General features: G+C 54.3%; 93 protein-coding genes, 1 tRNA gene, 3 rRNA genes, 1 other RNA gene and 9 pseudogenes (2 of these 107 only partly in view). 58 read left to right on the top strand and 49 right to left on the bottom strand.

The genetic code is table 11. The features are described from left to right. On the bottom strand, positions 1-240 hold the start of the coding sequence (purH, locus tag O1Q98_RS10195) for a bifunctional phosphoribosylaminoimidazolecarboxamide formyltransferase/IMP cyclohydrolase (protein ID WP_125257935.1). It extends 1,350 nt beyond the left edge of the window; only the first 240 of its 1,590 coding nucleotides appear in the window; the start codon lies at positions 238-240; the stop codon falls past the left edge of the window. Positions 241-860: 620 nt separating this feature from the next. Here purH and O1Q98_RS10190 point away from each other — a divergent pair. The 4 genes from O1Q98_RS10190 (at position 861) to rrf (ending at position 5,911) form a co-directional block, all read left to right on the top strand. Then, positions 861-2,403 (top strand): 16S ribosomal RNA (locus tag O1Q98_RS10190). Positions 2,404-2,489: 86 nt separating this feature from the next. Beyond that, positions 2,490-2,562, top strand: a tRNA-Glu gene (locus O1Q98_RS10185). 206 nt (positions 2,563-2,768) lie between these two features. Continuing rightward, positions 2,769-5,675: ribosomal RNA gene (locus O1Q98_RS10180) — 23S ribosomal RNA — on the top strand. 120 nt (positions 5,676-5,795) lie between these two features. After that, positions 5,796-5,911, top strand: a 5S ribosomal RNA gene (gene rrf / locus O1Q98_RS10175). Together the 16S, 23S and 5S rRNA genes with 1 tRNA gene alongside form the textbook arrangement of a ribosomal RNA operon. 369 nt (positions 5,912-6,280) lie before the next feature. Here rrf and O1Q98_RS10170 read toward each other — a convergent pair. After that, positions 6,281-7,087, bottom strand: a complete 807-nt coding sequence (locus O1Q98_RS10170) for a DeoR family transcriptional regulator (protein WP_125257940.1) — start codon at positions 7,085-7,087, stop codon at positions 6,281-6,283. 283 nt (positions 7,088-7,370) lie between these two features. Here O1Q98_RS10170 and kbaZ point away from each other — a divergent pair, with 283 nt between their 5' ends. The 11 genes and pseudogenes from kbaZ (at position 7,371) to O1Q98_RS10115 (ending at position 18,026) form a co-directional block, all read left to right on the top strand. Then, positions 7,371-8,666 (top strand): tagatose-bisphosphate aldolase subunit KbaZ, encoded by a 1,296-nt coding sequence (gene kbaZ, locus O1Q98_RS10165; protein WP_125257941.1) that lies wholly within the window; start codon positions 7,371-7,373, stop codon positions 8,664-8,666. A 12-nt stretch (positions 8,667-8,678) separates the two neighbouring features. Then, positions 8,679-9,890, top strand: a complete 1,212-nt coding sequence (locus tag O1Q98_RS10160; RefSeq protein WP_125257942.1) for an SIS domain-containing protein — start codon at positions 8,679-8,681, stop codon at positions 9,888-9,890. Between the two features lie 98 nt (positions 9,891-9,988). Continuing rightward, complete coding sequence (gene agaF / locus O1Q98_RS10155) at positions 9,989-10,429, top strand: PTS galactosamine/N-acetylgalactosamine transporter subunit IIA (protein WP_125257943.1); 441 nt, start codon at positions 9,989-9,991, stop codon at positions 10,427-10,429. Continuing rightward, positions 10,429-11,551 (top strand): annotated as a pseudogene (gene nagA, locus O1Q98_RS10150) (N-acetylglucosamine-6-phosphate deacetylase); the annotation flags it as partial. The gene agaF and the pseudogene nagA, both read left to right, overlap by 1 nt. Before the next feature lie 74 nt (positions 11,552-11,625). Beyond that, entirely contained in the window at positions 11,626-12,480 is an 855-nt protein-coding gene (locus O1Q98_RS10145) for a tagatose bisphosphate family class II aldolase (protein WP_125257945.1), read from the top strand. Between the two features lie 49 nt (positions 12,481-12,529). Further along, positions 12,530-13,000 (top strand): PTS N-acetylgalactosamine transporter subunit IIB, encoded by a 471-nt coding sequence (agaV, locus tag O1Q98_RS10140; RefSeq protein WP_125257946.1) that lies wholly within the window; start codon positions 12,530-12,532, stop codon positions 12,998-13,000. 9 nt (positions 13,001-13,009) lie between these two features. Further along, a complete protein-coding gene (gene agaW / locus O1Q98_RS10135; RefSeq protein WP_125257947.1) occupies positions 13,010-13,789 on the top strand; it encodes a PTS N-acetylgalactosamine transporter subunit IIC in 780 nt (259 codons plus the stop codon). A gap of 1 nt (position 13,790) precedes the next feature. Continuing rightward, entirely contained in the window at positions 13,791-14,630 is an 840-nt protein-coding gene (locus O1Q98_RS10130; protein WP_125258004.1) for a PTS system mannose/fructose/sorbose family transporter subunit IID, read from the top strand. Positions 14,631-14,651: 21 nt separating this feature from the next. After that, entirely contained in the window at positions 14,652-15,380 is a 729-nt protein-coding gene (locus O1Q98_RS10125; protein ID WP_125257948.1) for a sugar isomerase domain-containing protein, read from the top strand. 14 nt (positions 15,381-15,394) lie between these two features. Beyond that, the gene (locus O1Q98_RS10120) at positions 15,395-16,126 is read left to right on the top strand and encodes a sugar isomerase domain-containing protein (protein WP_125257949.1); all 732 of its coding nucleotides are present in this window, start codon (positions 15,395-15,397) and stop codon (positions 16,124-16,126) included. Positions 16,127-16,187: 61 nt separating this feature from the next. Next, on the top strand, positions 16,188-18,026 hold the full coding sequence (locus O1Q98_RS10115; RefSeq protein ID WP_125257950.1) for a hypothetical protein: 1,839 nt from the start codon (positions 16,188-16,190) through the stop codon (positions 18,024-18,026). A 105-nt stretch (positions 18,027-18,131) separates the two neighbouring features. Here the strand turns inward: O1Q98_RS10115 and O1Q98_RS10110 are convergent, their stop codons facing one another. The 6 genes from O1Q98_RS10110 to O1Q98_RS10085 form a co-directional block, all read right to left on the bottom strand. Next, positions 18,132-18,893 carry an amino acid ABC transporter ATP-binding protein gene (locus O1Q98_RS10110; protein WP_125257951.1) on the bottom strand — a complete coding sequence of 254 codons (762 nt, stop codon included), beginning with the start codon at positions 18,891-18,893 and terminating at the stop codon, positions 18,132-18,134. 8 nt (positions 18,894-18,901) lie between these two features. Continuing rightward, a complete protein-coding gene (locus O1Q98_RS10105; RefSeq protein ID WP_125257952.1) occupies positions 18,902-19,990 on the bottom strand; it encodes an amino acid ABC transporter permease in 1,089 nt (362 codons plus the stop codon). A 15-nt stretch (positions 19,991-20,005) separates the two neighbouring features. After that, on the bottom strand, positions 20,006-21,184 hold the full coding sequence (locus O1Q98_RS10100; protein ID WP_125257953.1) for an amino acid ABC transporter permease: 1,179 nt from the start codon (positions 21,182-21,184) through the stop codon (positions 20,006-20,008). 72 nt (positions 21,185-21,256) lie between these two features. After that, positions 21,257-22,282 carry an amino acid ABC transporter substrate-binding protein gene (locus tag O1Q98_RS10095; protein WP_035345656.1) on the bottom strand — a complete coding sequence of 342 codons (1,026 nt, stop codon included), beginning with the start codon at positions 22,280-22,282 and terminating at the stop codon, positions 21,257-21,259. 469 nt (positions 22,283-22,751) lie between these two features. Continuing rightward, entirely contained in the window at positions 22,752-23,417 is a 666-nt protein-coding gene (locus tag O1Q98_RS10090) for an amino acid ABC transporter permease (RefSeq protein ID WP_125257954.1), read from the bottom strand. A 41-nt stretch (positions 23,418-23,458) separates the two neighbouring features. Next, on the bottom strand, positions 23,459-24,229 hold the full coding sequence (locus O1Q98_RS10085; protein WP_125257955.1) for an amino acid ABC transporter substrate-binding protein: 771 nt from the start codon (positions 24,227-24,229) through the stop codon (positions 23,459-23,461). A gap of 438 nt (positions 24,230-24,667) precedes the next feature. Here O1Q98_RS10085 and O1Q98_RS10080 point away from each other — a divergent pair, with 438 nt between their 5' ends. Both O1Q98_RS10080 and O1Q98_RS10075 read left to right on the top strand, forming a co-directional pair. After that, positions 24,668-26,161 (top strand): ABC transporter ATP-binding protein, encoded by a 1,494-nt coding sequence (locus O1Q98_RS10080; protein ID WP_125257956.1) that lies wholly within the window; start codon positions 24,668-24,670, stop codon positions 26,159-26,161. Beyond that, positions 26,154-28,346, top strand: coding sequence for a DUF4915 domain-containing protein (locus O1Q98_RS10075; RefSeq protein ID WP_125257957.1), 2,193 nt, complete (start codon positions 26,154-26,156; stop codon positions 28,344-28,346). The genes O1Q98_RS10080 and O1Q98_RS10075 overlap by 8 nt, the downstream gene beginning before the upstream one ends. 175 nt (positions 28,347-28,521) lie before the next feature. Here the strand turns inward: O1Q98_RS10075 and fis are convergent, their stop codons facing one another. The 11 genes and pseudogenes from fis to acuI form a co-directional block, all read right to left on the bottom strand. Continuing rightward, positions 28,522-28,818, bottom strand: a complete 297-nt coding sequence (gene fis, locus O1Q98_RS10070) for a DNA-binding transcriptional regulator Fis (protein ID WP_012883002.1) — start codon at positions 28,816-28,818, stop codon at positions 28,522-28,524. Positions 28,819-28,841: 23 nt separating this feature from the next. Beyond that, entirely contained in the window at positions 28,842-29,807 is a 966-nt protein-coding gene (gene dusB, locus O1Q98_RS10065; RefSeq protein WP_125257958.1) for a tRNA dihydrouridine synthase DusB, read from the bottom strand. Positions 29,808-30,133: 326 nt separating this feature from the next. Next, on the bottom strand, positions 30,134-31,021 hold the full coding sequence (prmA, locus tag O1Q98_RS10060; protein WP_125257959.1) for a 50S ribosomal protein L11 methyltransferase: 888 nt from the start codon (positions 31,019-31,021) through the stop codon (positions 30,134-30,136). Between the two features lie 22 nt (positions 31,022-31,043). Beyond that, positions 31,044-32,495, bottom strand: coding sequence for a sodium/pantothenate symporter (gene panF / locus O1Q98_RS10055; protein WP_125257960.1), 1,452 nt, complete (start codon positions 32,493-32,495; stop codon positions 31,044-31,046). Next, entirely contained in the window at positions 32,485-32,727 is a 243-nt protein-coding gene (locus O1Q98_RS10050) for a YhdT family protein (protein WP_125257961.1), read from the bottom strand. The genes panF and O1Q98_RS10050 overlap by 11 nt, the downstream gene beginning before the upstream one ends. A 249-nt stretch (positions 32,728-32,976) precedes the next feature. Beyond that, complete coding sequence (accC, locus tag O1Q98_RS10045) at positions 32,977-34,320, bottom strand: acetyl-CoA carboxylase biotin carboxylase subunit (protein ID WP_015848146.1); 1,344 nt, start codon at positions 34,318-34,320, stop codon at positions 32,977-32,979. Between the two features lie 11 nt (positions 34,321-34,331). Then, on the bottom strand, positions 34,332-34,799 hold the full coding sequence (gene accB, locus O1Q98_RS10040) for an acetyl-CoA carboxylase biotin carboxyl carrier protein (protein ID WP_125257962.1): 468 nt from the start codon (positions 34,797-34,799) through the stop codon (positions 34,332-34,334). Between the two features lie 36 nt (positions 34,800-34,835). Beyond that, entirely contained in the window at positions 34,836-35,288 is a 453-nt protein-coding gene (aroQ, locus tag O1Q98_RS10035) for a type II 3-dehydroquinate dehydratase (RefSeq protein WP_125257963.1), read from the bottom strand. A 205-nt stretch (positions 35,289-35,493) separates the two neighbouring features. Beyond that, a complete protein-coding gene (msrQ, locus tag O1Q98_RS10030) occupies positions 35,494-36,126 on the bottom strand; it encodes a protein-methionine-sulfoxide reductase heme-binding subunit MsrQ (protein WP_125258005.1) in 633 nt (210 codons plus the stop codon). A gap of 2 nt (positions 36,127-36,128) precedes the next feature. Beyond that, positions 36,129-37,132, bottom strand: a pseudogene (gene msrP, locus O1Q98_RS10025) (protein-methionine-sulfoxide reductase catalytic subunit MsrP). A gap of 219 nt (positions 37,133-37,351) precedes the next feature. Further along, entirely contained in the window at positions 37,352-38,338 is a 987-nt protein-coding gene (acuI, locus tag O1Q98_RS10020; RefSeq protein WP_125257965.1) for an acrylyl-CoA reductase (NADPH), read from the bottom strand. 151 nt (positions 38,339-38,489) lie between these two features. On the opposite strand from acuI, the gene csrD reads away from it, so the two are divergent. From csrD to tldD, 8 genes and pseudogenes are all read left to right on the top strand, one after another. Next, a complete protein-coding gene (csrD, locus tag O1Q98_RS10015) occupies positions 38,490-40,454 on the top strand; it encodes an RNase E specificity factor CsrD (RefSeq protein ID WP_125257966.1) in 1,965 nt (654 codons plus the stop codon). A gap of 319 nt (positions 40,455-40,773) precedes the next feature. After that, a complete protein-coding gene (gene mreB, locus O1Q98_RS10010; RefSeq protein WP_009114770.1) occupies positions 40,774-41,817 on the top strand; it encodes a rod shape-determining protein MreB in 1,044 nt (347 codons plus the stop codon). Positions 41,818-41,919: 102 nt separating this feature from the next. Further along, on the top strand, positions 41,920-43,179 hold the full coding sequence (mreC, locus tag O1Q98_RS10005) for a rod shape-determining protein MreC (RefSeq protein ID WP_125257967.1): 1,260 nt from the start codon (positions 41,920-41,922) through the stop codon (positions 43,177-43,179). Next, complete coding sequence (mreD, locus tag O1Q98_RS10000) at positions 43,176-43,664, top strand: rod shape-determining protein MreD (protein ID WP_125257968.1); 489 nt, start codon at positions 43,176-43,178, stop codon at positions 43,662-43,664. The genes mreC and mreD overlap by 4 nt, the downstream gene beginning before the upstream one ends. Before the next feature lie 44 nt (positions 43,665-43,708). Next, a complete protein-coding gene (locus O1Q98_RS09995; protein WP_125257969.1) occupies positions 43,709-44,299 on the top strand; it encodes a Maf family protein in 591 nt (196 codons plus the stop codon). Then, positions 44,289-45,758, top strand: a complete 1,470-nt coding sequence (gene rng / locus O1Q98_RS09990) for a ribonuclease G (protein ID WP_035339402.1) — start codon at positions 44,289-44,291, stop codon at positions 45,756-45,758. Before O1Q98_RS09995 ends, rng begins: the two co-directional genes overlap by 11 nt. A 105-nt stretch (positions 45,759-45,863) precedes the next feature. Next, positions 45,864-49,702, top strand: a pseudogene (yhdP, locus tag O1Q98_RS09985) (AsmA2 domain-containing protein YhdP). Between the two features lie 46 nt (positions 49,703-49,748). Next, positions 49,749-51,195 (top strand): annotated as a pseudogene (tldD, locus tag O1Q98_RS09980) (metalloprotease TldD). Positions 51,196-51,272: 77 nt separating this feature from the next. Here tldD and aaeR read toward each other — a convergent pair. Further along, positions 51,273-52,217, bottom strand: coding sequence for an HTH-type transcriptional activator AaeR (gene aaeR, locus O1Q98_RS09975; RefSeq protein WP_125257970.1), 945 nt, complete (start codon positions 52,215-52,217; stop codon positions 51,273-51,275). Positions 52,218-52,574: 357 nt separating this feature from the next. On the opposite strand from aaeR, the gene aaeX reads away from it, so the two are divergent. The 3 genes from aaeX to aaeB are packed head-to-tail and all read left to right on the top strand — an operon-like array spanning position 52,575 to position 55,701. After that, positions 52,575-52,778, top strand: coding sequence for a p-hydroxybenzoic acid efflux pump operon protein AaeX (aaeX, locus tag O1Q98_RS09970; RefSeq protein WP_125257971.1), 204 nt, complete (start codon positions 52,575-52,577; stop codon positions 52,776-52,778). 7 nt (positions 52,779-52,785) lie between these two features. Then, on the top strand, positions 52,786-53,733 hold the full coding sequence (gene aaeA, locus O1Q98_RS09965; protein WP_125257972.1) for a p-hydroxybenzoic acid efflux pump subunit AaeA: 948 nt from the start codon (positions 52,786-52,788) through the stop codon (positions 53,731-53,733). Between the two features lie 12 nt (positions 53,734-53,745). Then, entirely contained in the window at positions 53,746-55,701 is a 1,956-nt protein-coding gene (gene aaeB / locus O1Q98_RS09960; RefSeq protein WP_125257973.1) for a p-hydroxybenzoic acid efflux pump subunit AaeB, read from the top strand. A gap of 4 nt (positions 55,702-55,705) precedes the next feature. Here aaeB and O1Q98_RS09955 read toward each other — a convergent pair whose 3' ends face one another. After that, positions 55,706-56,206 (bottom strand): DUF1543 domain-containing protein, encoded by a 501-nt coding sequence (locus tag O1Q98_RS09955; RefSeq protein ID WP_125257974.1) that lies wholly within the window; start codon positions 56,204-56,206, stop codon positions 55,706-55,708. 141 nt (positions 56,207-56,347) lie between these two features. On the opposite strand from O1Q98_RS09955, the pseudogene O1Q98_RS09945 reads away from it, so the two are divergent. The 4 genes and pseudogenes from O1Q98_RS09945 (at position 56,348) to O1Q98_RS09930 (ending at position 61,978) form a co-directional block, all read left to right on the top strand. Beyond that, positions 56,348-56,978: pseudogene (locus O1Q98_RS09945) on the top strand (LysE family translocator). A 208-nt stretch (positions 56,979-57,186) separates the two neighbouring features. Then, entirely contained in the window at positions 57,187-58,293 is a 1,107-nt protein-coding gene (locus tag O1Q98_RS09940) for an efflux RND transporter periplasmic adaptor subunit (protein ID WP_125257976.1), read from the top strand. Further along, positions 58,283-61,504 carry an efflux RND transporter permease subunit gene (locus O1Q98_RS09935; RefSeq protein ID WP_125257977.1) on the top strand — a complete coding sequence of 1,074 codons (3,222 nt, stop codon included), beginning with the start codon at positions 58,283-58,285 and terminating at the stop codon, positions 61,502-61,504. Before O1Q98_RS09940 ends, O1Q98_RS09935 begins: the two co-directional genes overlap by 11 nt. Positions 61,505-61,663: 159 nt before the next feature. Then, entirely contained in the window at positions 61,664-61,978 is a 315-nt protein-coding gene (locus O1Q98_RS09930; protein ID WP_125257978.1) for a rhodanese-like domain-containing protein, read from the top strand. Positions 61,979-62,066: 88 nt separating this feature from the next. Here O1Q98_RS09930 and yjgA read toward each other — a convergent pair whose 3' ends face one another. Continuing rightward, entirely contained in the window at positions 62,067-62,615 is a 549-nt protein-coding gene (gene yjgA / locus O1Q98_RS09925) for a ribosome biogenesis factor YjgA (protein WP_125257979.1), read from the bottom strand. 201 nt (positions 62,616-62,816) lie between these two features. Between yjgA and pmbA the strand changes: the two genes are divergently transcribed. Beyond that, the gene (pmbA, locus tag O1Q98_RS09920) at positions 62,817-64,157 is read left to right on the top strand and encodes a metalloprotease PmbA (RefSeq protein WP_125257980.1); all 1,341 of its coding nucleotides are present in this window, start codon (positions 62,817-62,819) and stop codon (positions 64,155-64,157) included. Between the two features lie 52 nt (positions 64,158-64,209). Here pmbA and rnk read toward each other — a convergent pair whose 3' ends face one another. The 12 genes from rnk to O1Q98_RS09860 all read right to left on the bottom strand — a co-directional run bounded on the left by rnk (position 64,210) and on the right by O1Q98_RS09860 (position 72,953). Continuing rightward, positions 64,210-64,620, bottom strand: a complete 411-nt coding sequence (gene rnk / locus O1Q98_RS09915) for a nucleoside diphosphate kinase regulator (protein WP_125257981.1) — start codon at positions 64,618-64,620, stop codon at positions 64,210-64,212. Positions 64,621-64,784: 164 nt separating this feature from the next. Then, positions 64,785-65,057 (bottom strand): PTS phosphocarrier protein NPr, encoded by a 273-nt coding sequence (npr, locus tag O1Q98_RS09910; RefSeq protein ID WP_125257982.1) that lies wholly within the window; start codon positions 65,055-65,057, stop codon positions 64,785-64,787. Further along, entirely contained in the window at positions 65,054-65,908 is an 855-nt protein-coding gene (gene rapZ / locus O1Q98_RS09905) for an RNase adapter RapZ (protein WP_035339429.1), read from the bottom strand. The genes npr and rapZ overlap by 4 nt, the downstream gene beginning before the upstream one ends. Positions 65,909-66,066: 158 nt before the next feature. Continuing rightward, on the bottom strand, positions 66,067-66,555 hold the full coding sequence (gene ptsN, locus O1Q98_RS09900; protein ID WP_125257983.1) for a PTS IIA-like nitrogen regulatory protein PtsN: 489 nt from the start codon (positions 66,553-66,555) through the stop codon (positions 66,067-66,069). 91 nt (positions 66,556-66,646) lie between these two features. Further along, positions 66,647-66,934, bottom strand: a complete 288-nt coding sequence (hpf, locus tag O1Q98_RS09895) for a ribosome hibernation promoting factor (RefSeq protein ID WP_125257984.1) — start codon at positions 66,932-66,934, stop codon at positions 66,647-66,649. Positions 66,935-66,958: 24 nt separating this feature from the next. Beyond that, a complete protein-coding gene (gene rpoN / locus O1Q98_RS09890; protein WP_125257985.1) occupies positions 66,959-68,392 on the bottom strand; it encodes an RNA polymerase factor sigma-54 in 1,434 nt (477 codons plus the stop codon). Positions 68,393-68,457: 65 nt separating this feature from the next. Further along, on the bottom strand, positions 68,458-69,183 hold the full coding sequence (lptB, locus tag O1Q98_RS09885) for an LPS export ABC transporter ATP-binding protein (RefSeq protein WP_125257986.1): 726 nt from the start codon (positions 69,181-69,183) through the stop codon (positions 68,458-68,460). Between the two features lie 3 nt (positions 69,184-69,186). After that, positions 69,187-69,780 (bottom strand): lipopolysaccharide ABC transporter substrate-binding protein LptA, encoded by a 594-nt coding sequence (gene lptA, locus O1Q98_RS09880; protein ID WP_125257987.1) that lies wholly within the window; start codon positions 69,778-69,780, stop codon positions 69,187-69,189. Then, a complete protein-coding gene (gene lptC, locus O1Q98_RS09875) occupies positions 69,758-70,327 on the bottom strand; it encodes an LPS export ABC transporter periplasmic protein LptC (protein WP_125257988.1) in 570 nt (189 codons plus the stop codon). Before lptC ends, lptA begins: the two co-directional genes overlap by 23 nt. After that, positions 70,324-70,890 (bottom strand): 3-deoxy-manno-octulosonate-8-phosphatase KdsC, encoded by a 567-nt coding sequence (kdsC, locus tag O1Q98_RS09870; RefSeq protein ID WP_125257989.1) that lies wholly within the window; start codon positions 70,888-70,890, stop codon positions 70,324-70,326. The genes lptC and kdsC overlap by 4 nt, the downstream gene beginning before the upstream one ends. 47 nt (positions 70,891-70,937) lie before the next feature. Further along, the gene (gene kdsD / locus O1Q98_RS09865) at positions 70,938-71,960 is read right to left on the bottom strand and encodes an arabinose-5-phosphate isomerase KdsD (RefSeq protein WP_125257990.1); all 1,023 of its coding nucleotides are present in this window, start codon (positions 71,958-71,960) and stop codon (positions 70,938-70,940) included. A 30-nt stretch (positions 71,961-71,990) separates the two neighbouring features. Beyond that, positions 71,991-72,953 carry a calcium/sodium antiporter gene (locus O1Q98_RS09860; protein ID WP_125257991.1) on the bottom strand — a complete coding sequence of 321 codons (963 nt, stop codon included), beginning with the start codon at positions 72,951-72,953 and terminating at the stop codon, positions 71,991-71,993. A 270-nt stretch (positions 72,954-73,223) separates the two neighbouring features. Here O1Q98_RS09860 and mlaF point away from each other — a divergent pair, with 270 nt between their 5' ends. The 7 genes from mlaF (at position 73,224) to murA (ending at position 78,046) form a co-directional block, all read left to right on the top strand. Further along, positions 73,224-74,033, top strand: coding sequence for a phospholipid ABC transporter ATP-binding protein MlaF (mlaF, locus tag O1Q98_RS09855; protein WP_125257992.1), 810 nt, complete (start codon positions 73,224-73,226; stop codon positions 74,031-74,033). A gap of 3 nt (positions 74,034-74,036) precedes the next feature. Then, positions 74,037-74,819 (top strand): lipid asymmetry maintenance ABC transporter permease subunit MlaE, encoded by a 783-nt coding sequence (gene mlaE, locus O1Q98_RS09850; protein ID WP_125257993.1) that lies wholly within the window; start codon positions 74,037-74,039, stop codon positions 74,817-74,819. A 4-nt stretch (positions 74,820-74,823) separates the two neighbouring features. After that, positions 74,824-75,405, top strand: a complete 582-nt coding sequence (gene mlaD / locus O1Q98_RS09845; protein ID WP_125257994.1) for an outer membrane lipid asymmetry maintenance protein MlaD — start codon at positions 74,824-74,826, stop codon at positions 75,403-75,405. A gap of 11 nt (positions 75,406-75,416) precedes the next feature. After that, positions 75,417-76,049: a phospholipid-binding protein MlaC gene (gene mlaC / locus O1Q98_RS09840; RefSeq protein WP_125257995.1), complete on the top strand. Its 633-nt coding sequence runs from the start codon at positions 75,417-75,419 to the stop codon at positions 76,047-76,049. Further along, on the top strand, positions 76,042-76,344 hold the full coding sequence (gene mlaB / locus O1Q98_RS09835) for a lipid asymmetry maintenance protein MlaB (RefSeq protein WP_125257996.1): 303 nt from the start codon (positions 76,042-76,044) through the stop codon (positions 76,342-76,344). Before mlaC ends, mlaB begins: the two co-directional genes overlap by 8 nt. Positions 76,345-76,475: 131 nt before the next feature. Further along, a complete protein-coding gene (ibaG, locus tag O1Q98_RS09830; RefSeq protein ID WP_125257997.1) occupies positions 76,476-76,730 on the top strand; it encodes a BolA family iron metabolism protein IbaG in 255 nt (84 codons plus the stop codon). 53 nt (positions 76,731-76,783) lie between these two features. Continuing rightward, positions 76,784-78,046 carry a UDP-N-acetylglucosamine 1-carboxyvinyltransferase gene (gene murA / locus O1Q98_RS09825; RefSeq protein WP_125257998.1) on the top strand — a complete coding sequence of 421 codons (1,263 nt, stop codon included), beginning with the start codon at positions 76,784-76,786 and terminating at the stop codon, positions 78,044-78,046. A gap of 157 nt (positions 78,047-78,203) precedes the next feature. Here the strand turns inward: murA and degS are convergent, their stop codons facing one another. The 3 genes and pseudogenes from degS to zapG form a co-directional block, all read right to left on the bottom strand. Beyond that, entirely contained in the window at positions 78,204-79,268 is a 1,065-nt protein-coding gene (gene degS / locus O1Q98_RS09820; RefSeq protein ID WP_125257999.1) for an outer membrane-stress sensor serine endopeptidase DegS, read from the bottom strand. An 87-nt stretch (positions 79,269-79,355) separates the two neighbouring features. Continuing rightward, positions 79,356-80,727: pseudogene (degQ, locus tag O1Q98_RS09815) on the bottom strand (serine endoprotease DegQ). Between the two features lie 210 nt (positions 80,728-80,937). Next, positions 80,938-81,342 (bottom strand): Z-ring associated protein ZapG, encoded by a 405-nt coding sequence (gene zapG / locus O1Q98_RS09810; RefSeq protein ID WP_125258001.1) that lies wholly within the window; start codon positions 81,340-81,342, stop codon positions 80,938-80,940. 212 nt (positions 81,343-81,554) lie between these two features. On the opposite strand from zapG, the gene zapE reads away from it, so the two are divergent. Beyond that, the gene (gene zapE / locus O1Q98_RS09805) at positions 81,555-82,682 is read left to right on the top strand and encodes a cell division protein ZapE (protein ID WP_125258002.1); all 1,128 of its coding nucleotides are present in this window, start codon (positions 81,555-81,557) and stop codon (positions 82,680-82,682) included. A gap of 50 nt (positions 82,683-82,732) precedes the next feature. Here zapE and yghX read toward each other — a convergent pair whose 3' ends face one another. The 3 genes and pseudogenes from yghX to O1Q98_RS09790 form a co-directional block, all read right to left on the bottom strand. Then, positions 82,733-83,527: a YghX family hydrolase gene (gene yghX / locus O1Q98_RS09800; RefSeq protein ID WP_125258003.1), complete on the bottom strand. Its 795-nt coding sequence runs from the start codon at positions 83,525-83,527 to the stop codon at positions 82,733-82,735. Continuing rightward, positions 83,466-84,575, bottom strand: a pseudogene (locus tag O1Q98_RS09795) (IS3-like element ISKpn20 family transposase). Before O1Q98_RS09795 ends, yghX begins: the two are co-directional and overlap by 62 nt. A 72-nt stretch (positions 84,576-84,647) precedes the next feature. Continuing rightward, positions 84,648-84,821, bottom strand: a pseudogene (locus O1Q98_RS09790) (YghX family hydrolase); the annotation flags it as partial. Positions 84,822-85,215: 394 nt separating this feature from the next. Here O1Q98_RS09790 and rplM point away from each other — a divergent pair. The 4 genes from rplM (at position 85,216) to sspB (ending at position 87,517) form a co-directional block, all read left to right on the top strand. Beyond that, positions 85,216-85,644, top strand: a complete 429-nt coding sequence (gene rplM, locus O1Q98_RS09785) for a 50S ribosomal protein L13 (RefSeq protein ID WP_012883052.1) — start codon at positions 85,216-85,218, stop codon at positions 85,642-85,644. Between the two features lie 15 nt (positions 85,645-85,659). Continuing rightward, positions 85,660-86,052, top strand: a complete 393-nt coding sequence (rpsI, locus tag O1Q98_RS09780; protein ID WP_013316025.1) for a 30S ribosomal protein S9 — start codon at positions 85,660-85,662, stop codon at positions 86,050-86,052. Between the two features lie 318 nt (positions 86,053-86,370). Then, positions 86,371-87,012, top strand: a complete 642-nt coding sequence (sspA, locus tag O1Q98_RS09775) for a stringent starvation protein SspA (protein WP_125258007.1) — start codon at positions 86,371-86,373, stop codon at positions 87,010-87,012. 4 nt (positions 87,013-87,016) lie between these two features. Beyond that, positions 87,017-87,517 (top strand): ClpXP protease specificity-enhancing factor, encoded by a 501-nt coding sequence (sspB, locus tag O1Q98_RS09770; protein ID WP_125258008.1) that lies wholly within the window; start codon positions 87,017-87,019, stop codon positions 87,515-87,517. 183 nt (positions 87,518-87,700) lie between these two features. Here sspB and O1Q98_RS09765 read toward each other — a convergent pair whose 3' ends face one another. After that, positions 87,701-89,119 carry a glutamate synthase small subunit gene (locus O1Q98_RS09765; protein WP_125258009.1) on the bottom strand — a complete coding sequence of 473 codons (1,419 nt, stop codon included), beginning with the start codon at positions 89,117-89,119 and terminating at the stop codon, positions 87,701-87,703. 9 nt (positions 89,120-89,128) lie between these two features. Beyond that, positions 89,129-93,589 (bottom strand): glutamate synthase large subunit, encoded by a 4,461-nt coding sequence (gene gltB / locus O1Q98_RS09760; protein WP_125258010.1) that lies wholly within the window; start codon positions 93,587-93,589, stop codon positions 89,129-89,131. A 705-nt stretch (positions 93,590-94,294) separates the two neighbouring features. On the opposite strand from gltB, the gene mnmL reads away from it, so the two are divergent. The 5 genes from mnmL (at position 94,295) to O1Q98_RS09735 (ending at position 100,892) form a co-directional block, all read left to right on the top strand. Further along, a complete protein-coding gene (mnmL, locus tag O1Q98_RS09755; protein ID WP_125258011.1) occupies positions 94,295-95,224 on the top strand; it encodes a tRNA modification radical SAM protein MnmL/YtqA in 930 nt (309 codons plus the stop codon). 93 nt (positions 95,225-95,317) lie between these two features. Beyond that, positions 95,318-97,657 (top strand): aerobic respiration two-component sensor histidine kinase ArcB, encoded by a 2,340-nt coding sequence (gene arcB, locus O1Q98_RS09750; protein WP_125258012.1) that lies wholly within the window; start codon positions 95,318-95,320, stop codon positions 97,655-97,657. Between the two features lie 236 nt (positions 97,658-97,893). After that, positions 97,894-98,547, top strand: coding sequence for an isoprenoid biosynthesis glyoxalase ElbB (gene elbB, locus O1Q98_RS09745; RefSeq protein WP_125258086.1), 654 nt, complete (start codon positions 97,894-97,896; stop codon positions 98,545-98,547). Beyond that, positions 98,544-99,296 (top strand): monofunctional biosynthetic peptidoglycan transglycosylase, encoded by a 753-nt coding sequence (gene mtgA, locus O1Q98_RS09740; RefSeq protein ID WP_125258013.1) that lies wholly within the window; start codon positions 98,544-98,546, stop codon positions 99,294-99,296. Before elbB ends, mtgA begins: the two co-directional genes overlap by 4 nt. A 294-nt stretch (positions 99,297-99,590) precedes the next feature. Next, positions 99,591-100,892 (top strand): alginate lyase family protein, encoded by a 1,302-nt coding sequence (locus O1Q98_RS09735; RefSeq protein ID WP_125258014.1) that lies wholly within the window; start codon positions 99,591-99,593, stop codon positions 100,890-100,892. 86 nt (positions 100,893-100,978) lie between these two features. On the opposite strand, the gene dolP is transcribed toward O1Q98_RS09735, so the two are convergent. From dolP to O1Q98_RS09715, 4 genes are read right to left on the bottom strand one after another with little or no spacing between them, the layout of a single operon-like run. After that, positions 100,979-101,554, bottom strand: coding sequence for a division/outer membrane stress-associated lipid-binding lipoprotein (dolP, locus tag O1Q98_RS09730; protein WP_125258015.1), 576 nt, complete (start codon positions 101,552-101,554; stop codon positions 100,979-100,981). Positions 101,555-101,564: 10 nt separating this feature from the next. Beyond that, a complete protein-coding gene (gene diaA / locus O1Q98_RS09725; protein ID WP_125258016.1) occupies positions 101,565-102,155 on the bottom strand; it encodes a DnaA initiator-associating protein DiaA in 591 nt (196 codons plus the stop codon). 37 nt (positions 102,156-102,192) lie between these two features. Next, complete coding sequence (locus tag O1Q98_RS09720) at positions 102,193-102,549, bottom strand: YraN family protein (protein ID WP_416232398.1); 357 nt, start codon at positions 102,547-102,549, stop codon at positions 102,193-102,195. After that, entirely contained in the window at positions 102,546-104,549 is a 2,004-nt protein-coding gene (locus O1Q98_RS09715; RefSeq protein ID WP_125258017.1) for a penicillin-binding protein activator, read from the bottom strand. The genes O1Q98_RS09720 and O1Q98_RS09715 overlap by 4 nt, the downstream gene beginning before the upstream one ends. Positions 104,550-104,608: 59 nt before the next feature. Here O1Q98_RS09715 and rsmI point away from each other — a divergent pair, with 59 nt between their 5' ends. The 3 genes from rsmI (at position 104,609) to ygiD (ending at position 106,948) form a co-directional block, all read left to right on the top strand. Further along, on the top strand, positions 104,609-105,487 hold the full coding sequence (rsmI, locus tag O1Q98_RS09710; protein WP_125258018.1) for a 16S rRNA (cytidine(1402)-2'-O)-methyltransferase: 879 nt from the start codon (positions 104,609-104,611) through the stop codon (positions 105,485-105,487). Between the two features lie 32 nt (positions 105,488-105,519). Then, an RNA gene (rnpB, locus tag O1Q98_RS09705) (RNase P RNA component class A) lies at positions 105,520-105,898 on the top strand. A 261-nt stretch (positions 105,899-106,159) separates the two neighbouring features. After that, positions 106,160-106,948 carry a 4,5-DOPA-extradiol-dioxygenase gene (gene ygiD / locus O1Q98_RS09700; protein WP_125258019.1) on the top strand — a complete coding sequence of 263 codons (789 nt, stop codon included), beginning with the start codon at positions 106,160-106,162 and terminating at the stop codon, positions 106,946-106,948. A 92-nt stretch (positions 106,949-107,040) separates the two neighbouring features. Here the strand turns inward: ygiD and O1Q98_RS09695 are convergent, their stop codons facing one another. The 3 genes and pseudogenes from O1Q98_RS09695 to tolC form a co-directional block, all read right to left on the bottom strand. Beyond that, a complete protein-coding gene (locus tag O1Q98_RS09695; protein WP_125258020.1) occupies positions 107,041-108,201 on the bottom strand; it encodes a glutathionylspermidine synthase family protein in 1,161 nt (386 codons plus the stop codon). A 198-nt stretch (positions 108,202-108,399) separates the two neighbouring features. Next, positions 108,400-109,047, bottom strand: a pseudogene (locus tag O1Q98_RS09690) (DUF1190 family protein); the annotation flags it as partial. 192 nt (positions 109,048-109,239) lie between these two features. Continuing rightward, positions 109,240-110,649: an outer membrane channel protein TolC gene (gene tolC / locus O1Q98_RS09685; RefSeq protein WP_125258022.1), complete on the bottom strand. Its 1,410-nt coding sequence runs from the start codon at positions 110,647-110,649 to the stop codon at positions 109,240-109,242. A gap of 394 nt (positions 110,650-111,043) precedes the next feature. Between tolC and nudF the strand changes: the two genes are divergently transcribed. The 5 genes from nudF to parE all read left to right on the top strand — a co-directional run. Next, positions 111,044-111,682: an ADP-ribose diphosphatase gene (gene nudF / locus O1Q98_RS09680; RefSeq protein ID WP_125258023.1), complete on the top strand. Its 639-nt coding sequence runs from the start codon at positions 111,044-111,046 to the stop codon at positions 111,680-111,682. Beyond that, complete coding sequence (locus O1Q98_RS09675) at positions 111,679-112,101, top strand: DUF1249 family protein (RefSeq protein ID WP_125258024.1); 423 nt, start codon at positions 111,679-111,681, stop codon at positions 112,099-112,101. The genes nudF and O1Q98_RS09675 overlap by 4 nt, the downstream gene beginning before the upstream one ends. Before the next feature lie 132 nt (positions 112,102-112,233). Then, positions 112,234-113,061 (top strand): 3',5'-cyclic-AMP phosphodiesterase, encoded by an 828-nt coding sequence (gene cpdA / locus O1Q98_RS09670; protein WP_125258025.1) that lies wholly within the window; start codon positions 112,234-112,236, stop codon positions 113,059-113,061. Next, complete coding sequence (yqiA, locus tag O1Q98_RS09665; protein WP_164512938.1) at positions 113,061-113,642, top strand: esterase YqiA; 582 nt, start codon at positions 113,061-113,063, stop codon at positions 113,640-113,642. The genes cpdA and yqiA overlap by 1 nt, the downstream gene beginning before the upstream one ends. A gap of 207 nt (positions 113,643-113,849) precedes the next feature. Beyond that, positions 113,850-115,343, top strand: the 5' portion of a protein-coding gene (gene parE / locus O1Q98_RS09660; protein ID WP_125258027.1) for a DNA topoisomerase IV subunit B. 402 nt of this gene lie beyond the right edge of the window; 1,494 of the gene's 1,896 nt are visible here — the first part of the coding sequence; it begins with the start codon at positions 113,850-113,852; its stop codon lies off the right edge, out of view.

Here is a 115,343-nt window from a genome sequence, read left to right as displayed (position 1 = left end):
CAGAATACCGCCATGTACTTTGGGATGCAGTGTTTTCACACGTCCGTCCATCATTTCAGGAAAGCCGGTGTAATCTGAGACTTCCGTTACTGGCAAACCCGCATTGGCCAGCAGCCGAGCCGTGCCGCCGGTAGACAGCAGTTCGACGCCACGCTGCGACAGCGCCTGAGCGAATTCAACGATACCGGCTTTGTCAGACACGCTGAGTAAAGCACGACGGATAGGACGACGTTGTTGCATGATGGTTTAATCCCCTGACTTAGGTTCTTACTTTTAAGAGCGTTAGCTGAATATTCAGTCGATGGCGGTGGTTATCGCTTAAAGATGGTGGCGCAATCGGGCTGGTATTCAGCTAACACACTTATTAATTCCCACGAATAGGTGTGAAATGTGCTGGTGCGAATTGTAGCGAAAACGTTTGCGTGATGCTCGCCAATTTTCAAGAAATCCCTTCTTTGTGGATAACTCTGTGCAAAATAAGGTATAAGCGGCACTTTTGCTGTGGAATGCAGCGAACGCGCGATTTTATGCAAAATACCGGTTGCGGCCTGATAAGAAGTCCCTATAATGCGAACCCACTGACACGGCAACAGCGGCAACGCAGCGCGGTGTCAGCGAAGAGAAAACGAAAAAAAAGCGTTGACTCTTCATGAGGAAAGCGTAGTATACGCCACCTCGCGACAGCAGGCTCAGGCCGGTCGCACTGCTCTTTAACAATTAATCAGACAATCTGTGTGGGCACTCGCAGGACACTTCGCAAAAACTTTTGTGAAAGTCTTGAAGAGTGACAACAGTTAATTCATTACGAATAAACAGTAAATTCTTTGAGCACGTTTTCTTCGGAAAACACAATCAAACTTAAATTGAAGAGTTTGATCATGGCTCGCAGATTGAACGCTGGCGGCAGGCCTAACACATGCAAGTCGAGCGGTAGCACAAAGGAGCTTGCTCCTTGGGTGACGAGCGGCGGACGGGTGAGTAATGTCTGGGAAACTGCCTGATGGAGGGGGATAACTACTGGAAACGGTAGCTAATACCGCATAACGTCTTCGGACCAAAGAGGGGGACCTTCGGGCCTCTTGCCATCAGATGTGCCCAGATGGGATTAGCTAGTAGGTGAGGTAATGGCTCACCTAGGCGACTATCCCTAGCTGGTCTGAGAGGTTGACCAGCCACACTGGAACTGAGACACGGTCCAGACTCCTACGGGAGGCAGCAGTGGGAATATTGCACAATGGGCGCAAGCCTGATGCAGCCATGCCGCGTGTGTGAAGAAGGCCTTCGGGTTGTAAAGCACTTTCAGCGGGGAGGAAGGCGATAAGGCTAATAACCTTGTCGATTGACGTTACCCGCAGAAGAAGCACCGGCTAACTCCGTGCCAGCAGCCGCGGTAATACGGAGGGTGCAAGCGTTAATCGGAATGACTGGGCGTAAAGCGCACGCAGGCGGTCTGTTAAGTTGGATGTGAAATCCCCGGGCTTAACCTGGGAACTGCATTCAAAACTGACAGGCTAGAGTCTCGTAGAGGGGGGTAGAATTCCAGGTGTAGCGGTGAAATGCGTAGAGATCTGGAGGAATACCGGTGGCGAAGGCGGCCCCCTGGACGAAGACTGACGCTCAGGTGCGAAAGCGTGGGGAGCAAACAGGATTAGATACCCTGGTAGTCCACGCTGTAAACGATGTCGATTTGGAGGTTGTGCCCTTGAGGCGTGGCTTCCGGAGTTAACGCGTTAAATCGACCGCCTGGGGAGTACGGCCGCAAGGTTAAAACTCAAATGAATTGACGGGGGCCCGCACAAGCGGTGGAGCATGTGGTTTAATTCGATGCAACGCGAAGAACCTTACCTACTCTTGACATCCAGAGAAACCTGCAGAGATGCGGGTGTGCCTTCGGGAGCTCTGAGACAGGTGCTGCATGGCTGTCGTCAGCTCGTGTTGTGAAATGTTGGGTTAAGTCCCGCAACGAGCGCAACCCTTATCCTCTGTTGCCAGCACTTCGGGTGGGAACTCAGGGGAGACTGCCGGTGATAAACCGGAGGAAGGTGGGGATGACGTCAAGTCATCATGGCCCTTACGAGTAGGGCTACACACGTGCTACAATGGCGTATACAAAGAGAAGCAACCTCGCGAGAGCAAGCGGACCTCATAAAGTACGTCGTAGTCCGGATTGGAGTCTGCAACTCGACTCCATGAAGTCGGAATCGCTAGTAATCGTATATCAGAATGCTACGGTGAATACGTTCCCGGGCCTTGTACACACCGCCCGTCACACCATGGGAGTGGGTTGCAAAAGAAGTAGGTAGCTTAACCTTCGGGAGGGCGCTTACCACTTTGTGATTCATGACTGGGGTGAAGTCGTAACAAGGTAACCGTAGGGGAACCTGCGGTTGGATCACCTCCTTACCGAGTGAAGAGCCTGCGTGGTGTCCACACAGATTGTCTGATGAAGTAAAAGAGTCAAAAGCGTCTTGCGAAGCTGACAAGAGACTGTCTCTTCGTCTAGAGGCCCAGGACACCGCCCTTTCACGGCGGTAACAGGGGGTTCGAATCCCCTAGGGGACGCAAATGACAAGACTGGTGAGTTAAAGTCACGGTCAGGTATATCCCGAAGATAACCTAAAGCTGATTAGAGATAGTCAGGTTTACGTTATCTTGCTCTTTAACAATCTGGAACAAGCTGAAAATTGAAACGACAGCATGTGTATGCGAATGCATGTGTTGTTCGAGTCTCTCAAAAACTTGCATCCCGAAACACTTTCGGGTTGTGAGGTTAAGCGACTAAGCGTACACGGTGGATGCCTAGGCAGTCAGAGGCGATGAAGGGCGTGCTAATCTGCGATAAGCGTCGGCAAGGTGATATGAACCGTTATACCCGACGATACCCGAATGGGGAAACCCAGTGTGTTTCGACACACTATCACACACTGAATTCATAGGTGTGTGAGGCGAACCGGGGGAACTGAAACATCTCAGTACCCCGAGGAAAAGAAATCAACCGAGATTCCCCCAGTAGCGGCGAGCGAACGGGGAAGAGCCCAGAACCTGAATCGGCTTGTGTGTCAGTGGAAGCGTCTGGAAAGTCGCACAGTAAAGGGTGATAGTCCCGTACACAAAAATGCACAAGTTGTGAGTTCGATGAGTAGGGCGGGACACGTGACATCCTGTCTGAATATGGGGGACCATCCTCCAAGGCTAAATACTCCTGACTGACCGATAGTGAACCAGTACCGTGAGGGAAAGGCGAAAAGAACCCCGGCGAGGGGAGTGAAATAGAACCTGAAACCGTGTACGTACAAGCAGTGGGAGCCTTGATTTATCAGGGTGACTGCGTACCTTTTGTATAATGGGTCAGCGACTTATATTCTGTAGCAAGGTTAACCGAATAGGGGAGCCGCAGGGAAACCGAGTCTTAACTGGGCGTTAAGTTGCAGGGTATAGACCCGAAACCCGGTGATTCTAGCCATGGGCAGGTTGAAGGTTGGGTAACACTAACTGGAGGACCGAACCGACTAATGTTGAAAAATTAGCGGATGACTTGTGGCTGGGGGTGAAAGGCCAATCAAACCGGGAGATAGCTGGTTCTCCCCGAAAGCTATTTAGGTAGCGCCTCGTGAATTCATCTTCGGGGTAGAGCACTGTTTCGGCTAGGGGGCCATCCCGGCTTACCAACCCGATGCAAACTGCGAATACCGAAGAATGTTATCACGGGAGACACACGGCGGGTGCTAACGTCCGTCGTGAAGAGGGAAACAACCCAGACCGCCAGCTAAGGTCCCAAAGTCATGGTTAAGTGGGAAACGATGTGGGAAGGCCCAGACAGCCAGGATGTTGGCTTAGAAGCAGCCATCATTTAAAGAAAGCGTAATAGCTCACTGGTCGAGTCGGCCTGCGCGGAAGATGTAACGGGGCTAAAACCATGCACCGAAGCTGCGGCAGCGACACTATGTGTTGTTGGGTAGGGGAGCGTTCTGTAAGCCTGTGAAGGTGGCCTGTGAGGGCTGCTGGAGGTATCAGAAGTGCGAATGCTGACATAAGTAACGATAATGCGGGTGAAAAACCCGCACGCCGGAAGACCAAGGGTTCCTGTCCAACGTTAATCGGGGCAGGGTGAGTCGACCCCTAAGGCGAGGCTGAAAAGCGTAGTCGATGGGAAACAGGTTAATATTCCTGTACTTGGTGTTACTGCGAAGGGGGGACGGAGAAGGCTATGTCATCCGGGCGACGGTTGTCCCGGTTTAAGCGTGCAGGTGGGTGGACCAGGCAAATCCGGTCTGCTGTTAACACTGAGGCGTAATGACGAGGTACTACGGTACTGAAGTGACAGATGCCCTGCTTCCAGGAAAAGCCTCTAAGCATCAGGTAACATTGAATCGTACCCCAAACCGACACAGGTGGTCAGGTAGAGAATACTCAGGCGCTTGAGAGAACTCGGGTGAAGGAACTAGGCAAAATGGTGCCGTAACTTCGGGAGAAGGCACGCTCCTGTTGGTGAAGTCCCTTGCGGACGGAGCTGACGGGAGTCGCAGATACCAGCTGGCTGCAACTGTTTAATAAAAACACAGCACTGTGCAAACACGAAAGTGGACGTATACGGTGTGACGCCTGCCCGGTGCCGGAAGGTTAATTGATGGGGTCAGCCGCAAGGCGAAGCTCTTGATCGAAGCCCCGGTAAACGGCGGCCGTAACTATAACGGTCCTAAGGTAGCGAAATTCCTTGTCGGGTAAGTTCCGACCTGCACGAATGGCGTAATGATGGCCAGGCTGTCTCCACCCGAGACTCAGTGAAATTGAACTCGCTGTGAAGATGCAGTGTACCCGCGGCAAGACGGAAAGACCCCGTGAACCTTTACTATAGCTTGACACTGAACCTTGAGCCTTGATGTGTAGGATAGGTGGGAGGCTTTGAAGTGTGGACGCCAGTCTGCATGGAGCCAACCTTGAAATACCACCCTTTAATGTTTGATGTTCTAACGTGGGCCCCTAATCGGGGTTGCGGACAGTGTCTGGTGGGTAGTTTGACTGGGGCAGACTCCTCCCAAAGAGTAACGGAGGAGCACGAAGGTTAGCTAATCCTGGTCGGACATCAGGAGGTTAGTGCAAAGGCATAAGCTAGCTTGACTGCGAGAGTGACGGCTCGAGCAGGTGCGAAAGCAGGTCTTAGTGATCCGGTGGTTCTGAATGGAAGGGCCATCGCTCAACGGATAAAAGGTACTCCGGGGATAACAGGCTGATACCGCCCAAGAGTTCATATCGACGGCGGTGTTTGGCACCTCGATGTCGGCTCATCACATCCTGGGGCTGAAGTAGGTCCCAAGGGTATGGCTGTTCGCCATTTAAAGTGGTACGCGAGCTGGGTTTAGAACGTCGTGAGACAGTTCGGTCCCATCTGCCGTGGGCGTTGGAAGATTGAGGGGGGTTGCTCCTAGTACGAGAGGACCGGAGTGAACGCACCACTGGTGTTCGGGTTGTCATGCCAATGGCATTGCCCGGTAGCTACGTGCGGAAGAGATAACCGCTGAAAGCATCTAAGCGGGAAACTTGCCCCGAGATGAGTCTTCCCTGGGCCCTTGAGGCCCCTGAAGGGACGTTTAAGACGAAGACGTTGATAGGCTGGGTGTGTAAGCGCAGCGATGCGTTGAGCTAACCAGTACTAATGACCCGAGAGGCTTAACCTTACAACACCGAAGGTGTTTTGGTGAGAGACGCAGAGAATAGATTCAGCTTGTTCAGAGATTGGTTCGGGTGGTTATGTGGAAGTGAGAGCGGAGCATAACGGCCGGAATAAAAAGAATTTGCCTGGCGGCGACAGCGCGGTGGTCCCACCTGACCCCATGCCGAACTCAGAAGTGAAACGCCGTAGCGCCGATGGTAGTGTGGGGTCTCCCCATGCGAGAGTAGGGAACTGCCAGGCATTAAATAAGGCGAAGGGCCCGGTCGAAAGACCGGGCCTTTTGTTTTGGGTGCGGTTTATGCGGGGGTGGGGCAATGGGGGCCCGGCACGCTGTATGTATGCTGCACCGTAACACACGGTCAGGCATGAAACCACGCGCCCTGTGCTGACACCCCGCTCGCTTGTCTCGCCCGGTGCTATCGAAACACCAACCCATCATTGCTCAGAAGCAGATGGTTGGGGGACGCAAAGCTTGCCAGAGCCGCCCCTGACCTGTGCCTGAACCATCTACCGTTTGTTAAAGCCGGTCTATTGGGTTTCAGACCGGCTTTTGTGTCACCCTTGCAGAAACCTTATCAATACGTCAGTTTGCGTTGGGCTGAATGCCCTTCAGTCGGCGTCAGCGGGAACCAGTAAAACCTCAATACCTGCGTGCCTCAAACCATTGAGAATCTCTGTCGGTAAAGCATCATCGGTTATCAGCGTATGGATACGCGGAGTTTCAATAATTCTGTGCAGGCTCAGACGGCGGAATTTACTGGAGTCAGTGACGACGATAATCTTTTCTGCGACCTGACACATACAGCGATTAAGTCGCGCTTCATCCTCATGGTGCGTACTGATACCACGCTCAAGATCGATACCATCGACCCCAAGAAACAGCATATCAAAGTGGTAGTTTTGTAATGATTGCTCCGCCTGGGCGCCATAGAATGAAAGTGACTTACGGCGCAGGTGCCCGCCGGTCATAAGCAGTTCAACCCCTTCGGCCTCCAGTAAAGCGTTGGCGACGTTAATACCGTTAGTCATCACCAGAATGTCCTGGTGTGCCTGTAAATGCCGCGCGACCTCAAGCGTTGTTGTTCCAGAGTCGAGAATGAGACGGCATCCTGGATAAACCAATGTAGCGGCCAGTGCCCCTATTCGCTGCTTGGCTGGCGTATTGAGTATGCTTTTGTCCGCAATTGTGCGCTCAGGAACCGTTTGACTCGGTTCGCACAACAGCGCGCCACCATAAGCGCGCACGGCTACGCCCTGTTTTTCCAGAAAAGCCAGATCGTTACGAATGGTGACAGTAGACACCTGATAATGGCTGGCGAGCTCATTGACTTGCACACTACCGTGGGTGCGAAGCTGCTGTATGATTTTCTCCCGCCGCTCGCTTGTGCCGAGCACATTTTTTTCTGTTATTTGCATAATCCTTTCTGCCAATGCGCTGTGTTAAACGATGTTAAATGCGGTGCTTTCATTTTTTTCTCTTTTATATTAAGGCCCAGTCGTTACCTCAAATCAAGCTTTCACTCAGTTAAATAACGGCGCAGTTCGTCATTTAACACCAGCCTTTTTCTTTCGTTTCCTTTCTTTTTGTGATCTTGCTCATGATGTGAACCACACTGTATTTCGTTTCGCAGGGGAAGGGTATATGTTTTAAAAAGGAATCGAAACTAATTTGGTGAAAAAAAGAAACAAAGGAAGCGAAATGAAATCCATGGTGTCGTTAATCGAAAGGCATAAGCAGGGCGAAGCTATAGGGATATATGCTGTCTGCTCCGCGCATCCATTGGTACTGGAAGCTGCGTTTCGCCTTGCAGCAGCAAGGGATGAGTTGCTGTTGGTTGAGGCCACTTCTAATCAGGTAGACCAGTTTGGCGGCTATACGGGAATGACGCCGGTTGATTTTCGCGACCGCCTTTATCAGCTTGCGACGGACTGTGGCTTTCCTATTCACCGCCTTATTTTGGGTGGCGATCACCTTGGCCCCAACCGCTGGCAAAATGAGCCAGCGGAGCAGGCGATGGCTTATGCCGAAGAGTTAATCGCCAGTTATGTCCGGGCTGGTTTTAAAAAAATCCATCTGGATTGCAGTATGTCTTGTCAGGGCGACCCGGTGCCTTTAACCGATGATGTGGTGGCTGAACGTGCGGCTCGCCTGGCTCTCGTTGCTGAACAAACCTGTCTGGCGCGGTTTGGATGTTGCGATTTGCTGTATGTGATTGGCACGGAAGTGCCTGTGCCAGGCGGTGCTCACGAAGCGCTAGACGGGCTGGCTGTGACAACGCCGCACGCGGCCCACCACACGCTAGAGGCGCATCGGCAGGCCTTCACGCGTGTCGGACTAGCCTCTATCTGGCCACGGGTGATTGCATTGGTAGTACAGCCGGGGGTCGAATTCGACCATACCCATGTTATTGATTATCAGCCAGAAAAAGCCACTTTATTGAGCGCTGCGCTTGATGCGTATCCTCACATGGTGTTTGAAGCCCATTCTACGGATTATCAAACCCCGCAGGCATATCGCCAGTTGGTTCGTGACCACTTCGCGATTCTCAAAGTCGGCCCGGCGCTGACATTCGCGCTGCGTGAAGCGCTGTTTGCGCTTGCGGCGATTGAAGAGGAATTAGTGCCGCAGCGGGACGTTTCAGGCCTGCGTCAGGTACTGGAAGCCGCGATGTTAGACCGCCCCGAATTTTGGCGTAGCCACTATCAGGGGAGCGCGGATGCCTGTCGTCTGGCCCGTGGCTACAGCTATTCAGATCGCATCCGCTATTACTGGCCGGATAAGCGCGTTGATGAGTGTTATGCAAAATTACTCAATAACTTAGCAGCTGAATCCATCCCGTTGCCGCTGCTCAGTCAGCACTTACCCTTGCAGTACCGCAAGGTGCGTCAGGGCAGGCTCTCCGCTACCCCTCATGACCTCATTCTCGATCAGATTCAGGACGTGTTACGGCACTATGCCTGCGCCTGCTCACCCCAATTTGACGCTGTAGTATAAGGAGCTGTAGACATGATCCTCGGTTATCCCGTTGAGGCATTACGTACCGCCAATGGCTTGGCGACGGCCCGGGAAATTCGCCAACAACCGGCTACCTGGGGCGAGACGCTGGCGATGGTGGCGGCGAACCGCCCCGCAGTGGAGCGTTTTCTTGCACCGTTGCTGTCGTATGACAATCTGCGTGTGATTCTGACAGGGGCTGGGACGTCTGCCTTTGCCGGGCGTGCGCTGGCTCCCTATCTGGCCGCTTGTCTGAATAGACGGGTTGAGGCGATTGCGACTACCGATATTGTCACTGACCCGGCAGAGTATCTGGCTCAGGACTGCCCAACGTTACTCATCTCTTTTGCCCGCTCCGGCAATAGCCCAGAGAGCGTGGCGGCCGTTGAGCTTGCCAGTCAATTACTCACGCACTGCTACCACCTTGTCCTGACCTGTAACGGTGAGGGCAAGCTTTATCAGCGTTGCTTGCAAGAGCCGCATTCATTAGCGCTGTTGATGCCTGCGCAAACCCATGATCGCAGTTTCGCGATGACCAGCAGCCTGACCAGCATGATGCTGAGTTGCCTGGCGGTTTTTCTGCCAGAACGGTTCAATCAGCAAAACTGTGTGCAACTGACGCTTGCTGGCGAGGACATCCTGACGCAAGCGGTGCAATGCGTACCACAATGGAATGATCCGCTAGCCCAGCGGGTTATCTACCTCGGCAGCGGTAGCCTGCAAGGGGTTGCGCAAGAGGCGGCGCTGAAATTGCTAGAGCTCACCGGGGGGCAGGTTGTGGCACTGTTTGACTCTCCAACCGGCTTTCGCCATGGCCCCAAATCGGTGGTGAACGGGCAGACGCTGATTGTGCTGTTTATCTCTAATGACCCCTATACCCGTCAATATGACCTGGATTTACTGCGCGAGTTGCGCACCGACGCTCAGGCCGCCCGCGTGGTGGCGATTGCCGACAAGCATGATAGCCGTATTGAGGAGGGGGAGTACATCTACCTGCCCCGTACCCTGCAAGGGGATGATGCCCAACTGGCGTTTTGCTACCTGCTGTATGCCCAATGCTATGCCTTCCACACCTCGTTAACGCTGGGCATCAGCCCTGATAACCCTTGCCCGAGCGGGCAGGTTAATCGGGTTGTTCAGGGGGTGAAAATCTACCCGCATGAGCGCCAGGAATATGGCGTGGCAGGTAAGCGTTCAGCCGAAGAAAAGTCAGTATCAATATGAAGATAAACGTATTTTCTAAATGAAGACGGGTTTCTCCAGGTAGCGCGTTGTTAACCCGTTAGTGTCGTGTTGAACCCTCTAACAAAGGAGTGCGTTACATGCTGGGCATCATCATCAGTGGTCATGGCGCTTTTGCCAGCGGAATGGCAAAAGCGGTGGAGCAGGTTTTGGGTGAGCAGCCCAATGTGGCCGTCATCGATTTTCCTGAATCATCAACCACCAGCACGTTAAAACAGCAATTTGAGGAAGCACTTTGTTTGGTGGATCACGGCGATGGCGTGGTGTTCCTCACCGATTTACTGGGGGGCACGCCATTTCGCGTGGCGTCGCTGTTAGCCATGCAAACGCCTAAACGCGAAGTGATAACCGGCGTCAATCTTCAATTGCTGCTGGAGATGTTGCTAGAGCGTGATGCGTTGGGAGCCTGCGAGTTCCGCGTTCAGGCGCTGGCGTGCGGACACCGTGGGCTGACGTCTTTAGCCGATGAGATGCGCAAAGAGAGTACCTCACCAACACATTTGGTGGAGGAGGGGATTTGATGGTTGCTCAGATCCGTGCGCGTCGCCTGCTAACCGAGCAAGGATGGCTGGAGCACCAACAGCTGACCTTTGCCGATGGGATTATCACCGCTATCGAGCCTATCGGTGATGGTCGCCCGGCGTGCGACGTTGAGTTGTTAGTGCCTGCGCTCATCGATGGGCACGTACACGGCGGCGCTGGGGTGGATGTTATGGATGAAGCGCCTGACACCCTCAATAAACTCTCGCTTGTCAAGGCGGCGGAAGGCGTCGGGGCATTTCTGGCGACAACGGTGACAGCGCCTCTGGCGCTGATTGAGCGGACGCTCGCCAGAATTGCCGATGGGGTACAAACCGGTATGCCGGGGGCAGAACTGCTTGGCTGTTATCTGGAAGGCCCGTACTTCACACCCGAAAATAAAGGCGCACATGACCCCGCGCTGTTTCGTGAACTGAATATTGCCGAACTCGACGGCTTACAACAATGCGCGCGCGGCACGCTGCGGGTGGTGGCGCTGGCACCGGAAAAACCGCATGCGCTGGAAGCCATTCGCCACCTGAGCGCGGCGGGTGTTCGGGTCATGCTCGGCCATTCTGCGGCCGGTTATGACATCACCAGAGAGGCGTTGTCGGCTGGCGCCGCAGGGTTGGTGCCATTGCTTTAATGGCATGAAGGGCCTGCATCACCGCGAGCCGGGTATGGCTGGCGCAGGATTAGTGCATCCGTTCGCCTGGCTGGAGCTGATTGCGGATGGTCATCATGTACACCCCAGTATGCTGCGGCTCTGCGATTGTTGCGCCCGCGATCGCCTGCTGCTTATCACCGATGCCATGCGCGCAGCCGGTATGCCGGATGGTCACTATCTGCTGGGCAACTACCGGGTGGAGATGAAAGCCGGGGTGGTTCGCACCGAGGCCGGGGGCCTGGCCGGTAGCACCCTTAACCTGCTCGATGCGGTGCGCAATATGGTGCATTTAGCTGGCGTACCGTTGGCCGATGCGATTCAGATGGCGTCGCTGGCCCCGGCCCGCATGCTCGGTATTGCCGATCGTCTGGGATCGCTGGCGGTGGGGAAACAGGCTAATTTGCTCGCCCTGACGCCGCAGTTGCATCAACAACATATTTGGGTTGCTGGCCGGATGATAGACCCCGCCTGTTTCTCTGCTCTGTTCTCTGGATGTCGCGTCAACCATGACAATGGCGCACAGGAGTCTGTATGTATCTGATCTCATCGCATGAAATGCTCAAAGATGCCCAGCGCCGTGGTTACGCTATCCCGGCGTTTAATATCCATAATCTGGAGACCGTGCAGGTGGTGGCCCGCACCGCTGCGCGCCTGCGCTCACCGGTGATTCTGGCAGGTACGCCGGGCACCTATCGTCATGCGGGCGTGGAGTACCTTATCTCGATTTGCCAGGCCGCCGCGCAGGAACACCGCACGCCGCTGGTGCTGCATCTTGATCATCATGAAGACGAACAGGATATTCGTCGCAAAATTGAAGCGGGTATTCACTCGGCCATGATAGACGCCTCCCACTTTCCTTTTGCAGAGAATATCGACAAGGTGCAACGCGTCGTGACCTTCTGCCATCGTATGGGAGCCAGCGTTGAGGCGGAACTGGGTCAACTGGGTGGTCAGGAAGATGACCTGACGGTGGATGCCGCTCACGCCACATTTACCGATCCGTTTAAGGCCGCCGAGTTTGTACACCGTACCGGTATTGATTCGCTGGCGGTGGCGATTGGTACGGCGCATGGGTTGTATAAAGCGCAACCGCGTCTTGATTTTGCGCGTCTGGCTGAGATTCGCACGCAGGTGGATATTCCTCTGGTACTGCATGGCGCGTCCGGCGTAGCCGAGGCGGATGTGCGGCGCTGCATCTCGCTGGGTATTTGCAAAGTGAATGTGGCAACCGAGCTGAAGATAGCATTTGCCGATGCCATGAAAGCCTTTCTTTGTCGCCACCCTGATGCCAGCGATCCACGCCAATATCTGGTACCGGCAATGACGGCAATGGAAGAAGTGGTGGAGGCGAAAATTCGTATGTGTATGAGTGATAACAAATTATAAAAATATTCATGAATAAAAATATCAAAAATATAAAGCAAGGAATTTAACGATGCCGAATATTGTCTATACCCGAATTGATGAGCGAGGATTACATGGTCAGGTTGCCGTAGGCCATGGGCCGCACTCTGGATGTAATCTGATTCTTTTTGCTAATGACGCTGTTGCACAAGACCCGGCACAGCAGGCATTAGCAAAAATGTCAGCCGGTGAATTTGATACGCGATTTTTTAGCCTGCAAAAAACGATAGATATTATTCATAAAGCAGCCGACCACCAGAAAATATTTATCCTGGTTCGCACCCCACAAGACGCATTAACGCTGGTGAAAGGTGGCGTGCCAATTAAAAAAATAAATATTGGGAACATGCACTACAAGGAAGGAAAAGAGCAGGTTCACGCCACGGTTTCATTAGATGATGAAGACAAAAATACGTTCAGGGAGTTAGTCCACTTGGGGGTTTGCTGCACCATTCAGCGTAACCCGTCTGATACTCCAATAAATATTGAACAATACTTATAAGGCATAGGTATGGATATTTTAACGGTATTATTAATAGCGTTATGGGTTGGTCTGGCCGGGTTAGATTATTATGGATCTGGGTTCATGATAGGCCGGCCTATTGTAACAGGCAGCGTTGTCGGCTTAATTATGGGGGATCTTAAAGCTGGCCTTGAAATTGGTGCAACACTGGAGTTGGCCTGGCTCGGTTTGATGCCGTTAGCCGGAGCCCAGCCACCGAATGTCACCATTGGCGCAGCGGTGGGCGTTGTTTTTGGTATTCAATCGGGCTTGTCTCCCAGTGCGGTCGTCGGGGTTGCAATTCCTTTTGCTATTTTGATGCAGCAACTGACGGTTATTCAATTCACCGCCTTTGCCACACTCATGACCAAAGTCGATAAAATGGCCAGTGCCTGTGATGTAAAAGGCATCGAGCGTATTAATTATCTGGGCATGCTCACCTATTTCTTCACTTTCTTTCTCTGTGCATTTATTCCCACCTGGTTTGGCGATGTCGTGGCGAAAACGATTGTTGAGCAAGTGCCAAAAGTTATCATTGATGGACTGAGCATCGCGGGTGCCATGATGCCTGCGCTTGGGTTTGCCATGCTGTTAAAAATGATGCTGAAAGAGAAAAAATATATTCCCTTTTTCATTATAGGTTTTGTCTGTGCCACGTTCTTAAAACTGCCCATTATTGCTATTGCCCTGCTCGGCACCTCCGTGGCGGCGATTGACTATTTCAATCAGGCAGAGCATAGGCGTCGTGTCATTCCATCAGAAAATAAACAAATGGATGAGGGGATTTAATATGTCGCAGCAAATTTCTGAAAAAATCAATGATGATGAATATTGCGATAAAACGACGCATGTCGAGCTGGATAAAAAGGTAATGCGGCAATCCTGGCTACGTATGTTATGGGTCCAGGCATCATTCAATTATCAGCGTATGCAATCATCCGGTTTTCTTTATGCAATGTTACCCGCATTACAGCGGATTCATAAAAATAAGCATGACTTGTCTGTATCATTAAAATTACACAATGAATTTTTTAATACCTCGCCGTGGCTGGTTTCTTTTATGCAAGGCGTTATCCTGGCAATGGAAAAAGGTAAGCAGCCCATAGAGACCATTCGCTCTTTCAAAGTCGCCGCGATGGGGCCGCTTGGGGGAATTGGCGATGCAATGTGCCAGTTAACGATTCTGCCGATTACCGCCTCGATTGCAGCCGCGCTGGCATTGGATAATCTCTATATCGCACCGATTATCTTTTTGCTGTTATTTAACCTGATTAGGTTCTCAATCTATATTCCTCTTTTTAATTATGGCTATAAGTTAGGGTTAAGTGCGCTAGGGACGTTAAAACAGCAAAGCGAGGCATTTAGCCGTGGTGCCACTATCCTCGGCCTCACGGTTGTCGGCGCGTTGACGGCATCATTTGTCAGGGTCAGGCTGGGGGCTGAAATTCATCTTGGTGATACGTTAATTAATATTCAGGACGGTATTTTAGATAAAATAATGCCTAATATTCTTCCCCTGATAGTGGTTATTGGCTGCTACAAGTTAATTATGCGCGGGCTGTCACCGGTAAAAACCATGCTCGGAATGATTGTTGGTTCAGTATTTCTTCATTACTTCGGTGTTCTTTAATAAACGGGTGAAGGGGGATATGTGATTAACTATATTGACGAATGTAAACGCATTATTGAAAAAGTCATTGAGAGTGAAAGCACTCATATTGAAGAGGCTACCCAATTGATGACGCGCACCATTGAAAAAGACGGTGTGATTCATGTCTCTGGCGGTCATTGCCATATTTATGCGATGGAAACATTTTATCGCGCTGGCGGTTTGGTGCCAATTAACCCATTGCTACCACACCTGTTTGCTACAGCGCCACACACTCAGGCGTACTCTGATCATATTTATGAGGTTGAAGGGGTGGGCACCACGGTATTTGACGATCAAAATGTATCACCAAACGACTGTATTATTTTAGTGTCGATTGCCGGGCGAACCATTCCGACCATTGATATTGCGTTGGCGGCAAAGAAACGGGGTATTCCCGTTATCGCACTGCAATCAATGGCATTTAGTAAGAAAACGTCGTCTAAGCACTCGTCAGGCTATTTCCTGAATGAGGTGGCGGATGTCACGATTGATCTCAATATTCCGTATGGTGACGCCATTATTCATCTGGATGGATTATCAGAAAAATGTTGTCCCGTTTCGTCGGTGATTGGCTTTTCTATTATTCAAGCGCTGGTGACTCAAACGGTATGCAATCTGGCTGCCGTAGGCCTGACGCCGCCGGTGTGGGTTAGCTCTAATCTGGACAGAGGTGATGCGATTAATAAAACGCATATTTTGTCGATGAAAGGCCGGGTCAGTTGCCTGTAATAAGGAGAGTGGTGATGTACAGAAAATATTTAACCGATTTGCTGCAACATATCGAGTCGATAAAACGGCAGCAAGCATCTATTGTCACCTGCGCACAGGCAATGGCGAATACCATTATTAATGATGGCATGATCCATGTGACGGGCTGTGGTCATTCTCAAATGTTCGCCCATGAAATGTATTTCCGTGCCGGTGGTTTGGTACAGGTAAATGCTATTTTACCACCCGTTTTAGCCCTATCGCCCTATGCGCCGATGAGCACGTTTGCTGAACGTCAACACGGGTTGGCCGCAATAGCGCTTGATGCAGAAAAGGAATTACGGCAAGGCGATATTCTCATTGTGGTGTCCACATCCGGGCGTAACCCTGTTCCTGTGGAATTTGCGCTGGAAGGGAAAAAACGCGGTTTGATTGTCATTGGTTTGACGTCACTGGCGTTTACGCGTTCGGTGACGTCGCGCCATCACAGCGGTAAAAAACTCGCAGAGGTCTGTGACTACGTGCTGGATATGGGTGGTGTGGCTGGCGATGCGATTATTCCTGTTCCCGGCCATGACTTTTCGACGGGCTCCATCTCCTCTGTTATTGGTTTTACGCTTTTAAATAGCCTGGTGTGCGAATGTGTTAAACACATCAGCATGCTCGATAAACAACCGCTGTTGTGGCGCTCGGTTAATGCGGTACAGGCAACGGCGTTTAATCAAGAGAATCTCAAAAAATATAAAAACAGAGTGACCTGCATGTAGCGAATAAATGATTGCGCCAGAAAAGGGCGAGACGCATTGATTGTCACCTGAGGAGACAAGAATGAAGACAAGTGCGAGGTTAATCGGTTTTGGTGTCGTTTATTTTAGCTGTATTCCTTTTCAGAATGTACAAGCCGCAGTCACGGCATCACATACATCACCTGCGGCTGTCTTTCTGACTAATGATTCACCAGGGTTTTCTTTTCTCGATGAAACGGGAAAGTATTTCTATCATGATACGCTTTCTCAATATAACCAATACAATCCTAATAACGCCGACCACGCCTGGCGGTTTTTCAGTGCTGATAATTATCAGGCCGCCAGTAATAAAGTAAAAGATAAGCTCGGTGATTATAATAAGATAAAAGCGATTTATGATCGGGCGACAGTGCAAAATACCGTGCCGTTGTGTGTGAATACGCCGCTGATGAAACGCATTAAACCGCGCGGCACGGATTATGATTACATCAATTACTGTGGCTTAATGGATGTCTGGGTTGACCCGGATAGTGGTGACTGGTACGGCTTGCTGCACGATGAAATTTTCGGCGTAAACCCACGCTATGATGCGATTGAGTTGGTTAAATCGACCGATAAAGGTCTGAATTGGGCCGTCACCGATGTGATTCAAACCTCGCAATACGGTATGAAGGATGCACGAGAGAGTTCGCTTGGGCAAACCTATAATTACGGTGGCGGCGACCCCAGACTATTTGTGGATTATGCATCAGGTTATTTTTATCTGTTTTATACCAGCCGAACCATGAATCTTTCTGGCTGGAGCGGGTTTAGCTCTTTTATGCAGGCGCATGTGATGCGGGCTCCGATTGCAGATAAAATGGCACCGCGTAGCTGGCGAAAATACCATAATGGGGTGTGGGAAGAGTTTATTTCTGATGACTATGCATTAGGTAACGCTGGGCCCGCCAGTAATATCGTGCCTGTTGAAATATCCAGGAAGGGGTATTTCTTGCCTGAATATAACCCTAAAACCATGAGTGGCACGGCATCTGAATTGGCTGCGCAAGGAAAACTCATCAATTCTCCATTGCGGGTTATTAATGTTTCATGGAACAGTTATTTAAAGAAATACATTGGCACGCCTGAACCGTCATCCGGCCCGAAAAATGAAGGGAAAAGCGCGCTGGATATTTATGCCACAGACAGCCTCTCCAGCCAGAAATGGGAGAAACTGCTGACGCTAAATAATTATGTGACCCGCTCCTGGTATCGTTTCATGTTAGACCCACAGGTGCAGACGCTGTCTAATTTTATCGTTGGAAAAACCTTCAGGACGTTTTGTTATATTGAGTGCCAGAAATATGGTGGCGAATATATTGATGTGACGCTGACCGGCGCCCCTGCGCGGCAGGCTACGGCGCTAGCGGCAGCAACGCTGCAAAATAAAAATGGGGAGCGCTTGTCGGCAGACGCTAACTTCAATCTCACGGTTATTCATGACCGCAATCAGCATCCGGCGAATTTACGCTGGGAATGGCTGGATAAGCAGGATGGATATGTGCGACTCGCGGCGTATCCCGCAGGCCAGCGTGAACAGACGCGTTTTCTGGGCGTGACGGCATCGGCAGATATTCAGGCGATGAGAAAGTGGGGCGCAGAGGTAGGATTACTGCCCGATCCGTGCGAGCAGGATGCGAACGCGAATGCGTGCCTGGGTTCGCAATGGGTAAAAGTGGAGACGTTAACGACGCGTGATGACGGCAGTGAAAGCCGCGATGGCAGCTATCGTCTGGTCAATCGTTTGAGTGGTCTGGTGCTGACGATTGATGGCAGCCAGGCGTTGAATCAGCAGGTTACGCTGTCGCCCTTCCGCTCCTGGGATTGCACCGATTCAACATGTAAGGATCGGAACAAAGCCTCATCACAGGTGTTGCGTTAACCCCTTGAGGTGGTAATGGCCGCCGCCGGTCTCGGGGCCGTTGTGGAAAGAGAAAAGCCCGCCTGATGGCGGGCTTTGACACTCGGTACATGCATGCCCGAAGGGTTAGTGCAGAATCTGCGCCAGGAAGGTTTGCGTGCGCTCGGAGCGTGGCGTGGTGAAGAAGACATCCGGTGGCGCTTGTTCGACGATCTCGCCCTGATCCATAAAGATCACCCGATTAGCGACCGTGCGGGCAAAGCCCATTTCGTGCGTGACGCACAGCATGGTCATGCCATCTTCTGCCAGCCCTAACATAGTATCGAGCACCTCTTTGACCATTTCCGGGTCAAGTGCGGAGGTGGGTTCATCAAATAACATGATTTTCGGCTTCATACACAGCGACCGCGCGATGGCAACACGCTGTTGCTGGCCGCCGGAAAGCTGGCCGGGGTATTTATGGGCATGGGCAGCGATGCGCACACGTTCCAGATAGTGCATCGCCAGCGCTTCGGCTTCTTTCTTCGGTATACCGCGTACCCAGCTCGGTGCCAGCGTGCAGTTTTGCAGCACGGTCAGGTGCGGGAACAGGTTGAAATGCTGGAATACCATGCCCACTTCGGTTCTGATTTTTTCGATGTTGCGGCTGTCATGGTTCAGTTCGATGCCATCAACGGTAATGCGACCCTGCTGATGCTCTTCCAGATGGTTGATGCAACGGATCGTGGTGGATTTGCCCGAGCCGGACGGCCCGCACAACACGATGCGCTCCCCCTGTTTGACTTGCAGGTTGATGTCTTTCAGTACATGGAACTGCCCATACCACTTATTCACATTTTCCAGCGTGATCATGTAGTCGGAAGGCGATGTTAATGTGTCCTGGTTCATGGATAACCTCAATGGGACTTATGTCCAGTATCAAAACGTTTTTCTAAATGCTGGCTATAGCGCGACATGCTAAAGCAGAAGATCCAGTAGAGCATGGCGGCAAACACATAACCTTCGGTGGACATGCCAAGCCAAGCCGGGTCAACCGTCGCCTGCTGGATACTGCTAAACAGGTCGAACAGGCCGATGATGATGACCAGACTGGTGTCTTTGAACAGCGCAATGATGGTGTTGACCAGACCGGGGATCACCATCTTCAGCGCCTGCGGCAGAATTACCAGCCCTTGCATGCGCCAGTAACCCAGCGCCAGAGATTGCGCCGCCTCATATTGCCCTTTCGGTAGCGCCTGTAAGCCACCGCGCACCACTTCCGCCACATAAGCCGACTGGAACAGGATCACCCCCACCAGGGCGCGCAGCAGCTTGTCGATGGTGGTGCCTTCGGTCAGGAACAGCGGCAACATCACAGAGGACATGAACAGCACGGTAATCAGCGGCACGCCGCGCCAGAACTCGATAAAAATCACGCACAGCGCGCGCAGCACCGGCATGTTGGAGCGGCGTCCCAGCGCCAGCAAGATACCGAGTGGCAGCGCACCGGCAATACCGATGGCGGCGATGATGATGGTGAGTGTCAGGCCGCCCCACTGACGCGTTTCCACCCGCGTCAGCCCGCCAAATCCGCCGAACAGTAACCACCAGGCCATCAGCGGGTAGACCACGCACCAGACGGCGATATAGCGACCCCTGTGCGGCATGTTGCGCCAGAACATCGGCAAAATACTCAGCAACGCCAGTACCAGCGCAAAATTAATGCGCCAGAGTTCTTCACGCGGGTACAGCCCATACATGAACTGATCAAAACGGGCATGAATAAACACCCAGCACGCGCCATCGCTGGTGCAGTCGGCCCGGCTGCTGCCTACCCAACTGGCTTTAAGGATGGCCCAGTTGAGCAACGGCGGGATCAGTGTCCACAGCAGCCACAGGCAGGCCAGTGTCAGCAGGCTGTTGGTGATGCTGGAAAACAGGTTTTTCCTCGCCCAGACCATAGCGCTGGTGATGCGTGTCGGATGGGATGGAGTGTGTGTCGTCATAGTCATCCTGTGCCTTTAGCGCTCAATTAAGGCGATTTTCCGGTTATAAAGGTTCATCAGTAAGGAGATAAGCAGGCTGATAATCAAATAAACCGACATGGTGATCGCTATCGTTTCAATGGCTTGCCCTGTTTGGTTCAGTACCGTACCGGCAAACAGTGACACCATATCGGGATAGCCGATAGCGGCGGCCAGCGATGAGTTTTTCACCACGTTCAGGTACTGGCTGGTCAGCGGTGGGATAATGACCCGCAGCGCCTGCGGCAGAATCACTTTGCGTAGCGTCACCGGCTTTGGCAGCCCCAGCGATAAGGCGGCTTCATGTTGCCCATGGGATACGGATTGGATCCCTGAGCGGATGATTTCGGCGATAAACGATGAGGTATACACCGATAAGGCCAGCGCCAGCGCTGCCAGTTCAGGGATTAACACCAAACCACCGCTAAAGTTAAAGCCTTTCAGTACCGGGAAATCCCAGTGCAACGCGCGGCCAAAGAGAAGGTGAGACAGGCCCAGCAGTACCACCAGCATCGCCAGCGGGATGGGCCAGTAACGCCGCTGTTGCCCGGTGAGCTCATGGTAGCGTTTGTTGCGGCGATACAAGGCGATGGCACAGCCAAGAGTGGCTATCAGCACCAGCAGTGATGGCAGCGCGCCAGGGCCAAATTCCGCCGCCGGGATATACAAACCACGGTTGCTGAGAAAAAAGGTATCGAGTGCGTTCACGGCCTGACGCGGGCCAGGCAGGTTACGTAATACCGCGAAGTACCAAAAGAAAATTTGCAGTAATGGCGGGATGTTACGAAACGTTTCGATATAGATTGTCGAGAGTTTGCGCAGCAGCCAGTTATCAGACAGCCGTGCCAGCCCGACAATAAACCCCAGCAGCGATGCGCAGACAATACAAATTACCGAAACCAGCAGCGTGTTGAGCAGGCCAATGACAAAAACCCGCGCATAGGTATCACCCTGATCGTAATCAATCAGGTGCTGGACGATACCGAAACCGGCGCTGTTATTTAAAAAGGCAAAACCTGATGTAATTCCGCGCTGCGAAAGATTGGTGACGGTATTGTGCAGCAGATAGGCAGCGGCCACCACCACGATGACGACAGCAAGGATTTGATACAACCAGGCGCGCACCGCTGGATTAGTCAGTGATAAATCACCTTTCACGGTTGGGCGTTGCAGCATGTTGGAGCCTCAGTAACGGATAAAGCAAGGGCACGCCTGTTCGCCAGTACGTGCCCGGTTTTACGTCAGGAATTAGCGAACGGCAGGGGCGTACTGAATGCCGCCTTTGTTCCACAATTCGTTCAGGCCGCGTTTGATTTTCAGCTCGCTGCCCTGACCTACGTTACGTTCGAACACTTCGCCGTAGTTACCGACTTGTTTAACGATTTTATACGCCCAGTCAGCCGGTACTTTCAGGTCTTTACCGAAGTTGCCTTCTTTGCCCAGCAGGTGCGCCATGTCTGGGGTGGTCGGTTTGGCGGCCATCTGGTCAACGTTCTGAGAGGTCACACCCATTTCTTCTGCGTTCAGCATGGCGAACAGCGTCCAGCGCACGATGGCGAACCAGTCTTCATCGCCACGGCGCACGACCGGCCCCAGCGGTTCTTTGGAGATAACTTCCGGCAGCACCACGAAATCAGCCGGTTTACCCAGTTTGATACGCAGGGCATACAGCTGGGACTGGTCGGAAGCCAGTGTGTCACAGCGGCCGGAGTCCAGCGCTTTGGCGCTTTCATCAGAACGGTCGAATGTCACCGGGGTGTACTTCATGTTGTGGGTTTTAAAATAATCCGCCACGTTCAGCTCGGTATCGGTACCGGCCTGGATACAAACGGTTGCGCCATCCAGCTCGGTTGCACTTTTCAGCCCGGCTTTGTTATGCGTCAGGAAGCCGATGCCGTCATAGTAAGTCACACCGGTAAAGGCGAGGCCCATACCGCCATCACGGGAGGAGGTCCAGGTGGTGTTACGGGACAGAATATCCACTTCGCCGGATTGCAGTGCGGTAAAACGCTCTTTTGCCGTCAGCGGGGTGTATTTCACTTTGCTGGCATCGCCAAATACGGCAGCGGCGACACCACGGCAGACGTCAACGTCAATACCGGAGTATTTGCCGTTGGCATCAGCATACGAGAAACCAGGGAGCCCATCGCTGATACCACACTGTACAAACCCTTTCTTCTGAATGGCATCCAGGGTTGCGCCTGCGTGTGCCTGATTGATGAAGGCAAACAGTGAAGCGCTGGCAACCAGCGTAGACATAATCACTTTTTTCATAATCATCGTATGTGCCTAATAATTGTAATGTGCTGTTGTGTGTGGCGCAGTCATGCCACGCCTGCTCTGTCTGTCGGTGTTGTGCTAGACACAACATCCCGTCTCAGAGATTAAGCAAAAGTAATGCCAATTCGTGATTATGCTCGCCGAAAGAGAAAACTAAATCGTATCAGTAGCTGTTAGTGATAAATGCAGGCTATAGCGGGATAAGGCGAAGGCATGATTTGCACCAAAATGGCAGAGTTGTTATTTCTTTGAACTTATTTGGTGCAACGGAGGTGAAAGAGAGGCATTAACAGCGGGACGTTGCCTCAATGAGAGCAGTCGCACTCCAGCGATGCGTCTTTTTTAGTGCAAAACTTATGATGGCGCGGTGCAAACACGCAACGGGCTGAGGCAACCCGACGTTAATCGGGCTGCCCGTTGGGACGCGGCGTGAAGGCGGGCCGTATCCGGTGGTGGCTGGTCATTAATGTACGATATGGCGCTGGTAATAGGCTTCCAGCCAGGTTTGTAGCTTACTCAGCACGGTGCTGAACAGCAGGTAAATTAATGCGGCTTCAATGTAGAGAATCAGCGGCTCGTAGGTGACGGAGACGATGCGCTGTGCGGCCAGAAACATTTCCGGCACGGTGATAACGGCAGCCAGCGAGGTGTCTTTGACCAGCGAAATAAAGGTGTTGGCCAGCGGCGGCAGCGAGACAAACACCGACTGCGGCACAATTACCCAGCGAATGGCCTGCGCCCCGCTCATACCCAGTGAGTAAGCGGCATTCCACTGACCTTTGGGGACGGAAAGAATCGCACCACGAACTATCTCTGAACTATAGGCACCCACGTTCAGGCTAAAGCCAATCAGCGCTGCCGGAAAGGCATCCAGCGTGATACCGGCACTGGGCAAGCCATAGAAAATCAGAAATAGCTGTACCAGTAGCGGTGTGCCGCGAATGATCCACACATAAAAATCGCACAGCTTTTTCAACGGTTTCGGGCCATACAAGCGCAGCAACGCCACGACGACGCCGAGCATCAAACCCAAAATAAAGGAAAGAATAGCGAGGGGAACGGTGAAGGTTAGCCCAGCAGAAAGCAGACTCCAAAAGGAGTCTGCCATGAGTTGTAGCCATGAAGGCATCTACGATCACTCCGGTAGCGATGCATGCGCAGGACAATGCATTATTTGGAAACGTCTTGTCCGAAGTATCGCACAGAAATGGTCTGATAGGTGCCGTCAGCTTTGATTTGATCTAACGCTTTGTTCAGCGCGTCAACCAGTTGCGGCTGGTTTTTGCGCAGTAAAATGGCGGACGGATCGCCGCTTTCGGCCGTCGCAACCACTTTGACGTTGGCATCCGGTTTATGCTTTTTGAAATCCAGGAATGACAGGTTATCGTTCAGCGTTGCCTCAGCGCGGCCGCTCAACACCAGTTCCAGCGACTGGTTAAAGCCATCGGTCGGCACGATGTCTGCGCCGTAGCTGGTGGCCAGTTTTGAATAGTTGCTGGTCAGGCTCTGGGCGGATTTATGCCCCTTGAGATCGGCAAAGGATTTGATGCTGGTGTTATCACCCCGCACGATCAACACCGATTTGGCATCAATATAGGGTTTGGAGAAGTCGTACTTCGCCTGACGCTCTTTCGTCACGCCAACCTGATTGATAACGGCGTCGTAGCGTTTGGCATCAACACCGGCAATCAGCCCATCCCAACGGCCTTCGATGAACTCCGCTTTCACGCCCAGTTTTTCTGCCACCGCGCGGCCAACATCCACATCGAAACCGACCAGCTTGCCGGAGGCATCATGATAGGTGTAAGGCGCATATGTCCCTTCGGTGCCGAATTTGATAACGCCTGCGGTTTTGATGGCGCTCAAATCATCCTGTGCGTAGGCCAGAACGCTGGTGCTCAGTAAGGCGCTGGTGAGTAATGCTAAACGGAATGCTTTCATCATCGTTCCTGCCAAGTGTGGTTAGGGTTTTTATCAGTCAGAAATGCTGCGAATTTACGTGATGTCGCGATGTTTGCCAAGCACGTAAAAGATATGGCTTATACCTGAGTTGAATATAGTGAAGCACCGGTGTTTTTGCGAATGAAGTCTGCTGGAAAAGATGGTGGTAATTATATCGTGACGTTACTATAAGCCTTGTTTGTATTTGTTGCGGCGCACACCAGCGCATGATAAGCAACGAGAGCACAGTAATAAGAGAAAGAACCAAGACGGTCGTTTTCCCTCAGGAAGGGGTCTGCTATCCTCGCACTCTCATCGTCGTATTCCACTGTTAGCGTATGACGCCAGGCAGCGAAAGATGGCTGTTGGCTTGTTGTTTATCAAGTCATCCACACTGCTGGCTCAGGAATCAGTAATAAAGCTCAAGGAGTCTGTCCAATGTCCTCTGATGTTACCATCAAGGTCGACAATCTTAGTAAGTGTTACAGTGTCTATGCTCAACCAGCAGATCGCCTAAAACAATTCCTCTTGCCAAAGCTTGGGAAAATGGTGAAACGAACTACTAAACACTATTTTAGTGAGTTTTGGGCGTTGAAGAATGTCTCTTTCGAGATAATGCGGGGGGAAACCATAGGGATTGTTGGACGTAATGGTGGGGGGAAATCAACGTTACTGCAGATGATTTGCGGCACATTGACACCAACGCAAGGCACAGTAGTAACTAACGGACGAATTGCTGCATTACTGGAGTTGGGGTCTGGTTTTAACCCTGAGTACACTGGTCGAGAAAATGTTTACCTTAATGGCTCTTTGATGGGGCTAAAGCGTGAAGAAATTGAGCAACGGTTCAATGATATTGTTGCCTTTGCTGATATTGGTGATTTTATTGACCAACCGGTAAAGACCTATTCGAGTGGTATGGTTGTTCGTCTTGCCTTTTCCGTATCAGTGAACGTTGAGCCGCAAATTTTGGTTGTTGATGAAGCGTTAGCCGTTGGCGATGAGCTGTTTCAACGCAAGTGTTTTTCGCGAATTGCAGAGCTTAAGGAGAAGGGGACAACGATCTTGTTCGTTTCACATTCCGCCGGAGCGGTTGTTGAATTGTGTGACAGAGCGTTGTTGCTGGACGGTGGTGAATTACTCTGGCAGGGCAAACCACGCGTTGCCGTGATTAATTATCAAAAATTGCTCTATGCTCCAGAGGACAAAAGAGCGCAGATTCGAGAGCAGATCAAGCAAATGGCGCAAGCGCATCAGGATATACCGCTATCCGTTGATGCCGAAGATGATAGATCGGCCGAATTAGAATTAGTGGCACAAGAACAAATTGCGCAAGCGAGTGTAACGGCAAGCGATGTCGCGGCATCAATAGAATATACCTCAGATAGCCTCAGTCATTGTGAAAAAGATGTCGAGTTGGCGTCGATTGCTTCACCGATGCAGGAGTCATTCGATCCTCACTTGGTATCTAACCGGACGGTGGAGTACTCTTCAAGAGGGGCATATGTCAGAGAACCCGTTATTCGGACATTCGATGGTGAACGGGTCAACAATCTGATACGACGCAGGCGTTATCAATATACTTATCAGGTTCATTTTACTCACACGGTCGCTCAGGTTCGCTTTGGTATGGTCATTCGCACTATATCAGGCTTACCGTTGGGAGGGACACTGTCGTCGCAGCAGTCAGATACAATCCCGGTAGTGCTGCAAGGGACGACCATTACCGTGACATTTGATTTTGATTGCCTCTTAAACCCAGGCACATATTTTATGAATGCAGGCGTGTTCGGACGAATGCATGATGAGGAAGAGACGGTATTGCATCGTTTGGTTGATGCCGCTGTGTTCCGGGTCATGCCTGTGGAAAATAATCTTGCAACCGGGATGATTGATTTCGGCTATGTGGCAAAGGTAAAAGTCCATGAATAATCTTTTCTCTAATATTCTGGTGTCCTGTCCTAATGGCGGAGGACTGTTTTTGCTAGATCAGGGTAGCTATTACAAATTGGATGCTACCAATACAACCGGTATTTTTTTCACCAATGGCGTGTTATTACGTGCGATACAACCCGCCTCGTTGGCTTTCTGTGGCCAACAAGCTATTGAGGTTGATAAATCAATAGTTTTTGATGACGTCCATGATGTGATGGCTATTCATCAGCATTATTACCTGGTCGGCACGACTAATAATGAAGTGATTAAATTCTCGCCGGATGGTACCGAGTTGCAGCGCTGGGTTTTCCCCGGTGAAAATGATGCGATGCATTTGAACTGCCTTGGCACATGGGGAGAGCGGATCGTATTTTCAGCTTTTGGCGATTTTCATCACACGCGAGAATATAAAGGCCAGAGCGTTGGCGCCGGATTTGTGCAGGATCTCTATACCGGCGAGCGGCTTATTGAAGGATTGTCTCAGCCGCATAGTCTGCTGCAAATGGGCGATAACCTCCTTGTCGCCAGCTCTGAAGATAGGGAAATTCGTGAGTACTCACCATCGGGTGAACTGGTTCGCTCGTACCGTTTTGATGGATACCCCCGTGGCATTGCGCTCCTCAATGGCGTGATTTACGTTGGCCTAAGCCGTTCACGTAATATCGACGATCAAGGTGTGAACAGCGCCAGGCTCGTTGCGTTAGATTGCCACTCTTTTCATGAGTTAGGCGCTATCGATCTGCCTGTCAGAGAAATTTATTCGGTTGTTGCTATTGACGATCCGATGCAATTGGTTCGTGCCGTTGCTGCCTGTGCATCCAGAACGTCCGCAGTGTATGAACAACGCCTTGTTACGCTTGAACAACAGCAGTCTTATTGGATTTCAGAAGTTAAACAGGCACTGGGTGATCGCTATCTTGCGGATGACCCACTGGGTGTCGATAGCGTAAAACAGATGATGCATGCTCAGACGGAGACTATCGCCGATTTGCAGGGTACGGTTGCGTCGTATCAGGCTGAGAATGCGTCTCTTGAGGCTCAGGTTGCCTCTCTCGGTCAGCAGCTCTCTGACAGGGAGAATGTGTGTGGGTTGTTAACCCAGCAGCTTGCAGAAAAAGAAGCACATCTGGAGACGATTGCCCCACAGCTCGCAGAAAAAGAAGCACATCTGGAGACGCTGACCCAGCAGCTTGCAGCAAAAGAAGTACATCTGGAGACGCTGACCCAGCAGCTTGCAGCAAAAGAAGAACATCTGGAGACGCTGACCCAGCAGCTTGCAGCAAAAGAAGAACATCTGGAGACGCTAACCCAGCAGCTTGCAGCAAAAGAAGCAGATCTGGAGACGCTGACCCAGCAGCTTGCAGCAAAAGAAGCAGATCTGGAGACGCTAACCCAGCAGCTTGCAGCAAAAGAAGAACATCTGGAGACGCTGACCCAGCAGCTTGCAGCAAAAGAAGCAGATCTGGAGACGCTAACCCAGCAGCTCGCGGCAAAAGAAGATCAATCAGAAGGTTTGAGCCAACAGATCTTTGCAAAAGAAAAGCAATTGGACGGTTTGACAACGCTGCTGGGATCGCAGGAAGAGATGTTGGTGTCGTTGAGAAACGACATAGCGGCATTGTCTAATGCCAAAGAGAAAGCCTGTATACAGCATGGCCACGAAGTGACGTCATTAGAGCAGCATGTTGCATCCCGAGACAGCATTCTGGACGCTATGGCGGCTGAGAAAGCGCTTCTGGAAACGCAATTAGCGTCTAAAGATCAGTATTTGGCATCGATGGAAGAGCGCCTTGCCGCACTCACCGCTCAACTATTAGCGGGTGAGCAGGCCGCAGGTGTGCTCCATAACGAGATTCAGCGGCAGGATGCGGCCTTGCATGAGCAAGAGGAGCGTTTTCAGCATGTTGTTCATTCTTACTCATGGCAACTTACCAAGCCGCTGCGTTTCTTAGCCCGACTACTGCGGGGAGATTGGCAGGCGATTGGTCAGTCACCGCATTATCTTGCGGTTCGGCGGGTTGTGACGTTCCCGAAAAATGCTGTACGCGCTGTTTATTACGGTGTTCGGCATTATGGCTCTTTCTCCCGTTGCTTGCGCGCGGCTTTTTCGGTGTGGCGACGTGAGGGTATCGCGGGGTTACGTAAGCGTAGCCGTCAATTGAACCAGCTGAATGGACGCTAGTTGGTGTTTTATTCTCGCCGATATCAGTTGAATGCTATGCTGGTTGCACGCCACATGACGTCACGATGATGCGTAATGTGGATAATAAAATGGTCAGGGATTCATGATTGCTGAAGAAGAAAAAGGCGCTAACCCTAAAGGGAGCGCCTTTTTTCAAATGATGAGCTGATTAGTATCAGTTCATGCCGTATTTTTTCAATTTCTTACGCAGCGTACCACGGTTGATACCCATCATCAGGGCGGCGCGGGTCTGATTGCCGCGAGTGTATTGCATCACCATGTCCAACAGCGGCTGTTCTACTTCAGCCAGTACCAGCTCATAGAGGTCATTTACGTCCTGACCATTCAATTGAGCGAAATAGTTCTTCAGTGCCTGTTTAACCGAGTCGCGCAGGGGTTTTTGGGTTACCTGAGCCTGAGAGTTTACAGTGGAAACGGTCAGTACGTCAGAATTCACGCGTTGTTCGAACATAGTTCTGTCAGCTCTTTTTCTGTTTACGCAAGATTTTCAAAATATGCCTCCAACGCCTCCAGCTGTACGCTGGCGTCCTCTATGGCGTTGAATGTGCGCCTAAACTGGTCGTTTGGGGCGTGCGCCTGGAGATACCAGGACACGTGTTTACGTGCGATACGAAATCCCTTGCCTTGACCGTAAAAGTCGTGCAGTTCCCGTATGTGCCCTATCAACAAGCGCTTGACCTCTGCCAATGGCAGGGGTGGCAGCAACTCCCCTGTGTCCAGATAATGCTGGATTTCCCGAAAGATCCAGGGTCTTCCCTGAGCGGCACGTCCTATCATCAGGGCATCAGCCCCGGTGTAATCAAGAACCGCTCTGGCTTTGCGCGGGTCAGTAATGTCGCCATTCGCAATAATCGGAATGGCAACGCTCTGCTTAACTGCCCGAATGCTGTCGTATTCCGCCTCGCCATTGAACAGACACGCGCGCGTGCGTCCATGGATGGTTAGCGCTTGAATGCCACAGTCTTCAGCCAATTTGGCAATCTCAACACAGTTACGGTGCTCTGGCGCCCAGCCGGTACGGATTTTCAACGTGACCGGTACATCGACCGCATTGACCACCGTGGTCAATATCTCTTTGACTAACGCCGGGTATTGCAGCAGTGCCGAACCCGCCATCTTGCGGTTCACCTTCTTGGCCGGACAACCCATGTTGATGTCGATAATCTGCGCGCCATTATCCGTATTGATTCTGGCGGCCGCCGCCATCTCTTGTGGGTCGCAACCGGCAATCTGCACCGCCCGAATACCGGGCTCGTCGCTATGTACCATGCGCAGTCGCGATTTATCCGAGCGCCACACTTCCGGGTTGGAAGAGAGCATCTCGGAAACCGTCATTCCTGCTCCCATTGCGTAACAGAGCGCCCTGAACGGACGATCGCTAACACCCGCCATTGGAGCGGCGATTAAACGATTAGGAAGCTGAAATTGTCCGATGTGCATAGACAAAGAGTGACCATACTGTGCCTGCAAGGGCGCGTATATTACGCATTTTTTACGCGATAGGAAAGGCCAAACTTTGAGCAATTGCGCGGAACAGATCAATGAAATGTTGCTTTGTCTTCGAGGTGTTTTTATTTTTTTATTATTTACAATGGGTTATAAATTTATTGCTGTTTTTATGAACATGTAGGGGAAATAAAACATCTGCCTGAATATGTTGTTTTCAGTGGGCAAAACAGTGAGAGATGAGGGAATTAACGCCAGCAGATAGCGGAATCTCAAGCCTGCCAGCCGGGGAATGGATGTCCCGGCTGGCGGCTGAAGGGTCAGGCCGGGTGGCGTATTCCGGTAATCCGGCACCACTCTTCTTTCTCAGCCACAGGGTCAAGCTGGAATAGCGCGTCATAGGCTTGCGCCACGCTTTCTGCCTGCGACGCCAGAATACCGGACAAACCGAGGTGGCCACCGGTTTTGGGAAGTACGCTAATCAGCGGGGCCAGCTCGCGCAACGGGCCGGCCAGGATATTGGCGACCACCACATCGGCAGACAAATCTTTGGGCTGATCTTTTGGCAGGTACAATTCCAGACGTTCCGACACGCCGTTACGCTGGGCGTTATCACGGCTGGCCTGAATAGCCTGTGGGTCGATATCAATGCCGATAGCGCGCGCGGCACCGAGTTTTAGCGCCGCAATAGCGAGAATGCCGGAGCCGCAGCCGAAATCGATAATGGTTTTGCCTGCCAGGTCGAGCCCGTCAAGCCATTGCAGGCACAGCGCAGTCGTTGGGTGGGTGCCGGTACCAAACGCCAGTCCCGGGTCTAACATCACGTTGACTGCGCTCGGGTCTGGCACATCACGCCAGCTCGGGCAAATCCATAACCGCTTGCCGAACTGCATCGGGTGGAAATTTTCCATCCATTCCCGTTCCCAGTCCTTGTCTTCAAGTTGCTCGATTTTGTGGCGAAAACCGGCACCAAGCAGCGGTTCTTGCGCCAATATAGCGACAACCTCGGCCATATTTGTTTCGGCATCATACAGGCCGATAACGTCGGTATCGCCCCACAGACGCGTTTCGCCGGGCAGCGGTTCGAACACCGGGGTGTCGTGTGTATCCTGAAATGTCACGGAGACGGCGCCGCTCTCGGACAGCGCATCACCCAGTTGCTCGGCATGAGCACCGGATGTGTTGATTTTGAGTTGAATCCACGGCATAGCGGCCTCTGGTCTTAAACGTTTAATGTGATGAAGAAGGGGCAACCGCCGGTACGCTTGCGTGCCCGAATCGGTTGCCGACAATAAATGCCACCAGGCTTAACAGCAGTGATGGCGCGATCGGGTGAAACCCGGCCAGTTGAATGCCGAAGCTGGCAAGCAGGGTGTAGCTAACGGCACCGCTAAACATCGAGCACAGTGCGCCGGTGGCGTTGGCGCGCTCCCAGTACAGCCCCAGCACCAAAGGCCAGAGAAAGACCGCTTCCAGCCCGCCGAATGCCAGCAGGTTTAGCCAGATTATCATCTCGGGTGGACGCCAGGAGGCCAGCAACACCAGTAAGCCTAACAGCAGGGTGGTCATGCTGGAGAGGCGGCGAATATGGCGCTCATGGCTCATCTTGTGCGGATACACGCTCAGGTAGAGATCTTTGACGATGGTGGCTGACGCCTGCAACAGGTGGGCGTTAATGTTCGACATAATCGCCGCCGTCGGTGCAGCGAGGAAAATACCGGCCGCCAGCGGTGGCAGCACGGTGAGCATCAGTTCCGGCAGCACCTGATCGGCAATGGTGAGGTTGGGCAGAATGGCGCGGCCTAATGCGCCCGCCAGATGCATTCCCAACATCAGCACACTGATGACGACGGTGCCAATCAGGATGCCGCGATGCAGCGCTTTGCTGTCGCGATAAGAAATGCAGCGTACGGCGGTATTCGGCAGGCCAATCACGCCAAAGCACACCAGCAGCCAGAATGAGGTCATGAATGGCGCGGAGAGGATCTGGTTGGCACCGTGCGGATCGACCAGCGCAGGATTAATTTGCTCCAGTTTGACGACGGCCGCCGACAGCCCCCCGGCGGCATAAATCACGCCTGCCAGCAGCAGTACCGTGCCAATCAGCATCACGATGCCTTGCAGCGCATCATTCAGTACGCTGGCACGAAAGCCGCCAAAGGCGGTGTAGAGCGCAATGGTGATGCCGAAAATCAGCAGGCCGATGCTGTAAGGGACATGGGCCACGGTTTCCAGCAGCCGCGCGCCGCCGATGAACTGCACCGCCATCGCGCCGATAAACGCCACCAGCAGGCTCAGGCTGGCAAACCACACCAGCAAGCGGCTGCCATAGCGGGCGTAGAGCATGTCATTGAGGGTAATGGCGTTATAGCGGCGGGCCAGAATAGCGAATTTTTTGCCAAGAATACTCAGTGACAGCAACATGGTCGGCACCTGAATCATCGCCAGCAAGACCCAGCCCAGCCCGTATTTGTAGGCTGCACCGGGGCCGCCGATAAACGAGCTGGCGCTGACATAGGTGCCGATTAGCGTCATCGCCAGTACAAACCCGCCCATTGAGCGGCTGCCAAGAAAATATTCATTGAGAAAGCTGCCCTGCTGACGCTTGCGCCAGGCGTACCCCGACAGGCCAAATACCAATATCAGGTAGGCTATCAGCGGCAGAATCACATCAGTTTGCATCGTGGCTCTCCAGTGAGATATCGCGGAAGATGACGCGCACCATCAGCCAGCACAGGAAAATAAACAGCATCGGCAGCGTCAGGCAAGCCAGCTCAAACCAATGAGGCAGACCGGTCGGGCCAGGAAGGTTGTCGGGCAGATAGGCAAAGAGTATCCAGGCCACCAGATAGGCCAGCGTCAGTATCAGTGACCAGCGGGCTTCGCGGTGTGCCTGAGTAAAGCGGTTATCCATGATGTCCCCTTTAATCCAGCAGCGACTTCTCTCTGTGGGCGACAAAAGCAGCATGGCTTGCCGACATCGCGGCGAACGCACGCAGAGGGATGACACAAAACAGGGGATTTTACGGCATGTCAGCCAATTGCCCAGCGAAAAATCCATACATGGTGCAGAAAATAGGGCTCTGAAAGGCATCTGAAAGGAAAAAGGGCGGGCAATAAAAACGGGCCGACAAGGGCCGACCCGTTTGATGATGCAGGATGATTACTGTAGGCCGAGTTTTTTCTCCAGATAGTGGATGTTGGTGCCACCATGCTGGAAGTTTTCGTCGGACATGATGCGCATCTGCAATTCCACATTGGTTTTGATGCCATCAATAATCAATTCCGCCAGCGCATTCTTCATGCGGGAAATGGCGATGTCACGGCTTTCGCCGTAAGTGATCAATTTACCAATCATAGAATCGTAATGCGGCGGTACGGTGTAACCGGCATAAATGTGCGATTCCCAGCGCACGCCAAAACCGCCCGGTGCGTGGAAACGGGTGATTTTACCGGGGCTTGGCATGAAGGTGTTCGGGTCTTCGGCATTGATACGGCATTCCACCGCATGGCCGCGCACTTTCACTTCTTCCTGCTTAATCGACAGCGGCTGGCCGGCGGCGATACGCAACTGCTCTTTAATCAGGTCAACGCCGGTTATCATCTCTGTGACCGGGTGTTCAACCTGAATACGGGTGTTCATTTCAATGAAATAGAACTCGCCGTTTTCAAACAGGAACTCGAAGGTGCCCGCGCCACGGTAGTTGATATCAACACACGCCTTGGCACAGCGTTCGCCGATGTAACGGCGCAGATCGGCAGTGATGCCCGGTGCCGGAGCTTCTTCCACCACTTTCTGGTGACGACGCTGCATGGAACAGTCGCGCTCTGCCAGATAAATGGCATTGCCCTGGCCATCAGCCAGTACCTGAATTTCCACGTGGCGCGGATTTTCCAGGTATTTTTCCATGTAGACCATGTCGTTGTTAAATGCGGCTTTCGCTTCGGCACGGGTCATGGCGATAGACTGTTCCAGCTCTTTTTCGCTACGCACGACACGCATACCGCGACCGCCGCCGCCACCGGACGCCTTGATAATCACCGGATAACCGATGCGTTTACCAATAGCGCGGTTTTTGTCCATGTCGTCGCCCAACGGGCCGTCAGAGCCCGGTACGCAAGGCACACCGGCTTTTTTCATGGCGCTGATAGCAGACACTTTATCGCCCATCAGACGAATGGTGTCAGCGCGTGGGCCGATGAAAATAAAGCCGGAGCGTTCAACCTGCTCGGCGAAGTCGGCATTTTCTGACAGGAAACCGTAACCGGGGTGGATAGCCACCGCGCCGGTGATTTCAGCGGCAGCGATAATTGCCGGAATGTTCAGGTAGCTTTTTGTCGATGGCGCCGGGCCGATACACACGGTTTCATCAGCCAGCAACACGTGTTTCAGATCGCGATCCGCCGTGGAGTGAACCGCAACGGTTTTGATGCCGAGCTCTTTGCAGGCACGCAAAATGCGCAGTGCAATCTCACCTCGGTTGGCGATGACAATTTTATCTAGCATGGTAAGCCTCGTTATTCGATGACAACCAGTGGCTCGTCAAATTCAACCGGCTGGCCGCTTTCAACCAGAATGGCTTTCACCACGCCAGCTTTATCGGCTTCAATCTGGTTCATCATTTTCATCGCTTCGACGATGCACAACGTATCGCCGACTTTGACCTGCTGGCCGATTTCAATGAACGGTTTGGCATCCGGGCTTGGCGTGCGATAGAAGGTGCCGACCATCGGTGAACGTACCACATGACCACTGATGGCTGCCGGAGCGGCGGCTTCAGACGCAGCGGCTGGCGCAGCGGCCGGAGCAGCAACGGGTGCGAACTGCTGCGGCATCGGTGCGTAGGCCTGTTGCATCATCGGGTAGCTACCCGGTGCCGGAGCACGACTGATACGTACTGACTCTTCACCTTCGGAAATTTCCAGTTCGGCGATGCCGGATTCTTCAACCAGTTCGATCAGTTTTTTGATTTTACGAATATCCATGAATGGGGTTCCGTACTCGTTGTTAATTGGAAATGGTTAGTGGGACATTGACAGTCGCTTGACCGCTGCCTGTAAACCATAGTGGTATCCGTCTGTACCCAACCCGCAGATGACGCCCACCGCCACATCAGACAAGTAGGAGTGGTGACGGAAAGGTTCACGTGCGTGCACGTTGGTCAGATGGATCTCGATAAACGGGATGGCCACCGCCAGCAGCGCGTCTCGTAGCGCCACACTGGTGTGCGTAAATGCCGCCGGGTTTATCAGAATAAAATCGGTATTGCCTCGGGCTTGATGAATGCTCTCAATCAGCTCATGTTCCGCATTCGACTGGCGATGAGATAACTGCACATTTAGCGCCGTTGCTGCCTGTTCCAGTTCACTAACCAGAACAGGTAATGTCGTATGGCCATATTTTTCCGGCTCACGGGTGCCCAGTAAATTCAGGTTGGGGCCGTTAAGGAGCAAAATGTGAAACTTATCTGCCATTGTGCTGCTATCTCCCGCGATTGGCTCAGTGGCGCACAACATAGCGCGAAGCTATTCGTTTGTCACCCTTTGCCGGGCGAAAATCTCCCGCATTCGCTGCGGGGTGTGAACATTATAGCCATATCGTAGCAGTTAGCAGCGAAATACTGGTCTTATCTGCGCAGTTGACCTTGCTGTATTGACAAATTTTTACCAAATCGCCCCGTTAGCGGGGCGATTTTTTGCGGCTCAAAGAGAGAGGGCGTCGCCATTGTTGCAGCTTCTTGTAGCGAAAAAGCAGCAAGATGACGGCAACCAAAGCATAGATAACCGGTTGTGGCGATAGCGTCTTGACCGACCAAAGATAGTGAAGCGGCGCGAAGATAGCGACCAGATAAATCAGATTGTGCAACGTTTGCCAGCGAGTTCCCAGCCGTTGCTGCGCTGAACGCGTTGAGGTAGCGCTCAGGATGAGCAGAATCAGCCAGCATGCCATCCCCAATGTTAAATAGGGCCGCGATATCACCTCTTTTCCCAGCAAATCGAGATGGTTGATACCCAATTCCAGCAAGGTATAACTCAGCAGGTGCAGGCTCGCCCAGGCAAAGCACCAGAGCCCCAGCAGGCGACGGCAGCGAATCAGCAGGGGTTGTTTCGCGTAGCGGGCAAGCGGCGTGACAATGAGCGTTGCCAGCAGCAGCTTTAGCGCCATGTCGCCGGTAACATGCTGGATATCCTTTGCCGGATCGGCGCTCAATGCTCCCTGGCTGACCGCCAGCGCCAGCCAGACAAACGGCAACAGGGGCGCCAGATGGAGCAGCGCTTTCAGCGCCGTGATGTGGCGTGCGGACAGGCGCATCATCAAAACCACTCCCGCAGGTTCATGCCTTGATAGAGCGAGGCGACGCGATCGGCGTAACCATTAAACAGCAGAGTGGGCTGGCGCTTCACGTCTAGCAGGCCGCCTGCGCCAATGACGCGCTCTGTCGCTTGCGACCAGCGCGGGTGATCGACCTCAGGGTTAACGTTGGCGTAAAACCCGTATTCGTTAGGTGCGGTCAAATTCCAGGTCGAGGGCGGTTGTTGTTGCGTTAACCGAATATGCACGATGGATTTGATGTTTTTAAAGCCATATTTCCACGGTGTGACCAACCGTATCGGCGCGCCGTTTTGCGGCGGCAGGGTTTTGCCGTAGACGCCGACCGCCAGTAAGGTTAACGGGTGCATGGCTTCATCCAGGCGCAGCCCTTCGACATAAGGGTACTCTAGCCCACCGCCGATAAAGGTATCTTTCATGGCCGGGCATCTGTTGTGGGTCGTTGAGTGTTTGAAAAGCGACATAGCGGGCGTTTGCGGTGGGTTCGGCCAGTTTGATCAACTGCGCCAGCTCAAAGCCGACCCACGGAATAACCATCGACCAGGCTTCAACGCAGCGAAAGCGATAGATGCGCTCCTCCAGCGGAAAACGGCGGCGAATGTCGTCGATATCCAGCGTCATGGGTTTGGCAACCTCGCCATCGATGCGCAGTTGCCAGCCTTCGGTTTTCAGCCCTCCGGCTTTGGCTGCCGGGTCGGCTTTATCGAGACCGAATTCATAAAAATTATTGTAACCGGTGACTTTGTCCTCTGGCGTGAGCGTCAGCGCCGGGCGCCAGTCCGGTGGCTGGCTAAACGTGAGGGGTTTACCGGGTGGCGCGGTCTTTGTCGGCTGGCTGTTAAACCAGTTAAGAACATCGGCACGCGCACCGCCGGGCAGACTTAACGTTGCTGCGCTCAGACCGAGCGCTTTTAGCACGTTTACGGCGTTGATAGAAGAGTGATTCCGGCGTCACATCGGCGTCGGTGAGTTTGCGATGTCTGGACATGGTGAGCTCCTGCGTTTTATCAATGACGGAGTGGCGTTATTTTTTAGATTCCGGTCATGGTTCAGGCGCTGTGCGCCTGACGCTAGTCATGCTCAGTATGCGGTGAAATACCGCTTGGGGGAATGCTTCTTTATTTACCGGGTGTGACGTGTTGCCCGTGGAGAATGGCTCTCACGGGCAAAGCAAGGCAGGTGTTTTACCTGCCTTGCGCGCGGTGGGTTAGTCGGTTGCGCCGAGACGTACCAGCGTGCGGCCCGTGACCTCATTGGCCAGCAGAGCACGGGCGATGTCGGGTGCCTGCTCCAGCGTAATTTCCCGGGCGACATGTTGATAGAAGTGCTCTGGCAGCAGGGTGGCTAGTCGCTGCCAGGCTTGTAAACGCCGCGCCTTCGGGGTCATCACGGAATCCACCCCTTGCAAGCGAACATTACGCAAAATAAAGGGCATCACCGTGGTGGGGAGCGCCACGCCGCCAGCCAGACCACAGGCGGCAACCGTCGCGCCATAGTGCATTTGGGCCAGCAGCGTTGCCAGTACCTGATCGCCTGCGGTATCAATGGCTCCCGCCCAGCGCTGTTTCTCCAGCGCGCGACAGCCTGAGGTAAACTCGCTGCGATCGATGACGTGGTGTGCGCCCAACTGACGCAAATAGTCATGATTGTGCGCTCGTCCGCTAATCGCCGTCACCTGATAACCCAATACGTGTAGCAGGGCGATGGCCGTGCTGCCAACGCCGCCGCTGGCCCCGCTGACGACAATCTCGCCACTGGCGGGCGTGACACCGCCTTCTTCCAGCGCCATGACACAGAGCATGGCGGTAAAACCGGCGGTGCCGATGATCATCGCCTGGCGAGCAGAGAGCGCCGCTGGCAGTGGCACCAGCCAGTCAGCGGCTACGCGCGCCTGTTCTGCCAGCCCTCCCCAATGTTGCTCGCCAACGCCCCAGCCGGTTAAGACGACGGCTTGCCCGGCCTGAAAATCCGGGTGCTGGCTGTGGTGTACCCGGCCCGCAAAATCAATGCCGGGGATCATTGGAAACTGCCGGACGATTTTCCCTGTACCGGTAATCGCCAACGCATCTTTATAGTTGATACCCGACCAGTCGATATCGACCGTGACATCACCTGCCGGTAATTGCGAAGGCTCGAGCGTATTGATTGCGGCCAGCGTCAGGCCGTCTTGCTGCTCAAGAAACAGAGCGCGCATAAAAATCCTCCTTAACGGGGACAAAAATAGAGGTAAATCATTTAATGACTATATTTGTAACAGGTAGTATGCGAACTGATAAATCGCAAAGAACACATAAAGTCTCTTATAAACGGGTTTCTTAACCCACTGACGGAGTTAGGGCACAGGGATGGGGTTAACAGCCAGACTATCAATACTCATCACGTTGCTGACGGCATTGGCGGTGTTGCTGATGCTGGTGAGCAGCATTTTTAGTTTTGTATGTTATAGCCAGCAACGGATGGAACATCAACTCAGAGCCGTGGCAGCCGGTATTGATCAGGCTTTATTGGTGCAACCGCCGGATTCAATCCAGTTTTGGCTGCCTGCGGTCATGAAAGCCGCGAGCATTGTGGAACTGGAAATCCGTGACAGCCACGAACGCCTCTATTTATTACGCCAACCGGATCTGTTGCGCCAGTCCGATCTTTTCGTTGATGGCAATGACAGTGCGCTGGTGTATCGCCATGCGGAGCTGTCGCTGTTACACCATACCGATGTCAAGGTGAATGTGACCTATGGCGATCCGCTATTCGGCTCGCCGCGCTACCTGAAACCCGCGCTCACCGTGGTGCTGGCTATCTTGTTGATAGCCATTTTGGTTTTCCATGCGGTGCGCTGGTTACGGCGTCAAATGGCCGGGCAAGTACAGCTGGAGACACGCGCGCGGCGTATTCTGGCCGGTGAACGTGAAACGGTGATGTATGGTTCGGTGCATGAGTGGCCTGCTGCGGCCAGCGGCGCGCTGGATCAACTGCTGTTGGATCTGGTGGAGGCTCGTGAGGCCCGCAGCCGTGTCGATACCTTGATTCGTTCATTTGCTGCGCAAGATTCACAAACCGGCCTTAACAATCGACTCTTTTTTGAAAATCAACTCGCCACGCAACTCGAAGACCCGGAAGAAGTGGGGACGCATGGTGTGGTGATGATGATAAGGTTGCCCGATTTTGACACGCTACAGGAAACTCACGGCTATGGTGGGGTGGTTGAAGAGTATCGCAATACGCTTATCAATCTGCTCTCAACCTTTGTATTACGTTACCCGTCTGCATTGCTGGCCCGTTATTATCACAGTGATTTCACCGTCTTGTTGCCCCACTGCACCCTGAAAGAAGCCGATAGCATCGCCAGCCAACTGGTGAAAGCGATTGATATTTTACCTTCGACGCCCTTGATTGACCGCGAAGATATTCTCCACATTGGCATATGCGCTTATCACGGTGGCCAAAGCACCGAACAGGTGATGGAAAGCGTGGAAGATGCCACCCGAAATGCGGTGTTGCAAGGCGGCAATGGCTGGTGTGTCTATGATAGACGCGGGCCGGAGAAAGGCCGGGGGAGCGTGAAGTGGCGTACATTGCTTGAGCATACGCTGTTGCGCGGCGGGCCGCGTTTGTATCAGAAACCGGCGATTACCCGCAGTGGCGAGGTGCATCATCGTGAAATGTTTAGCCGTATTTATGATGGCTCTCAAGAATTGCTGGAAGCCGAATACATGCCGCTGGTGCGGCAACTGGGTCTGACGGCGGGCTATGATAGGCAGTTGATTAACCGGGTGATTGCACTGACGGTCAGTTGGCAGGATTCGGTGTTGGCTTTTCCTATCACGGTCGATTCATTATTACAGCGCTCTTTCTTACGCTGGTTGCGCGAAACGCTGCTGCAATGCCCGAAAAGGCAGCGGGAGCGGTTACTGTTCGAGTTAGCCGAGTCTGAGGTGTGCCAGTATATTGGCCGCCTGCGCCCGATTCTGGCCATGATAACTGGGCTTGGCTGCCGTTTGGCGGTGACTCAGGCGGGCCTGACGCTGGTCAGCACGGCCTATATCAAGTCGCTGCGGGTCGAGGTCATCAAGCTGCACCCCGGACTGGTTCGGAGCCTGGATAAGCGGCCAGAGAATCAGTTGTTCGTCAGTAGCCTGACTGAAGCGTGCAAAGGCACGCATGCGCATGTGTTTGCCTCGGGCGTGCGTACTCAGGAAGAGTGGCAGACATTAATCGAGAAAGGCGTTTGCGGCGGGCAGGGTGATTTGTTTGCCGCATCGGAACCGGTGAGTAACACGTTGAAAAAATATTCACCGCGAACCTATGTTTGATGCCAATATCTCGGCAAAGTAGCGTAGAATGTCGGCGGCATAGCGTTGCTGGCCCGGTTAGCTCTATGGAACGGCGCGCACCAACGAAAATGTTAGATTTTATGTCGGTAGTTCGCGCAATTTTCAGCGACAGCGTGCGGAAATTCCCGTTGCTGCCGCAAGGGATGCGGTTCTGCATGCATTCACTATCATGGCGATTTGCGTAAACATCATTTTTTCACCGTAGCAGAGCCGGTTCGCGCCTTGTCGCTGCTGCGTGTGGTTGGTAAAGTAAGCGGATTTCATTTCCGCCCCCAGCTTGCAGGATTATCCTTTAGTTATGTTTAAGAAATTTCGTGGCATGTTTTCCAACGACTTGTCCATCGACCTGGGTACAGCCAATACCCTGATTTACGTGAAAGGACAAGGCATTGTACTGAATGAGCCTTCCGTGGTGGCTATTCGCCAGGATCGTGCCGGTTCCCCGAAAAGCGTGGCTGCCGTCGGCCATGACGCCAAGCAGATGCTGGGCCGTACACCGGGTAATATCGCGGCTATTCGTCCTATGAAGGACGGGGTCATCGCCGATTTCTTCGTGACCGAAAAAATGTTGCAGCACTTTATCAAACAAGTGCACAGCAACAGTTTTATGCGTCCGAGCCCGCGCGTGCTGGTGTGTGTGCCGGTCGGGGCGACCCAGGTCGAGCGTCGTGCCATTCGTGAGTCCGCTCAGGGTGCAGGGGCGCGTGAAGTGTTCCTGATTGAAGAACCGATGGCGGCGGCAATTGGTGCAGGCCTGCCGGTTTCCGAAGCGACCGGCTCCATGGTGGTGGATATCGGCGGCGGGACGACCGAAGTGGCGGTTATCTCGTTAAACGGCGTCGTCTACTCTTCTTCCGTACGTATCGGCGGCGACCGTTTTGACGAAGCCATTATCAACTATGTGCGCCGTAACTACGGTTCACTGATCGGTGAAGCCACGGCGGAACGTATCAAGCATGAAATCGGCTCTGCGTATCCGGGCGATGAAGTGCTGGAAATTGAAGTGCGTGGTCGTAACCTCGCTGAAGGCGTGCCGCGCGGTTTCAACCTCAACTCCAATGAAATTCTGGAAGCGTTGCAAGAGCCGCTGACCGGCATCGTCAGTGCGGTGATGGTCGCGCTGGAACAGTGCCCGCCGGAACTGGCGTCCGATATTTCTGAGCGCGGCATGGTGTTGACCGGCGGTGGCGCACTGTTGCGTAACCTCGATCGCCTGCTGATGGAAGAAACGGGAATACCGGTGGTGGTTGCCGAAGATCCGCTGACTTGCGTCGCGCGCGGTGGCGGTAAAGCGTTGGAAATGATCGACATGCATGGCGGCGATTTGTTCAGCGAAGAATAATCCGGCCAGAACAAAGAGGGGGAAACCGCCGTATGGATGAAGGCTTGTTCCATTCATCCCACGCGGTCGCCCCCTTTTTATTGTCGAGGAATACGCAACTTTATGAAGCCGATTTTTAGCCGGGGCCCCTCCCTGCAACTGCGCCTGTTTCTGGCTGTCATTACCGCGATTGTGGTGATTTTTGCTGACAGTCGGCTCGGTACGTTTGTGAAAATCAGAACGTACATGGATACCGCCGTCAGTCCGTTTTATTTTCTGGCCAATGGCCCGCGCGCCTTGCTGGATGACCTCTCTGTTAATCTCACTTCCCGTGAACAACTCGCGCGTGAAAACGTGGCGCTGCGCCAGGAATTGCTAATGAAAAATAGCGATTTGCTGCTGCTCGGCCAGTTCAGGCAGGAGAATGCCCGTCTGCGCGAATTACTGGGCTCGCCGCTGCGTCAGGAAGAGCAGAAGATGGTCACGCAAGTGCTTTCGTCTGGCACAGACCCCTATAGCGATCAGGTGGTTATCGACAAAGGCAATGTCAACGGCGTGTATGAAGGGCAGCCGGTTATCAGTGATAAAGGCGTAGTCGGTCAGGTGGTTGCCGTCGGGCAGTTTACCAGCCGGGTACTGTTGATTTGTGATGCCTCTCATGCGCTGCCAATTCAGGTGCTGCGCAATGACATTCGCGTGATTGCCGCCGGTAACGGTTGCACCGAAGACCTGCAACTTGAGCACCTGCCGAATAATACCGATATCCGCGTGGGCGATGTTTTGGTGACATCCGGCTTAGGCGGGCGTTTCCCTGAAGGTTATCCGGTTGCCGTGGTGTCTTCGGTGAAAGTGGATACCCAACGCGCTTATACCGTGATTCAGGCTCATCCGACCGCTGAACTCCAGCGCCTGCGCTACCTGCTATTGATGTGGGGCGTGGACAGTAATTCACGCACCGCTTTACCGTCAGACGATGTGCATCGGGTGGCGAACGAACGCCTGATGCAGATGATGCCGCATGTTTTGCCTTCTCCTGATGAAATGGGGCCGCCTGCGCCGCTGTCATCGGCGAAACCGGCGGCAGATTTTGTCGGCCCGCCCGCGCCGCCTGCGGCGGCCAATACCACAAGCAAGCCCGCCGCAGCCAGCTCGTCGCGGCATCGCACATCGCGCAGTAACCGCAATGCCGAGGGTGCGAATCCGCCCGTGGGTGATGGTGTAGCGCCTGCCACATCGTCGGGTACAGCACCGTCAAACAGTATGCCGTCAAACAGTACGCCGACGAATAGCCGTCCGCTCCCGGGCGCGGCATCGTCAGCCCAGCCTTCCAGTAGCAGACAGGCAACGCCTGCTTCCAGCGGTGCGGCGGGAGTCAGCCGATGAATCGCTATCGCCGACATGGCTATTGGATTATCTGGTTCTCCTTTCTGGTCGCGACGGTGCTGCAAGTCATGCCCTGGCCGGATGAGCTTTATATGTATCGCCCTTCGTGGCTGACGCTTATCCTGATTTATTGGGTGATGGCGCTGCCGCATCGCGTCAATGTCGGTACCGGTTTTTTACTCGGTATGGTGACGGACTTGATCCTCGGTTCTACGCTGGGTGTGCGCGCATTAGGGCTGGCCATTATCGCCTATCTGGTGGCGTTCAAGTTTCAGCTGTTCCGCAACATGGCGCTGTGGCAGCAGGCACTGATTGTGATGCTGCTGTCGCTGGTGCTGGATTTACTGGTGTTCTGGGCCGAGTTCCTGGTGATCAATGTCTCTTTCCGGCCGGAAATTTTCTGGAATAGTGTGGTGGATGGCGTGCTGTGGCCGTGGCTGTTTTTATTGATGCGTAAAATCCGCCGTCAGTTTGCCGTGCAGTAGCGAAACGGCAGGCATCAGCGCTATGTGCATGAGAGAGGAATTCAATGGATTTGTATCTGGCATCGGCGTCGCCGCGTCGGCGTGAATTATTGGCGCTGTTGGATGTGTCGTTTGACATTTTGCGTGTTGACGTCGTTGAGCAGCGTCAGGCGGGTGAAACGCCGGAGCAGTACGTCAGCCGTTTAGCGCAGGATAAAGCCCGGGCGGGGGTCGCCGTGGCACCGCAGGATCTGCCGGTGCTCGGGGCGGATACCATCGTCGTGCTGGATGGACAGGTACTGGAAAAACCGCGCGATGACGATGACGCCAGACGAATTCTGCGCGCGCTCTCAGGCCGCCAACATCAGGTGATGACGGCGCTGGCCCTTGCCGATAGCAGGCGCTGCCTGACGCAGCGGGTTGTGACCGAGGTGCAGTTTCGCGCGTTGTCCGATGATGAAATCAAACGCTATATCGCCAGCGGCGAGCCCATGGATAAAGCCGGTGCCTATGGCATCCAGGGAAAGGGCGGCGCTTTCGTGACAGCGATTTCCGGTAGCTATCATGCCGTGGTAGGGTTGCCATTGGTGGAAACGCTTGAATTATTGGCCCATTTTCCGCGCGGCGTAACGAACGAGGACTCTCATGACCGCTGAATTGCTGGTAAATATTACCCCTTCAGAAACGCGCGTCGCCTACATCGATGGCGGCATTTTGCAGGAAATTCACATTGAGCGTGAATCCCGGCGCGGCATCGTTGGCAATATTTATAAAGGGCGCGTCAGCCGCGTGTTGCCGGGAATGCAGGCCGCATTTGTTGACATTGGCCTGGATAAAGCGGCGTTCTTGCATGCTTCTGACATCATGCCGCACACCGAGTGCGTGGCCGGTGATGAGCAGAAGAATTTTCATGTACGTGATATCGCCGAACTGGTGCGCCAGGGGCAAGACCTGATGGTGCAGGTGGTGAAAGACCCGTTAGGCACCAAGGGCGCGCGCCTGACCACCGATATCACGTTGCCGTCACGCTATCTGGTGTTTATGCCGGGGGCCTCGCACGTTGGCGTCTCCCAGCGCATTGAGAGCGAAGCCGAACGCGAGCGGTTGAAAAAAACCGTGGCGGATTACTGCGATGAGCAGGGCGGATTTATCATCCGTACCGCCGCCGAAGGCGTCGGTGAAGAGGAGTTGTCGCAGGATGCGGCGTTTCTCAAGCGGCTGTGGACGAAAGTGATGGAGCGCAAAAAGCGCAACCAGACCAAGTGCAAATTGTATGGCGAGCTGGCGCTGGCGCACCGCATTTTGCGCGATTTTGCCGGTGCCTCGCTCGATCGCATTCGGGTTGATTCACGCCAGACTTACGAGTCTTTGCTGGAGTTTACCGCAGAATATATGCCGGAGATGACCGGTAAGCTCGAGCATTACAGCGGCAAACAGCCGATTTTTGATCTGTATGATGTCGAGAATGAAATTCAGCGTGCGCTGGATCGCAAGGTAGAACTGAAATCTGGTGGGTATCTGATTATCGATCAAACCGAAGCGATGACCACGATTGATATTAATACCGGGGCGTTTGTCGGGCATCGTAATCTGGATGAAACCATTTTCAACACCAATATCGAAGCCACCCAAGCCATTGCCCGTCAGCTCAGGTTGCGCAATCTGGGCGGCATCATCATCATTGATTTTATCGATATGAGTAATGAGGATCACCGCCGCCGCGTCCTGCATTCGCTGGAGCAGGCGCTCAGTAAAGATAGGGTGAAAACCGGCATCAGCGGCTTCTCGCAATTGGGATTAGTCGAAATGACCCGCAAGCGCACCCGTGAGAGCATTGAGCATGTGCTGTGCAGCGATTGCCCAACCTGTCGCGGTCGCGGCACGGTGAAAACGGTGGAAACCGTCTGTTATGAGATAATGCGTGAAGTGGTGCGCGTACATCATGCCTATGATTCGGATCGCTTCCTGGTTTACGCATCACCCGCCGTGGGCGAGGCGTTAAAGAGCGACGAGTCGCACGCGCTGGCGGAAGTGGAAATTTTCGTTGGTAAGCAGGTCAAGGTGCAGATTGAACCGCTGTACAGTCAGGAACAGTTTGACGTAGTGATGATGTAATATCATGCGTTTTCCATCGCCTGCAGGCGCGCGGTGGGGCTGTCAGGTTTTCGCTCGTCGCTGGTGATGAGTCATGAGGAGATATGCGTGAGGCGACTGCCCGGTATAACGCGCTTACCCGCAATCTTAGCCGCCACGGGCGCGATCGTTGTTGTGCTGATAGCGCTGCTTATCAGCGCATTAAGAATGACGTTGCCCGCATTAAACGAGGTTCGCCCGCAGCTTGTCGGCTGGTTACAATCCACCACCGGTTTGCCAATCGACGTGGAGAGCCTGAGCGGGAGCTGGGAAACCTTCGGCCCGACGCTGGATATTACCAATCTGCGCATTCATCATCCGACGATGGAGTGGCAGGCTGAACGCGTGTCTCTGGCGCTGGATGTCTGGCAATCGCTGCTTCATTTCAAGTGGAAATTCCGCGATCTGACCTTCTATAACCTGCAAATGGAGCTCAAAACGCCGGTAGACCCGGAGCGGCAGCGCACGCGGTCGTGGCAACCGGATCAACTGGGCTCGCTGTTTTTACGCCAGTTTGACCACTTTGATTTACGCAACAGTCGTTTGCGCTTTCTCACGCCTGCTGGAACCCAGGCTGAACTGCATATACCGCAACTGACGTGGCTTAACGGCAACAATCGTCACCGCGCCGAAGGGCAAATTAGCCTGTCGAGTTTTAACGGTCAGCACGGCGTGGTGCAGGTACGCATGGACTTGCGCGATGATCGGGGATGGCTGAATAACGGCGTGGTCTATTTGCAGGCCGATAACATTGATATGAAGCCGTGGCTGGGGCGCTGGATTCGCAAAGCAACACCGGGCTTGAGAGCGCCGATTTTAGTCTGGCGGCCTGGTTACAGGTGCGTGAAGGCGATATTTACGGCGGCGACTTGCTGTTGCGCGAGGGGTCGGCAAGCTGGCTTGATGGCGAGACGCGTCATCGACTGGCGACCCGTGCGATGACGGTACACGCCAGTCGTTACCAAAATGGCTGGCAAGTTGACGTACCGGCGTTGCAGCTTGAAACCGATGGTGTTCGCTGGCCAAATGGCCGTATCGCGGCGCTGTGGCTGCCGGAAAACACCGCCTTGCCCGGCCCGTCGCGGCTGGACGAATTGCGTATTCGTGCCAGCCATCTGGCGTTAGGGCGCATAGAGCCGCTGCTGGCGTTGCTCAATACCACCACGCCCGCGCTAAAAACCTACTGGCAAGCGCTGCAACCGCACGGGCAGGTGACGTCGCTGGCGCTGGATATTCCGCTGCAACAGCCGGAGCTAACGCGCTTTCAGGCGCGCTGGCAGGACGTCGGCTGGAATAGCTGGCAGACATTACCGGGGATGGCGCACTTTTCCGGTGACGCATCCGGCAGCCTGTCGAGCGGGCAAACCCAACTGCGTTTGGCTGACAGTACGCTGCCGTACCCGAATATGTTTCGCGCGCCGCTGGATATCCAGCAGGCGGATTTGAACCTGAACTGGCGCAGCAACAGTGAAGGGTGGGAGCTGTGGGGCAAGGGGCTGGATGTGCGCTCACACTCGCTATGGGCGAACGGCGATTTCCACTACCGCCATCCGCAGCAAGGGGAGCCGCGTCTGGATATTCTGGCCGGGCTGCGTCTTGATGATGCGGGCGATGCCTGGCGTTTCTACCCCGAGCCGTTCATGGGTAAAACACTGGTGGACTACCTTGCTGGCGCGCTGAAATCCGGTCAGGTGGAGAACGCCACCCTTATCTTCGCGGGCAACCCGGCCCGCTTTCCGTTTGTTGCGCACGATGGGCAGTTTCAGGTGTGGGTGCCGCTGGAAAAATCGCGTTTTGAGTTTCAACCCGGCTGGCCTGCGCTGGAAAACCTGAACATTAGCCTGAATTTTGAGAACAATGGCCTGTGGATGCTGGCTCCTGATGTCGGGCTGGGCGAGGCGCGCGGGCTGAATATTCACGCCGACATCCCGGATTACAGCAAAGAAAAACTGCTGATTAACGGCGATATTCGCGGAACAGGTAAGCAAGTAAGCGATTACTTCGGGCAAACGCCGATGAAACCCTCGTTAGGCAGCGCGCTGACGCAGGTGCAAATCGGCGGCCCGGTTGCAGGCACCTTGTCTTTGGATATTCCGCTCAATGCCGGGCAGGTGAAGGCCAGCGGCGAGGTGTCTCTGAGTAATAACACCCTGTTCATCAAGCCGCTGGATGTGATGTTGCAAGCGGTCAGCGGGCAGTTTCGCTATGACAACGGCAACCTCGTCAGCCAGCCGATGCAGGCCAACTGGCTTACCCAGCCGGTAACGGTCAACTTTAGTACCCAGGAGCAGGCACAGGCATTTCTCGTCAATGTCGGCTTACTGGGCGACTGGGCGGTATCGCGCCTGCCGGGTTTACCGAAGCCGGTGGCCAGCTCGCTTGCGGGTAATGCCCGGTGGCACAGCGCGGTACAGGTGACGTTACCGACGCGCGGCGCGGCGCGCTACGAGGTGGCGACGCAGGTTGATCTCAAAGAGGTAAGTAGCCACTTACCTTCTCCGCTCGATAAGCAGGCCGGGGCCGCGCTGGACTTGCAGGTGAATGCCACTGGCGATGTGCGCAGTTTTGCGTTGACCGGCGAACTCGGTAAGCGCCAGTTTTTCAATAGCGCCTGGTTGCTCAAAGACAACAAAGTGATGCTGACGCGTGCGGCGTGGCAGCAGGGCACAGCACGACCCGCCTTGCCCGATGACTCCTCGCTGACGCTGGCACTGCCAGCACTCGATGGCGAGCGCTGGCTGGCGTTGCTGCCGGGTGTGCGCGGTGCCGCGAGCGCCCAGACGGGCAGCGGGCGCTTTCAGTGGCCGGAGCGGGTGACATTAAGTACGCCGGAGCTGAAAATTCTCGGTCAGCAATGGCATGACCTGATGTTTACCAGCCGGGCTCAGGCGACGGGCAATGAAATTACTGCCACGGGGCGGGAAATCGACGGGCGTTTATTGATCCCGGCCAGCGGGCCGTGGCGTACAGATATCCGCTATCTTTATTACAACCCGCAGTGGCAGGGCGATGATGCCACTAACCCGGCGGCGCTGGCGGAGAAAAAATCGCCGCTGAACGACCCGAGCATTCGGTTTGAGGATTGGCCCGCGTTGCAGTTTAGCTGCCGTGAGTGCTGGTTTTTGGGGCAGAATATCGGCCAGCTTAACGGCACCTTGCAGCCGGAGCCCGGTAAGCTGGTGCTGGCGAACGGGCAGGTGAACAGCGGGAAGGCCAAATTGTCGCTGGAAGGCAGCTGGCAGGAGAATGGCGAGGGCATGCGTACCGCGCTAAAAGGGCGCTTATCCGGTGACAGCCTGAGCGATAACGCCGACTGGCTGGGGCTGGTGACGCCGCTGCGCGCGGGCGCATTCAGCGTTGACTATGACCTGTACTGGCGCGGCTCGCCCTGGTCTCCCGATGTGCCAAGCCTGAGCGGTATTCTGAAAAGCGATATCGGCAAGGGGGAAATCGTGAATGTCGGCACCGGTCAGGCCGGGCAGTTATTGCGTCTGGTGAGTTTCGATGCGCTGCTGCGTAAGCTACAGTTTGATTTCAGCGATACCTTCGGTAAAGGCTTCTATTTTGACTCGATTCGCAGCACGGCGTGGATCAAAGACGGGGTGCTGCATACCGACAACCTGCTGGTCGATGGGCTGGAGGCGGATATCGCCATGAAAGGCGATGTTGATTTGGTCAAACGCAACCTGTCGATGGATGCGGTGGTCGCGCCGGAAATTTCGGCCACGGTCGGCGTGGCAACGGCGTTTGCCGTTAACCCGGTGATTGGCGCGGCGGTGTTTGCCGCCAGTAAAGTGCTGGCTCCGCTGTGGAGCAAAATTTCTCTGATTCGCTACCACATTTCCGGTAGTGTGGATCAACCAAAGATTCAGGAAGTAGTGCGTGAACCGCAAAAACCCAACGCCGCTGGTGCGGCGAGGCAATAACCACGGTTCGGTTATCCGACGACATTGACAATAAGAGTGACATTCTATGAGTCTGACATTTGTCAGTGAGCAATTACTCACGGCCAATAACCTGAGCCATCAGGATCTGCATTCTATTCTGGGCACATTGAGTGAGCGGCGTATCGATTATGCCGACCTCTATTTTCAGTCCAGCTATCATGAATCCTGGGTGCTGGAAGACCGCATCATCAAGGATGGCTCCTACCATATCGATCAGGGCGTCGGTATTCGCGCTATTCACGGCGAAAAAACCGGCTTTGCCTACGCCGACCAAATCACCCTTAACGCATTGCAACAAAGTGCGCAGGCGGCGCGCAGCATTGTGCGCGAGCAGGGCGATGGTCGGGTGAAAACGCTGGGCGAAGTGGCGCATCGCGGCCTGTATACCCAGAATAATCCGCTGGATAGCTTATCGCGTGAAGACAAGATTGCCCTGCTACAGCGTGTCGATGCCACCGCTCGCGCCGCTGATGCGCGCGTGCAGGAAGTGACGGCCAGCCTGACCGGGGTCTATGAACTGGTGCTGGTGGCGGCCACCGACGGTACGCTGGCGGCGGATGTACGCCCGCTGGTGCGTTTATCCGTCAGTGTGCTGGTGGAAGATAATGGCCGACGCGAGCGTGGCTCCAGCGGCGGCGGCGCCCGCACCGGCTATGACTACTTCTGGCAGCAGGAAGAGGGTGAAGCCCGTGCCGAGCACTGGGCGAAAGAAGCGGTGCGCATGGCGCTGGTGAACCTCTCTGCGGTGGCGGCTCCGGCAGGCTCGATGCCGGTGGTGCTCGGCGCAGGCTGGCCGGGCGTGTTGCTGCATGAAGCGGTCGGCCATGGTCTGGAAGGGGATTGTCAACCGCCGGGGCACCTCGGTGTTCAGTGGTCAGGTGGGGCAGCAGGTGGCGTCCTCACTGTGTACCGTGGTGGATGATGGTACCCTTGAAGGGCGTCGCGGTTCGCTGGCGATTGATGACGAAGGGGTGGCCGGACGTTACAACGTGCTGATTGAGAACGGTATTCTGAAAGGTTACATGCAGGACAAACTCAATGCGCGGCTGATGGGGGTGGCTCCGACGGGCAATGGCCGCCGTGAGTCCTATGCGCATTTGCCGATGCCGCGTATGACCAACACCTACATGCTGGCCGGCCAATCGACTGCACAAGAGATTATCGAAAGCGTTGAGTATGGCCTGTATGCGCCGAACTTTGGCGGCGGCCAGGTGGATATCACCTCCGGTAAGTTCGTGTTCTCCACCTCTGAAGCCTATCTGATTGAAAACGGGCGTGTGACCACGCCGGTAAAAGGCGCTACGCTGGTTGGCTCCGGCATTGAAGCCATGCAGCAGATTTCGATGGTCGGCAACGATCTGGCGCTGGATAAAGGCGTCGGGGTGTGCGGCAAAGAGGGCCAGAGCCTGCCGGTCGGTGTCGGGCAGCCGACGCTGAAACTCGACAGCATTACCGTTGGCGGCACCGCCTAAACGCGGGATTGACCAACTGTTTATCCCATTATCCCACGGTCATTCCACCACCTCTGAGGCCGCTGATGCGGCCTGTTTTATGTGCCAGTCTCTGCGTTGTGTGGGTTTTCCTGCCGATATCCCTGATAAATCAGCGCCACTTTATTGAAATAGTCCGTCAGGTAATTGATACAGACCTGCACTTTGAGCGGCAGATTATCTGGCCGGGTATACAGCGCGTATACCGGGCGCGGGTCGGAATGGTAGCGCGGGAACAGAATTTCTATCTCGCCGCGTTTTATCTCCTCAAAAACCCACATCATCGGCACATGGGCGATGCCTGCGCCCTGCTTTAACCAGCGGATTAATGTGAGCGGGTCATTGGTGACAAACCGGCCCTGCGGCTGGATGCGGATTGTCATGCCTTCGGGGGCGATTAATTCAAATTCGCTATCCGGGCGCACGCTGTACTCCAGCCAGGAGAAATTTCCCATATCCGAGGGCTTTTCCGGCGTGCCGTGCTGGGTGAGGTAGCTTTTAGCCGCGCACACCACCATCGGCATGGAACCGATGCGGCTACAGTACAAGCTGGAGTCTTGCAGCGCGCCGACCCGAATAACGATATCCAGCCCATCGGCGATAAGGTCAGGGGCGGGAATACCGCACACCAGATTAACCGACAACCCCGGGTATTCTTGCAGCATCTCAGCCGTCATGTTCGCCAGCACATTTTGCGCCATGGTCGAAGAGCTGCCGATGCGCAGTGTACCGATTGGCGTGTTATTAAAGGCATACAGCTGTTCGTGTACTTCTTGCGCTTCATGCAGCATCCGGCGGCAGCCGTGGTAGTAAATTTTACCGGCTTCGGTCAATCCGATGCTGCGGGTGCTGCGGTTGAGCAACTTGATTTGGATGTCATCTTCGAGCCGGGATAGCGTCTGGCTGACGGCAGAGACACTCATCGCTAACTGACGCGCCGCCGCAGTGAAGGAACCGCACTCCACCACTTTGGCGAACACCGCCATGCTTTTTAATCGATCCATTGTTAACCCTGGCTTAAAAGTGATTTAGATCACATTAGGTAGATAACATAATAATAACGTCTCATACTATAGCATGTCTGGCCATCAGGCGCGCAGTTGGTTCGCTGTCTGTGCGGCAAGGGCTGTATCAAAAGATTAACTGCGCTGGTTTAACGCCATGGCAATTCTGCATTGCTCGCACGCCATTAAATCAGCACCCGCCATCGTGATTATTCAGTTCATGCTGTGTTTGCCTGCCGTTGGCTCGTGCTGATGGGGAGCGGGCTGTGCCGTTTTCATCCCTGAAAACCGGTTGTGCATGGTCGGTGTCGTGGCGAGGCAGCGGTGGCAAATGAGGTGGCGAATAAGGTTAAGAAGATGAACTCACTTCCGGTCATGGTGTTATTTGGTCTGTCATTTCCACCGGTGTTCTTTGTTTTATTGGTGACGCTGGCGGTGTTTTTTCTCTGTCTGCGTCTGCTGCATCCCACCGGTATTTATCACTGGGTCTGGCATCCGGCGTTGTTTAACTCCGCGTTATTTGTCTGCCTGTTTTATCTGTTGTTCCATTTCGGTCTTTGAGGTTGCTGTGAAAGCATCGGTTGTAAACGTGATAATCAAAAAACTGAGCCGTGTCACCATCACCTTGCTGCTGGTGCTGGCGGCGGCCATTGCATTGGTGCGGGTATGGTCGTTTTACACGGAATCTCCCTGGACGCGCGATGCGCGCTTTAGCGCCGATGTGGTGGCGATAGCCCCGGATGTCAGCGGCCTGCTGACGCAGGTGAATGTGCAAGATAATCAGCAGGTAAAACAAGGTGATGTGCTGTTTGTCATCGACCCGCCGCGCTATCAGCAAGCGCTGGAGCAGGCGCAGGCCGATGTTGCCTATTATCAGGCGCTGGCAGATGAGAAAAGACGCGAGTCGGCGCGCCGCCAGCACCTTGGCATACAAGCCATGTCGCGTGAAGAAATTGAGCAATCCGGCAATGCGTTGCAAACCACGTTACACCAACTGGCGAAAGCGCAGGCGGAGCTGGAAATCGCCCGGCTGGATTTGGCCCGCACCGTGGTGCGCGCCCCGGCTGACGGCTGGATAACCAATTTGCATGTACACGCCGGGGAGTTTATTACCCGGGGCGCAAGCGCTGTGGCGCTGGTGAAGAAGGATTCGTTCTATCTGCTGGCGTACATGGAAGAAACCAAGTTATCTGCGGTGCATCCGGGTTATCAGGTCGAGATAACCCCGCTTGGCAGCAACCAGATTTTATATGGCGTGGTGGATAGTATTGCCGCTGGTGTTACCAATAGCAGCAGTGCCGCCGATGGCAAAGGGCTGGCAACGGTGGATTCAAACCTGGAATGGGTGCGTCTGGCGCAGCGAGTGCCGGTAAAAATTCGCCTGGCCCGGCAGTGGGGCGATCAATACCCGGCGGGCACGACGGCAACGGTGGTCGTGACCGGCGAGCACACCCGCAATACCCGGCCAATGTCGCCGCTGTTGCAGTTATTACACCGCCTGCGTGAATTCGGTTAAGCGGTGGATGTGATGAATACTCCCGCATTTTTGCGCCTGCGTTTCGCGTTCAAACTCAGTACGGCGATTGTTCTCTCGCTGGTGCTGGGATTTTATCTGCAACTGGAAACGCCGCGCTGGGCGGCATTGACGGCGGCTATCGTGGCCGCTGGCCCGGCCTTTGCCGCCGGTGGCGACCCGTTCTCCGGGGCGATTCGCCATCGCGGGATGTTGCGGGTAGCGGGAACCTTTATTGGCTGCGTCGGGGCGCTGGTGATTGTGATGGCGACCGTGCGAGCGCCGGTTGTGATGCTGACGCTCTGCTGCCTGTGGGCCGGAGTGTGCGTGTGGATTTCCTCGCTGGTAAAAGTCGAAAACGCCTATGTGTTTGCGCTGGCCGGTTACACCACGCTTATCATCATCGTGACCAGCCAGAGCGCGCCTGTGCGCATCCCTCAGTTTGCCGTTGAGCGTTGCAGTGAAATCGTGCTGGGGATTGTGTGCGCCATTCTGGGCGATTTGCTGTTCTCTCCCCGCTCGGTTAAGCAGGATATCGATAGGGCGCTGGATGCGCTCTGGGTCGGGCAGTATCAGTTATTGCAGCGCTGTGTCGCGGGCATTGCCGACGATGAGCTCGACGCTGCCTGGCACGGGCTGGTGCGCCAGACTCATGCACTCAACGGCATGCGCAGCGTACTGATGCTGGAGTCATCGCGCTGGCAGGGTGCCAGTCGCCGCATCACGACGCTGCTCACCCAGTCATGGTTATTGATAACGCAAGCCTGTGAAATCCGCCTGACGCTGCAAGAGCAGCCGCAAGCCCTGAAAGGGGCTATCGCCATGATGCTGGAGCATCCGGCAGAGAATGCCGCCGATGTTGCGCGGCGCTTGCGCCAGTTGCGTTATCTGGCGGCCAGCCATAGTCGCAGCCTGCCGCCGATGCTACTCAGCTGGCTGGCCGCCGCCTCTCGCTACCAGTTGCTGGCAAGAGGCATCAAAACAAACTCGCGTGTCAGCGCGCGTGAAGCGCAACTGCTGGATGCCGAGGTTGCCGTCAAAGCCAGTTCCGCAGAAACCCATCATGCCATGATTAATGGCCTGCGCACGGCGGTGGCGACCGGGCTTGGCTGCCTGTTCTGGTTATGGACTGGCTGGACCTCCGGCAGTTCCTGCATGGTGATTATTGCGGTGGTGACATCGCTGGCGATGCGGCTGCCGAATCCGCTGATGGCGGCCAAAGATTTCTTGATAGGCTCTCTGGTGGCGCTGCCGCTCGGTTCGCTGCTGTTTATGGTGGTGTTGCCTGCCACCCAGCAGAGCCTGCTGTTGCTGTGCCTGACGCTTGGCGGCATGGCATTTGTGATAGGCATTGAGGTGCAAAAACGGCGTCTGGGTTCACTGGGGGCGCTTGCCAGCACCATCAATATTATCGTGCTCAGTAACCCGATGAAGTTCAACCTCAATCAGTTTCTGGATAACGCCATTGGCCAGGTCATTGGCTGTGTGCTGGCATTGAGCGTGATTCTGCTTATCCGCGATAATACCCGCGAGCGCACCGGGCGCACCTTGCTTAACCGCTTTGTCTATGGCGCGGTAGCAGCGCTTTCTACCCGCTCTGGCCGTAAACGGGAAAATCACCTGCCTGCGTTGTATCAACACCTGTTCTTGCTGCTCAACCTGTTTGCCGGTGACATAGCGAAATACCGTCTGGCGCTGTCGCTGATTATGATGCATCAGCGCCTGCGCCTGCTGGAACTGCCGGTCAGCGAGCGGTTAGCGGCGTTTCATCGCCAGCTGCGCCTGACGGCGACGCACGTCATTGATGCCTCAAGCGATCGTTATCGCAGCGAGGCGTTCTCCCAACTACTCACACAGATGGAACACTACCCGCAACTGCTGCGCGAGCATCAGGTGGCGGATGACGCGATAGTGGCCGTTGGCCGCCTGACGCAGCTTTTGCGCAGCCATCAACATGCGTTGCTGGGCTGAGGCGTCACAGCGGCTGGTAGCCTTGCCAGAGCGGGGCAGCCAGCGAGCCTGATGGGTTGGGGTGCAAATGAACATACCAGCGCTCCAGCAGGCTCAACGGCAGGCAGTCATCAATCTGGTGCAGATCGTCATGATGCGGTTGTAAGACGTGCGTCAGCAGCGCTTGCCGGGCGCGCTGTTTGGCCGCTTCAGCATCGGGGGCGACGAACAGCCCAAACTGGTGTACCTCCGCCGGATTGCCCGGCAGATAGCCGCCCATATTGATAAACCACAGTTTTTCCGGCCCGCTAAACGGCTCGGGATGAAGCGTGATATCATAGCCGTCCGCCCAGCGGCAGGGGGTGTAGCTATCGACATGAACCCGGTTTTTATCGCCAAACCAGTTGGCTTTGAGCTGTGGAAAGGCCGCTTGCGGGTGCGTATGCGCAGCAAACTGGATATCATGCAGTTCGATATTCGCACCCTGAACGCGCCCGCCGATGTAATACATAAACAGTGTGGTCATCGGGTGAGTCCTGTTGTAGCGAATTGCGGGGATCGCTGTTTTCATGGCTGTCGCGCAGGCTGTTGTATCGCGCGGACACGCCGTCGTGCGCCGTATTGATTATCGTAAATCGTACTCTATTGTGATGGCAGGAACAGAAGAATGACATGGCATCTTTGGCTGGTTTATGTTGGCGTTATCATCGTATTGATTGCCGTTCCCGGCCCATCGGCATTAATTAGCATGACACATGGGCTGCGGTACGGGCAACGCCGGGCGCTGTCTACCGTACTGGGCAGCGCCAGCGCCTCGCTGGTGTTAATGACGGCCTCGGCGCTTGGGCTGGGCGCGATTCTGGCGGCATCCGCCAGCGCGTTTTTGGGTGCTGAAAGTGGTCGGGGCGCTCTATCTTATCTGGCTGGGGATTTGCGCCTGGCGCTCGCCGCAAACCGCCATGATGCCCGCCGTTGAGAAAGACGGGCAGACGATGCCGGGGGCGTTTAGTTTATACCGGCGCGGATTTATGGTCGGCATCAGCAACCCGAAAGACATTCTGTTTTTCGCCGCGCTGTTTCCCAATTTTATCGATACACAGTCGCCGCAGGTGATGCAGTTTGCTCTGCTGGCAATCACCTGGGCGGTGCTGGATTGCAGCATTATGTTCAGCTATGCCTGTATGGGCAAACGGGTGTCGTCGCTGTTTGCCCGGCCACAACGGTTGCGCCTGTTTAACCGCGCCACCGGTTCGCTGTTTATTTTTGCCGGTTCCGCACTGGTTGCCTCCGGTAAGTAAATCCCGGCTCTGCGCGCCCTGAACGTCATAGGTTCAGGGCCGCTATTCTCTTTTTGTTTCTTCCCTTCCTGTTTCTCGCGTTCCTCTCAATCTGCCCGCCTCGCCCGGTTTTTCCTGCCGCTGGCTAAGATGGATATTATCTATACTTATATTATATAATTAAGTATATTGTTTGTGGGTGCAACGCGCGTGCGAAGAGAGGCCAACTATGTATTTCAGCGTCCCTGCATTACTGGTCAACATCGGCTGTGTCTTGTGTTTTTTGGCCGGTGCTCAACCGGTCTGCGCGGCCACGCCCGCCTCCTTGTCCTCAGCGCAACCGGCGCAGGTTCCAGTCCTTGAGCATCCCGTCGGTGTCTATCACACCAGCGGCACGGTGCAGGCGGTGCGTTCAGCCCTGTTGTCGGTGCCGGTTTCCGGGCGTATCAGCCTGCTTGCCGTAGAGGTCAACCAGGTCGTCAGCGCAGGGCAATTGCTGGCGCGCATTGACGGCACACCGGCAGAGCAGTCGGCCCGGGCCAGCCAGGCGCAAATTGCTGCGGCCAATGCCAGCCTGACGCAGGCAAAAAGTGAGCTGGCGCGTGCTCAGGCGATGCGGGATAAACACTACATCAGCGCCTCGGCGTTCGATAACGTGCAGGCGCAATACCGTGTTGCCGCCGCGCAAGCCAACGCGCAGATAGCCGCCGCTGAGTCAGCCAGCGCACAGGCGATGCAGTTTCGTCTGACTGCGCCATTCCCCGGCGTGGTCGCGCGCGTGGAGGGCGATTTGGGTGCGGTGGTGCTGCCCGGCCAGCCGCTGATCGCATTTTATGACCCGAGCGCGCTGCGCGTTGAGGTGACACTGCCTGCGTCGCTGGTTGATCAACTGCAGCAGCGTGATCAACCACAACAGCGTGATCAACCACCACAGGTATTGCCGCAGGTCAGCGTGGCCGGTCAATCCGTTGAGGTGAGCGCGCTGACATGGTTTCCCACCACCGATGAGCAGAGCCAGACGCGCAAGGTGCGCATCATGCTGCGCGAGGGGCAGCCTGATGCACGGGTAACGCCAGGGCGCAGCGCCGATGTCATGTTTTTCTCCCGTACACCGGGGCGGCTGACCATTCCTGCGGCCAGCGTGGTGCAGCACACCGACTTTTCGGCGGTCTATCTGGCAGGCCGCGAGGGTCGTCCGCAGTTACGTTACATCCGTACCGGTCAAACGTTGGGCGACCAGATAGAGGTGTTGGCCGGGTTGAAACCCGGCGACAGCGTGATGCGAGACCCGCAAGCGGCGGCCAGTCAATCGCAAGGGGCTGGCAATGAACGATAACACCCACCGTCATCAGGCGCTGGCGCGCACTGGAATCGCCGGGCGCATGGCGGCCTTCTTTCAACATGCCCATATCACGCCGCTGCTCGGCGTGCTGATTCTTCTGATGGGGGCATTTGCCGTGTGGGTAACGCCGCAGGAAGAAGAGCCGCAAATCAATGTCACGATGGCGAATGTGCTGGTGGCCTACCCCGGCGCTTCTGTGGCGACGGTAGAAGCACAGATAGCCCAGCCAGCCGAGCAGTTGCTGGGGCAAATGGCCGGTGTGGAGCACGTTTCTGCGCAGTCACGCCCCGGCATGGCGGTGATGACGGTGCAGTTTAAGGTCGGCGTGCCGCGTATTGAGGCGCTGGTGCGCCTCTACGATACGGTACACAGTCACGCCGACTGGCTGCCTGCCAACCTTGGCAACACGCCGCCGCTGATTAAACCTAAAGGCATTGAGGATGTGCCGATCGTCACCTACACCCTGTTCAGCCGCGACGCCGCACTCGGGCGTGTTGAACTAGAACGCATCGCTCACGCGCTGGAAGGTGAGCTCAAGCAGGTGCCCGGCACGCGGGAGGTGACAACGGTAGGCGGCCCTGGCCGCACCATTGGGGTGGAGTTTAACCCACAGCGACTGGCGAATAACGGGCTGACGCTGGCGCAGGTGGCTCAGTCGCTGGCGGCGGCGAATGCCGGGTTGCCTGCCGGTAACATCGTGAATCAGGGCGTGGTGCGTCTGGAGAGCGGCCCGTTTTTACGCTCGCAGCAGGATGTTGAACAACTGGTTATCGCCGTCAATAACGGCAAGCCGGTGTACCTGCGCGATGTTGCTGTCATCCGCGATGGCACACCCGCGCCCAGCCAGTACGTCTGGTACGGGACGGCGGGCTCGTCGGGGCAGAGCAGCCCGGCGGTGACGCTGGCGGTAACGAAAAAAGCCGGTGAAAACGCCGTCACTATCGCCAACCGGCTGGCGCAGCGCATGGCGGTGCTCACCAATACGGTGCTACCGCCGCAGGTGGGTGTCGAGATGACCCGCAACTACGGTGCCAGCGCCAACGAGAAGGCCAGTAAGCTGATTGAGAAACTGGTGTTTGCCACCGTCTCGGTGGTGGTGCTGGTGTTTTTCTCGCTGGGGCGGCGTGAGGCGGTGATTGTTGGGCTGGCGGTGGTGCTGACGCTGTGCGCCACGCTGTTTGCGTCCTGGGCATGGGGGTTCACTCTTAACCGGGTGTCGTTATTCGCGCTGATTTTCTCAATTGGTATCCTGGTGGATGACGCCATCGTGGTGGTGGAAAATATTCACCGTCACCGGCAGTTACACCCGGATGCGCCGTTGCCCTCCCTGATTGCCGGTGCAGTCGATGAGGTTGGCGGGCCAACGATATTAGCCACCCTGACAGTCATTGCCGCACTGCTGCCCATGGCGTTTGTCAGCGGGTTGATGGGGCCATACATGAGCCCTATCCCGATTAATGCCTCGATGGGGATGCTGATTTCACTGGGGGTCGCGTTTTCCATTACGCCCTGGCTTTCGCACCGCTGGCTGAAAAATACGCCGATATCGGCACCGGCACCGCGCGCTACCGGGCAATCGCTGGCGCAGCGCCTGTTTACGCCACTGCTGTCGGCACGATCGGGGCATCGCTACCGTATTGGCATATTGCTTGGCGTGATGGCGCTACTGATGGCTTGCATGGCGTTGCCGCTGACCAAGAGCGTGATACTCAAAATGTTGCCGTTTGATAATAAATCGGAGCTGCAACTGGTGGTGGATATGCCTTCCGGCAGCGCGCTGGAGGAGACGGCTGCGCTATTGCGCGAGATGACCGATTGGCTGGCGCAACAGCCGGAGGTGCTGAATTATCAGGCCTATGTTGGCGTCGCCGCGCCGATCAACTTTAACGGGCTGGTGCGCCAGTATGACCTGCGTAGTGGCAATGAAAGCGGCGATGTGATGGTGAATCTGCACGCCAAAGGTGAACGCCAGCGCGAGAGCCATGCGATTGCGCAGGCTTATCGCGGGCCGCTTGAGCAACTGGCCGCGCGTTATCACGCCCGCCTTAAGGTGGTGGAGGTGCCGCCCGGCCCACCGGTGATGGCGCCGATTGTGGCGGAAATCTACGGGCCGACGCTGGCAGGACGCGCGGTGCTGGCCGACCAGATTGCGGATATTTTCCGCCGCACGCCGGGTGTGGTGGATATCGACAGCAGCGTACAGCCGCTGGCAGAAAAACAGCTATTGCAGGTGGATAACGAGAAGGCGATGCGTTTTGGCATTACACAGGCCAGCATAGTAGAGGCGCTTGCGACCGCGATGAATGGCAATAACGTCACGTACCTGCGTGATGACAGCAAATACCCGGTGCCGGTGCAGTTACGTCTGCCCGATGCCGCCAAGGGCGATTTGCTGACGCTGCTCAGTACGCCGCTTCGTACTGCGTCGGGCTCCTTGCTGCCGCTGGCGGAAGTGGTCAGCGTGGTTTCTCAGGCGCAAGAACGTGTGCGCTACCGTAAAGACGGGCTGCCGGTGGACTATGTGGTGGCAGACATGGCCGGACGCAACGACAGCCCGCTGTATGGCATGTTCGCCATGCAACCGGCGATTGCCGCGCTGACGGCACCCAATCAGGCGGCGCTGCAAACCTATTTCATTCGCCAGCCCGAGGATAGCTACCGTCATTACGCCATCAAATGGGACGGCGAGTGGCAGATAACCTATGAAACCTTTCGTGATATGGGCGCGGCTTACGCCGTCGGGCTGGTGCTGATTTATCTGCTGGTGGTGGCGCACTTTGGTTCTTATCGGGTGCCGTTAATCATCATGGCACCGATCCCATTAACCCTTATCGGCATTCTGCCGGGCCATGCGTTGCTGGGGGCACCGTTCACCGCCACGTCCATGATAGGCATGATAGCGCTGGCGGGCATTATCGTGCGTAACTCCATTTTGCTGGTCGATTTTATCCGCCTGAATGTGGCCGCCGGGGTGAGCCTTGAGACAGCGGTGATGGACTCGGTGGCGACCCGCGCCGCACCGATTGTGCTGACCGGGCTGGCGGCGATGCTCGGGGCTTTTTTCATTCTCGATGACCCGATATTCAACGGGCTGGCGATCGCGCTGATTTTCGGCATTTTGGTGTCAACGTTGCTGACGTTACTGGTGATCCCGCTGCTGTATTTCATGGCTTTTCGCGTGAAAACGCCGTCGGGCGTCGAGTAATGCCATCGGGGAGCTTGCCAACGCGCCCGCCGATAAACCGTCGGCGTTAAACGCACGTGGGGTCATCAGCGGCCATGGTAAGGGGTAATAGTAGTCAGTAAGCGCTTAATAAGTACTCAATAAACGGTCGGTAAACGATCAATAAGAGGAGTTAACGTCATGTTTCAACGTATGCTTGCGTGGTGGCGCGCATCAACGCTGACGCTGCCTGCCCACTGCGTGATAGTGGATGTGCGTGAGCCGGACGAATATCAGGCCGGGCATGTGGACGGCGCGCTGAACATTCCGCTGGCGACGGTCACTGCGCAGGCAGCGCAGTTACGGGCATTGAACCGTCCGGTGGTGGTGTACTGCCGCTCCGGTATGCGTGCGGGGTCGGCCAAACAGATGCTGGAGCAGGCTGGCATCGCGCAGGTCATTAATGCCAAAAACGAGCAAACCGTCAGGCAGGCGCAACGCGCGCAGCCTGACTAACGCCTGTAATGCGCGATAGCCGCGCGCCCGACCTGCGTTGACGGTTTTCGCCCCGGTCAGGGGCGGTGCGCCCCCGTCGGCTGGAGGGTTACTCGGTTTCCGCCAATTCGCGCAGATACTGGAAAATCTGCCGGGCCGATTTAGGCGCTTTGTTCGCTGCTTTCTCTTTTTGTGCATTACGCACCAGTGAACGCAACTGCTGACGGTCGGCGTGTGGATAGAGCGCCAGCACGTCAGGAATAGCGCTGTCACCCTCTTCCAGCAGCCGGTCACGCAGTTTTTCCAGCTTATGGAACAGCGAGACTTGCTGATTATGGCGGTTACGCAGCTTATCCAGCGCCGTTTGAATCGGCTCCGGGTCGCGGGCGCGCAGCATTTTGCCAATCAACTGCAACTGGCGGCGGCGGCCCTCTTTGGTGATGCGCTGCGCCAGTTCAATGGCGGCGCGCAGGTCTTCGTCAAGCGGAATGCGGTCAAGGGCGTTCTTGCCAAGCTCGACCAGCTCGGCACCGAGTGCTTTTAGCGCTTCGGCATCACGCTTGATTTCACTTTTGCTGACCCAGATTATCTCTTCGTCTTCATCGTCCTGGCTGGCGTCAGGGACGTCGTCCTGCCAGTCTTCGGGATGTTTGTTCATGGTGGCTCCCCAATAAAAGAGGCTGATCCTATCAGGTTATGGGCTTTGTGCGAAATTGTCCGCTGATCCTGTTAGACTCCATTCTAGGCTACCTCGTTTTCTCTGTCTGAGGTGCATGGCGGAGAGTCGCATGACATCGCGGTATTTGTGTCGCCCTGTTAGCGTCTGTCTGAATGTGTTCTCACTCATTATGGCAAAGCAATGACAATCATCACGCAAGTTGCAGAACAGCGTAAAGCGCTGGAACAGGCGGTATCACAGGCGCTGGAGCTGGCTCGCGCCGGTTCTGATGCAGCCGAAGTCGCCGTCACGAAAACAGCCGGGATTAGCGTCAGTTCCCGTTATGGTGAAGTTGAAAACGTCGAATTTAACAGTGACGGTGCGCTGGGCATCACGGTGTACCATCAGCAGCGTAAAGGCAGCGCCTCTTCGACGGATCTCAGTCCGCAGGCCATTGCCCGCACCGTGCAGGCGGCGCTGGACATTGCCCGCTACACCTCGCCTGACCCGTATGCCGGCCCGGCGGATAAAGACCTGCTGGCCTTTGACGCCCCGGATCTGGACTTATTTCACCCCGCGCCGCTTGATGCCGAGCGGGGTATTGAGCTTGCGGCGGCGGCTGAACAGGCGGCGCTCAAGGCTGACCCGCGTATCACCAATACCGAGGGCGGCAGCTTTAATAGTCACTATGGCATCAAGGTGTTTGGTAACAGCCATGGCATGTTGCAAAGCTACTGCTCCAGCCGCCACTCCATGTCGGTGAGCGTGATTGCCGAGCACAACGGTGAGATGGAGCGCGATTACGCCTATACCATTGGCCGTTCGCTCGATGAGCTAAACGCGCCGGAGTGGGTGGGTGAGGAGTGCGCCCGGCGCACGCTGGCGCGCTTATCGCCCCGTAAACTGGCGACAATGCAAGCACCGGTGATGTTCGCCGCCGAGGTGGCCACCGGCTTGTTCGGCCATTTGGTTGGCGCTATCAGCGGCGGCAGCGTCTATCGCAAATCCACGTTCCTGCTAGACAGCCTGGGTCAGGCGATCCTGCCATCCTGGCTGACGATCCAGGAATTACCGCATTTGCGCAAAGGGCTCGCTTCCACGCCGTTTGACAGTGAAGGGGTGCGCACCGAGGCACGCGATATCGTCAAAGACGGCGTGCTGCAAACCTGGCTGATGACCAGCTATTCGGCGCGGAAACTGGGTATGAAAAGTACCGGTCACGCCGGTGGGATCCATAACTGGCGTATTGCTGGTCGCGGGCTGGATTTCGAGGCGATGCTCAAAGAGATGGGCACCGGCCTGCTGGTGACAAGCCTGATGGGGCAAGGTGTCAGCGCGGTGACGGGGGATTACTCGCGCGGCGCGTCCGGTTTCTGGGTAGAAAACGGCGTGATTCAGTATCCGGTGAGTGAAATTACCATTGCCGGAAACCTGAAAGACATGCTGCGTGATATGGTCACGATCGGTGATGATATTGAAACGCGCAGCAATATTCAGTGTGGCTCGGTGCTGCTGCCTTCAATGAAGATTGCCGGAGTGTGATGCTGCGCGCCGGTTTACCCGCACCGTGCGGGCAAACCGGTATTGTGGCGGGTTAGCGATGGTACTCGCCCGCCGCTTCAGGCTGATAGAGCAGTTCTAATACTTCGATACGCGTACTCTCGCCATTCGGCAATGGCCAGGCGATGCTGTTGCCAAGGTGCATCCCCAGCAGCGCAGCGCCTAACGGAGCCATGACGGAGATTTGCTCCCGGCTGTCTTTGAGCCCTGCCGGATAGACCAGCGTGCGGGTGTGCTCTTCGCCTGTCAGCACGTCGCGAAAGCGCACCCGGCTGTTCATGGTGACAACATCAGCCGGAATAGCGACGGGCTCGACTATCTCCGCTCTATCCAGTTCTTCACCGAGAGCCTGCGCGACCTCCGTATCAGCAAATTGAGGGTGAGCTAACAGTGTATCAAGACGCTCTGCGTCCAGTTCACCGATCGTCAGGTGTGGTTTATCCATATTGTTCTCCAGAGGATGATGGCAAGCAAATACCCGTCTGCGCGTGAAACGCGCCGAGGGGTAAAAGGAGAATAATAAACGGATAATGCCGTGTTGCCACAGAAAAAGGTCATGATGCCGCATGTACAGAGCAGAGACTGCTGGCATCAGGCGAGGAGAGGAGATTAATCTTCGTCGAAACCCGCCTCAAATAGCGTGATGATCGCCGCCAGCGCTTGCTGTTCATCCGGGCCAGTGACTTCAATTTCGATATGTCGGCCCTTGGCTGAGTCGAGCATCAGCATGGCGATGACGCTGCTGGCGTCGGCCTCTGTGCCGCTGTCGTTGCGCAATAACACTTCGGCATCAAAGCTTTGTACCAGCTCAAACAGTTTCATCGCCGGGCGGGCGTGCATCCCCAGCCGATTTTTCACTTCGACGGTTTGCCTGACTGTCATGATTTACGTTTTTCCAGTGTGCGGTGGCGCGACTGCACGTTTTTGCCACGGGAGCGGAAGTAGTCTGCCAGCTGTTCGGCAATGTACACCGAGCGATGTTTGCCGCCGGTGCAACCAATGGCAACGGTCAGATAGCTGCGGTTGTTGGTTTCGAGCATCGGCAGCCACAGTTCCAGATAGCTGCGCGTCTGGTAGATGAAATTGTGAACTTCGGTATGCCGGTCAAGAAACGCCGCAACCGGTTTATCCAGCCCGGTCATCGGGCGCAGTTTCGGGTCCCAGTGCGGGTTAGGCAAAAAGCGCACGTCAAACACGTAGTCGGCATCAATCGGGATGCCGTGTTTGTAGCCGAATGATTCAAACACCATCGTCAATTCGCGCTCGCGCTTGCCCAGTAACCGGGTGCGCAGCATTTCGGCCAGCTCATGCACCGACATTTCTGAGGTGTCGATGATAAGGTCAGCGCGTGAGCGCAGCGGCTCGAGCAAATCGCTCTCTTCGTCAATCGCGCTTTCCAGCGACAGGTTCTTGCTAGATAGCGGGTGCAGACGACGCGTGTCGCTGTAGCGACGGATTAACGTATTGCGATCGGCGTCAAGGAACAGCAATTGGGGCGAAAAACTTTGCGGCAAGCGCGTCAGCGCGTGCTCCAGCACATCCGGGCTTTCCGGCATGTTGCGCACATCAATACTGACGGCGGCAGAAATGTTTCTCTCTGCCAGCGAATGTGCCAGCTCTGGCAACAGCACCACCGGCAGGTTATCGACACAATAGAACCCCATGTCTTCCAGTGCACGCAGGGCGACGGATTTTCCTGAACCTGAACGACCACTGACAATCATCAGCACCATCTGACGACTCCCCCTGGCGGTGTGAGAGTGCATCACCACCGCCGTTAGCTAACTTCGTTATTTCCCGGTTATCCCGGCATCCTGTCAGGTTGTGCTTATTTGCACACCTGTGTCATCTGTCTCTTATGCATGGCTGCAAAACCGGCAGCCATCAACGCTCAGGATGATTCCTGCGAGTCTGATTCCGTCATGATTTGATATAGCTCTTCGTCGCTTTGCGCCGCGCGCAGACGTCGGCATACGGTTTTATCCGCCAGTCGTTTGGCAACCAGCGATAAGGTATGCAAATGGGTTTTACATTGTTCGGCTGGAACCAGCAAGGCAAAAAGCAAATCGACCGGCTGATTATCGATAGCGTCAAACGCGATAGGCTGCTCTAGCTGAATAAAAACGCCGACCGCCCCAAGCGTGTTTTCATCTTCCAGTTTGCCGTGAGGAATAGCGATACCGCATCCAATCCCGGTACTGCCCATGCGTTCGCGCGTCAGTATGGCTTCAAATACCATTTGCGGTGGCAGGTTGAGCTGTCTGGCAGCCAGTTCGCTGATGATTTCCAGCGCGCGCTTTTTACTTTGGCAGTGTACGGCGCTACGAGTGCACTCTTTACGGAGCACGGCGCTGAGTTGCATAACGGACTCGTTGTTCATGATACATTCACTTAACGACACGGTTGCCTTCGGGTATCCGGCCTGCAAATGCGGCAGGCCGGAGTGCTCCCTGCACCTGAAACAGGCAACATCAGTGCTGTTTCAGTTTATCCTTATGTTTATTTAACTGTCTCGCCAGCTTATCGATCAACAGATCGATGGCGGCATACATATCATCCGCTTCCGACGTGGCATGCAGCTCTCCACCATTCACATGTAAAGTGGCGTCTGCAATGTGCAGGATCCTTTCCACTTTCAATACCACATGCACCTGATTGATACGATCAAAGTATTGCTCAAGTTTGGCAAACTTTGCGGTGACAAATTCGCGCAGAGCATCGGTTATCTCAACGTGGTGTCCGGTAATGTTAAGCTGCATATCGTCTTCCTTCTCATGTAGGGGTCAAACCAACTGTTTGCGCTGGTTTGACGGCGGGATAGATAAAGACTCTCGATACTTGGCAACAGTACGGCGGGCGACAATGATCCCCTGTTCGGAAAGCATTGATGTCAGCTTGCTGTCACTCAGCGGTTTCGCGGGATTCTCCGCTGCAATCAGTTTCTTGACCAGTGCCCGAATGGCTGTGGATGACGCCTCACCGCCACTGTCGGTGTTCACATGACTGGAAAAGAAATACTTCAGCTCAAAAATACCGCGTGGGCTGTGCAAAAATTTCTGGGTGGTCACGCGGGAAATCGTTGATTCATGCATATCAACGGCCTGAGCGATATCCGCCAGTACCATTGGCCGCATAAATTCTTCACCCTGTTCGAAGAACGCTTGCTGCTGTTCTACTATACAGCGGGTCACTTTAAGCAGGGTATCGTTGCGGCTCTCCAGGCTTTTAATCAGCCAGCGCGCTTCTTGCAAATGGCTGCGAATAAATTGGCCGTCGCTGTCATTACGCGCGCTATTGCCAAGCGCGGCGTATTGTTGGTTGATTTGCAAACGCGGCACGCTGTCGGTGTTGAGCTCTACCGTCCAGTGGCCTTGCGCTTTGCGCACCAACACATCAGGAATCACGTATTCCGACTCGCCGGTATGAATCGACTGCCCCGGGCGTGGGTCCAGTGATTGAATCAGCGCCAGGGCTTCTTTTAGCACCTCTTCTTTGAGCCGACTGGAGCGGATCAGCGCGCGAAAGTCGTGATTAGCCAGCAAATCGAGGTAATCGCTGACGATAAGTTTAGCTTCGGCAAGGCGTGGTGTGGCGCTGTTAAATTGCGACAGCTGTACCAGCAAACATTCGCGTAAATCTCGGGCGGCAACGCCAACCGGGTCGAAACGCTGCACGCGCTTTAGCACGGCTTCCACTTCTTCCATCGTCACGTCGTCATCGCCGATGCTATCGCGGATATCTTCCAGCGATACGGTCAGATAACCGGTGTTATCTACCGCATCGACAATCGAGGTCGCGATGGCGGCGTCGGTGTCAGAAAACGGCGTCAGCTCCACTTGCCACATCAGATAATCCTGTAGCGTCTGGGTGGTTTCACCTTGATAAACCGGTAACTCGTCATCGCGATAATCGGTGCTGGTGCCAGACGGCGTGCCAGCGGTGTAGATTTCATCCCACGCTGCATCCAGCGGCAACTCTTCTGGCATCTCCTTTTGTTCCAGCGCTTCCCGTGTATCCAGGGCTTCGGTTTCGCTGCTCTCGCGGGTTTCTATCTCGTCATGGATGTCTGCTTGCTCCAGCAATGGATTGCTTTCCAGCGCCTGTTGAATTTCTTGCTGGAGTTCAAGCGTGGACAGTTGCAGCAGCCTGATGGCTTGCTGTAGCTGCGGTGTCATTGCCAGTTGCTGACTAAGCCTGAGTTGCAAACCTTGCTTCATAGCGTGCGCTAACTTCCTTTTGAACGATCAATTGAATTGAATAATCAACCTAACACATGACGTTATCAGAGTCGGAAGTCTTCGCCCAGATAGACGCGTTTAACCTGCTCATTCGCCAGTATATCCATCGGCGCGCCGTGGGCAATAAGCTGACCTTGACTGACGATATAAGCACGTTCGCAGACATCCAGCGTTTCACGGACATTGTGGTCGGTAATCAACACGCCAAGCCCGCTGTCACGCAGATGTTCGATGATTTTTTTGATGTCGATAACCGAAATCGGGTCAACCCCGGCAAAGGGTTCATCGAGCAGAATAAATTTCGGGTTAGCCGCCAGCGCACGGGCAATTTCCACCCGGCGACGTTCACCGCCGGACAGTGACTGACCGAGGTTGTCGCGCAAATGGCTGATATGAAACTCTTCCATCAGCTCGTTAGCGCGATCCTGCTGTTGCTCATGCGTGAGATCTTTTCTTATCTCCAGCACCGCCATCAGATTGTCGTACACGCTAAGACGGCGGAAAATCGAGGCTTCCTGCGGCAGATAACCGATACCGCGACGGGCCCGTTCGTGCAGCGGGAGCAGGCTAATATCGTCATCATCGATGATGATTCGCCCTTCATCACGGGGCACAATGCCCACAACCATATAAAACGTGGTGGTTTTACCGGCACCATTTGGCCCCAATAAACCAACGATTTCGCCTGAATTCACCGTCAGGCTGACGTTTTCCACCACTTTGCGGCCTTTATACGCCTTGGCCAGGCTTTCAGCGATTAATGTTGCCATGAGTTAGTGCGCTACTGACGGTTGTTTGGAGGGCTTGGCCGCATTGCCTGCTGCGGGTTTGGCACCGTTCTGGTTGCCTTTATCCTGTAGCTGGTTTGGCACCAATACCGTGGTGACTCGCTTGCCTTTATCGCTAAACGCTTCCATCTGTTGCTGTTGTACCAGATAGGTGATGCGGTCGCCTTTAACATTGCTATCGAGCTGTTCCAGATAGGCATCACCGGTCAGAATCACCAGTTGCTTATCCATCTCGTAGCGGATTTTCAGTGAGTGGCCTTTGACGGCCTTACCGTTGTCCTGCATCTGGTAGAAGGTCGCCGGGTTGCCATAGCCCTCGATGACCTCATGGCCCTGTTGACCGTTGGGGCGTGTGATAACCACTTTATCGGCCTGCGCTTTGATTGAGCCCTGCGTCACGATAACGTTGCCGGTAAATGTCACCACATTACCCTGCATGTCCAGCGCCTGCTGGTCGGAGGTAATGTTAATCGGTTGTTCCGTATCCCCGGTTAATGCCAGTGCCGGAATACTGACGGCGAACAGTGAGCTGGCAAGAAGCGTGCTACGCAGCGCATTAATTTTTAGGTTGAATTTCATAATAGGATTTTACCTTATCGATCAACTCAGCGGTTTTACTGCGCAGATTCCCACGCATTTTCAGCCCGTTAGAGGTAAAGTTGACACCGTACAGGGTGACTTCATCATCCGATGTCACGTCCTGCGTTATCAGATTTATCTGCGCATTGTCCGTTTTGATTCGTTCTAGCTGCGAATCGTTAGTCAGGCTGTTGACCTCCACATGCCCATACAGATAAAGCATACGATCTTTCGTCAATTTGGCGCGATCGGCACGGACAGACCAGGTCGCTACCGCCTGTTCATTAAACATGGTGGCTACCGGCTGGCTAAACCAGCTCACCTGTTCGACGCCATAGTGATCGGCGTTATCGGCTATCAGTTTGTAACTCAGTTTTCCCGTAGGGTCATACACCACGGTGATGTTTTTTTGCATGGTGTAGGTCGGTTCATTGCTTTGCCCGACGCTCTGGCTGCCTGCCTCGCGTGTGCTGGTCAGGTTTAAGCCGAGCAACACCAGCGCAATCAATGCCAGTAATAAGGTCAGCCAGACTTTAGTCTTACTCATATTGATAGCCCTTTGGCGAACGCCAGCTTATCCTGCGCCAGCAGGATAAGATCGCAAATCTCCCTTACCGCACCCCGGCCACCGGCAATGCGTGTGACATAGTGAGCCCGTGGCAGCAGCAGCGGGTGTGCATCGGCCACCGCGACACTCAGCCCGACTTCCGCCATCACCGGCCAGTCAATCAAGTCATCACCGATATAGGCGACCTGATTGGCAGTAAGCGACAGTGTATCTAACAGCTCGCGGAAGGCCAAAAGCTTATCGGACTGTCCCTGATAAAGATGCTGGATGCCCAGTGTCTGGCAGCGATCAATCAATAACTGCGACGAGCGGCCAGTAATAATGGCAACGTCGATGTCTGAGGTGAGCAGACAACGCAGACCGTAACCGTCTCGTACGTTAAACGCCTTGAGTTCTTCGCCCTGATTGCCCATATAAATCAAACCGTCAGAAAGCACGCCGTCAACATCGCAAATTAACAGACGGATATCCCGGGCGCGGAGCATCACCTCGGTATCGACGGGGCCGTAGCACGTCTCAGTTTGCGCACGGATTTCACTCATTTACATATCCTTGATTTTTAATTCTTTTATGCAGCGCTGTTGCCGGGTTATACCACGCCGGCACGCAGCATATCGTGCATGTGAACAATTCCCAACAGCCGATCGTTCTCTGCCACCAGCAATGAAGTAATGTGGCGCGATTGCATCACATTGAGCGCATCGACAGCCAACATTTGCGGTGTGACACGAATGCCGCCACGGGTCATCACATCAGTAATACGCGCATTGTTCAAATTGATGTTCATATCAAAGACCCGGCGCAAGTCCCCGTCGGTAAAGATACCTTCGATATGATCGTTGTGAAGGCCGTTACTGTCCGGGCCGCAAATCACCGTCATGCCGAGATTCTTACGCGTAATTTCCAGCAGCGCGTCGCGCAGCGAGGCGTCTTTATTGACGCGAGGCACCTCGTCATCGCGGTGCATAATATCGTTAACCCGCAAGAGCAGCTTGCGGCCAAGTGCGCCGCCGGGGTGCGACAGTGCGAAATCTTCGGCAGTAAAGCCACGTGCTTGCAGCAGAGCGACTGCCAGAGCATCCCCCATCACCAGCGTGGCGGTGGTGCTGGATGTCGGTGCCAGCCCCAGCGGGCAGGCTTCTTGTGGCACGCTGATACACAGATGAATGTCGGCGGTTTTCGCCATCGTGCTGTCCGGGTTGCCGGTCATGCAGATAAGGCATATCTGCAAGCGCTTAAGCACCGGAATTAATGCCAGAATCTCATGGGATTCGCCAGAATTGGAAATCGCCAGCACGATATCTTGCCGGGTTATCATCCCCAGATCGCCGTGACTGGCCTCGCCGGGATGGACAAAAAAAGCCGGTGTACCGGTGCTGGCAAAGGTCGCGGCCATTTTACAGCCAATATGACCCGATTTACCCATGCCCATCACCACGACCTTACCGTGGCAGGCGAACATTTGCTCACAGGCGCGGGAAAAGTTGTCATCAATGTACCTATCTAATTGCGCGAGGCTATCACGCTCGATTGATAACACCTGCCGCCCTGCGGCCTGAAAATCAAAACGGTTCTTTTGACTGGATATCTGTGTTTGATGGTCTTGAGACATGTAAAACATCCTGCGTTGCCGATGCTCTGGCTATGAGAACAAGAACAGCACCGAAAGGTACGCAATAAACGCACAGACGAGTAATGCGCCCGCACCCTGACCGATGCGCCGTTTCTGGCGAAGACAAAGAACGCTCAAAAGTACGCTGACTCCCAGCATTACCCAGTAATCGCGTGTGAAGGCTTGTGGGTTCACGGCACCGGGAGAGAGCAGCGCGGGTACTCCCAACACGATTCCGATGTTAAAAATATTCGAGCCAATTAAATTACCCAGCGCAATGTCGTCTTCTTTTTTCAGCGTGCCGACAATCGCCGTCGCTAGTTCGGGCAGGCTGGTGCCGATGGCGAGCACCGTCAGCCCGATAGTCAGCTCGCTGATATTAAAGTAATTCGCGATGACGGTTGCGTTATCTATCACAATGCGTGCAGACATAGGCAGAATGATTAAGCCAAGCATTAGCCATAACAGTGCCACCGTCGCATTATTTTCGCGTGGTAATTCAGCCAGTTGCTCCCGTGTCAGGCTATCTTCCCCCTGACGTTGGGCAAGGCGCGCCATGCGCAGCATCAACAAAAGGCAGCCTGTTGCAGCCAGCAGCAGCAGGAGACCATCCAGGCGGCTGAGAAAATGATCATGCAAGACAAGGCCGCACAGTACGGTGACGAGTAGCATCGGCGGTAATTCCTGGCGTAACAGCGAGGAGTGTAACGTTAACGGCCTAATCAACACCGCGCTGCCGAGGATAAGCAGAATATTGGCGATGTTCGAGCCCAGCACGTTGCCAACCGCCATATCGGTTTGATGATTCAGTGCGGCGGTGGTCGATACCATCAATTCCGGTAACGATGTGCCCATGCTCACAATGGTCATACCGATTATCATGGGGGGAACGCCAAATGAGCGGGCCAGCACCGCTGCGCCATAGACCAAACGGTCGGCGCCATAAACCAATAACACTAAACCAATGACTAACAGCACTGTCGCAAAAAGCATGCAGCGTCCTTTATTCAGGTATAATCACCGGTTTATTGGCGAACAAACCAGTCTTTTTGGACGAATAGCAAACAAAAACCGCCATTTCCCCTCGTTGGCGCTAATTCTGACTGCGTAGGGCGAAAAAGTAAAACCAATGGCAACTTTGGTCACGACCTGCGGCGCGGATTCTGTAACATTAAGCACCGCGAAATGCGGGCTCACCTCCGATCATTGTCGCTAACGATGAACGCTGGTGGCCGTCACTGGCGGTTGTAGAAGGAAAAGACCATGAACCACGAAAATCTGATAGAAATTCGCGGCCTGAGTTTTCAGCGGGGCGACAGAGCGATTTTTTCGGATATTTCTCTTACTGTGCCAACGCGAAAAATTACCGCCATCATGGGGCCTTCTGGTATCGGTAAAACCACGCTGTTGCGGCTGATTGGCGGCCAACTGCAACCTGATAGCGGAGAGATTTGGTTTGATGGTGACAATATACCGACACTCTCGCGTGCCCGGCTTTATGAAGTCCGTAAAAAAATGAGCATGTTGTTTCAGTCCGGCGCGCTGTTTACCGACCTGAACGTCTTTGACAATGTGGCCTGGCCGCTACGTGAACATACACAGCTGCCGGAGCCGTTATTACATAGTACGGTCATGATGAAGCTCGAAGCGGTGGGGCTCAGAGGCGCAGCGCAGTTAATGCCGTCCGAGTTATCCGGTGGGATGGCGAGGCGTGTGGCGTTGGCCCGCGCTATCGCGCTTGAGCCGCAGTTAATCATGTTTGACGAGCCATTCGTCGGCCAGGACCCGATCACCATGGGTGTGTTGGTGAAACTGATTGCCGAGCTAAATCATGCGCTGGGCGTAACCTGTGTGGTGGTGTCCCATGATGTGCCCGAGGTGCTGAGTATTGCCGATTATGCCTACATCATTGCGGATAAAAAAATTATCGCTCAAGGGGAACCGGCCGAACTGGAACGTAACAGCGACCCGCGCGTCAGGCAGTTTCTGGATGGGATCGCGGATGGGCCGGTGCCGTTCCGCTATCCGGCGGGTGATTACCAACAAGGCTTGTTAGGTCAGGGGAGTAAGTAATTCATGCTAGTACAGACATTGGCGTCTTTGGGACGTCGCGGTATCCAGGTCTGTGCCGCATTTGGTCGTGCCGGACTGATGCTGTTTAATGCGCTGGTCGGTAAGCCTGAGCCCGCCCGCCAGTGGCCGTTGTTGCGTAAGCAGCTTTACAGCGTCGGGGTGCAGTCGCTGTTAATTATTATTGTCTCCGGCGTGTTTATCGGAATGGTGCTTGGGTTGCAGGGCTATCTGGTTCTGACGACCTACAGTGCCGAAGCCAGCCTTGGCATGATGGTGGCGTTATCGCTGTTGCGTGAGCTTGGCCCGGTTGTCACCGCCTTGTTATTCGCCGGGCGCGCCGGGTCGGCACTGACGGCAGAGATAGGGCTAATGAAAGCGACCGAGCAGCTATCGAGTATGGAAATGATGGCGGTAGACCCGTTGCGCCGCGTTGTTGCGCCGCGTTTTTGGGCTGGGGTGATTTCTATGCCGCTGCTGACGGTCATTTTTGTTGCCGTGGGGATCTGGGGCGGCGCGCTGGTCGGGGTTGACTGGAAAGGGATTGACGGAGGCTTTTTCTGGTCGGCCATGCAAAGCGCAGTGGAGTGGCAGAAAGATTTACTTAACTGCGTTATCAAAAGCCTGGTGTTTGCAATAACGGCCACCTGGATTGCGCTGTTTAATGGTTATGACGCCGTTCCGACGTCAGAAGGCATCAGCCGTGCGACGACTCGCACCGTGGTGCATTCATCGCTGGCGGTACTGGGGTTAGATTTTGTGCTTACAGCACTGATGTTTGGGAAATAAGTCGATGCAAACAAAGAAACATGAAGTCTGGGTTGGCGTATTTATGCTGATTGCGTTATTCGCCATAGTCTTTTTATGTCTGAAAGTCGCTGACCTGAAATCATTAGGGCAGCAGCAGACTTATCGTTTGTACGCGACGTTCGACAACATCGGCGGGCTCAAGGCGCGTTCACCGGTGAAAATTGGCGGTGTGGTAATTGGCCGGGTGGCGTCAATTTCGCTCGATACCAAAACCTATTTACCGCGTGTGGCGATGGATATTGACCAGCGTTATAACCATATTCCCGATACCAGCTCGCTGGCGGTGAGAACGTCGGGTTTATTGGGGGAGCAATATCTGGCGTTAAATATTGGCTTTGAAGATGCTGATATGGGCACCGGTATTTTGCAAGATGGCGGGACTGTCCAGGATACCAAGTCCGCCATGGTGCTTGAGGATCTTATCGGCCAATTCCTATATAAGAGCGGTGGTAACAATACTGACAATGCCGCTCAAAATAGCGCGAATCAAAATAACGCTAATCAGCAAGCGGGTGACGTAGCTAAACCCGACGCCAGTGCAAAACCTGTGACGCAACAGCCTTGAGAGGACACAGCATGTTAAAACGCTTATTCATGGTGGCGCTGTTCATCATCGCCCCTTTGGTGAACGCCGCCGATCAAACGAACCCCTATAGCCTGATGCGCGATGCGGCGCAAAAGACATTCGACAGGCTTAAAAATGAGCAGGCGCGTATCAAGCAAGACCCCAATATGCTCCGCGCGATTGTGCGTGATGAATTGCTCCCTTACGTGCAGGTAAAATATGCCGGTGCGCTGGTACTGGGGCAGTATTATAAAAACGCAACGCCCGAGCAGCGTGATGCGTATTTCACGGCGTTTGAATCCTATCTGGAACAGGCTTATGGTCAGGCGCTGGCCTCATACCATGGACAGTCTTATGAGATTGCGCCCGAGCAGCCGTTAGGTAATGCAGAAATTGTCTCTATTCGCGTGACCATTATCGATAACGGTGGTCGCCCGCCGATTCGTCTTGATTTTCAGTGGCGTAAAAATACCAAAACCGGTTACTGGCAGGCTTACGACATGATTGCCGAGGGGGTGAGCATGATTACCACCAAACAAAACGAGTGGGCCTCAACGCTGCGCCAGAAGGGGGTTGATGGTCTGACCCAGCAGTTACAGGCAGCGGCGTCGCAGTCTATCACCCAGGGTCAGTCTAATGGCTGATACGCTAGGCGTGCGGCAGGAGAACTCGATTCTCATTCTTGAGGGTGCGCTTGATAGACACACGCTGATGCCGTTATGGCAGCAGCGTGCGACGTTGCTCGATGGTTGCCAGACGCTGGATGTCAGCCGCGTGGAGCATGTGGATTCTGCCGGGCTGGCGCTGTTGGTTCATTGTTATCATCAGCAGAAACAGCGGGGAAGTACGCTGGTTATTACTGGAGTGAGTGACCGCTTACGTACTTTGGTGCAGTTGTATAACCTGAGTGAAATCATTCCCATCCAGTTGGCTGAGTAAAAGGCGGTTTTTTACCCTGCCACGTCCCCTTGTTGCGATTGCCGCCGAGGGGATTTCTTTTGTTTAAGATAGCGACGGATTCATCTAAGATACTACCCTGTTTATCATCCCCCTGACGTAGAATCGAGAACATGGAAAACAACGAAATTAAAGCGGTGCTGATGCAAGCGTTGGCGCTACAGGAAGTGCATGTTTCCGGCGATGGAAGCCACTTTCAGGTTATTGTAGTCGGTGACGTGTTCAAGGGTATGAGCCGCGTGAAACAACAGCAGGCTGTATATGCGCCACTGATGGAATATATCGCGGATAACCGCATTCATGCGTTGTCTATCAAGGCTTACACCCCGGAAGAATGGCAGCGCGACCGCAAACTAAGCGGTTTCTAAATCAGCGGCGTATTCGCCGCGCTATTGAGTCTGAATATTGAGAAATCGTCACTATGGATAAATTTCGTGTGCAGGGGCCAACCCGGCTCGCTGGTGAAGTTACTATTTCCGGCGCTAAAAACGCTGCCCTGCCTATCCTGTTCGCTGCCTTGCTGGCTGAAGAGCCGGTAGAAATCCAAAATGTTCCCAAACTGCGTGATATCGACACCACCATGAAGCTGCTCGGTCAGTTAGGGGTTCGTGTCGAGCGTAATGGGTCGGTGCATATCGATGCCAGCGCCGTCAATGTTTTTTGTGCGCCGTATGAGCTGGTGAAAACCATGCGTGCGTCTATCTGGGCGTTGGGGCCGCTGGTGGCTCGATTCGGCCAGGGGCAGGTGTCTTTGCCGGGAGGATGTGCGATTGGCGCACGCCCGGTGGATTTGCACATTAATGGCCTGGAGCAACTGGGCGCTCACATTACATTGGAAGAGGGCTACGTCAAGGCCTCCGTCGATGGTCGTCTGAAAGGCGCTCACATCGTCATGGATAAAGTCAGCGTAGGCGCAACGGTGACTATCATGAGCGCCGCCACCCTTGCCACCGGTAAAACGATTATCGAAAATGCGGCGCGTGAGCCGGAGATTGTGGATACCGCCAATTTCCTCAATACCCTGGGCGCTAAAATTAGCGGCGCCGGTAGCGACAAGATAGTCATTGAGGGGGTTGAGCGTTTAGGCGGCGGCGTGTACCGGGTTCTGCCAGACAGGATTGAAACCGGCACCTTTTTGGTTGCCGCAGCGGTTTCGGGCGGCAAGGTGTTGTGCCGTAATACCCGCCCTGACACGCTGGACGCTGTGCTGGCTAAATTACGTGAGGCCGGTGCCGATATCGACGTTGGCGAAGACTGGATAAGCCTTGATATGCATGGCCGCCGTCCGAAAGCGGTGAATGTCAGAACGGTGCCGCATCCCGGTTTTCCTACCGACATGCAGGCGCAATTCAGCCTGTTGAATCTGGTGGCGGAAGGGACGGGCGTTATCACTGAAACCATTTTTGAAAACCGTTTCATGCACATTCCCGAACTGATTCGTATGGGCGCGCAGGCGGAAATCGAAAGTAATACGGTTATTTGCCACGGTGTCGCGCATCTGTCCGGTGCGCAGGTGATGGCAACCGATTTACGCGCGTCTGCCAGTTTGGTGTTAGCGGGCTGTATTGCCGAAGGCACTACCGTGGTGGATCGTATTTATCACATCGATCGCGGCTATGATCGCATTGAAGATAAATTACGGGCGCTGGGTGCCAATATTGAACGCGTCAGCGCGAACGATTGATTATTGATTGATTGTGCTGTGCTACCGGGTGGCGGTAATAACGCCGCTACCCGGTAAGCTATTTACCCATCTACCCAAATAACCCATCTACCCAAATAACCCATCTATCCAGATAAGTTATCTGCCCGATAAACCCTCACCCGAACCATTCTTGGTGTTATTCATCGCTGGGGTACTCTTGAATCGTCATATTCAGCCGAATCTCCTGATTATCGCGAAATACGACGACCGGAATGACTGAACCCGGGCGAATCTCCGCAACCTGATCCATGGTTTCAATCACTGAACGGGCCGGTTTGCCATTGACTTCCAGCAGTAAATCGCCTTCTTTGATCCCGGCTTTATCAGCGGGGCCCCCTGCTTCGACGTGGTTAACCATAATCCCTTGCAGACGCTCAAGCCCGGAGATCTGATTTCCGAGTTTCTCCCGCTGCGCCCCTTTAATGCCAATGTAGCCACGGATAACCCGACCATCCTGAATTAACTTATTCATGATTTTGGTCGCCAGCGCAACGGGAATGGCAAACCCGATACCTTCAGGAGTGCCGCCATCGTTACTTTTATCAAATGACAGCGTGTTGATACCCACCAGTTCACCGATGGTATTAACCAACGCCCCCCCGGAGTTGCCCCGGTTGATAGAGGCATCGGTTTGCAGGAAGTTCTGGCGGCCAGATGAGCTTAACCCGACGCGTCCGGTTGCGCTGATGATCCCCTGAGTCACGGTTTGCCCCAGGTTATAGGGGTTGCCAATAGCCATGACGACATCACCGACATGGAACACTCGTTTGGGGTTGATGGGGATTTCCGGCAGGTTGGGGCCATCGATTTTGAGTACGGCTAAATCCGTCAGGGTATCGGAGCCGACCAGTAATGCTTCAAATATCCGGCCATCCTGTAGCGTCACCACTATCTGTGCAGCATTACTGATGACGTGCTTATTCGTCAGGATATAGCCTTTTCGATTCATGATAACGCCGGAACCAAGAGTGCGAATATTCAGCTCATTCTTGGTGGTCGGGTCGTTCGCCTGATTGTATACGTTCACCACGGCAGGCGCGGCGCGGCGCACACCTTGATAGTAACTCACCGGTGTTTCCTGGCTGCTGTCGCTGCTGGCTTTCAATAAGCCCTGACTGGAGCGTAGCGAGGGGAGTATTAGCAGCAAAATCCCGGCGACCAGAACACCGAACAGCGCCGAACGTAACAGTTTGGTTAGCATGATCGTTCTAGGGGTAAAAGAAGATTGAGTCGCAGAATATCAGAGAAGGATGAACACCGCATCGCGCGGTGTTCACTTTTTAATGGCTTAACGTAATAACAGGTAGATGCTCTCATCGCCACGGACGATATTGAGCGCCAGCACTGACGGTTTGGCTTCCAGCAGTTTACGTAGCTGAGTAATGTTTTCTACGCGCTCACGGTTTACGCCAACGATGATGTCACCTTTCTGCAAACCGATTTTGGCCGCAGCGCTGTCTTTAGCGACATTATCAATGGTGACGCCTTTGCTGCCATCTTTAAGCTGGCCATTATTGAGCGTAGCGCCTTGCAATGCCGGTGATAGGCTATCCGCATTGGTGGTCGTGTTACTGCTATTATCGAGCACCACGGCGACTTCCTGCTGCTTGCCGTCGCGCAGCAGGCCGATTCGCACCGTTTTACCCGGAGCCGTCGTCCCTATCTTGGCGCGCAGTTCGGCAAAACTGCTGATAGATTTACCATCCAGTGAAATCAGCACATCGCCAGCCTTGATACCGGCTTTGGCGGCCGCTGACTTCGCAATCACTTCGCTGAGCAAACGCGCCTCGCTGCGCATCGACCTTGAATGCCTTGGCGATTTCAGCGGTCATTTCGCTGCCTTTGATACCTAACAGGCCGCGTTTTACCTCACCGAATTCAACCAGTTGCTGCGTCAGGTTCTGCGCCATGTTGCTGGGAATGGCAAAGCCGATACCAACGTTGCCGCCGCTGGGGGCGAGAATCGCGGTGTTGATGCCGATAAGCTCACCGCGCAAGTTAACCAGCGCGCCACCTGAGTTGCCACGATTGATAGAGGCATCGGTCTGAATAAAGTTTTCCAGCCCTTCCAGATTCAGGCCGCTGCGACCCAGTGCGGAAATGATCCCGGAAGTGGCGGTTTGGCCAAGGCCGAAAGGGTTGCCGACAGCGACAGCAAAATCACCGACACGGAGCTGGTCGGAGTCCGCCATCTTGATTTCAGTCAGGTTTTTCGCATCGGTCAGTTGCAGTAAGGCGATGTCAGTCTGTTCGTCACGGCCAATAAGCTTGGCGTCGTACTCGCGGCCATCATTCAATTGCACCTGAATTTTATCGGCGTTATTGACCACATGGTTGTTGGTCAGCACGTAACCTTTTTCAGCATTGATAATGACGCCCGAACCTAAGCCTTCAAACGGGCGGCTGTTCTGTTTTTCTGATGGCGTATTCGGGCCAAAAAAGAATTTGAATTCTTCAGGAATGCGCTGGCGCTGCACCTGTGTGCCTTCAACGTGTACGCTGACTACGGCGGGCAACACTTTCTCCAGCATCGGGGCGAGGCTTGGCAGCGCCTGCCCTTCTACCACAGCAGGCAACGCGGCGTTGGCCGGGGGCAGCGAAGACAACGACAATCCTATACCGAGTGCCAGTGCGCTATATAACAACGATGTTTTTTTCATTGCTTGTTAACTCTCTCACGACCTGCCTAAGAATAAAACGATGATATATAAACTCAAACTTGTGTTGAAGAGTCAGACCTAGCGTGGTGTGTAAAGTTCACTGATATTTCGTCAGCAGACTGTAACCGCTCGCAACAGCATCTGTCTGGCCGGGTGTTTTGCTGTCGGAGGAGGGGTTCCGACAGCATGAGGGCCAAGGATAAACAGTGATTATTTATCGGTGGTTCTTGTCGCGCGCAGCAAACCCGATGCGCCATCGGAGTAATCGCGCGGCGGCATATCAACAGGTGCCTGATCGTTGTCTGATTCGGCCTCTGTCAAACGATAGCGAAATGGGTTGTCTTGCACCGGTACGTCAGGCAGCAAGTTGTTGGAGCTTTTCGCCATATGCTGATAAAGCTGGCGATAGTCGCGTGCCATTTTATCAAGCAACTCTGCGCTGCTGGCAAAGTGGCTGACCAATTCTTGACGATATGCGTCCAGTTCCGATTTTTTCTTCTCCAGCTCGTTCTGCAAAGCCTGTTGCTGACGCAGCTTGCGGTTGCCGAACCGCATGGCGACAGCCCCAATAATGATACCGATGGCAAATCCAATCAGCGCAGACTCCCAGGTCATAAGACGACTCCTATTTTGACTTCGTTGTCCCGTAGGGTTTTTTCACTTAATAATAGCCACTATAACCGCTAACTCCGCCGGAGTGGAGTCTTCGTATCGGGTATGACCAGATAGGCAGAAGGCTGTAAAGCGGTATCACTCACGATCGCGGGCTGAACCTGCGCCAACGCGCGATAAAATACAACGAAATTTTTCTCAGGGATTTTGGTGCTATGCAGAGAGTAACCCCTTTGGCGCTTTATCAGCAGGCTCTGGCAGCGCAAACCTACCAGCCAGACGCGGTGCAACATCAAACCGTAATACGGCTGAGTGCGCTGCATCAGGCGCTGGTAGAAGAGGTTTGGGCTCGTTCAGAAACGTCAGCCGGTCTGTTGCAAACATGGCGCAACTGGTTTCGGCAAAAGGAAAAAACGCCCGCACCGGTGCAAGGGCTATACATGTGGGGTGGCGTGGGGCGGGGTAAAACCTGGTTAATGGATCTGTTTTTTCACAGTCTGCCTTCCGAGCGTAAGCTCCGGCTACATTTCCATCGTTTTATGCTGCGTGTGCATGAGGAACTCAACCAGTTACAGGGGCAGGAGAATCCATTGGAGAAAGTCGCCGATGGCTTCAAGGCGCAGACGGATATCCTGTGCTTTGATGAGTTTTTTGTCTCTGATATTACCGATGCGATGCTATTAGCCGAACTGTTACGGGCCTTGTTCTCACGCGGTATTACGCTAGTGGCGACCTCGAATATTCCACCGGATGAACTGTATCGCAATGGCTTGCAGCGCGCCCGCTTTCTGCCTGCGATTGCATTGATAAAGCAACACTGTGATGTGCTCAATGTGGATGCGGGGATTGATTACCGGCTAAGAACACTGACGCAAGCCCACCTCTATCTCACGCCGATCAACACGCAGACTGATGAGGCGCTACGGGTGATGTTCAGTCGTCTTTGTGGGCAGCAAGCCAGTGAGCCGGGGCCGATACTGGAAATCAACCATCGTCCGCTGGCGACGCGCTATGCCGCCGACGGGGTACTGGCGGTAGATTTCTCGACCTTGTGCGTAGAGGCGCGCAGTCAGAATGATTACATCGCACTGTCACGGCTCTATCACACGGTGTTGTTGCACCATGTGCCGGTGATGCACGTTCAGCATGAAAATGCAGCGCGCCGTTTTCTGGCGTTGGTCGATGAGTTTTACGAGCGGCGAGTCAAACTGGTTATCTCTGCACAGGCCCCGATGTTTGAAATTTATCAGGGTGAACACCTGAAGTTCGAATACCAGCGCTGTTTGTCCCGGTTACAGGAAATGCAGAGCGAGGCGTATCTCAGCGAGGCGCATTTACCGTAACACACGCCGCCCGAGGAAAGGTGGCGTGTTTCATTTGCCCGGAAATAGCATTACGCCAGATAACGACGAAACCAGGTTAGTGTGCGCGACCAGGCCAGTTCAGCGGCAGCGCTGTCGTATCGAGGGGTGGAGTCATTATGAAAACCGTGGTTGGTGCCCGCATAAACATAAGCTTCGTAGGGTTTATTGGCTGCCTTTAACGCTGCCTCGTAAGCGGGCCAGCCTGCGTTGATGCTTTCATCGCGCTCGGCGTAGTGCAGTAAGAGCGGGGCGTTAATGTGAGCGACATCTTCGGCTTTGGGTTGTCTGCCGTAAAAAGGAACGGCGGCGGCCAGCTCCGGGTAGGCAACCGCCGCCGCATTGGCAACGCCGCCGCCATAACAGAACCCCGTGATGCCGACTTTACCGGTTGAATTCTGATGGTGGAGGAGAAACTCAACGGCGGCAAAAAAGTCATTCATCAGTTTGGTCGGGTCTACTTTTTGCTGCAATTCCCGCCCTTTGTCATCGTTGCCTGGGTAGCCGCCAACAGAGCTCAGGCCATCGGGTGCCAGTGCCAGAAAGCCAGCTTTGGCCAGTCGCCGCGCAACGTCTTCAATGTAAGGGTTCAGTCCACGGTTTTCATGCACGACCACGATGGCCGGTATTGGGCCGCTGATTTTGGCTGGACGCACCAAATACCCCCGCACGTTGCCGTGCCCCTTTGGTGAGGGGTAGGTGATGTACTCGGGCAGGATTGCCGGGTCGGTAAATTCCACTTGCTGTGCGGTAATCCCCCCATTTTTAACCGGGCAGATAAGTAGAATCAGATAAGCGCTGAATATGCTGCATTGGTGTGAAGCCATTCAGTGCCATATTCGGTCGTTCGTGATTATAGAACCATTGCCATTGTGTGGCGTATTCCTGTAACTCACTCAGAGAAATAAACAGATTGTGTCCCAGCCATTCATAACGCACTGTCCGGTTATAACGCTCAATATACGCATTCTGTTGTGGCTTCCCCGGCTGAATAAAATTGAGGATGATATTTTGTCGTTCAGCCCATACTATCAGAGTGTTACCTGCATATTCTGGTCCGTTGTCACATCGAATCGATGCCGGTTTCCCTTTCCATTCAATCAGTTGTTCGAGAGTTCTGACTACCCGACTGGCCGGAAGGGAAAAATCGACCTCTATTGCCAGGGCCTCGCGATTGAAATCATCAATAATATTCAGCAGACGAACGGAGCGACCATCTGACAACTGATCATGCATAAAATCCATTGACCAACTCTCGTTACTGCCAGTGGGGACCCTCAGTGGTTCCGGCTTTTCACGTTTCAACCGTTTTTTAGGTTTTATCCGCATATTCAGCGACAGTTCGCAGTAAATCCGGTAAATTCTCTTGTGGTTCCAGACAAAGCCTTTCACGTTGCGCAGATACAGGTAACACAGGCCGAAGCCCCAGTTTCGCTGGCTGTCCGTGATGCGCACCAGCCAGTCAGCAATCCGTTGATTTTCCTGACTCAGTAAGCGCCTGTATCGGTAGCAACATTCGCTGACGACGAAAGAGCTGACAGGCCAGACGGATACTGATCCCCCGGTGTTCAACTGCATGCAGAGCCATCTGCTTCCGGTCTGATGGCTTCACCACTTTTTTGCCATCGCTTCCTGAATAATTTCGGCCTTCAGACGCTCTTCAGCATACATTTTTTTTAGTCGGCGATTTTCTTCTTCAAGCTCTTTCAGTCGGCTCATCAGTGCAGCATCCATCCCGCCAAACTTTGAGCGCCATTTATAAAAACTGGCACTGCTGATGCCATGCTCCCGGCACAGTTCAGGAACCGGCGTACCCGCCTCAGCCTGTTTGAGAATGGTGATGATCTGACTGTCAGTAAAACGTGATCGTTTCATAGAAATCCCCCTGCATTCAGGTTAGGAGAAAATTCTACTTATGCATGCACTGGTTTTTCGGGGGGATTACCGTGCCAGCGCATAGTTTGGACTCATCAGCGATAACAGCGTGAGCGCGGTCAGCCCGCCTGCCGCATATTTGGCGGCGCGTTCCAGAAATTCACGTTTAGTGAGCTTGCCGTGGGCATAGTAATCATACAATTCTAATAATTCGGGCTGGAAGTCGGCGGCAGTCAGGCGTGTCATGGGGCATCCTTCGGTGTTGTGTTTGTATGTATTTGGTTGTGTAAATGTAGCAAAAATGCGTCTTGTTAGCGTAAAGAACCGGTGCTCACCACCATGAATGCTGATTGCTGTAACGCGATGACGAGCCTGGCGCTTTATTTTTTCGGTATCTCGTCGGCTGGTTCGATATTTATGCTGTATAGAGAAGAAAAAAAGTCGACCTTTGAGATCGACTTCTCTATAATCTTGCGACCCCACGTTACAACAAAGTTTTTTTCCCGAAACTTTAATCGCGCTGGCAATAGCTATTCGAAGGGGTAGGTTTGCTGGACTAGATAGCCGTGTGAACCTCAACACTATTTATTGAAGCGTTTGGGTGTTCACCAACGTGTAACTTAAATTGGGTAAGCTTTTAATGAAAACTTTTACAGCTAAACCAGAAACCGTAAAACGCGACTGGTACGTTGTTGACGCGAGCGGCAAAACTCTTGGCCGTCTGGCTACTGAACTGGCTCGTCGTCTGCGCGGTAAGCACAAAGCGGAATACACTCCGCACGTTGATACCGGTGACTACATCATCGTTCTGAACGCAGAAAAAGTTGCTGTAACCGGCAACAAACGTTCTGACAAAATGTACTACCATCACACCGGCCACATCGGTGGTATCAAAGAAGCGACCTTTGAAGAGATGATTGCCCGCCGTCCTGAGCGTGTAATTGAAATCGCGGTTAAAGGCATGCTGCCGAAGGGCCCGCTGGGTCGTGCTATGTACCGTAAACTGAAAGTTTACGCGGGTAACGAGCACAATCACGCGGCACAGCAACCGCAAGTTCTGGACATTTAATCGGGATTACAGGCAATGGCTGAAAATCAATACTACGGCACTGGTCGCCGCAAAAGCTCCGCCGCTCGCGTATTTATCAAACCGGGCAGTGGCAACATCGTTATCAACCAGCGTACGCTGGAACAGTACTTCGGTCGTGAAACGGCTCGCATGGTCGTTCGTCAGCCGCTGGAACTGGTCGACATGGTTGGCAAACTGGACTTGTACATCACCGTTAAAGGTGGTGGTATCTCTGGTCAGGCCGGCGCTATCCGTCACGGTATCACTCGTGCGCTGATGGAATACGACGAGTCTCTGCGTTCTGAACTGCGTAAAGCTGGCTTCGTTACCCGTGACGCTCGTCAGGTTGAACGTAAGAAAGTCGGTCTGCGTAAAGCACGTCGCCGTCCGCAGTTCTCCAAGCGTTAATTTCTGGCTGCCTGGCAGCGAAATCAATGCAGAAAAACCCGGTGCTTGTCTCCGGGTTTTTTTTTGCACACCGTCAAGGCATGAAAAATGCGTTGTGATTACAGCGGGTTATTCATGAAAGTGTGCTTATCCCCCCACAAAACAAACAGAATCTGGTACACTATCTGCCGGTTTTTGTGCCTGCTTGCCAGCGAACGATTTTAACAGAACGACAAACGTCGTCCGGTTTTCTCGTCCAGAGAAAGCCAAACGCGGCAGGGCCTGCAGGATCATACGATCGGTTATTCGCCGTATTTTTTCGATAACTTGGAGGTTTTCATGGCTGTCGCTGCCAACAAACGTTCGGTGATGACGCTGTTTTCCGGTCCGTCCGACATCTTTAGCCATCAGGTCCGCATTGTGCTGGCCGAGAAAGGGGTAAGTGTCGAGATTGAACAGGTAGACATGGATAATCTGCCGCAGGATCTTATTGACCTCAACCCTTACGGTTCTGTTCCTACACTGGTTGATCGTGAGCTCACGCTGTATGAATCTCGCATCATTATGGAGTACCTGGATGAACGTTTTCCTCATCCGCCGTTGATGCCGGTTTATCCGGTGGCGCGTGGCAATAGCCGCCTGATGATGCATCGTATCGAGCAGGATTGGTACTCACTGATGAAAACCATCGAGCGCGGTAATGCGCAAGAGGCAGAGGCTGCGCGCAAGCAGTTGCGTGAAGAGTTGCTGGCTATCGCCCCGGTTTTCAACGAAGCGCCTTATTTCATGAGTGAAGAGTTCAGCCTGGTGGATTGCTATCTGGCACCGCTGTTGTGGCGTTTGCCGCTGCTGGGCATTGAACTGAGCGGTTCGGGTGCCAAAGAGCTGAAGGGTTACATGACCCGTGTGTTTGAACGTGATGCATTCCTCGCTTCGTTGACCGAAGCCGAGCGGGAAATTCGGTTACAAGCCAGAGGGTAATGACATGACGTTGTCTCAGCTCTCTGCGCGCCGGCCCTATTTATTACGCGCGTTCTATGACTGGCTGCTGGATAATCAACTGACGCCTCATTTGGTCGTTGATGTCACGGTTCCCGGCGTGCAGGTGCCGATGGAGTTTGCCCGCGATGGCCAGATTGTGCTGAATATTGCGCCGCGCGCGGTGGGCAATTTGGAACTGGCGGATGACTGCGTACGTTTTAATGCACGTTTTGGCGGTGTGCCCCGGCAGGTATTTGTGCCGATGGCCTCTGTGATGGCGATTTATGCCAGAGAAAATGGCGCTGGCACCATGTTTGAGCCAGAACCTGCGTATGAGGCCGTTGAGGAGTTTGCGCCTCAGTCAGCGGACGACGAGGATGCCAAGCCGACGTTGATGTCGGTCGTAGACAATCCATCGTCTGCCGATACTCAGCCAGAGCAGCCGGATAATGAGCCGCCCTCGCCACCCAGAGGGGGCAGACCCGCGCTACGTGTTGTTAAGTAGCGTGATTTCGGCGTAAATCATCCGAATTAGAAAAGGCACATGACAGTGCCTTTTTTGTTTTCCGTTTTTGACTCTAGCCATCATCGATAATGAGCACGTTTCTTTCGTGCGCGGTGAAGAAAAAAGGCAAGGCAGTTTCCTGCCTTGCCTGTTGCCATAAACCGGTGAGTAGCGGTTTAGACTTTAGACTTCCAGATAGTTCATGATGCCGTCAGCGGCTTTACGCCCTTCTGCAATCGCTGTGACTACCAGATCAGAGCCGCGCACGGCGTCACCACCGGCGAAAATTTTCGGGTTTGATGTCTGGAACGCGCTATCGCTTTGTTCCGGTGCGACGATGCGCCCTTGTGCATCAAGCTCGACGCCATGCTCTGCCAGCCAGGCCATTTGGTGCGGACGGAAACCAAACGCCATGATAACGGCATCCGCTTCCAGCACATGCTCGGAACCGGCAACCGGTTCTGGGCGGCGACGGCCATTGGCATCCGGTGCGCCCAGTTCCGTTCTGACCATGCGCACGCCGCACACTTTACCCGAACCATTGATTTCAATACTCAGCGGTTGCAGGTTAAAGCGAAATTCCACACCCTCTTCGCGTGCATTTTTCACTTCACGTTTGGAGCCCGGCATGTTTTCTTCATCGCGGCGGTAAGCACAGGTGACATGAGTCGCGCCCTGGCGAATCGATGTGCGTACACAGTCCATCGCGGTGTCGCCACCACCCAATACCACGACGCGTTTGCCTTGCATAGAGGTGTAGGGTTCCTGCTCGCTGTTGGCGAATCCCATCAGGTGCTTGGTGTTGCCAATCAGGAACGGTAACGCATCATAGACGCCGCTGGCGTCTTCGTTTTCCAGCCCGCCGCGCATTGACTGATAGGTACCGACGCCGAGGAACACTGCATCGTATTGTGCCAACAGGTCGCTTAATGACACATCTTTACCGATTTCGGTATTGAGGCGGAACTCCATCCCCATATCGGTGAAGATTTCGCGCCGTTTGGTCATCACCTCTTTTTCCAGCTTGAAGGCAGGAATACCGAAGGTCAGCAACCCGCCGATTTCCGGGTGCCTATCATACACGACCGCTTTGACGCCGTTACGTGTCAGCACATCGGCACACGCAAGGCCCGCCGGGCCTGCGCCGATAATCGCCACACGTTTTCCGGTCGGCTGCACTGAGGACATATCTGGCCGCCAGCCCATTTCAATGGCTTTATCGTTGATGTAGCGTTCGATATTGCCGATGGTGACAGCACCGAATTCGTCGTTTAGGGTGCAGGAGCCTTCGCATAAGCGATCTTGCGGACAAACGCGACCACACACTTCCGGCAGGCTGTTGGTCTGGTGAGACAGTTCAGCCGCTTCGATAATGCGGCCTTCGTTCGCCAGTTTCAGCCAGTTCGGAATGTAGTTATGAACCGGGCATTTCCATTCACAGTAAGGGTTGCCGCAAGCCAGGCAGCGATCTGCCTGGGCTTTGGACTGGCTTTCCGAGAACGGTTCGTAAATTTCGACAAACTCGATTTTACGGATTTTCAGCGGTTTCTTGGGCGGATCAACGCGCTGTAAGTCGATAAACTGATAAACATTCTGACTCATGATGACCTCTTACTGCGCCTGAACCCGCAGCTCCGCTGCGGAACGACTACGATGACCCAACAACGCTTTCACATCACTTGATTTCGGCTTCACCAGCGCGAACCGGGAGGCCCATTCCGGCCAGTTAGCGAGAATTTCTTCACCGCGTTGTGAGCCGGTGTGCTGGACATGCTCGGTAATCAATCCACGCAGGTGTTCTTCGTGGATTGCCAGATTCTCGACATCCAACACTTCCACCAGTTCAGGGTTGACGCGCTTGCGGAATTCGCCGTCGTCATCCAGCACGTAGGCAAAGCCACCGGTCATACCGGCGCCAAAGTTAACGCCGGTGCGACCCAGAATACAGACGATACCGCCAGTCATGTATTCACAGCCGTTATCGCCGATCCCTTCCACCACGGTGATAGCCCCGGAGTTACGCACCGCGAAACGCTCGCCAGCGCGGCCCGCAGCAAACAGTTTGCCGCCGGTAGCTCCATACAGACAGGTATTACCGATGATGCTGGCTTCATGGCTACGGAAGGCTGACCCGACCGGTGGGCGCACCGAAATGACGCCGCCTGCCATGCCTTTACCCACGTAGTCGTTGGCATCCCCGGTGAGGGATAACTCAACGCCACCGGCATTCCACACGCCGAAGCTCTGGCCTGCCGTACCGGTAAAGTAGGCTTTGATAGGATCGCTCGCCAGGCCCTGATCGCCGTGTTTCGCCGCGATAGCGCCAGAGAGCGTCGCGCCGACAGAACGGTCGGTGTTACGGATGTCAAAATAGAGCGCCTTGCTCTGTCGGGCATCCACATGCGCTTGCGCCTGCTCAACCAAGGCGGCATTGAGCAGCCCTTTGTCGAACGGCGGGTTGCTCTCTGTGCAATACAGCGCTTTACCCGGCTGCGGCGTTACGGTGTGCAGCATCGGCGACAAATCGAGTTTATTTTGTTTCGCGGTCAGGCCATCAAGCTCGACCAGCAAATCGGTACGACCAATCAGGTCAACCAAACGCGGCACGCCCAGTTCGGCCATCAGCTCACGGGTTTCGCGGGCGATAAAGGTGAAGTAATTCACCACGCGCTCCGGCAGGCCGTGATAGTGATCGCGACGCAGTTTGTCATCCTGAGTGGCTACACCGGTGGCGCAGTTGTTCAGATGGCAAATACGCAGGTATTTACAGCCCAGCGCCACCATCGGGCCGGTACCGAAACCGAAGCTTTCCGCACCCAAAATCGCCGCTTTTACAATATCCATACCGGTTTTCAGGCCGCCATCGACTTGCAGACGGATTTTGTGGCGCAGGCCGTTGGCCACCAGCGCTTGCTGGGTTTCGACCAGACCCAGCTCCCACGGGCAACCGGCGTATTTCACCGACGTCAGCGGGCTGGCACCGGTACCGCCGTCATAACCGGCGATAGTAATCAGGTCGGCATAGGCTTTTGCTACACCGGTGGCGATAGTCCCGACACCCGGTTCAGAGACCAGTTTGACGGAGATCATCGCTTTCGGGTTGACCTGTTTCAGGTCGAAAATCAACTGCGCCAGATCTTCTATCGAATAGATATCATGGTGCGGCGGTGGTGAAATCAGGGTCACACCCGGAACGGAATAACGCAGACGTGCGATATACGGGGTAACTTTATCGCCCGGCAACTGGCCGCCTTCACCCGGTTTCGCCCCTTGCGCCACCTTAATTTGAATCACATCGGCGTTGATGAGATAGGCCGGTGTCACACCAAAACGGCCTGAAGCGACCTGTTTGATGCGCGAAACCTTATTGGTGCCGTAACGGGCCGGGTCTTCACCGCCTTCACCGGAGTTGGAGTAACCGCCGATGCTGTTCATGGCTTGCGCCAGTGATTCATGGGCCTCCGGGCTTAATGCCCCGATAGACATCGCGGCTGTATCAAAGCGCTTGAACAGCTCGTTTTCCGCTTCAACCTGCTCAAGAGCAATTGCTGCGCCTTCCTTCGGTTTTATTGCCAGCAAGTCGCGCAGCATAGACGCCGGACGCTCATTGACCAGCTTGGCGTACTGCTGATAGTCGCTGTACTCGCCGCTTTGTACGGCGGTTTGCAGCGTTTTCACCACATCCGGGTTATAGGCATGGTATTCGCCGCCATAGACGAATTTGAGCAAACCACCCTGATCCAACTGCTTGCGTTTGAGCCACGCGCGTTTCGCCAGATTTTGCAGGTCTTGCTCGAAATCGCTGAAGTTAGCGCCGCTGATACGACTGACAACGCCCTGGAAGCAGCGTGAAGCGACATCCTGATGCAGGCCGACCGCTTCAAACAGTTTTGAACAGCGATAAGAGGCGATGGTGGAAATCCCCATCTTCGACATTATCTTGTACAGGCCTTTGTTGATGCCGTTGCGATAGTTCTGCATCACCGTGCGGTACGGTTTGTCGATGGTGTGGTTATCCACCATCCGCGCCAGCGTTTCATAGGCCAGATACGGGTAGACAGCGGTTGCGCCGAAGCCCAGCAACACCGCGAAGTGGTGCGGGTCGCGCGCGCTGGCGGTTTCAACAATGATGTTGGCGTCGCAACGCAGGCTCTTTTCGACCAAACGGGCCTGAATCGCCCCGACAGCCATCGGCGCGGGCACCGGCAGACGGTCTTGCGCAATGCCACGGTCAGTCAGCACCAGCAATACGGCACCGGCACGGACTTTGTATTCCGCTTCGTCACACAGTTTTTCGACCGTTTCCTGCAACGAACGCTGTTTGGGATCGAAGGTGATATCGATCTTCTCAGCGCGATAGTGCTCAGGATCCTGATTGATCAACTGAATGAAATCGGAGTAGAGCAGGATCGGTGATTTGAAGCTCAGGCGGTGTGCCTGGCCTTCGGCTTCGCAGAACACGTTCATCTCACGGCCAATACAGGTCGCCAGTGACATCACATGTGCTTCGCGCAGCGGGTCGATAGGCGGGTTTGTCACCTGGGCGAACTGCTGGCGGAAATAATCATAGATAATACGTGGGCGGCTCGATAGCACGGCAAACGGCGTATCATCGCCCATAGAGCCGGTTGCTTCCTGACCGTTCTCACCGAGCACGCGGAGCACCTGATCCAGCTCTTCAAAGCTGTAACCGAACTGTTTCTGATAGGTTTCCAGCAAGCCATCGTCGAATTCACGGCTACCGACCTGATCGTCCGGCAGCTCTTCGAACGGCACCAGACGCTTAACGTTTTTCTCCATCCACTCTTTGTACGGATGGCGGCTTTTCAGGTCGTCATCGGTTTCGGTAGAGTGCAGGATACGGCCAGTGCGGGTGTCGATAACCATCAGCTCGCCGGGGCCGACGCGGCCTTTTTCCACCACTTCGTCAGGCTGGTAATCCCAGATACCCACTTCGGAGGCACAGGTAATCAGCTTGTCTTTGGTGATGACATAACGCGCCGGACGCAGGCCGTTACGGTCAAGGTTACAGGCAGCGTAGCGACCATCGGACAACACCAGACCGGCCGGGCCATCCCACGGCTCCATGTGCATGGAGTTGAAGTCGAAGAAGGCGCGCAGTTCCGGGTCCATGTTCGGGTTGTTCTGCCAGGCCGGCGGCACCAGCAGGCGCATGGCACGTACGATATCCATACCCCCGGCAAGGAACAGTTCCAGCATGTTGTCCAGCGACATGGAATCTGAGCCGCTCTCATCAACAAACGGCGCTGCATCCAGCAAATCGGGAATCAGCGGGGTCTTGAATTTGTAGGCACGAGCGCGAGCCCACTGGCGGTTGCCGGTAATAGTGTTGATTTCACCATTGTGTGCCAGATAGCGGAACGGCTGCGCCAGCCGCCAGCGCGGTACGGTATTGGTTGAGAAGCGTTGATGGAACAGACAGATGGCTGATTCCAGACGCAGGTCAGCCAGATCCAGATAAAATCTCGGCAGGTCGGCAGGCATGCACAGACCTTTATAGATATTCACCAGATTGGAGAGGCTGCACACATAGAAATCTTTATCCTGCACGCGCTTTTCAATACGGCGGCGCGCCATAAACAGGCGGCGTTCCATATCGCGCGGACGCCAGCCAGCTGGCGCATTGACAAAAATCTGTTCGATGCGAGGTAATGAGGAGAGCGCGATTTCACCCAATACATCGGGGTTAGTCGGCACTTCACGCCAACCCAACACTGACAGGGTCTCATTTTGCAGCTCTTCTTCTACGATTCGGCGGGTTGCGCGGGCTTTCTCCTCATCCTGACTGAGAAAAAGCATACCGACCGCATAATTGTTGGCCAACCGCCAACCATGCTCTTTTGCCACTAAGCGGAAGAAGCGGTCAGGTTTTTGCAGCAACAGGCCACAGCCGTCGCCCGTTTTGCCGTCAGCAAGGATCGCGCCACGGTGTTGCATACGCGCCAGTGCGTGAATCGCCGTGCGCACAACCTTGTGGCTCGGTTCACCTTCTATATGGGCGATCAATCCGAAACCACAGTTGTCTCTTTCATGGGATGCATCGTACAACATATCTCAGTGAACCTCCCCAGGCTCTTGTAGGACTCTCATCATCACTCAAATCACCACCGGTGACGGCTGTTTTTACCGCGCACTAACCGAGAGCGACCCGTGCACTGCACCATAATGGTTTCAGTGGTATGCGCCGCTCTCTTTGTCTTGCCTCTCGTAAGGTCTCACAAGTGGTGTGACTTGCGTGATGAGGGAGTCTTCTTCTTACTGCATAAATATGACGAGACGTTCGCTCGTCAGGAAAGCTTCCAGCGGATTCCCAAATTAACGATAAACCCGGTTCAGGTCAAATCTCACGCCTGAAAGAGTGCTTTAGGGATAATATTTGCTTATGTTTATGAAATAAAAGGAATTTTTTAATAAAAATAAGATGTTGGCGAGCGAAGTGGAGACCGTGAATTGTGAGCGCTATCACTATGCAATTAGCGAGTTTTTGTCTGAGCATGCTATGCATATCCGACTTTATGGCACGTTATCCTGTTTGTTGCGTTTTTTTTGCTTTATGCCACTGTTTTTTAGTTGATGCTCATCTTTTAATGGAGTGCGCGTCGTGGATAAGAAAAATTAATCAGGGATGCCATGATTTTATTTTCAAAAAAAACGAATAAAAATGCAATTATGTAAGCCGGGACGGATTGATCGCGGTCATCGCCGTTTTCAGGCGTAAAAGGTAGGCTGATTTTTTATGAAATGAAGAATCAGAATATGCAATTGCAAAAATTAATCAATATGTTTGGTGGTGATCTTCAGCGCCGTTATGGCGAAAAGATTCATAAACTGACATTACACGGTGGATTTAGTTGCCCAAACCGTGATGGCACATTGGGACGAGGCGGCTGTACGTTTTGCAATGTCGCGTCATTTGCCGATGAACACATGCAGCAGCAGAGTATTGCCGACCAACTTGCGGCACAAGCCGGAAAAGTTAATCGCGCAAGCCGTTATCTGGCTTATTTTCAGGCCTATACCAGCACTTATGCCGAGGTACAGGTTTTGGCTGCCATGTATCGTCAGGCGTTGGCTCAGGCTGATATGGTTGGCCTGTGCGTCGGCACCCGGCCCGATTGTGTGCCGGACGCCGTGTTGGATCTCCTTTCTGCGTATCGAGAGCAAGGCTATGAAGTGTGGCTGGAGCTCGGCCTGCAAAGCGCGCACGATCGCACACTGCGTCGTATTAATCGCGGACATGATTTCACCTGCTATCAGCACACCGTAAAGCGCGCCCGTGACAGAGGGCTGAAAGTCTGTACGCATTTGATTGTCGGGCTGCCGGGTGAAGGTGCCCCCGACTGTCTGGAAACGCTGTTGCGGGTGGTCGAGGCGGGTGTCGAAGGGATAAAACTGCATCCGTTACATGTGGTGACAGGCAGCGTGATGGCCAAAGCATGGCAGGCGGGACGTTTGTCGGCTTTGCCGCTGGAGCAGTATGTGGCGATTGCCGGAGAGATGATTCGCCACACGCCGCCGGATGTGGTCTATCACCGTATTTCTGCCAGTGCCCGTCGGCCAACCTTACTGGCGCCGCTATGGTGTGAAAACCGCTGGACCGGCATGGTTGGCGTTCACGATTATCTCCTCAAGCAGGGTGCGCAGGGTTCCGCGCTGGGGCAGCCGTTTCATTACACACAGAGTTAACCTTCAGTACCGCTCGCAAATTAGCCGCACATTTACCGCCGGCATGATTTTTTTACGGTATCATTTCCGTGTTGATGATTAAGGAAAACTGCTATGAGACAAATCAGGCTGCTGGCTCAGTATTATGTGGATTTGATGGTCAAACTGGGGCTGGTTCGTTTTTCTTTGCTGCTGGCGTCGGTATTGGTGTTATTGGCGTTAGTGGTACAGATGGCAGTGACGCTGCTGCTGACGGGCAAAGTTGAAGATATCGATGTCGTGCGTTCAATCTTCTTCGGGTTACTCATTACGCCCTGGGCGGTGTATTTCTTGTCCGTTGTGGTGGAACAACTGGAAGAGTCGCGTCAACGCTTATCCCGCCTGGTCGCCAAGCTTGAAGAAATGCGCCAGCGCGATCAGGAACTGAATGAGCAATTACAGGGCAATATTGCCCAATTGAATCAGGAAATCAGCGATCGTATTAAGGCTGAGGAAGCCCGTTTGTTGATGGTGGCCAAATTGCGCGAGGAGATGGCGCGGCGTGAGCAGGCCCAGCGAGAACTGGAACAGCAGTCAGCCTTGCTGCGGTCTTTCTTGGATGCCTCACCGGATCTGGTGTACTACCGCAACGAAAACAAAGAATTCTCCGGCTGTAACCGGGCGATGGAGTTGCTGCTTGGCAAGAGCCAGAAACAGCTTATCGGGCTGACGCCCAAAGATGTCTATCCGCCAGATATTGCCGAGAAAGTGATGGAAACGGATGAAAAAGTCTTCCGTCATAACGTCTCGCTGACGTACGAACAATGGCTGGTTTATCCCGATGGGCGCAAGGCCTGTTTTGAGCTGCGTAAAGTGCCTTTTTACGACCGCATGGGTAAACGTCACGGGCTGATGGGGTTTGGCCGCGATATTACCGAGCGTAAGCGCTACCAGGACGCGTTAGAGAACGCCAGCAGGGAGAAGACCACCTTTATCTCAACGATCAGCCACGAGCTTCGTACGCCGCTTAATGGCATTGTCGGGTTAAGTCGCATTCTGCTCGATACCCATCTGGACGCCGAGCAGCAAAAATACCTGAAAACCATTCATGTCAGTGCCATCACGCTTGGCAATATCTTCAACGATATTATCGAAATGGATAAACAAGAGCGGCGTAAAGTCCAGTTAGACAATCAACCGGTTGATTTTGTGGGCTTTGTGGTGGATCTGGAAAATCTGGGCGGGCTGTTGGCTCAACCCAAAGGGCTACAGCTGAAGATGGAACTGCATCAGCCGTTGCCTAAAACCATCATTACCGATGGAACGCGGCTGCGCCAAATCCTCTGGAACTTGCTCAGTAATGCGGTGAAGTTCACCCGTGAGGGCCATGTTTCTATACGGGTCTGGCATGAGCAAGGGGATCGTCTGCGCTTTGAGGTTGAAGACTCGGGAATGGGCATACCCGCAGATGAACTGGAGAAGATTTTCTCGATGTACTATCAGGTGAAAGACCAGCATGGCGGTAAACCGGCTACTGGCACCGGTATCGGCCTTGCGGTTTCTAAGCGTCTGGCGCAGAGCATGGGCGGTGATATCCATGTAACCAGTGACTTAGGTAAGGGGTCCTGCTTTACGCTGACAGTGAGCGCGCCAGTGGGTGATAGCGATGAGTCCGGTGACGATGAGCAGGATGAGCTGCCGCTGCCTGCGCTGCATGTGTTGTTGGTGGAAGACATTGAGCTAAACGTCGTAGTGGCGCGTTCGGTATTGGAAAAATTGGGTAGCAGCGTCGATGTGGCGATGACCGGGCAGGACGCGCTTGATATGTTCGACCCGGATGAGTTTGACCTGGTATTGCTGGATATTCAGCTGCCAGACATGACCGGGCTGGATGTGGCGCGCCGGTTGCGTGAGCGTTATCGCGATCGCGCTATGCCGCCGCTGGTGGCGCTGACGGCGAATGTGCTGAAAGATAAAAAAGAATATCTCGATGCCGGGATGGATGATGTCCTCAGTAAACCGCTGGCTGTACCGGCGCTGACGGCGGTTATCCAGCAGTATTGGGATCATCATGCTCAACCTGAGTGGGTTGAAGAGACGGTGGATAAAGACTCACTGCATGAGCGGATATTGGATATTCCGATGCTGGAGCAATATCTCGACCTGGTGGGGCCAGTGCTGATTCATCAAAGCCTGGCCATGTTTGAGCAGATGATGCCGGGATACCTGGCAATTCTTGAGTCCAATATGACGGCACGCGATCAGAAAGGCATTGCCGAAGAGGGGCACAAAATTAAAGGCGCGGCAGGCTCGGTGGGGCTACGTCATCTGCAACAGGTTGCGCAACAGATTCAAACGACGACATTACCCGCATGGTGGGACAACGTACAAGAGTGGGTGGATGAGTTGAAACACGACTGGCAGCAGGACGTTCAGGTATTGAAGGAATGGGTTTCAGAGGCTGAAAAAAAATGACCCCGACCGAAGCCGGGGTGCGCGAATTATGCGCCAACACCAGGGAAAGCTGTCCACTCGCGTTCGCTCTCAGATGTCATTGGTACGCAAGCGTTTGTGAAATCCCATCTTCTGGCAACACACACCATAGCAAATATGGCGTCGTTTGTTACAAGAATCATTAAAATGTGTGATGTAGATTAGTGTTTGTCAATCAAAAAATCAATTAGTTGATGTAATGAAATGAGGCTTGAGTGATGAAAAAAGTCGGTGTCGTACTCAGCGGATGTGGTGTTTATGATGGTTCAGAGATTCACGAAGTTGTCTTGACTCTGCTTGCAATTGATCGCGCTGGCGCGCGCGCCGTCTGTTTTGCGCCAGACAAGGATCAGATGCATGTGGTAAATCATTTGACCGGGGAGGAAACCGGTGAGAAACGCAATGTTTTAGCGGAGTCAGCCCGTATTGCCCGTGGTGACATCCTGCCATTATCCAGCGCCGATCCACAACAGCTTGATGCGCTGATTGTGCCCGGTGGCTTTGGTGCTGCAAAAAATTTGAGTGATTTTGCTGTGCGTGGTGCTGCCTGCGAAGTTGATAACGATCTGAAAATACTTACTCAGGGAATTCATAAGAAAAATAAACCAATTGGCTTTATTTGTATCGCTCCGGCACTCCTGCCAAAACTGCTCAATACTCCGGTGCAGCTTACAATTGGTCATGATGAGGCGACAGCTCAAGCTATCGCGGAGATGGGCGGTATACATGTTGTCTGCCCGGTTGACGATATCGTGGTGGATGTGGAAAACAAGGTTGTGACCACACCCGCCTACATGTTGGCTAACTCTATCGCAGAGGCGGCTGTCGGAATTGAGAAACTGGTGATGCGGGTTTTGGAACTCACACAATGAGTTTTTTCCGGCAACCCAGGCAGAATAGCGGCCTTAACCGAGGCTGGCGGCGCGTCAGGTGCTGTGCATTGCGCATACTCGGCGGCGTAGCGGCATGTTGGCTGGTCGCTATTGTTTTATTTGCTTTTTTGCCGGTTCCTTTTTCCGCTGTCATGGCAGACCGGCAGATTAGCGCCTGGCTTGATGGCGATTTCAGCTATGTTGCGCATTCTGACTGGGTTGCGATGGAGGATGTTGCCGCCGTCATGCCGTTGGCGGTGATTGCGGCTGAAGATCAAAAGTTTCCGCGCCACTGGGGGTTTGACTTTGAGGCCATTACTGCGGCCTTGCGGCATAACGAGCAGCACGAAAACCGTATTCGTGGCGCATCGACATTGTCACAACAGATGGTTAAAAACCTGCTGCTATGGGATGGTCGTAGCTGGCTGCGTAAGGGGCTGGAAGCCGGGCTAACGGTTGCCGTGGAAGTGGTTTGGACTAAACGGCGAATTTTGACGGTATATCTGAATATTGTTGAGTTTGGCCCCGGTATTTTTGGTATTGAAGCGGCCGCCCAGCGGTTTTTTAACAAACCGGCCAGTCGGCTGACGGCATCTGAGGCCGCGCTGCTCGCCGCCGTACTACCCAACCCTATCCGCTATCATGCCAACAAGCCGTCTGGTTATGTTGTTCGTCGTCAGCAATGGATTTTACGCCAGATGCATCAGATAGGCGGAGCCGGGTTTCTTGAAGCCAACCGTTTGTATTAATGCGCTGGAAACAGGCTCCTGATATCGGGTGGCTGTTTCCGTTTTTGTCGCCCATCAATACCGGTTTTTGCTTTCGCCATCAGTGTTAGCGTGCTGTCTGGCTTTTGTGCGTTAACGCAATAGCCAGCGGTTATTATCCTTTTTGTGGAAAAACTATCCATCATCTACAGTGTGGATGCCCTCCGGTTTTTGCGATGGGCCCAGGGGCCAATCGTTAAATCATTGGCGTGATATGATGGGGTGTTTCGAGAAAAAATCATACAAATCATAGCAGTGTAAAATAAGGGGGCGGCGATGCGACATGTCTTCATCTTGCTGATATCACTTTTATTATGCTGGAGTTCGGCAGGTTGGGGGGCGGGTGAGCCTCAAAACGACAATTCTTCTTATGTATTTTTGCAGCGTGAGGCGCTTGTTGAGGCCAGAGATCAACTGCAACAGCATCGTGCTCTTCCCCAGACGGAGCTGGCGTATCGGGAGCTGCTGCATGCAGCCGACCGTGCGCTGAAATCTCCGGTGATGTCGGTTACTCAAAAACTTTCAATACCCCCAAGCGGCGATCGGCATGATTACCTGAGCCTTGCGGCTTACTGGTGGCCAGACCCGCATCAAAAAGAGGGGGTGCCCTGGATACGACGTGACGGTGAAGTGAATCCGGCAACCAAAAATGAGCAGACGGATGCCGTGCGTTTGGCGACATTTACTCAACGAGTCTGGGTACTGTCGCTGGCATGGTATTTTTCGGGGAAGCCTGAATATGCAAATAAAGCGATTACCCTGATTCGTGCCTGGTTTATTAGCCCGGAAACACGTATGAACCCTAACCTGAATTATGCGCAGGCGATAACCGGGCGTAATTCAGGTCGCGGTGCGGGGGTTTTAGATGGGCGCTATTTTGCCACCCGAATGGTTGATGCGCTGCTGATACTGCGTCAATCCCCTGGCTGGCGTCATGAAGATGAGCAGTCGCTCCGGCAATGGATGACAGATTATTTGTCATGGTTACAAAACAGCCCTTCCGGTAAGCAGGAGTCAACGGCAAAAAATAATCATGGCAGTTGGTATGCCGTGCAGGTTGCCGGGATAGCTGCCTATCTCGGTAAGCCTGAAACGGTTAATGCAATGATAGCGCTGGCGCGGAAAAAACTGGCGCATCAGCTGTCGGCAGACGGTTCACAACCGGAAGAACTGGCCCGCACCCGCTCATTTCATTACAGCCTCTTTAATTTACAGGCTGCCAGCCTGATGGCGATGTTGGCAGAGCGCGATGGGGAAGATCTGTGGCAGGCGCTGACCCCTCAGGGGAGTAGCCTATTGGCTGCGCTTGATTTTATGGCGCCTTACCTCGATGTCCATCGCCCGTGGCCCTATAAAACGATGGGCAGAGAGGGCGCGGCGTTGATTCCTCTCATGTTGCAGGCTGAACGAGCAACAGGCTCGCTGCGTTATCAGGCGATTCTCCATCAGGCGGGGTTTATGCCATTTTTGCGTGGCGAATGGGATGGTGCGCCCGATCCCGGTGCCGATGTGCGCAGAGAAAGCTGGCTGTTGTCGCAGCCGAGGCAGCGCGCCGATAATTCACAGCATAACAAGTAGGGTGCAGCAAGCGTGGCGCTGAGGTTTAATTTTGATGAGGGCAGCAATTGCTGCCCTGAATACAGTGGGGCGATGGATACCGTTTGTTAGTCGAGGTAGCCAAAAGCGGTGGTGACATGTTTAACGCCACTGACCTTGCTGACGATTTCTGCCGCTGACGTGCCTTCACGGCGTGTAACCAGGCCGAGCAGGAACACTTCGCTGTTCTCTGTTGTTACCTTCACATTGGAGGATTTTACGGTATCGCTGGCGAGCAATTGCGAACGAACCTTGGTCGTGAGCCAGGTGTCCATTGATGCGGTTCCCAGAGAGATAGGCGCGCCTTTACGAATTTCGTTGTACACCTCGGTGGTGCCTTCTACGCCCATTGCAATTTGTTTAGCCCGGTTTGCCAGCTCCATATTGTTTGTCTGGCCGGTCAGTAGCACTTTGCCCTGATAGGCGGTCACGGAAACCCGGGCTTCTTTGCTTAACTGGGTATCTTTACCCAGCGCGTTGGAGACCCTGACTTCGAGTGTGCCATCATCAACCTGGGTGCCGACGGTGCGGGGATCGGTTGCTGATTTGGTCGCCACTGCCGCACTGCCGACCGCGACTGCGCCAATGCAGCCTTGCAGCATCAGGCAGGCTGACAGCATGGCAATGCAATAAAAGATCCTCATGGAGCACTCCTTAATCGTTTTGGTGTGGGAAAAGTGTGTTATCGATTAGATCGCACAAGCAGTTAACCGTCAGCATGTGAACTTCCTGAATACGGGCGCTGCGATGAGAAGGAATGCGAATTTCGACATCTTGCTGCCCTAACAACCCAGCCAGCTCTCCACCATCGTGCCCGGTCAGCGCGACGATGGTCATATCGCGGGTGACGGCGGCCTCTACCGCTTTGACGATATCCCGGCTGTTACCGCGTGTTGATATCGCCAGAAGCACATCCCCTGCCTGGCCTAATGCACGCACTTGCTTGGCGTACACCTCTTCGTGCAGGCGATCGTTGGCTATCGCTGTTAAGACCACATTATCGGCATTAAGTGCGATTGCTGGCAGGCTCGGGCGCTCGGTTTCGAAACGATTGATCATACTGGCGGCAAAATGCTGTGCGTTGGCCGCAGAGGTGCCGTTGCCACAACACAGGATTTTGTTGCCATTAAGCAGAGATTGCACCATCGCCATTGCCGCACGTGAAATGGCATCCGGTAGCGCTTCAGCAGCGGCAATCTGGGTTTGGATACTCTCGGTAAAACAGCCTTTAATTCTCTCCAGCACGTTTTTTTAACCTGTCTTGATGTTGAAAATCACACTGTTATTCAGGCTGACCAAATGCATTAGCCAACCATTCGACCTGTGTTCCTGTGATGGCAATAACATCGAAGCGGCAATCGGCAGTTTCGAGGCTTTGCCCTTGATGTGACAACCATAGCGCTGCTGCACGTAACACATGCTGCTGTTTCTGCCGGGTTACGCTGGCGGCTGCACCGCCAAACATGCTGTTGCGGCGATAACGCACCTCGACAAATACCCAGGTTGCGCCATCGCGCATGATCAAATCCAGCTCACCGCCGCGAAACGCGACATTGGCGGCGATAAAAGCAAGCCCGGCGCGCTCGAGGTAGTGGCGGGCCAGTTGTTCGTACTGGCCGCCGGTCATGCGCTGGTTCAGGATGCAGGCACCAACTGGCCCTGACGGAATTGCAGCCAGGTCAGTTTGCGGTTGATAACGCAATCCGCTGTGTTGGTGCCGAGCGTTCCGGTTGCGCCGGATAAGGCCGCCCCAGGTTGATGTAGCTGGGCGAAGTTGTTCGCAAGCTTCCAGGCATCCATGCCCATAGCGAACAACCTGACCAGTGAGTAATCGTTGCGGAACTGGTTGCTGGCCTGTTGCATCAATGCCGGGCTTGCCCCCGTTAACAGCGGAATATCACTGAACTGTAGCCCTTCCATCTCAAAGCGGAAATCCGGGCCGAGGCCTGCCTGATAACTGCGAGAGCTGGCATAGAGCGCCGGACGGCTCGCGCCTTTATTACGCATGTCTATCATCGGTTTGAGTAACGCCAACTCATCCGGCGTTGCGATAAGATAGACTGCGTCCACGTTACCATCGCTGGTGACATTCGCAATCGGCGGAGCCTGATTCGGAATAGTTAACCCACCTACCGTTGTTGTCGCCGCTGGCGCAGCGGTTGCGGTTTGTACCGGTTGCCCATTAAGCGGGATGCCCGCGCCGCTATTTAGCGCCTGTTTTAACTCATAAACGCCGCCAGTGCGCTGTTGCAGTACCACGCCGCCGCCTTGCTGTTGCCAGGATTTAGCGAATGCCGCCACGACGCGATCGCCCAGATTACCGCGCGGAGCCATAATCAGCGGGTGCTGTTTGCCCTGTTTACGCATGAACTGGGCGGCATCTGCCGCTTCATCTTCCGGTGAAAGGGCGAAATAACAGATATTTGGATTCGGCTGGATACGTTCTGGTTGATTAAGCGCCAGTATATTCAGCGTAGGATTCAGGCTGGGCAGTTGTTCTACTTCATTTTTTAGCAGAGGCCCGACAAGGGTGGTTGCACCGTCTTTTTGCGCCTGAGCAATCACATTCGCCAGCGACTGATTCGACGTATCATACACTCTGACAGGGACGCTGCTGGCAGCGGCTACTGGCGGAATAACGGCAGGCGCGGGGGTGACGGGTGCCATCACGGGCGTGGCTGTCGGCGTAGTGCCAGCCGCTGCGACGGGTAACGTCGGGGTGGATGGCGCGGGCATATCCAACGTCGCCTGGCCGCTTTTGGCCGCGCTGAAGCCTTGCTGAATGGCATTGGCAAATACCTGAGCCTGACCGTTCAGGGGGAGCAGTAATGCGATGACGTTAGCGCCGCTGGCAGGCGCTGCGACCCCCGGCTGTGCCGCCGCCTGTGCGCTACCGCCGAGTGGCGAGGGTAACTGTTTGGCCGCAGGGTGGCGAGGGTAGCGTTTTTTCCAGTCATCAATCGCGGCTTGCAAATCGCTTGGAACCTGCGCTTTGGTTTGCCAGAGATTGAGCAAATCAAGCCAGCCTTGCAGGGTATTTTCATCGACGTTAATCACCATCGAGGATAAATCCTGCGGGGATAAACGCGTCAGCGCAGCCCATGTCTGGTCGATATTGTTTTGATGCGCATCACCTTGCAACAGCGGCTCCTGGCCGATGTAAGCGCGGATCAGCGCAAGCGAAGGCTGGTTTTGTCCAGCTTTAATCAGCGTCTGGTAGTAACGCTCTTGCTGTTGGGCGGAGAGTGTTTTTGCATCCAGCTGCGCCAGTAGCGTATTGGCGGCGCTCATATCGTTTTGCGCGCTGGCGAGCTCTGCCGTCAGCAGGCGCTGCTCCTGGCGTTGCTTGTCGTTCAATGGCGATGGCAGGGTGTTGAGCAGGTTATTGGCCTGCGCAAGTTTACCTTCCTGAACCAGGGCATGAATCGCAAGTAATTGCCAGTCAGCCTTGGTATTATCACCGCTTTGCTGCATCTGCTGTAGGTAGTAGTCAGAGGATGCACCGGCCTTGCCCTCTGCGAGCTGTGTCGTTGCAGGGCCTTGCGGGGCCTGGCTGGGACAGCCAGCGAGAAATAGCGCCGCCAACATGACAGGAATCAAACGGCCTGCATGGGCTCGGACAGAATTTAACGGAAGCATACTGTATCCAGTGATGTTTTAACGATGCTCAATATTAAATCGGCAACCCGGATGAAACAATGAATCAAGACCAACAAGCTCAGATTTCCGCCTCAACGCTCTATATTGTGCCTACGCCCATCGGCAATCTGGCTGATATCACGCAGCGCGCGCTGGCGGTGCTGCAACAGGTTGATCTTATTGCAGCAGAAGATACCCGTCATACCGGTTTATTGTTACAACATTTCGCGATTAATGCGCGCCTGTTCGCACTCCACGATCATAATGAGCAGCATAAGTCCGAACAATTGCTAACCCGTTTGCAGCAGGGAATGAGTATTGCACTGGTGTCGGATGCCGGTACGCCGCTGATTAACGACCCCGGCTACCATCTGGTGCGCCGCTGTCGTGAAGCTGGCATTCGCGTGGTGCCGCTGCCGGGGCCATGTGCTGCTATTACCGCGTTATCCGCCGCCGGTTTGCCCTCTGACAAGTTCTGTTACGAGGGGTTCTTACCGGCGAAAACCAAAGCGCGTCAGGATACGTTACGGGCGTTATCCGAAGAGCCCAGAACGCTGATTTTTTATGAATCCACCCACCGTCTGCTCGACAGTTTGCAGGATATGGTCGAGGTCTGGGGGCCGGAGCGTTATGTGGTGCTGGCCAGGGAACTGACCAAAACCTGGGAGTCCATTTACGGGGCACCGGTTGCGCAGTTGCTGGCGTGGGTGCTGGAGGATGAAAACCGTCGTAAAGGCGAAATGGCGCTCATTGTTGAGGGTCATCAGCCGGACGAGGAGGCGTTACCGGCAGCGGTGTTGCGCACCTTGCACTTGCTGCGTGCCGAGCTGCCGTTGAAGAAAGCTGCGGCGTTGACGGCCGAAATTCATGGCGTGAAAAAGAATGCGTTGTATCGCTATGCGCTGGAGCAGGACGGCGACGACGATAATCAGGGATGACAAGCGCGGCGATTTGCCCTATTATCCGCGCCGAAGTTGACCAGACAGTCGCCGCTTTGTTGCCGTCCTCCGTAAGGGGGAGACAGATGAAGGGGAGGAAAGTCCGGGCTCCATAGGGCAGGGTGCCAGGTAACGCCTGGGGGGGAAACCCACGACCAGTGCAACAGAGAGCAAACCGCCGATGGCCCGCGCAAGCGGGATCAGGTAAGGGTGAAAGGGTGCGGTAAGAGCGCACCGCGCGGCTGGTAACAGTCCGTGGCACGGTAAACTCCACCCGGAGCAAGGCCAAATAGGGGTTCACATGGTACGGCCCGTACTGAACCCGGGTAGGCTGCTTGAGCCAGTGAGTGATTGCTGGCCTAGATGAATGACTGTCCACGACAGAACCCGGCTTATCGGTCAACTTCACCTCATCGCTAACCCCCGCAGGTACAGCCTGACGGGGGTTTTTTCTACGCTTTACTCTCGGTGTATCAAGGTATTTCTCGGTTTATCAAGGTATTCGTCATCAATAGCCGTTAGCTGTTCGTGTGGCTTGCGGCGTTCATGCCAACATCATCAAATTTATTGACAATCATCATCACCGGAATCCGACAGCTTCGGCGAAACAGTAGCGGTAAAGTAACAAACATAGGTCGTTGAGACGTTCACTTTGTTACTAAGGATATCGCTATGAGCACTTCCCGGATGCCAGCACTGTTTTTGGGCCACGGTAGCCCGATGAATGCGTTGGAAGACAATGAGTATACGCAGGCCTGGGGGACGCTCGGAGCAACGATACCTCGTCCGAAAGCAATTGTGGCGGTCTCAGCGCACTGGTATACCCGAGGTACCGCCGTAACCGCGATGGATAAACCCCGGACTATTCATGATTTTGGCGGTTTTCCGCAGGCGTTGTTCGATACGCAGTATCCTGCGCCTGGGGCACCGGATGTCGCCAGACGCATTCAGGAATTGCTGGCACCGGTCTCGGTGTTTGCCGATTATCAAGAGTGGGGGTTGGATCATGGTTCATGGGGTGTACTGATCAAAGTCTATCCGCACGCTGATATTCCGGTGGTGCAGCTCAGTATTGATGGCACCAAGCCCCCGTCATATCACTACGAATTGGGGCGTAAACTGGCGGCGTTGCGTGATGAAGGCATTATGATTGTCGCCAGCGGTAACGTGGTGCACAACCTGCGTATGATTAAATGGCAGGGCGATGGCTCTGCCTATAGCTGGGCGACATCGTTTAATGATTTTGTCCGTGACAATTTGCGCTGGCAAGGTGAGGCAGCAGAGCACCCGCTGGTGAACTTCATGCAGCATAATGACGCTGCGTTATCAAACCCGACGCCGGATCACTTCCTGCCGCTGTTGTATGTGTTGGGAAGCTGGAATGGTGATGAGCCTATTTCGGTGCCGACGGACGGCATCGTGATGGGGTCACTCAGTATGATGTCAGTGCGAGTAGGCTAACGACGCAGGCACACATCACGTGGATAAATCACTCTGATGGTGGTGTGTGCCTGTTACCGGGACGCGTGAACCTTACTCTAAAAGCGTGAACCTTAATCCAAAATGATGTGTGGGTAGAAGCGTGACAGATCCTGAGTAATCAGTTCCCTGTCTTCGCGCAACCCGATTCCACAAGGCGTATCCCCGACAAGCCAACTGCCGATGAGCGTATAGCTGTCGCCAAAGCGTGGCAGCGGCTGGAATTGCTGTACGATATACCCTTCTGCGCCATAAGGCCCGTCTGCGGCGGCCACGCGCTGGCCTTGCCGAAATATCTGAATGTTGGCCCCTTCGCGTGAAAACAGCGGCTTGATGACGTAATCACTCATCGCTGGAGGGTTATCTTCCGAGAAGTAGGCTGGCAGAAGATTCGGGTGATTGGGAAACATGTGCCAGAGCATCGGCAACAGCGCCTTATTAGAAATAATGCTTTTCCAGCCGGGTTCAAGCCAGCGCACGCCAGCATCTTGCAACTTAGTCGAAAACGTTTCCCGCAGCATAAACTCCCAGGGATAGAGCTTGAATAAGTTACTTATCGTGGTGTCTTGCAGGTCGGTAAATTGGCCGCGATTCCCCAGGCCGATTTCATCAATGTACAGAAAACGGGTGGGAATGCCCGCCTCCTGAGCACAATCTTGCAGATACTGCACTGTACCGCGATCCTCTTCGGTATCCCGGCAACAGGTGAGGTGCAGGTTGTTGAAACCGTGGTGGCTGCGTAGATAAGCAAAACGCTCGATTAGCTGCTCTTGCAAACTGTTGTACTGATCGGCCTGTTGCGCCAGACGGCCTGCATTGATTTGATCTTCAAGCCAAATCCATTGAAAGAATGCGGATTCATAGAGCGAGGTTGGCGTATCCGCATTATTTTCCAGCAGTTTAGCGGGCCCCTTGCCGTCATAAGCCAGATCCAGTCTGGCGTAGAGCGCGGGCTGGCGTGACAGCCATGAGTGGCGTACAAAATCCCAGGTATGGCGTGGAATACGGAATTTTGTTAACAGCGCTTCGCTGTTTGCCACCTTATCAACCACCTGCAAACACATTTGGTTAAGTTCAGCGGTGGTGTTTTCCAGCGCTTCAATCTGTGCCAAGGTGAATTGATAGTAAGCGTCTTCACACCAGTATGGCTCGCCATACAGTGTATGGAAGCGGAAACCGTATTCTGCCGCTTTCTCTCGCCAGTCAGGACGTTCATGGATGGCAATACGTTTCATCAATCCGTCCCCTTATCCACCGAAACTCATGCTGCGACGAGCAGGTGCTTCGCTGCTGGTTGGGCGAGAGCTGCTACCAGAGGAGTAACTGCTGTTGCTACCGTTGCTATAACTGCTGCTGGTGCGGTTGCTATCCCGGTTGTCTTGCATCTTGGTGATGGGTGCGGTGTTCGTTGTGGCGGAAGGGGTAGCTATTTGAGAGGGATGATTTCCTGGCGCGCTGTTATTAAGCGGGGCGCTGTTCATTTGGTTCACCGTGCCGCCAAAACCGCCACGGGTGGTGGTGATACTCGATGATGGCGCACTGGTTGCAGGTTTGGGGGCCATTGCTTCCCGTGGCACCGTGATCGTGCGGCCCATCGTATTGCCATAGCTTTTGCCGCTGGCATCGACGTACTGACCACCAGCAGGATTGTTAGCCGGGTTTGGGCGAAAAATCGGTTGCTGGGAATAGTTGTTGCCCCCCATCAGTTTTCCCATCATAAATCCGGCCATCAACGGCATCCAGAAGCTGCCCTGCTGATGGGAACTCGCGTTTGCCGTGGTCGTATTTTGGGTACACTGGCTTTCACCAAACGCAGCCACACACTCTTCCCGGGTGGCATATTTAGGCGCGGTTTTTTGCGCTTCTTGTAAGGCGTTGTTGTAGGTGGTGTTGCACTGCTCTTTCATCGAAGGATTGGCGCGAGTGCAGTCGTCGGCGTTTTGGTAAAGCGACACCGTTTCGTCAGCCTTCTCACAGCCAGCGAGAATAAAGGTTGCGCCTACTGCCAGAGCGAGAGGAGCAATACGATAGCGCCATTGCTTGCGAAAACGGGCATGGCGGATGTGTGGCGTTCTTTTCATGGTGTATTCCAGAGGAAAGGGCATCATGCCCATCATATTGATATAGATAAGTAAAGCGCGTTTAGCATAGGAGAAGGGCGCGCTGCTTATAAAGCGCCCTTGAGCGGAAAATAACCGCCGGTAATGGTGCGATGCTGACGATGGGTCAGTGCAATATACAAGAGGGAGCCAATGCCCCCTCTTGCTGTCACATCAGGATTTCGCTTTAGCTGGCGCTTTCGTACCCGCAGGGGTCGCCGGAGCGGGGGCGTCATCGCCAATGGCGGCGCTGGTCGGAACCGGTTTGCCGAGCAGTCCGTTCAAGGTACGCAAGTCTTCTTCGTTCAAGACTCCCAGCGCCTGTTTGAGGTTTAACTGGTTAATCAGATAATCGTAACGGGCACCTGACAACTGCTGCTTGGCGCTATACAGCGTAGACGTGGCATTCAGCACATCAACAATGGTGCGCGTCCCCACCTGATAACCGGCTTCCATGGCATCCAATGAGCTCTGTGCAGAGACAACGGCCTGTTTATACGCATTGATGCTGCTGATGGACGCGGAAATGTTGTTGTGCGCGGAACGCAGCGTCTGGATCACCGAGCGGTGGGCGCTTTCCATATTTTCGCTGGACGCGACAAAGCTATATTGCGCCTGTTTTACTTTGGAGGATGTTGAGCCGCCGCTGTAAATCGGCAGTGAGAAATTCAGGCCGACCTGATTTTGGCCGACGTATGAATTATTCATCCCTGTGGATGCCGCGCGAGAGCCTGAATAATCGGTATTGGTGACACCGGTTGAGGCGGTCAGGTTAAGCGTTGGCAAATGGCCGGTTTCTGCCGAACGAATCTGTTCACGTGCCAGATCCTGGCTCAGACGCGCTGACAGCAGGCTGAGGTTGCGGTTCTCGGCTTCTTTCAGCAGGCCGTTAACGGCATCCGGTTTTTGCGGTGCGAGGCGCTCGATATTCAGGGCAGCCAGCTGCGGATAGAAGTTCCCCGTCACCTGACGCAATGTTTCCATGGCGTTGTCGAGGTTATTGCGGGCACTCACTTCGCTTGCCAGCACACTGTCATACTGCGCGCGGGCGTTCTGCACGTCGGTAATGGCGACCAGGCCGACATTAAAACGCTGGGTGGTTTGATCCAACTGACGATAAATAGACTGTTTCTGTGCGCTGATATATGACAGCGCATCAATGGCCCGCAGCACATTGAAATAGGCTGTGGCAGTGTTCAGCACCAGCGTCTGCTGGGAGGTTTGATAGCTGACGTCCTGAATACCGGCCTGCTTTTCCTGCAACGTCAGGGAGCGCCACAGCGACATATTAAAAATCGACTGCGTCAGTTGCAGTGAGGCACTGGTGGCGTTGCTGTTGATGTTTTTACGATCGCGGTAGCCGCTGGTGTAGGTGTAATCAGAGCCCAGTCCCAGCTGTGGCAGCAATGAAGAGCGGGCTTCGTTGATTTTCTCAAATGCGGCATCACGATTGGCGGCAGCGCTACGTAAGTCTGGGTTGGTGGTTTTGGCCTGCTGATAAACCTGTAGCAGATCTTCTGCCTGACTTGCGGCGCTAAAGCCGAACAGGCCCAGGCTGATAAGAAGCGGGAGCAATTTCTTCATTTGCGTTCCTTGTTGTACAGCAAAGTTGCTTAGGGTTGCGCCATCTGGAGACGAGATACTTACCGATTCTATCAGAATCGGCTAATCGCATTAGGTGGCTGAACGTGCCATCTTTTGCTTGCGGTTATCCCAAAAGCCTATTTTACTTAACGGTTTGGGGCCGGGCACAATGCCTGACAGGCGCGTGGTGTGGCGCTCCGGCAGGGCAGAGCTCTGGCGGACATAAAGGCGTTGCGTTAAGGCCCGTAAGCTCTCATCCTTAGCCGATCATTGCCGTGCCTGATTTTCCCTATCGGGTTCAGCACGGTAAATATTGCACAAAACGGTGAGTGTCTGTCTACGTTTTCGCCACACACGATGGCGTGCCCGCCGTACTGTTCACAGGAGTTGAGTTATGGCCTTGCCAACCGCCCATCCCGGTACGTTCAGTCAGGATGATGTAGAAATTATTGCACGTGAAACGCTCTATAAAGGTTTTTTTTCATTGCAACGCTACCGTTTTCGCCATCGCCTGTTTCACGGCGGTATGAGTGAGGAGGTGAGCCGCGAGATCCTTGAGCGCGGTCATGCCGTGGTGCTGCTGCCGTATGATCCGGTGCGTGATGAGGTCGTGCTGATAGAACAGATCCGTATCGCCGCTTACGACACCAGCCCGTCGCCGTGGTTGTTCGAGTTAGTGGCCGGTATGATTGAGCCAGGCGAGAGCGAAGAAGAGGTTGCCCGGCGCGAAGCGCAGGAAGAGGCCGGGTTAGTCGTCAGGCGTTGCCGTCCGGCGTTGAGTTATCTGGCAAGCCCTGGCGGTACCAGCGAGCGGCTGGCGATTTGGGTCGGCGAGGTGGACGCCGCCGCCGCCAGCGGTATTCACGGTTTGGCGGAAGAGAATGAAGATATCCGGGTACATGTGGTCAGCCGTGAGCAAAGTTATCAGTGGGTAGAGCAAGGGATTATTGATAACGCGGCCTCTGTCATTGCCTTGCAATGGTTGGCGTTGCACCATGAATCACTGAAAAAAGCCTGGGTGGGCGAGTCATGAAGCGTTATACCCCGGATTTCCCTGAAATGATGCGCCTGAGCGAGATGAATTTCGCTCAATTACGTCGTTTGTTGCCACGCAATGAAGAGGTGGGGGCAGCGGTAGAGTATCAGGTGCAGGGAACCCGCTATCGTTTAACGATTCTGGAGTCTACGCGCTATACCGCGTTGGTAGAAATTCAACAGGTTGCCCCTATCGTCAGTTACTGGGGCCTGCCAACACTGGTGGTGCGGCTGTATTACGATGCGATGGTTGCGGAAGTGTGTTCCACTCAGCAGATCTTCCGCTTTAAGGCACGTTATGATTATCCGAATAAAAAATTACATCAACGTGATGAAAAGCATCAAATTAATCAATTCCTCGCCGATTGGCTCAGGTATTGTCTGGCCTGGGGGACAATGTCGGTTCCCGTTTGTTAGCGTATAGGCATATTGATACCCATCATCGATAGATAGCGCTGGCCTTAAACGTGCCCGCTTTAGACTATCGCCGAGCGAGAGTGATGGCTTCATGACGTTGTTAAGCAGATAGCAAAGACCCAAGGACACTATTTGGAAAGCCTGTTGACACTTCCTGTGGCGCGTGGGGCCAGAATCAGGATTTTACAAATAACAGATACCCACCTGTTTGCCGACGAGCGGGGAACCCTGCTCGGCGTAGATACTTACCGCAGCTATCATGCGGTGCTGGATGCGATTGCTGCCCGGCAGAACACTTTCGATTTAATCACTGCCACAGGCGATTTGGCGCAAGACCATACTCAGGAAGCGTATACGCATTTTGCGAACGGCATTCGCCGCTTTAACGCGCCTTGCGTTTGGTTGCCTGGCAACCATGACTTCCAGCCCGCGATGGTCGATGTGCTGGCCCGTTGCGGTATTGCTCCGTCGAAGCATGTGCTGTTGGGCGATCAATGGCAGGTGATTTTGCTCGACAGTCAGGTGTTTGGCGTACCCCATGGGGCGTTGAGTGATTATCAACTGGAATGGCTTGAGCGCAGCCTACAGCGCCAAGCGCAGCGACACACGCTGCTGATGTTGCATCATCACCCGCTGCCCTCGGGATGCACCTGGCTTGACCAGCATAGCCTGCGCAATGCGCACAGCCTGGATGCGCTGCTGGCAAACTATCCTCGGGTGAAAACGGTGGTGTGTGGTCATATTCATCAGGAAATGGATGAGGACTGGAATGGCCGCCGCTTGCTGGCCACGCCGTCAACCTGTGTGCAGTTCAAGCCCCATTGCACCAATTTTACTATCGATAATGTCGCACCCGGCTGGCGTTATCTTGATCTGCTGGCAGACGGCACGGTGGAAACCCGCATCTGTCGTCTGGAAGGCTGCGAATTCCTGCCGGATATGGATTCGGACGGTTACTGATGCCTACCCTGCTTTATCTTCATGGTTTTAATAGTTCACCTTTATCGGCCAAGGCCACGGCTATTCAGCAGTGGCTGGCCCAGCAACACCCGCATATCGAGATGGTAGTGCCGCAACTGCCCCCTTATCCGGCGCAGGCCGCCGAGCTCATTGAGAATATGGTGATGGCGCGGGCAGGCCGACCTTTAGGGCTGGTGGGCTCATCCCTTGGCGGGTACTACGCGACCTGGCTATCACAGCGTTTTCACCTGCCTGCGGTGGTGGTGAATCCGGCGGTGCGGCCTTATGAGCTGTTGCAGGATTTTTTAGGCCAGCAGCAGAACCCCTACACCGGCGAGCAATATGTGTTAGAGTCTCGGCACATTTACGATCTCAAGGTGATGCAGGTAGAGCCGCTGGAATCGCCAGATTTGCTCTGGTGCCTGTTGCAAACCGGGGATGAGGTGCTGGATTATCGTCAGGCCGTTGCCTACTACACCGCCTGTCGGCAGACGGTAGAGTCTGGCGGTAATCATGCGTTTGTGGGATTTGAGCACTATTTTGCGCCGATTATCGACTTCCTCGGATTGACGACAGACTGACACCTCACGGCGCAGGCAGCGATGACTGACCTGACTGCGCCATCACCCGACATTCCCGCGATATCCGGCTGCGCGCTGTGTGTGACGCGGTTTCCAGCCGCTAATCCGCGCTTGGCGTACCGCCAGTGCCACGTATAATCGCGGGATATCATCTGCTTTCAAACAACGACAACATTCATTCAAACAACGACAACATTCATTCAAACCATGACGCAATCAAGTTATAACGCTGATGCGATTGAAGTCCTCAGCGGACTGGAGCCGGTGCGCCGTCGGCCGGGCATGTATACCGATACCACTCGTCCCAATCATCTTGGGCAAGAGGTGATTGATAACAGCGTTGATGAAGCGCTGGCAGGGCATGCCCGCCGCATAGACGTCATCCTCCACTCCGATCAGTCGCTGGAAGTGATCGATGACGGTCGCGGCATGCCGGTCGATATTCACCCGGAAGAGGGCGTGCCCGCCGTTGAGCTTATCCTGTGCCGTTTACACGCGGGCGGCAAATTCTCCAACAAAAACTACCAGTTCTCCGGCGGCCTGCACGGGGTGGGGATTTCGGTGGTGAACGCGCTGTCTACCCGAGTGGAAGTGACGGTGCGCCGCGAGGGGCAGGTCTACGACATCGCCTTTGAAAAAGGCAACAAAGTACAGGAACTGACGGTAACGGGCAGCTGTGGGCGTCGTAATACCGGCACCCGCGTACATTTCTGGCCAGATGCCGCGTTTTTTGACAGCCCGCGCTTTTCCGTCACTTCCCTGACGCACCTGCTGAAAGCCAAAGCGGTGTTATGTCCAGGGGTGGAGATTGTCTTTAAGGATAACGTCAACGACACCGAGCAACGCTGGTGCTATCAGGGTGGATTGAGTGATTACCTGTGCGAGGCAGTGAATGGCCTGACGACGCTGCCGGAAAAACCCTTTGTTGCCACTATTCCAGGCGACACCGAAGCGGTGGAGTGGGCGCTGCTGTGGTTGCCGGAAGGCGGCGAATTGCTGGGTGAAAGTTACGTCAACCTGATCCCGACTGTGCAGGGCGGCACCCACGTGAACGGCCTGCGTCAGGGGTTGCTGGATGCGATGCGCGAATTTTGCGAGTTTCGCAGCCTGCTGCCGCGCGGCGTCAAATTGAGCGCAGAAGATCTCTGGGAGCGCTGCGCGTATGTGTTGTCGCTGAAAATGCAAGACCCGCAGTTTGCCGGGCAAACCAAAGAGCGCCTGTCATCGCGCCAGTCGGCGGCGTTTGTTTCCGGCGTGGTGAAAGATGCCTTTAGCCTGTGGCTGAACCAGAATGTGCAGGCGGCGGAGCAACTGGCGGAACTGGCTATCGCCAGCGCCCAACGGCGTTTGCGCGCGGCTAAAAAAGTGGTGCGCAAGAAGCTCACCAGCGGCCCGGCGCTGCCCGGCAAGCTGGCGGATTGCACCTTGCAGGATCTGAATAAAACCGAGCTGTTTCTGGTGGAGGGGGATTCCGCAGGCGGTTCGGCCAAGCAAGCGCGCGATCGCGAGTATCAGGCTATCATGCCGCTCAAAGGCAAGATCCTGAATACCTGGGAAGTGTCGTCGGATGAAGTGTTGGCGTCCCAGGAAGTGCATGACATTTCGGTGGCGATCGGTATGGATCCTGACAGTGACGATCTCAGCCAGTTACGCTATGGCAAGATCTGCATTCTGGCGGATGCCGACTCCGACGGCCTGCAT

The sequence above is a fragment of the Dickeya lacustris genome, from assembly GCF_029635795.1.
In the GTDB taxonomy this organism is placed as follows: Bacteria; Pseudomonadota; Gammaproteobacteria; order Enterobacterales; family Enterobacteriaceae; genus Dickeya; species Dickeya lacustris.
The sequence above is the reverse complement of the archived record's forward strand: the minus strand, read 5'-3'. Positions and strand labels throughout refer to the sequence as shown.

What these genes read in the sequence shown, in the direction of transcription:
- O1Q98_RS10095 (WP_035345656.1), bottom strand. Translation starts at nt 22,282, where the DNA reads ATGAAAAAAGTGATTATGTCTACGCTGGTTGCCAGCGCTTCACTGTTT.
- lptB (WP_125257986.1), bottom strand. Translation starts at nt 69,183, where the DNA reads ATGGCAACATTAATCGCTGAAAGCCTGGCCAAGGCGTATAAAGGCCGC.
- mlaB (WP_125257996.1), top strand. Translation starts at nt 76,042, where the DNA reads ATGGCTGATACGCTAGGCGTGCGGCAGGAGAACTCGATTCTCATTCTT.
- rnk (WP_125257981.1), bottom strand. Translation starts at nt 64,620, where the DNA reads ATGGATAAACCACACCTGACGATCGGTGAACTGGACGCAGAGCGTCTT.
- ptsN (WP_125257983.1), bottom strand. Translation starts at nt 66,555, where the DNA reads ATGAACAACGAGTCCGTTATGCAACTCAGCGCCGTGCTCCGTAAAGAG.
- mlaE (WP_125257993.1), top strand. Translation starts at nt 74,037, where the DNA reads ATGCTAGTACAGACATTGGCGTCTTTGGGACGTCGCGGTATCCAGGTC.
- hpf (WP_125257984.1), bottom strand. Translation starts at nt 66,934, where the DNA reads ATGCAGCTTAACATTACCGGACACCACGTTGAGATAACCGATGCTCTG.
- O1Q98_RS10080 (WP_125257956.1), top strand. Translation starts at nt 24,668, where the DNA reads ATGTCCTCTGATGTTACCATCAAGGTCGACAATCTTAGTAAGTGTTAC.
- prmA (WP_125257959.1), bottom strand. Translation starts at nt 31,021, where the DNA reads ATGCCGTGGATTCAACTCAAAATCAACACATCCGGTGCTCATGCCGAG.
- agaF (WP_125257943.1), top strand. Translation starts at nt 9,989, where the DNA reads ATGCTGGGCATCATCATCAGTGGTCATGGCGCTTTTGCCAGCGGAATG.
- murA (WP_125257998.1), top strand. Translation starts at nt 76,784, where the DNA reads ATGGATAAATTTCGTGTGCAGGGGCCAACCCGGCTCGCTGGTGAAGTT.
- agaW (WP_125257947.1), top strand. Translation starts at nt 13,010, where the DNA reads ATGGATATTTTAACGGTATTATTAATAGCGTTATGGGTTGGTCTGGCC.
- npr (WP_125257982.1), bottom strand. Translation starts at nt 65,057, where the DNA reads ATGACAGTCAGGCAAACCGTCGAAGTGAAAAATCGGCTGGGGATGCAC.
- O1Q98_RS09940 (WP_125257976.1), top strand. Translation starts at nt 57,187, where the DNA reads ATGTATTTCAGCGTCCCTGCATTACTGGTCAACATCGGCTGTGTCTTG.
- fis (WP_012883002.1), bottom strand. Translation starts at nt 28,818, where the DNA reads ATGTTCGAACAACGCGTGAATTCTGACGTACTGACCGTTTCCACTGTA.
- rpsI (WP_013316025.1), top strand. Translation starts at nt 85,660, where the DNA reads ATGGCTGAAAATCAATACTACGGCACTGGTCGCCGCAAAAGCTCCGCC.
- dusB (WP_125257958.1), bottom strand. Translation starts at nt 29,807, where the DNA reads ATGCACATCGGACAATTTCAGCTTCCTAATCGTTTAATCGCCGCTCCA.
- aaeX (WP_125257971.1), top strand. Translation starts at nt 52,575, where the DNA reads ATGAACTCACTTCCGGTCATGGTGTTATTTGGTCTGTCATTTCCACCG.
- lptA (WP_125257987.1), bottom strand. Translation starts at nt 69,780, where the DNA reads ATGAAATTCAACCTAAAAATTAATGCGCTGCGTAGCACGCTTCTTGCC.
- rplM (WP_012883052.1), top strand. Translation starts at nt 85,216, where the DNA reads ATGAAAACTTTTACAGCTAAACCAGAAACCGTAAAACGCGACTGGTAC.
- ibaG (WP_125257997.1), top strand. Translation starts at nt 76,476, where the DNA reads ATGGAAAACAACGAAATTAAAGCGGTGCTGATGCAAGCGTTGGCGCTA.
- nudF (WP_125258023.1), top strand. Translation starts at nt 111,044, where the DNA reads ATGGCCTTGCCAACCGCCCATCCCGGTACGTTCAGTCAGGATGATGTA.
- gltB (WP_125258010.1), bottom strand. Translation starts at nt 93,589, where the DNA reads ATGTTGTACGATGCATCCCATGAAAGAGACAACTGTGGTTTCGGATTG.
- zapG (WP_125258001.1), bottom strand. Translation starts at nt 81,342, where the DNA reads ATGACCTGGGAGTCTGCGCTGATTGGATTTGCCATCGGTATCATTATT.
- kdsD (WP_125257990.1), bottom strand. Translation starts at nt 71,960, where the DNA reads ATGTCTCAAGACCATCAAACACAGATATCCAGTCAAAAGAACCGTTTT.
- O1Q98_RS09765 (WP_125258009.1), bottom strand. Translation starts at nt 89,119, where the DNA reads ATGAGTCAGAATGTTTATCAGTTTATCGACTTACAGCGCGTTGATCCG.
- sspB (WP_125258008.1), top strand. Translation starts at nt 87,017, where the DNA reads ATGACGTTGTCTCAGCTCTCTGCGCGCCGGCCCTATTTATTACGCGCG.
- mtgA (WP_125258013.1), top strand. Translation starts at nt 98,544, where the DNA reads ATGAGTTTTTTCCGGCAACCCAGGCAGAATAGCGGCCTTAACCGAGGC.
- aaeR (WP_125257970.1), bottom strand. Translation starts at nt 52,217, where the DNA reads ATGGATCGATTAAAAAGCATGGCGGTGTTCGCCAAAGTGGTGGAGTGC.
- panF (WP_125257960.1), bottom strand. Translation starts at nt 32,495, where the DNA reads ATGCAAACTGATGTGATTCTGCCGCTGATAGCCTACCTGATATTGGTA.
- mlaF (WP_125257992.1), top strand. Translation starts at nt 73,224, where the DNA reads ATGAACCACGAAAATCTGATAGAAATTCGCGGCCTGAGTTTTCAGCGG.
- O1Q98_RS09955 (WP_125257974.1), bottom strand. Translation starts at nt 56,206, where the DNA reads ATGACCACACTGTTTATGTATTACATCGGCGGGCGCGTTCAGGGTGCG.
- mreD (WP_125257968.1), top strand. Translation starts at nt 43,176, where the DNA reads ATGAATCGCTATCGCCGACATGGCTATTGGATTATCTGGTTCTCCTTT.
- O1Q98_RS09930 (WP_125257978.1), top strand. Translation starts at nt 61,664, where the DNA reads ATGTTTCAACGTATGCTTGCGTGGTGGCGCGCATCAACGCTGACGCTG.
- sspA (WP_125258007.1), top strand. Translation starts at nt 86,371, where the DNA reads ATGGCTGTCGCTGCCAACAAACGTTCGGTGATGACGCTGTTTTCCGGT.
- O1Q98_RS09995 (WP_125257969.1), top strand. Translation starts at nt 43,709, where the DNA reads ATGGATTTGTATCTGGCATCGGCGTCGCCGCGTCGGCGTGAATTATTG.
- O1Q98_RS09735 (WP_125258014.1), top strand. Translation starts at nt 99,591, where the DNA reads ATGCGACATGTCTTCATCTTGCTGATATCACTTTTATTATGCTGGAGT.
- O1Q98_RS10090 (WP_125257954.1), bottom strand. Translation starts at nt 23,417, where the DNA reads ATGCCTTCATGGCTACAACTCATGGCAGACTCCTTTTGGAGTCTGCTT.
- zapE (WP_125258002.1), top strand. Translation starts at nt 81,555, where the DNA reads ATGCAGAGAGTAACCCCTTTGGCGCTTTATCAGCAGGCTCTGGCAGCG.
- rsmI (WP_125258018.1), top strand. Translation starts at nt 104,609, where the DNA reads ATGAATCAAGACCAACAAGCTCAGATTTCCGCCTCAACGCTCTATATT.
- aaeB (WP_125257973.1), top strand. Translation starts at nt 53,746, where the DNA reads ATGAATACTCCCGCATTTTTGCGCCTGCGTTTCGCGTTCAAACTCAGT.
- O1Q98_RS09675 (WP_125258024.1), top strand. Translation starts at nt 111,679, where the DNA reads ATGAAGCGTTATACCCCGGATTTCCCTGAAATGATGCGCCTGAGCGAG.
- O1Q98_RS10085 (WP_125257955.1), bottom strand. Translation starts at nt 24,229, where the DNA reads ATGAAAGCATTCCGTTTAGCATTACTCACCAGCGCCTTACTGAGCACC.
- O1Q98_RS09695 (WP_125258020.1), bottom strand. Translation starts at nt 108,201, where the DNA reads ATGAAACGTATTGCCATCCATGAACGTCCTGACTGGCGAGAGAAAGCG.
- O1Q98_RS10050 (WP_125257961.1), bottom strand. Translation starts at nt 32,727, where the DNA reads ATGGATAACCGCTTTACTCAGGCACACCGCGAAGCCCGCTGGTCACTG.
- mlaC (WP_125257995.1), top strand. Translation starts at nt 75,417, where the DNA reads ATGTTAAAACGCTTATTCATGGTGGCGCTGTTCATCATCGCCCCTTTG.
- O1Q98_RS10160 (WP_125257942.1), top strand. Translation starts at nt 8,679, where the DNA reads ATGATCCTCGGTTATCCCGTTGAGGCATTACGTACCGCCAATGGCTTG.
- O1Q98_RS10120 (WP_125257949.1), top strand. Translation starts at nt 15,395, where the DNA reads ATGTACAGAAAATATTTAACCGATTTGCTGCAACATATCGAGTCGATA.
- aroQ (WP_125257963.1), bottom strand. Translation starts at nt 35,288, where the DNA reads ATGGCAGATAAGTTTCACATTTTGCTCCTTAACGGCCCCAACCTGAAT.
- accC (WP_015848146.1), bottom strand. Translation starts at nt 34,320, where the DNA reads ATGCTAGATAAAATTGTCATCGCCAACCGAGGTGAGATTGCACTGCGC.
- lptC (WP_125257988.1), bottom strand. Translation starts at nt 70,327, where the DNA reads ATGAGTAAGACTAAAGTCTGGCTGACCTTATTACTGGCATTGATTGCG.
- O1Q98_RS10130 (WP_125258004.1), top strand. Translation starts at nt 13,791, where the DNA reads ATGTCGCAGCAAATTTCTGAAAAAATCAATGATGATGAATATTGCGAT.
- O1Q98_RS09860 (WP_125257991.1), bottom strand. Translation starts at nt 72,953, where the DNA reads ATGCTTTTTGCGACAGTGCTGTTAGTCATTGGTTTAGTGTTATTGGTT.
- O1Q98_RS10145 (WP_125257945.1), top strand. Translation starts at nt 11,626, where the DNA reads ATGTATCTGATCTCATCGCATGAAATGCTCAAAGATGCCCAGCGCCGT.
- arcB (WP_125258012.1), top strand. Translation starts at nt 95,318, where the DNA reads ATGAGACAAATCAGGCTGCTGGCTCAGTATTATGTGGATTTGATGGTC.
- mreB (WP_009114770.1), top strand. Translation starts at nt 40,774, where the DNA reads ATGTTTAAGAAATTTCGTGGCATGTTTTCCAACGACTTGTCCATCGAC.
- rapZ (WP_035339429.1), bottom strand. Translation starts at nt 65,908, where the DNA reads ATGGTGCTGATGATTGTCAGTGGTCGTTCAGGTTCAGGAAAATCCGTC.
- rpoN (WP_125257985.1), bottom strand. Translation starts at nt 68,392, where the DNA reads ATGAAGCAAGGTTTGCAACTCAGGCTTAGTCAGCAACTGGCAATGACA.
- csrD (WP_125257966.1), top strand. Translation starts at nt 38,490, where the DNA reads ATGGGGTTAACAGCCAGACTATCAATACTCATCACGTTGCTGACGGCA.
- O1Q98_RS10100 (WP_125257953.1), bottom strand. Translation starts at nt 21,184, where the DNA reads ATGCTGCAACGCCCAACCGTGAAAGGTGATTTATCACTGACTAATCCA.
- kdsC (WP_125257989.1), bottom strand. Translation starts at nt 70,890, where the DNA reads ATGAGTGAAATCCGTGCGCAAACTGAGACGTGCTACGGCCCCGTCGAT.
- O1Q98_RS10110 (WP_125257951.1), bottom strand. Translation starts at nt 18,893, where the DNA reads ATGAACCAGGACACATTAACATCGCCTTCCGACTACATGATCACGCTG.
- rng (WP_035339402.1), top strand. Translation starts at nt 44,289, where the DNA reads ATGACCGCTGAATTGCTGGTAAATATTACCCCTTCAGAAACGCGCGTC.
- pmbA (WP_125257980.1), top strand. Translation starts at nt 62,817, where the DNA reads ATGACAATCATCACGCAAGTTGCAGAACAGCGTAAAGCGCTGGAACAG.
- O1Q98_RS09715 (WP_125258017.1), bottom strand. Translation starts at nt 104,549, where the DNA reads ATGCTTCCGTTAAATTCTGTCCGAGCCCATGCAGGCCGTTTGATTCCT.
- O1Q98_RS10170 (WP_125257940.1), bottom strand. Translation starts at nt 7,087, where the DNA reads ATGCAAATAACAGAAAAAAATGTGCTCGGCACAAGCGAGCGGCGGGAG.
- mnmL (WP_125258011.1), top strand. Translation starts at nt 94,295, where the DNA reads ATGCAATTGCAAAAATTAATCAATATGTTTGGTGGTGATCTTCAGCGC.
- yghX (WP_125258003.1), bottom strand. Translation starts at nt 83,527, where the DNA reads ATGGCTTCACACCAATGCAGCATATTCAGCGCTTATCTGATTCTACTT.
- O1Q98_RS10115 (WP_125257950.1), top strand. Translation starts at nt 16,188, where the DNA reads ATGAAGACAAGTGCGAGGTTAATCGGTTTTGGTGTCGTTTATTTTAGC.
- mlaD (WP_125257994.1), top strand. Translation starts at nt 74,824, where the DNA reads ATGCAAACAAAGAAACATGAAGTCTGGGTTGGCGTATTTATGCTGATT.
- elbB (WP_125258086.1), top strand. Translation starts at nt 97,894, where the DNA reads ATGAAAAAAGTCGGTGTCGTACTCAGCGGATGTGGTGTTTATGATGGT.
- kbaZ (WP_125257941.1), top strand. Translation starts at nt 7,371, where the DNA reads ATGAAATCCATGGTGTCGTTAATCGAAAGGCATAAGCAGGGCGAAGCT.
- accB (WP_125257962.1), bottom strand. Translation starts at nt 34,799, where the DNA reads ATGGATATTCGTAAAATCAAAAAACTGATCGAACTGGTTGAAGAATCC.
- O1Q98_RS10075 (WP_125257957.1), top strand. Translation starts at nt 26,154, where the DNA reads ATGAATAATCTTTTCTCTAATATTCTGGTGTCCTGTCCTAATGGCGGA.
- degS (WP_125257999.1), bottom strand. Translation starts at nt 79,268, where the DNA reads ATGCTAACCAAACTGTTACGTTCGGCGCTGTTCGGTGTTCTGGTCGCC.
- mreC (WP_125257967.1), top strand. Translation starts at nt 41,920, where the DNA reads ATGAAGCCGATTTTTAGCCGGGGCCCCTCCCTGCAACTGCGCCTGTTT.
- O1Q98_RS09935 (WP_125257977.1), top strand. Translation starts at nt 58,283, where the DNA reads ATGAACGATAACACCCACCGTCATCAGGCGCTGGCGCGCACTGGAATC.
- dolP (WP_125258015.1), bottom strand. Translation starts at nt 101,554, where the DNA reads ATGAGGATCTTTTATTGCATTGCCATGCTGTCAGCCTGCCTGATGCTG.
- tolC (WP_125258022.1), bottom strand. Translation starts at nt 110,649, where the DNA reads ATGAAGAAATTGCTCCCGCTTCTTATCAGCCTGGGCCTGTTCGGCTTT.
- ygiD (WP_125258019.1), top strand. Translation starts at nt 106,160, where the DNA reads ATGAGCACTTCCCGGATGCCAGCACTGTTTTTGGGCCACGGTAGCCCG.
- O1Q98_RS10105 (WP_125257952.1), bottom strand. Translation starts at nt 19,990, where the DNA reads ATGACGACACACACTCCATCCCATCCGACACGCATCACCAGCGCTATG.
- msrQ (WP_125258005.1), bottom strand. Translation starts at nt 36,126, where the DNA reads ATGCGCCTGTCCGCACGCCACATCACGGCGCTGAAAGCGCTGCTCCAT.
- agaV (WP_125257946.1), top strand. Translation starts at nt 12,530, where the DNA reads ATGCCGAATATTGTCTATACCCGAATTGATGAGCGAGGATTACATGGT.
- yqiA (WP_164512938.1), top strand. Translation starts at nt 113,061, where the DNA reads ATGCCTACCCTGCTTTATCTTCATGGTTTTAATAGTTCACCTTTATCG.
- acuI (WP_125257965.1), bottom strand. Translation starts at nt 38,338, where the DNA reads ATGCGCGCTCTGTTTCTTGAGCAGCAAGACGGCCTGACGCTGGCCGCA.
- yjgA (WP_125257979.1), bottom strand. Translation starts at nt 62,615, where the DNA reads ATGAACAAACATCCCGAAGACTGGCAGGACGACGTCCCTGACGCCAGC.